The 115,343-nt window shown below is 44.5% G+C and carries 74 protein-coding genes and 2 pseudogenes (1 of these 76 running past the window's edge); 33 read left to right on the forward strand and 43 right to left on the reverse strand.

Annotated features, from left to right (window positions below; genetic code table 11):
- Positions 1-93: 93 nt before the first annotated feature.
- The 11 genes from AAC855_RS05035 to AAC855_RS05085 all read right to left on the reverse strand — a co-directional run bounded on the left by AAC855_RS05035 (position 94) and on the right by AAC855_RS05085 (position 7,949).
- A complete protein-coding gene (locus AAC855_RS05035; RefSeq protein WP_340608544.1) occupies positions 94-528 on the reverse strand; it encodes a lysozyme in 435 nt (144 codons plus the stop codon).
- On the reverse strand, positions 525-860 hold the full coding sequence (locus AAC855_RS05040) for a phage holin, lambda family (protein ID WP_099121745.1): 336 nt from the start codon (positions 858-860) through the stop codon (positions 525-527). The genes AAC855_RS05035 and AAC855_RS05040 overlap by 4 nt, the downstream gene beginning before the upstream one ends.
- Before the next feature lie 266 nt (positions 861-1,126).
- The gene (locus AAC855_RS05045) at positions 1,127-1,342 is read right to left on the reverse strand and encodes a hypothetical protein (RefSeq protein ID WP_340608545.1); all 216 of its coding nucleotides are present in this window, start codon (positions 1,340-1,342) and stop codon (positions 1,127-1,129) included.
- 75 nt (positions 1,343-1,417) lie between these two features.
- Entirely contained in the window at positions 1,418-1,648 is a 231-nt protein-coding gene (locus AAC855_RS05050) for a hypothetical protein (RefSeq protein WP_340608546.1), read from the reverse strand.
- A 72-nt stretch (positions 1,649-1,720) separates the two neighbouring features.
- Positions 1,721-2,452, reverse strand: coding sequence for a Thoeris anti-defense Tad2 family protein (locus tag AAC855_RS05055; protein WP_340608547.1), 732 nt, complete (start codon positions 2,450-2,452; stop codon positions 1,721-1,723).
- 401 nt (positions 2,453-2,853) lie between these two features.
- The gene (locus tag AAC855_RS05060; RefSeq protein WP_340608549.1) at positions 2,854-3,114 is read right to left on the reverse strand and encodes a hypothetical protein; all 261 of its coding nucleotides are present in this window, start codon (positions 3,112-3,114) and stop codon (positions 2,854-2,856) included.
- Positions 3,115-3,526: 412 nt separating this feature from the next.
- Positions 3,527-3,946 (reverse strand): antiterminator Q family protein, encoded by a 420-nt coding sequence (locus AAC855_RS05065; RefSeq protein WP_340608550.1) that lies wholly within the window; start codon positions 3,944-3,946, stop codon positions 3,527-3,529.
- Complete coding sequence (locus tag AAC855_RS05070; RefSeq protein ID WP_340608551.1) at positions 3,946-4,923, reverse strand: toprim domain-containing protein; 978 nt, start codon at positions 4,921-4,923, stop codon at positions 3,946-3,948. The genes AAC855_RS05065 and AAC855_RS05070 overlap by 1 nt, the downstream gene beginning before the upstream one ends.
- A complete protein-coding gene (locus AAC855_RS05075) occupies positions 4,920-6,536 on the reverse strand; it encodes a DEAD/DEAH box helicase (protein WP_340608744.1) in 1,617 nt (538 codons plus the stop codon). Before AAC855_RS05075 ends, AAC855_RS05070 begins: the two co-directional genes overlap by 4 nt.
- An 85-nt stretch (positions 6,537-6,621) precedes the next feature.
- A complete protein-coding gene (locus AAC855_RS05080) occupies positions 6,622-7,434 on the reverse strand; it encodes a hypothetical protein (protein ID WP_340608553.1) in 813 nt (270 codons plus the stop codon).
- Between the two features lie 194 nt (positions 7,435-7,628).
- Positions 7,629-7,949 (reverse strand): hypothetical protein, encoded by a 321-nt coding sequence (locus tag AAC855_RS05085; RefSeq protein ID WP_340608554.1) that lies wholly within the window; start codon positions 7,947-7,949, stop codon positions 7,629-7,631.
- Between the two features lie 507 nt (positions 7,950-8,456).
- Between AAC855_RS05085 and AAC855_RS05090 the strand changes: the two genes are divergently transcribed.
- The 11 genes from AAC855_RS05090 to AAC855_RS05140 all read left to right on the forward strand — a co-directional run bounded on the left by AAC855_RS05090 (position 8,457) and on the right by AAC855_RS05140 (position 14,270).
- Positions 8,457-9,161: a S24 family peptidase gene (locus tag AAC855_RS05090; protein ID WP_340608556.1), complete on the forward strand. Its 705-nt coding sequence runs from the start codon at positions 8,457-8,459 to the stop codon at positions 9,159-9,161.
- 365 nt (positions 9,162-9,526) lie between these two features.
- A complete protein-coding gene (locus tag AAC855_RS05095) occupies positions 9,527-9,850 on the forward strand; it encodes a transcriptional antitermination N peptide (RefSeq protein WP_340608557.1) in 324 nt (107 codons plus the stop codon).
- Between the two features lie 414 nt (positions 9,851-10,264).
- On the forward strand, positions 10,265-10,675 hold the full coding sequence (locus AAC855_RS05100) for a hypothetical protein (protein WP_340608558.1): 411 nt from the start codon (positions 10,265-10,267) through the stop codon (positions 10,673-10,675).
- The gene (locus tag AAC855_RS05105) at positions 10,672-11,088 is read left to right on the forward strand and encodes a hypothetical protein (RefSeq protein ID WP_340608559.1); all 417 of its coding nucleotides are present in this window, start codon (positions 10,672-10,674) and stop codon (positions 11,086-11,088) included. The genes AAC855_RS05100 and AAC855_RS05105 overlap by 4 nt, the downstream gene beginning before the upstream one ends.
- Positions 11,089-11,159: 71 nt before the next feature.
- Positions 11,160-11,489, forward strand: coding sequence for a hypothetical protein (locus tag AAC855_RS05110; protein WP_340608561.1), 330 nt, complete (start codon positions 11,160-11,162; stop codon positions 11,487-11,489).
- Positions 11,486-11,782, forward strand: coding sequence for an ANR family transcriptional regulator (locus AAC855_RS05115; RefSeq protein ID WP_340608562.1), 297 nt, complete (start codon positions 11,486-11,488; stop codon positions 11,780-11,782). The genes AAC855_RS05110 and AAC855_RS05115 overlap by 4 nt, the downstream gene beginning before the upstream one ends.
- Complete coding sequence (locus AAC855_RS05120) at positions 11,769-11,957, forward strand: PerC family transcriptional regulator (protein WP_099112022.1); 189 nt, start codon at positions 11,769-11,771, stop codon at positions 11,955-11,957. The genes AAC855_RS05115 and AAC855_RS05120 overlap by 14 nt, the downstream gene beginning before the upstream one ends.
- Before the next feature lie 6 nt (positions 11,958-11,963).
- The gene (locus AAC855_RS05125) at positions 11,964-12,440 is read left to right on the forward strand and encodes a hypothetical protein (protein ID WP_340608303.1); all 477 of its coding nucleotides are present in this window, start codon (positions 11,964-11,966) and stop codon (positions 12,438-12,440) included.
- Positions 12,441-12,450: 10 nt separating this feature from the next.
- Positions 12,451-13,314 carry an ORF6N domain-containing protein gene (locus tag AAC855_RS05130; RefSeq protein ID WP_340608563.1) on the forward strand — a complete coding sequence of 288 codons (864 nt, stop codon included), beginning with the start codon at positions 12,451-12,453 and terminating at the stop codon, positions 13,312-13,314.
- Entirely contained in the window at positions 13,311-13,913 is a 603-nt protein-coding gene (locus tag AAC855_RS05135) for a hypothetical protein (RefSeq protein WP_340608564.1), read from the forward strand. The genes AAC855_RS05130 and AAC855_RS05135 overlap by 4 nt, the downstream gene beginning before the upstream one ends.
- 12 nt (positions 13,914-13,925) lie before the next feature.
- Complete coding sequence (locus AAC855_RS05140) at positions 13,926-14,270, forward strand: hypothetical protein (RefSeq protein WP_099123254.1); 345 nt, start codon at positions 13,926-13,928, stop codon at positions 14,268-14,270.
- On the opposite strand, the gene AAC855_RS05145 is transcribed toward AAC855_RS05140, so the two are convergent.
- Positions 14,264-14,395 (reverse strand): hypothetical protein, encoded by a 132-nt coding sequence (locus AAC855_RS05145; protein ID WP_340608565.1) that lies wholly within the window; start codon positions 14,393-14,395, stop codon positions 14,264-14,266. The two genes, AAC855_RS05140 and AAC855_RS05145, sit on opposite strands and share 7 nt — an antisense overlap.
- A 95-nt stretch (positions 14,396-14,490) precedes the next feature.
- Between AAC855_RS05145 and AAC855_RS05150 the strand changes: the two genes are divergently transcribed.
- The 4 genes from AAC855_RS05150 to AAC855_RS05165 are packed head-to-tail and all read left to right on the forward strand — an operon-like array spanning position 14,491 to position 15,808.
- Entirely contained in the window at positions 14,491-14,835 is a 345-nt protein-coding gene (locus tag AAC855_RS05150) for a DUF551 domain-containing protein (protein ID WP_340608566.1), read from the forward strand.
- 1 nt (position 14,836) lies between these two features.
- Entirely contained in the window at positions 14,837-15,232 is a 396-nt protein-coding gene (locus tag AAC855_RS05155) for a phage protein NinX family protein (RefSeq protein WP_340608567.1), read from the forward strand.
- Positions 15,222-15,539 (forward strand): hypothetical protein, encoded by a 318-nt coding sequence (locus AAC855_RS05160; RefSeq protein ID WP_340608568.1) that lies wholly within the window; start codon positions 15,222-15,224, stop codon positions 15,537-15,539. Before AAC855_RS05155 ends, AAC855_RS05160 begins: the two co-directional genes overlap by 11 nt.
- 5 nt (positions 15,540-15,544) lie before the next feature.
- Positions 15,545-15,808 (forward strand): pyocin activator PrtN family protein, encoded by a 264-nt coding sequence (locus tag AAC855_RS05165; RefSeq protein WP_340608745.1) that lies wholly within the window; start codon positions 15,545-15,547, stop codon positions 15,806-15,808.
- A 120-nt stretch (positions 15,809-15,928) separates the two neighbouring features.
- Here the strand turns inward: AAC855_RS05165 and uhpA are convergent, their stop codons facing one another.
- The 5 genes from uhpA to AAC855_RS05190 form a co-directional block, all read right to left on the reverse strand.
- Positions 15,929-16,537 carry a response regulator transcription factor UhpA gene (uhpA, locus tag AAC855_RS05170; protein ID WP_340608569.1) on the reverse strand — a complete coding sequence of 203 codons (609 nt, stop codon included), beginning with the start codon at positions 16,535-16,537 and terminating at the stop codon, positions 15,929-15,931.
- 139 nt (positions 16,538-16,676) lie between these two features.
- A complete protein-coding gene (gene uhpT / locus AAC855_RS05175) occupies positions 16,677-18,053 on the reverse strand; it encodes a hexose-6-phosphate:phosphate antiporter (RefSeq protein WP_340608570.1) in 1,377 nt (458 codons plus the stop codon).
- Between the two features lie 251 nt (positions 18,054-18,304).
- Complete coding sequence (locus AAC855_RS05180) at positions 18,305-19,630, reverse strand: AAA family ATPase (protein WP_340608571.1); 1,326 nt, start codon at positions 19,628-19,630, stop codon at positions 18,305-18,307.
- Positions 19,631-19,664: 34 nt separating this feature from the next.
- Positions 19,665-20,411, reverse strand: a complete 747-nt coding sequence (locus AAC855_RS05185) for an OB-fold protein (RefSeq protein WP_340608572.1) — start codon at positions 20,409-20,411, stop codon at positions 19,665-19,667.
- Positions 20,412-20,718: 307 nt separating this feature from the next.
- Positions 20,719-20,925 (reverse strand): hypothetical protein, encoded by a 207-nt coding sequence (locus tag AAC855_RS05190; RefSeq protein WP_340608573.1) that lies wholly within the window; start codon positions 20,923-20,925, stop codon positions 20,719-20,721.
- Positions 20,926-21,235: 310 nt separating this feature from the next.
- Between AAC855_RS05190 and cycA the strand changes: the two genes are divergently transcribed.
- The gene (gene cycA, locus AAC855_RS05195; RefSeq protein WP_340608574.1) at positions 21,236-22,636 is read left to right on the forward strand and encodes a D-serine/D-alanine/glycine transporter; all 1,401 of its coding nucleotides are present in this window, start codon (positions 21,236-21,238) and stop codon (positions 22,634-22,636) included.
- Between the two features lie 273 nt (positions 22,637-22,909).
- Here the strand turns inward: cycA and AAC855_RS05200 are convergent, their stop codons facing one another.
- Positions 22,910-23,089 carry a hypothetical protein gene (locus AAC855_RS05200; protein WP_340608575.1) on the reverse strand — a complete coding sequence of 60 codons (180 nt, stop codon included), beginning with the start codon at positions 23,087-23,089 and terminating at the stop codon, positions 22,910-22,912.
- A gap of 119 nt (positions 23,090-23,208) precedes the next feature.
- Between AAC855_RS05200 and AAC855_RS05205 the strand changes: the two genes are divergently transcribed.
- Positions 23,209-23,712, forward strand: coding sequence for a GNAT family N-acetyltransferase (locus tag AAC855_RS05205; RefSeq protein ID WP_340608576.1), 504 nt, complete (start codon positions 23,209-23,211; stop codon positions 23,710-23,712).
- Positions 23,713-23,806: 94 nt separating this feature from the next.
- Here AAC855_RS05205 and speD read toward each other — a convergent pair whose 3' ends face one another.
- Complete coding sequence (gene speD / locus AAC855_RS05210; protein WP_340608577.1) at positions 23,807-25,312, reverse strand: adenosylmethionine decarboxylase; 1,506 nt, start codon at positions 25,310-25,312, stop codon at positions 23,807-23,809.
- 605 nt (positions 25,313-25,917) lie between these two features.
- Positions 25,918-26,820: a LysR family transcriptional regulator gene (locus AAC855_RS05215; RefSeq protein ID WP_340608578.1), complete on the reverse strand. Its 903-nt coding sequence runs from the start codon at positions 26,818-26,820 to the stop codon at positions 25,918-25,920.
- A 129-nt stretch (positions 26,821-26,949) separates the two neighbouring features.
- Between AAC855_RS05215 and AAC855_RS05220 the strand changes: the two genes are divergently transcribed.
- The 3 genes and pseudogenes from AAC855_RS05220 (at position 26,950) to AAC855_RS21590 (ending at position 29,293) form a co-directional block, all read left to right on the forward strand.
- Positions 26,950-27,867 carry a DMT family transporter gene (locus tag AAC855_RS05220; RefSeq protein ID WP_340608579.1) on the forward strand — a complete coding sequence of 306 codons (918 nt, stop codon included), beginning with the start codon at positions 26,950-26,952 and terminating at the stop codon, positions 27,865-27,867.
- 179 nt (positions 27,868-28,046) lie between these two features.
- On the forward strand, positions 28,047-28,370 hold the full coding sequence (locus tag AAC855_RS05225) for a phage holin, lambda family (protein WP_340608580.1): 324 nt from the start codon (positions 28,047-28,049) through the stop codon (positions 28,368-28,370).
- A 141-nt stretch (positions 28,371-28,511) separates the two neighbouring features.
- Positions 28,512-29,293, forward strand: a pseudogene (locus AAC855_RS21590) (transposase).
- A gap of 338 nt (positions 29,294-29,631) precedes the next feature.
- Here the strand turns inward: AAC855_RS21590 and AAC855_RS05235 are convergent.
- The 3 genes and pseudogenes from AAC855_RS05235 to AAC855_RS05245 all read right to left on the reverse strand — a co-directional run bounded on the left by AAC855_RS05235 (position 29,632) and on the right by AAC855_RS05245 (position 32,258).
- Entirely contained in the window at positions 29,632-31,122 is a 1,491-nt protein-coding gene (locus AAC855_RS05235) for a hypothetical protein (RefSeq protein ID WP_340608582.1), read from the reverse strand.
- A 207-nt stretch (positions 31,123-31,329) separates the two neighbouring features.
- Positions 31,330-32,092, reverse strand: a pseudogene (locus AAC855_RS05240) (IS630 family transposase); the annotation flags it as partial.
- Positions 32,049-32,258 (reverse strand): hypothetical protein, encoded by a 210-nt coding sequence (locus AAC855_RS05245; protein ID WP_340608583.1) that lies wholly within the window; start codon positions 32,256-32,258, stop codon positions 32,049-32,051. The pseudogene AAC855_RS05240 and the gene AAC855_RS05245, both read right to left, overlap by 44 nt.
- 336 nt (positions 32,259-32,594) lie before the next feature.
- Here AAC855_RS05245 and ghoS point away from each other — a divergent pair, with 336 nt between their 5' ends.
- Both ghoS and AAC855_RS05255 read left to right on the forward strand, forming a co-directional pair.
- Positions 32,595-32,903, forward strand: coding sequence for a type V toxin-antitoxin system endoribonuclease antitoxin GhoS (ghoS, locus tag AAC855_RS05250; protein WP_340608584.1), 309 nt, complete (start codon positions 32,595-32,597; stop codon positions 32,901-32,903).
- Positions 32,904-33,260: 357 nt separating this feature from the next.
- Positions 33,261-33,905, forward strand: coding sequence for a hypothetical protein (locus tag AAC855_RS05255; RefSeq protein WP_340608585.1), 645 nt, complete (start codon positions 33,261-33,263; stop codon positions 33,903-33,905).
- A 46-nt stretch (positions 33,906-33,951) separates the two neighbouring features.
- Here AAC855_RS05255 and putP (AAC855_RS05260) read toward each other — a convergent pair whose 3' ends face one another.
- A complete protein-coding gene (gene putP / locus AAC855_RS05260) occupies positions 33,952-35,436 on the reverse strand; it encodes a sodium/proline symporter PutP (RefSeq protein WP_340608586.1) in 1,485 nt (494 codons plus the stop codon).
- 197 nt (positions 35,437-35,633) lie between these two features.
- Positions 35,634-37,118, reverse strand: coding sequence for a sodium/proline symporter PutP (gene putP, locus AAC855_RS05265; protein ID WP_340608587.1), 1,485 nt, complete (start codon positions 37,116-37,118; stop codon positions 35,634-35,636).
- A gap of 743 nt (positions 37,119-37,861) precedes the next feature.
- Between putP (AAC855_RS05265) and putA the strand changes: the two genes are divergently transcribed.
- The gene (putA, locus tag AAC855_RS05270; RefSeq protein ID WP_340608588.1) at positions 37,862-41,842 is read left to right on the forward strand and encodes a trifunctional transcriptional regulator/proline dehydrogenase/L-glutamate gamma-semialdehyde dehydrogenase; all 3,981 of its coding nucleotides are present in this window, start codon (positions 37,862-37,864) and stop codon (positions 41,840-41,842) included.
- 225 nt (positions 41,843-42,067) lie between these two features.
- Here the strand turns inward: putA and fliZ are convergent, their stop codons facing one another.
- From fliZ to AAC855_RS05285, 3 genes are all read right to left on the reverse strand, one after another.
- On the reverse strand, positions 42,068-42,580 hold the full coding sequence (gene fliZ, locus AAC855_RS05275; RefSeq protein ID WP_086956345.1) for a flagella biosynthesis regulatory protein FliZ: 513 nt from the start codon (positions 42,578-42,580) through the stop codon (positions 42,068-42,070).
- A gap of 51 nt (positions 42,581-42,631) precedes the next feature.
- Positions 42,632-43,354 (reverse strand): RNA polymerase sigma factor FliA, encoded by a 723-nt coding sequence (locus AAC855_RS05280; protein WP_099108236.1) that lies wholly within the window; start codon positions 43,352-43,354, stop codon positions 42,632-42,634.
- Positions 43,355-43,689: 335 nt separating this feature from the next.
- Positions 43,690-44,664, reverse strand: a complete 975-nt coding sequence (locus AAC855_RS05285; protein ID WP_340608589.1) for a flagellin N-terminal helical domain-containing protein — start codon at positions 44,662-44,664, stop codon at positions 43,690-43,692.
- A 478-nt stretch (positions 44,665-45,142) separates the two neighbouring features.
- Here AAC855_RS05285 and fliD point away from each other — a divergent pair, with 478 nt between their 5' ends.
- From fliD to AAC855_RS05335, 10 genes are all read left to right on the forward strand, one after another.
- A complete protein-coding gene (gene fliD / locus AAC855_RS05290) occupies positions 45,143-46,606 on the forward strand; it encodes a flagellar filament capping protein FliD (RefSeq protein WP_340608590.1) in 1,464 nt (487 codons plus the stop codon).
- A gap of 12 nt (positions 46,607-46,618) precedes the next feature.
- Positions 46,619-47,029: a flagellar export chaperone FliS gene (fliS, locus tag AAC855_RS05295; protein ID WP_086956342.1), complete on the forward strand. Its 411-nt coding sequence runs from the start codon at positions 46,619-46,621 to the stop codon at positions 47,027-47,029.
- Complete coding sequence (gene fliT, locus AAC855_RS05300) at positions 47,029-47,406, forward strand: flagella biosynthesis regulatory protein FliT (RefSeq protein WP_099108240.1); 378 nt, start codon at positions 47,029-47,031, stop codon at positions 47,404-47,406. The genes fliS and fliT overlap by 1 nt, the downstream gene beginning before the upstream one ends.
- A gap of 286 nt (positions 47,407-47,692) precedes the next feature.
- Entirely contained in the window at positions 47,693-48,073 is a 381-nt protein-coding gene (locus AAC855_RS05305; RefSeq protein ID WP_340608591.1) for a hypothetical protein, read from the forward strand.
- Positions 48,074-48,171: 98 nt separating this feature from the next.
- On the forward strand, positions 48,172-48,909 hold the full coding sequence (locus AAC855_RS05310; RefSeq protein WP_340608592.1) for a cyclase family protein: 738 nt from the start codon (positions 48,172-48,174) through the stop codon (positions 48,907-48,909).
- A 779-nt stretch (positions 48,910-49,688) separates the two neighbouring features.
- Positions 49,689-72,617, forward strand: coding sequence for a non-ribosomal peptide synthetase (locus AAC855_RS05315; RefSeq protein WP_340608593.1), 22,929 nt, complete (start codon positions 49,689-49,691; stop codon positions 72,615-72,617).
- On the forward strand, positions 72,617-79,348 hold the full coding sequence (locus AAC855_RS05320; protein ID WP_340608594.1) for an amino acid adenylation domain-containing protein: 6,732 nt from the start codon (positions 72,617-72,619) through the stop codon (positions 79,346-79,348). The genes AAC855_RS05315 and AAC855_RS05320 overlap by 1 nt, the downstream gene beginning before the upstream one ends.
- Entirely contained in the window at positions 79,345-94,143 is a 14,799-nt protein-coding gene (locus tag AAC855_RS05325; protein WP_340608595.1) for a non-ribosomal peptide synthetase, read from the forward strand. The genes AAC855_RS05320 and AAC855_RS05325 overlap by 4 nt, the downstream gene beginning before the upstream one ends.
- Positions 94,144-94,160: 17 nt before the next feature.
- The gene (gene panP / locus AAC855_RS05330; RefSeq protein ID WP_340608596.1) at positions 94,161-95,759 is read left to right on the forward strand and encodes a pyridoxal-dependent aspartate 1-decarboxylase PanP; all 1,599 of its coding nucleotides are present in this window, start codon (positions 94,161-94,163) and stop codon (positions 95,757-95,759) included.
- A 183-nt stretch (positions 95,760-95,942) separates the two neighbouring features.
- Positions 95,943-96,893, forward strand: coding sequence for an Rpn family recombination-promoting nuclease/putative transposase (locus AAC855_RS05335; protein ID WP_340608597.1), 951 nt, complete (start codon positions 95,943-95,945; stop codon positions 96,891-96,893).
- 280 nt (positions 96,894-97,173) lie between these two features.
- Here AAC855_RS05335 and AAC855_RS05340 read toward each other — a convergent pair whose 3' ends face one another.
- From AAC855_RS05340 to AAC855_RS05410, 15 genes are all read right to left on the reverse strand, one after another.
- On the reverse strand, positions 97,174-97,944 hold the full coding sequence (locus tag AAC855_RS05340) for a hypothetical protein (RefSeq protein WP_340608598.1): 771 nt from the start codon (positions 97,942-97,944) through the stop codon (positions 97,174-97,176).
- Positions 97,945-98,119: 175 nt separating this feature from the next.
- Positions 98,120-98,428 (reverse strand): helix-turn-helix domain-containing protein, encoded by a 309-nt coding sequence (locus AAC855_RS05345; protein ID WP_340608599.1) that lies wholly within the window; start codon positions 98,426-98,428, stop codon positions 98,120-98,122.
- A gap of 378 nt (positions 98,429-98,806) precedes the next feature.
- The gene (locus tag AAC855_RS05350; protein ID WP_340608600.1) at positions 98,807-99,712 is read right to left on the reverse strand and encodes a Pvc16 family protein; all 906 of its coding nucleotides are present in this window, start codon (positions 99,710-99,712) and stop codon (positions 98,807-98,809) included.
- Between the two features lie 73 nt (positions 99,713-99,785).
- Positions 99,786-101,882 carry an ATP-binding protein gene (locus tag AAC855_RS05355; RefSeq protein ID WP_340608601.1) on the reverse strand — a complete coding sequence of 699 codons (2,097 nt, stop codon included), beginning with the start codon at positions 101,880-101,882 and terminating at the stop codon, positions 99,786-99,788.
- A 35-nt stretch (positions 101,883-101,917) separates the two neighbouring features.
- Positions 101,918-104,365 (reverse strand): contractile injection system tape measure protein, encoded by a 2,448-nt coding sequence (locus AAC855_RS05360; RefSeq protein WP_340608602.1) that lies wholly within the window; start codon positions 104,363-104,365, stop codon positions 101,918-101,920.
- 70 nt (positions 104,366-104,435) lie between these two features.
- On the reverse strand, positions 104,436-105,704 hold the full coding sequence (locus tag AAC855_RS05365) for a tail fiber protein (RefSeq protein WP_340608603.1): 1,269 nt from the start codon (positions 105,702-105,704) through the stop codon (positions 104,436-104,438).
- Positions 105,705-105,764: 60 nt separating this feature from the next.
- Positions 105,765-108,665: a hypothetical protein gene (locus AAC855_RS05370; RefSeq protein WP_340608604.1), complete on the reverse strand. Its 2,901-nt coding sequence runs from the start codon at positions 108,663-108,665 to the stop codon at positions 105,765-105,767.
- Positions 108,666-108,681: 16 nt separating this feature from the next.
- A complete protein-coding gene (locus tag AAC855_RS05375; RefSeq protein ID WP_340608605.1) occupies positions 108,682-110,853 on the reverse strand; it encodes a baseplate J/gp47 family protein in 2,172 nt (723 codons plus the stop codon).
- A gap of 186 nt (positions 110,854-111,039) precedes the next feature.
- Entirely contained in the window at positions 111,040-111,465 is a 426-nt protein-coding gene (locus AAC855_RS05380; RefSeq protein WP_340608606.1) for a hypothetical protein, read from the reverse strand.
- Positions 111,462-111,884, reverse strand: coding sequence for a GPW/gp25 family protein (locus AAC855_RS05385; RefSeq protein WP_340608607.1), 423 nt, complete (start codon positions 111,882-111,884; stop codon positions 111,462-111,464). Before AAC855_RS05385 ends, AAC855_RS05380 begins: the two co-directional genes overlap by 4 nt.
- 10 nt (positions 111,885-111,894) lie before the next feature.
- Positions 111,895-113,394, reverse strand: a complete 1,500-nt coding sequence (locus AAC855_RS05390; RefSeq protein WP_340608608.1) for a phage baseplate assembly protein V — start codon at positions 113,392-113,394, stop codon at positions 111,895-111,897.
- Positions 113,394-114,080 carry a CIS tube protein gene (locus AAC855_RS05395; protein WP_340608609.1) on the reverse strand — a complete coding sequence of 229 codons (687 nt, stop codon included), beginning with the start codon at positions 114,078-114,080 and terminating at the stop codon, positions 113,394-113,396. Before AAC855_RS05395 ends, AAC855_RS05390 begins: the two co-directional genes overlap by 1 nt.
- Positions 114,077-114,259 carry a DUF5908 family protein gene (locus AAC855_RS05400; RefSeq protein WP_340608610.1) on the reverse strand — a complete coding sequence of 61 codons (183 nt, stop codon included), beginning with the start codon at positions 114,257-114,259 and terminating at the stop codon, positions 114,077-114,079. Before AAC855_RS05400 ends, AAC855_RS05395 begins: the two co-directional genes overlap by 4 nt.
- Complete coding sequence (locus AAC855_RS05405) at positions 114,256-114,714, reverse strand: phage tail protein (protein ID WP_340608611.1); 459 nt, start codon at positions 114,712-114,714, stop codon at positions 114,256-114,258. Before AAC855_RS05405 ends, AAC855_RS05400 begins: the two co-directional genes overlap by 4 nt.
- Positions 114,715-114,729: 15 nt before the next feature.
- Positions 114,730-115,343: the 3' portion of a phage tail sheath family protein gene (locus AAC855_RS05410; protein ID WP_340608612.1), read on the reverse strand. Its footprint extends 595 nt past the window's final position; only the last 614 of its 1,209 coding nucleotides appear in the window; its start codon lies off the right edge, out of view; the stop codon is at positions 114,730-114,732.

Genomic DNA, 115,343 nt, shown 5'->3' on the forward strand with positions numbered 1-115,343 from the left:
GGTTTAGCGCACGTCAGTACGCCGATAAAAAGAAGCCCCGCAAAAGCGAGGCTCAGAATTCAAAGTAGATTTTTTCGAATATCACGTAGGATCTCATGACAAAAACATCTGGCGCTCAGATGCCCTACGCTTGGTCAGCCCGTTCATCACCTTACCCGCTGCCTTATTCCATCTCTGGAATTCATCGGCTGCACCTTGGTAGTCACTCGCATTAAGTTTTTTCAGCAAGGTAGAACGAGCAAAGTTACCCGCACCACAATTGAAGATGAACGAGCACAGGGCATCGAACTGACCCTGAGTCAGTGACACCTTCACGGCTGATTCAAGGGTGATGTAAATAGGCTGAAGGTCATCATGCAGGAATGCTTCGGCCTGCTGCTCGGTGATAACTTGTCCCGGTTTGACGTCTTTTGTGTGACCGTAGCCAATCGTCCACGGAATACCACCAGTCGCCGGATCGGGATAGGCTTTCAGTTTCAATCCTTCATATTGTTTGATGAAGCTCAATCCGTTTTCGCTGATTTTCATCTGTGCACCCCGAACTTGTTTTTGAAGAAGGTAAAGACCGCATCAAGAATTGACCCAATCTTCTTCGTACCCAAAAAGCCAATGAGGACACCGAAGAACTGAGCCAGACTCAGTGGTAGCTGGGCATATTCCAGCGCGTTAATAATCCCGACACTGATTGCCGCACAGATAAAGGCTTCGACTAATGAGGCTTTCCAGCCTGAGCCATCCCTTTTCTCCCGGGCGAATGCTGTCGATGCCGCCAAAAACATGCCACCCAAAAAAGGAGCATTGATAATTAACCAGTCCCAGACATGCGCCCAGAACTCCGTGTCTTTTTCAGTCATACGCATATTTCCACCCCATCAGAACAATGGGCGTCCGTGGGGTGAGTCTGTGGTCGCCCCTGTGAGTTGTAGTGAATAGGATGCCAGCCGCAATAGGAGATACTGAGGTTATGGGAGTGATTGCGGTGGCAAATTTCTTATGTGTGGAGCTAAGTCGCTATATGTGAAGCTAACTTCACATATAACCAATACGAGGATTGTTTCTATATAGTCCAAAGCAAAAAGGCCGCTTAGTGCGACCCTGCATTAATTTATCGAGATATAAATTAGGGTTAAGATTCAACAAACCATATGAAATCATCCGTATCGGGTTTGTGTGATCCGTAATGTACATCATATTCCGAACCTAAATTAACCGCTTCTATTTCGGCTTTATCTTTGGTGGCATACACGCCTGCCAAATGCCATGGGGAATAACGGACAACCCCCCATCCGAGCACAAAGCCAGTGTTATCTAAATCTGGCTTTAGCCCTTTTTCTACAAACATATCTATCTCCTTTGTTTGGGTACCCGGAGAATAGATTATTAATTGGTTAATTAAAGTTCAATGAAATGCGATTGATTATGCGATACTGGTAGTGATCTTAAATGATGTAAGGCCATTCCGGTTATGCTCAATCTTGAGCGGCTCATTAGAGCAATTAACATCATAAAGTTTGATGTATTCTCCTGATATTTTGCCTTTCAGTGTATCTTCAACTAGCAATTTATCATGTTGCCATATCCTGAAAACCACAGAGCTAGCAGCGTCACTTTCAGTTAGAGCTGAAATTGTCACCTTTAACTTTTTCATTATGTGATCCCTAATTTTATTATATAAAAACAAAAAGGCCGCATTAAGCAGCCTTGAATTCGGTATGTAGATTTATTTCCAGTTGAGGCAAAAATGCAGTGTCTTACCTAGGTTTTGTTTCAGTAGGTCGCCTAGTTGTTTTGCACCGTCAGAGTTATAGACGAAATTAGTTGTAGAATTTGGACTTGAGCCAAGATTATAAGTTGTTCCATTCGCCGTTACTTCAAGAATCCTATTATATAAGTCCGGCTGATTTTGGGTGTCAACTTGAAATTGTATACCCCAAAAAGTTCCAATGGGAAATTCATTTAATATGAACTCTAAGATGTTTCCAATGCCTAGAGTATTTTGAAGGTTAGTCAGAGTGCCAAAAGTAGAATCAACATAACTCATATCGTTCCCACCTTGGCTCAAATATCCCCAATCTTGCTGACTATCATCTCTATATTTGCCAGTTCCTATCTCAAGATCAAAAGACAGCATACATTCAACTGGTTTTACTTCAGACAACAATATCCAATCGCAAGCCATCAAATCTTCTGGTGTGGGTTGCCAAGAAAACCAAGTACCATGTTTATCACTTTTTTCAATATAAACAGAATCATTACCCGTTTTTTTGGAAGTAAGGCGCATGTACTCATTAGGGGTGTCCCAATCACTACGATGCAACTTATTCCCCAAATACACTTGAATTATTGCCCACGGACAGGAACCAACTGGCGCAGTTACTGTATCAATCTTAATTTTGTATTGGTCAGGATTAATTTGGCATTGCGTATCATCCAGCTTATTAACATCAGACATAAACACCTCACTTTATTATTCGTTAAAGGTCATTTCATCCTACTGCTAACTAGCCAGTTAATATTACTGAGGTTAGGTTCCTATCTCAATTGAATAGCCTGTAACAGAATCAATACGCCTTAAAATAGGGTGGCATATTATAAAGTTTATCTGTTAGTCGAGTGCGTGATTCAGTGAGGTGTATATTTGAAATTTGGTGCTAATGCATGCCGTGCCAGCCATTATTCAGATAGTAACTATTGTCTGAGAACGGGGAACATAACCTTTCAACAATACCGTCATCCAGACGGTAGCCTGAGTGGACGCACCTTAAACAGGTCTTCAAGCCCCTAAAAGGGAGAGCAAGGATATTCCACTGAACATCCCGGAACTGAGATAACTATTATTACCAGAATTAGGTTTCATCTAGGACTGAACCAACGGAATTGACTTTGTAAATCCTGCTCAATGTAGATCTTGGTATTACTTAATGCTCCTACTTTTACTCTACCTAAGGGAGCTAAGATATCACGATGAGTTCTATTTGCTAAAAGTTGAGCATGCATTTTTTGACCTAACAGACTAATTCCCAAACGCACTATATGTGTATTAGGGATACCTGCTATAAAATCTACAGTTCGTTCCATAAAATCACCTAGTGGCAACTGTAAAATTGCAACCATATCAGGTATCCATGTTGGAAGACGTGGGCTACTATTTGCACATAAAAGATTTACAATCGTAACTATTTCAGATGCTCCGTGATTTGCACTCACCGAGACTGGACTACTACAAAAAAAAAACAATATCTTGCGTAGAATGCATAACTGTGCCGCTGTCAAACCTTGCTCTATTAGGTATCTCTTGATTGTGTAATCGATGTGGGTATGGGTAGCCTGGCATATATCTAAACTCCCTTACTATGAAAGGATTGATGCTGACTGATAACAAGAAAAAAGCTTCCACTTTTATTAGATGCAGTTTACAACAAATTACTGCAACCCCGCACTGGGCGAGGTCTGAAATTAATAAGCTGTGTGACATTGCTATCACTCTTATCACAATAGCAGCATTTTTACGATCGTAAAGCTATTTTTAAAAGTTACTGCATAATTGATGAGTATTAACATTCTGCGGCGCTAACTGGACGCATTTGTCCATTTCTAGTGCAACATCCAGCATCATTAACATACCTTCAATAACACCTTCGGCCTTTTGTAGCCTCTTCCCGATATGAGTATCAGAACACTCATGATCCTGCGCCAATTGCATGAACGTTTTCCCGAAGACGTAATAATCAAATAGCAAATCATGCGCCTCGTTATTGTTCTTGTTCAGTCTCGCCATGCAGCTAGAAATTATGAGGGCATCATCATCACAGCATTGCGGGCGTGATTTCACTCTGTTCGGAATTAGCCCTTTGAATCCCGCTGCAATGGATGACCAGTAAACACCATCATTGTTATCAGCCGCCCATGCTCCCCAGCGTTCCAATACCATCTGAATATCACGCATTATGCTGTCTCCGCTGTCTTTCTCATAAACTCTAATCCTCTGGCCTGATCTCCGTTCTGGAGCAGGTCATTAAAATCCCCGGCGTCTGGCCAGCGAACGCTGACTTTTTCAACGTCGTTATTCGCCTGTAAATTCTTACGGGCGCACTCCATCGCGGCAGCATGACCTGTGGCGCTCCAGTCGTTATCTGCAAAAACAATGAGGTGCTTCACGCCTTGTGGGGCAATAAATTTCGCCATATACCCGGCGTTCATGGTTGACCATGTGTTCACGCCGTAAACTTGCTTACAGGAAAGCGCGGTCTCGATGCCCTCAGCAATCCCCAGCGTGGAATCCACCGGAAATAACCGAATAGCCACTGATTGGGCATGGACTAAATAGCTCTCTTCTTGCAGTGAGTTCATTTTTTTCGTCACCTCTAGCACGGCTTTCCGATCCCCATCTAAATACGTCCGGTGCAGGTAACACGCCAGCCCTTTTGAATCGGTAGCCAGCGCCCATATCGCTTGCAGTGTTCCGTTACGCACAGGCTGTTCGGCGCAATATTTCACGTTATCAGCAGGCAGAACATGAATACCCCGGTTACGCAGATAAGCCTCACCCTGTGTGCCTCTCAGATGGGATAAATTGGCGTAGCAGGCCGTGACTCTGTTTCTGAACGCAGTGATATTGGTCTCTTTTTTCACTGTGCTGCGTTTATCGGACTGGATACCCAGCAGCAGATCAATCTCGTCCGCCAACGTCTTGTACTCTTTTCCCTGCGTCAGTGTGAGTAGCTTCCAGCCATCCCCGGCATTGCAGGTGCAAATGAACGTGCCTCTGCCTTCCCGATCATCAATACGAAAGCTGCCTTTCCGCTCGCATATCGGGCATTTCCCCTTAAAGTGACGCTTGCCGGTTACGGGTGGTAACTGGTAGTAATTAAAAATCTCAGGCCAGCGACCGATGACGGCATCGGCGGTTTTGATTCTGTTCATTGTGTTTCTCCCTGTGGCATACCGAAGCGTTCACGGATATCGTTGAGACGGTGCTGAATAACCTCAGGCTCCAGTGATAACTGTTCTTTAGCGGGCTGCTCGGCTTTCTTACGGGACTTCGCCCATTGAATCTGCTTATGCTTGATGAAGTTGTTCACTTCGGGAGTCAGTTCCTGCGGAGTGTCATGAAAACCGCGAGGCCAGACACCGAACTTTTCCTTAAACGTATTAGATACCCAGCCATCACTGAACGTCTTACCCTGTGAAGCCCGTTGGTTCTGGTAATACTTCAGCTGCGAGTAGAAACTCTGCTTTTCCGCCTGAGTGTAAACCCGCTCTTTCTTGCTGAGTTTTTGAATGGTGCGGCTGGTATCGACGTCGATGTCTTCCCCGGTCAGGGGCTTAAAATCACACTTCGGGCAAACATAGACCCCGGCAGGCTTCATGTAGTGACAACTGGGGCATTCTTTCGGCAACTTCTCGCGCTTTTCCTGCTCCCGGTGGCTGGAATGGGTCTTCATGCCATCGTTTTTGCTGGGCAACTCGTCATATTCGATATCATCGGGATAGCCGAGACGGTGGACGGTGCCGGAGTGATCGAGAATGATGCATCGCTCCTTACCTTTAGCAGTACGAAGACCCCTACCGATTGACTGGAGCCACCGTATTTCTGACTTGGTAGGTCGGGCGTAGATAATGCAACGGACATCGCTATCAAAACCAGCCACGAGTACGCTCACATTAACAATGACCTTGGTCGCACCCTGTTCAAAACGATGAATAATCAGATCTCTTTCTTCGGGCGGCGTATTGGCAGTCATGACCTCAGCATTGATCCCGGCACGACCGAACTCGATAGTGAGAAAATTAGCGTGGCTGACATTCACACAAAAGCAGACAGTCGGCTGGTTCTCGCCTAATTTAAGCCAGCTACTGACCACATCCCCGACCAAATCAGCGCCACACATAATCTCGGCAATCTCAGCCTCTTTGTAATCACTGCCGTATTCCGGGTTGGTTGATGATTTCACGCCTGACAGATCGGGCTTAGTAGGCGCGTAAAACTCATAAGCACTCAAATCACCACGCTGGATTAACTCTTTTATCGTGGTTGGCTTAATCAGCTTCTCGTAATAGTGACCGAGGAACGGTGAGAACGGCGTGCCCGATAATCCGACAACCTTACAGTTTGTTTCGGTGGTCAGCCGGGTGATTTCTTCCAGTATCTTCTTACGCTTCAGGTGGGCTTCATCAATCACCAGCAGATCGATATCACCGGGGAACTCACGGCGGATAATCGTATCGGCTGACGCAATCTGAATGAGCCGGGTCGGGTCGTAGTTCGGATGGTCACGCCACACATAACTGATTTCGTGTGCTGGCAAGCCATACTCAATAAAGCGCTGTGCAGTCTGATTTATCAGGACGGTGAAAGGACAGATCATCATGACCTTTTTCCGCTTTGAGACAAAACCCTGTGTGATAAACGCGGCTAATCCGGTCTTACCTGCACCTGTCGGAGCGTACACCATGAAAGAATTAAACCCCTTCCAATCCTGACGCAGCATGTTCAGGGCGCGTTCCTGAGCAAAGTTAGGGGTAATATTCAGCATAACTTTACCTTTATTTATTTTCCTGAGTTCCCATGCCATAATTTGCATGGGCAACTTTTCATTAGTGCCAATAGCAAGAGCCGGATCAGTCTTCACTCGCCAAAGTTTCGCTGTTCGGTTTCTTGCTTCCTTTGAGTTTCAATTCTTTTTTCCACTCATTGATAATCCGCTTACTGTCTTCGGCGTGAGCATCCACAGGCATTTCGTTGTACTGGCGCTCATAATTAATTTCATGGAAGTGCGGGTTTATTATTGCTGGGGCTACGATACCGACAGCACGTTTAACATCTTCGTCTGTAGGTACACGGTCGAGATATTTCTGGAGATATAGCGCACCGGATCCCATCAAGCTGTCAGTGATTTTTTTCAGTTGCTTAACGGCCCGAAAAATATCTTTTACGCTTTCGTTGTTCGCAGATGGCATTGCCTCCCCTTCGATTACCTCCCCATCAATGAACAATGGGATGCTGTCAATGAATGCGCCGCGATTGAGAAATTTATTAACCTCGGCAGTGGTGATAATGGGGTATGCCCTGACTAACCCGAACAGCGTGATCGCCATTGATTCATCATTCCATGAACTCTTCCCTTTCCCGTTGCGAATGGCCGCAATCAACGCATCTTGGTGCTTGAGGCTCAGTAACTCGTAATCACCGACAACGATGTAATGAGTACTCAATGCTTCCAGATTCACCGGCTTTGCGTGGCTGTTGTGTGGTTTGTGGGTCTTGTGCGGCTTATGAGTTTTTCGTTCCGGTGCATTTTGTTTCACAAACTCCCTTGCATCCTTATCACTCATACCAATTTTCACTAATGCAGCAACGGCTCTTTCTGGTTTCCATGCAATTAATTTTTTGTGTTTTGCGATAATACTTTCTGCTTTCTTATTGAGATTCATTCTTATTTGTCCCAAAAAAAATAGGGGGGTTCTTATTTAATACTTTTCCCTCACTACTGGATTTTTTACTTTCCCCTACTTTGATAATCATTCTCACTTGGCTGCTTTTTCATACTCAGCCTCAGTGATCCCTTACCCATTGTTACCTCAGCCAGAAGACTCTGCCTTTTCGGTGCTACTGGATTGCTCCTGCTCTAAGCAACCTCCGAATGAGGCTGTGCCCTTGGCTGTGCTTGCGGGGCTAACATTGGCGCCTCGGTATAACCTTGCATCGATCTGTAATTTTTCTTGAGGAACAATCGGAGCCATGTGTTGGCAGCTCTGGCTCCTGTGTTATCCCGTCGGAATGGCACAGGATCTTCATCCCGCCGAAGTTTGTAGACATATGAGTACTTATCCCTCGCATACTCCCTCATGGTTGATTTCATGGCGGAAAGCATTTTTTGAATCCATTCCGCATCACCCGGATGATAAATTTCAGGCATTATTACGTTGTGGATTGGGTATATATTCACGATTGGTATTTGCCTTTCTACGCACCAGAAAGCTCGTTCTGCGCGTAAAGTTATTGAAATAGAATTTTGATTAGGCTTTGTTTGACAAAAATAAAAGATCGTCGTCTATCCTGAGATAGATGATTTGTAGGTAGGTGTGCTTTTTCAGCACAGAGATTTTAAAGAGCGATGTAGTTATACTGTTAGTTCAGGCCATATTTTCACCCAATCAGGATGAAGATCTTTACGAGTCACTATACTGTTACTGTTTTTTTCAATAAGAACGCATAAGCTAGCTCCTAGTTTTTTCTTGGTATAAATTGCATTCCTCAAGTATCCGACCGTTGTTTTACACTGAACAGCGAAGAAGCTTCTTTCCTCCGCTGTTAGTGAGTTTAAAAATATTCTTAATTTGTCCATTAGTTGTCCTTTACTCACTTTATATGCCATAATATACCCCAAGGTATATGTAGTGTCTATACCCATAGGCAATTTACCAGCAGGTATTTTTGAACGATGATTTAAACCATGAACACAGAACTTGATTTGTATGAAATTCGAAGAAAAAAGCTAATTGAGCTTGTTTCTCAATATGAGACTCAAGAGGAATTTTCTCGCGCAATAGGAAAAGATAAATCTTATGTCTCCCGCATGCTGTATCCCCCTACAAAAGCTGGATACAAAAGAATAGGTGACAAGATGGTTCATGCGATCCAGAAGGCTTTAAATCTTCCTGCTGGCTGGATGGATGGCATAGTTGATATGGCAGTGACCATAGAACCCAAACATGATTCTCAATACTACAAAGTTGAAGTATTTGATGTGCAAGCAAGTGCAGGAAGGGGTGTTATGGTTCGAGATGAATTTATTGAAACAATTCGTTCTATTGAATATACGAACGGCGAAGCAAAATCACTATTTGGTGGCAGACCAGCAGAGCATATAAAAATGATTGCCGTTAATGGCGATTCAATGGCTGGTACGTTTGAATCTAAGGATCAGATATTTGTTGATGTTTCAGTGAAGCATTTCGACGGAGATGGAATATACATTTTTCTTATTGGCAATCAAGTTTTTATAAAGAGGTTACAGCTACAATACAAAAAAATGGCGATAATTTCAGACAATAAAAAATATGAAACTTGGTACTTGGATGAAAAAGAGGTTAATGATTTATTTATTCAAGGAAAAGTTTTAGTCAGTCAATCTCGCGCGTACAAATTCCACGGTTAATATCACACATAGGTCGCTCCTTGCGGCCTTTTACATGGTTACATCATCATAAAACCAGTCAACACTTTTATATCTGCCTATTATATCGCTTTGGTTGATTAGTGATTTTAATCACAATTTAAACATAATGTATAAATAAAACATCTTAAAACTCAACAAGGTAAACTTTTTTGATTTTTTTGTATACCTACAGGTATTTACATTTAAATTACCCAAGGGTACATTAACAACCAAGAAACACAGCGAATGATAAAAGTAGTACGCTCTTTAACAGACAGCGCTGAAAAAGCGCACCATTCTTACCAGTTGATTACTGACTGAGGTGTAAAAAACTACTCAATCAACAATCAACTAAGGAGAATAATATGCATAATTTTCATGGCTATAACAACGCAAGAAAGAGAAGGCATGAGCGTAGAAAAGAGCAACAAGATGCATATAGCAAAGATAAAGCCATTAATATGGCTCTCCAGACCGCACTCAATCCTGAAGATATTATAGAACCAAAACGACCAATATTATCATTGAACAGAAAAGCAATGGATCGCGTTAATAAAGCAATTTCAATCCAAACTACACCAAATTATGATAGTTTAAACAATTGCTGCCTACCCAATACAGCACTTTATTCAACCAAAACCAAATCCCGCCGCCATCTAAAGTCTGGTAATGTTACTGCGAGGGTGTGATTTTCTTTCTTAGATATTTAATCGGCATTGATAGAATATATATCGCAGCCAAGCTAATAAGGTACAACAAGACATAATAAGCAAAGGTGTCTGGCTTAAAAATAGGTGCGTATTCACGTAACCACAACTCAAGTGGTTCAGGGCGAAATGCAATTAATAACCCCAAACCTATACAAGCAAGATTAGGTTTATCAGCTTGCTTACCCAACCAGCCGATAAATTTTTTCCACTGACTTCTACACATAATTAAACTTGCACTCTCATTGTAATAATGAGTTTAGTTTAGCTAATTTCTTTAACCGCTGAAAGTAAAGATTATTACATTTCACTCACTAAAACATGCACATTAAATAATAATCAGTGTAAAAAATAGCAATCAAACCAATTCTAACTCTCTACAAAAAGTGAATCAACATGAATAAAACAAAAATATCAAGTGGCAATAAATCTTATTTACAAACCGCCGTCGAAATTGCAGAAGAAATTGAATCATCTATATTTCCTGTAGTGACTGCAACTCAGAATGAAGCAGAACCGGATACTTATTTAATGTGTCGGGGAATTCATCGTCAGGCATGTAATTTAGCGCAGAAATTAAGGGATATAAATAAAGATTTTATTATTGAACGTGCTGTAGGCAAATGCAGTGATATGCGATTCGAATTAGAACCCGCTCATGTAGCCATCAATAAATCAAGAGTATTTATTAATACACTTATTGAAAATGAAAGAAATGATGAAAGAGCAGTCGAGCTTTCTATTTTGTCCGATTTAGTATTTACCGCAATAAAAGAAATAGAACGAATCAGAGGTGAAGAATTATGACAATATTAAAACCCATAGAAATTGCCACTAATAAAGACATCAAAATTGAAACACGTGAAGTCTATGTCGTTCGTGGTGCTAACCGTGCTTATTTAAGTGAAAACGGCGCACTGAATAAATTAGCTTATGTTAGAGCACAAGAGCAGTTTGATGATGAATACAGACAAACCAACTATCCTTTAAAAGAAGTTAAACAGGAAGATGGGACGATTAAACTGATGCTTGGTGAAATGCGTCCTGATTTTATACTAAGGCATTCTCGGATATTAAATGAATTACAAGACGATATTAAAAAAGAAAAGGAGTTCCTTCGGCTTAAAAAAGAACATGCTAAGAAAATGGAAGAACATAAAAGAGTATATGATGAATTAATGGAATTAGATAATAAACTCTGCTCATTACAAACAAAATAAAAACAACAAAACAAATTTAATTACAGCGCCATCGCTGGGGGCTCGCTTACTCCAAAAACGGAGAATATAGAATGACACCATCAGATTTAATTGTAAGAAAGAGAAAGACATTGATAGATGCAAAATTAAACTCACTAGAAAGGAAGTACGGTACTCACACCGAAATAGTAAACGTCAATGGTATTAAGTATCAACTTGATTTAGACAAAAATATATTAAGTATCGCTTTAATGCGCTTCTTTGAATTTGAAGTATTCAAGCTGGGAAAGGAAGCCGCAAGAAGAATAATTGATTCATATGAGAGTTTTTACACGATACACGGAAATCTTACTAAGGAAGGTGAAGCATTTATAAATGAGCTTTTAGAAAACGTTGCACAAAAAACGGAGCCAATAAAATGAAAAAGAAATCCTATTTAGATTTTGCCAATATCGCTATTCAAATGGAAAAAGAAGAAAAGTATAACATCGCTGCCGAATATTGGGGAAAAGCTAATAAATTAGCCACCACGCTGAATACCCAACTCTGGTCTGAATATCGCCAAGAGCATAATGAAAAAAGACATTCATTGCATCATAGCCATAGCACGGCATTAAGAAGCACTGAAATAGCAACCCGAAAAGAAAATCGGCGCATAGCTTCTGAATTAAAAAAGCACATGAATAAACAGGTGGTGAATAATGACAGCATATGAACAGGCAGGCGAATTAGCACGGAATTTAGAATCGAAAGGTTTATTTCGTCGTGCTGCGAATAAATGGGGTGAAGCCCTTTCATTATCTCAAAACCTTAAACAAGAACAGGAATGCATTAAAAACGGAAATCGCTGTATTCAAAAAGCAAAAGTAATTATTCGTGAGGGGTGGTAATTAATCATGACAATAAGAGAAATGATCGCCATTTTAAAGAAAAGTAGATTCAAGTGCCCTGATTTTCTTTTAGATGAAGAAAGAATAATAGCTAATGACCCACCATTAACAGATGTAGAAAGAATGGAATGGGCTGAGTTTTCGGTTAAGCAAAATAGAGCTAGGGTTGCCAAAGAATACTTAGTTTCATGCGGTGAGCGCTTCGGAAGGCTTGAAAATGGAGATTTTATATTTACCCACGGAAATTGCACAGTCGAATTAGATTCTGAAGTTATTGAAACGCTACTTATTCACCAAATAGAAAAACCAATTTTAGAAATTAACCCAGTCGAAAAATATATCGCGTTGTGGCGCTTTTATTCCAACAACGAAAAGGATGAGAAAGAAAATAACTCTTCATGGATGCGTGATTTTATCGACGGGGTATTTATCAACGGATTCAAATTATTTACTGCTGAACCAGCATCACCCAGCACACATTGAGAGACGAGATATGAGTAAGAAAAATGAATTAGTTCCAGTATCCGCTAAAGAATTACAGATTGTTGAGTATCGCGGTCAGCGTGTTGTGACTACTGAACAGTTAGCTTCGGGTTATGGTGCTACTGAAAAAATGATCACCAACAATTTCAGTAGAAACAAAGAAAGATTTGTTGATGGTAAGCACTATTTTTGGGTTGAAGGTGATGAGTTACAGTCACTTAAGAACTGCCCCTCTTTAAGAGGTTCAGTTAACAAACATGCAAGAAACCTCATTCTCTGGACAGAACGCGGTGCAGCGAACCATTCCAAGATGTTAGAAACAGACCAGGCTTGGAATTACTTCGATGATCTGACTGAGTTCTATTTCACCCGCCGCGACAGCATCACAACCGAAGCGGAACTGTTAAGTAATCCCGCGAAGTTACGTTCCATGCTGTCTGTGTATGCCGAAAACGTCGAGCGCCTTGAGGGTGAGAACAAAACCCTGAGTGCAACGGTTGGCAGTCTGGAAAAACACTTTACCAAAGGCATAACCCTTCCTGCTTTCTGCAAAGGCCTGAACGGGGTGAATACCGCCAAGATCATGTGGTGGGCGATGGAGCGGAACTGGCTCTACAACGAGCAGAAAGACCCGGAGAAAAAACCGCGCTGGCGTGTCGCTTCCTACGCCCGAGATCGCTACCTCACCGAAGACGAAAACGAGATAAAGCCGCATGGACAAGATCCCTTTATTACCCGTACTGCTGTGCTACTGGAAAAAGGCTGTCATCGTCTTTATGCCCTGTACATGAAAGGTGAGCTTCCCATGAAGAAGAGTTGGAACGGTGAATACCAGCACGATAAAGCGGTTTATACGCCGGAGGTCAAACAATGAAAAAGCCTCATCACACTGAAACGGGATTTGATTACGGCAAGCATGGCGTGATTGTCATCACTGAGGCGGCTAACACTGAAATTATCGGTTATGCAGAGGCGCTGAAATCATTGGACGCGGGTCAGTATGACCGCGATTTATTGCTGGGTTTTGATTTGGTACTGGCTATTCTTCATGGCTGGAAAGCAGGCTTTTATGAACTCACCAGCGAACAGAGTGTGATGCTGTGGCGCTGGATTGTCTCAGCTTCATTTATCCGGGAGCAAATGGATAGAAACGGCACGCGTGAGGTTGATAACGACGAAGGCGGCACTGATACCGCAGCTATTTATCTTAATGGTGCCTCTGCCATCACAGTATACCCGTTTTCAGAGCGCCTGATGCTGGCAGCCCATGTTGAGGGGATCGCCTTTGAGCAGTTCGGTAGAGAAGCAGGCGCAGATATGGCCATCAGAATGTACATGGACTTCATCAATATGCAGCCAGAAAGCGGGAACTGGTTATCTGAGAAAGGGCGTGAGGGGCTTTCTATGTTGCACGATGACTTAATCAAGTCAGTAGAAACGGGTGAGTTTGGCGATATCCCCGTTATTCATTAATAGGAGGCTCACATGATAACAAAAAACTTTCGTCTCAACGCGCTGGCGAACAGCTATTCAGCCGCTATCTATAACGATGTAGTGACCCGTAACGGCGGCGCTCACTTCACGATGCAAGTCGGCAAAACAGAAATCAATATTGCTATTGTCGAAGGGGCAAAAGGCATTCGTGAACTGGTGGACAGTTACGCACTGGAAGCATTACAGCAGAGTTATCCGGCATGGGAAGTTATCGCCATCGCCCTGATGGAGAAATGTGTCGTCAATGGTCTCCTGACAGTCTACGGGCGTGAAATATGGCAAAGCATGATTAATGACATGGGTGAGACGCTGGCAGCTAAGGGGATGTTTCAATGACTGAGGAACACCATCAGAGGGTGGACATTGACGACGAGCTGGTCAGAACAATAGTCCACATCGACGACGGCAGGGATTGGACGCAAAGACATATCCACACCATGAGACGTAACTTTGACATTCATGAGGGCATCTGCCCTCCTCTTCCACCAGCACCCAAAGTGTCGGTAATGAAGATAACACCAGCGAAGAAAAAGCATAACAAACGGGGTAGAAAATAATGATAAGCATCGATAACGCACAGAATGACATTGGCTTACCCGGACAAATCGACGACGGGCGTGAGTGGGCAGATTGGTTACTGAAGAAGGCGGAAGAGAGCAGGAAACTACCAGTCATTCCATGGGTCAGCGTCAAAGAAAGAATGCCCGTTGATGATGACGGCTTCAACCATCTATGCCTTGTTTATTACACCTACATCGGGGGATATGGCCAAACCATAGCTAGCAAAGGTTATGACTGGTGGGATTCTGACAAAGGCGAATGGATGGAGCACGATAATTCTGAAGTTACACACTGGTGCTATATGGATGATGTTCCTGCGCCAGCAACACAGGAGAATTGATGTGAAAATCAAAACAAGTGAGCTGACAGGTAAAGCGTTGGATTGGGCTGTGGCGTTGTCTTTAGGAGCAGAGATTTGTAGTAAGGGTTGTTTTCTGGAATTACCAAGTGGGCATTTTGTAGATAAAAAAAGTAGATATTATTCATTTAAGCCATCTTCTGATTGGTCTATATGCGTCCAGTTAATTGATAAATATCTAGATAGCTTAACCCGTATGTGCACTGATTCCCCTTGGGTGGCATCTTGTAAAGCGGTAACAGTGGATGACTTTTCCATTTGGAAAGTGGAAGAAGGTCAAACACCACAAATTGCGATTTGTCGAGCCTTAGTTTCCGCAAAAATGGGCGACGAAGTTGAAATACCGAGTGAGTTGATGGAGAAGAACAATGATCAATAACTCATTCCACCTGACTCAGATTATTGCCTCAGTATGGGGTGATCCGTCAGATATCACTGATGTAGTCTGGCATTCTGGATACCGTAAGCCGGAACGGGAAGCAACAGAAATAGCCCAGCTCACTATCGACATTATGGAAGGGGTGCCTGATGAGGTGCCCTACTCTGCAAGACCGAAGAATTTGAACGATATTCTCATAGCGGAACTGAACGACATTATTTTCGATGCAACGTGGAGTGATAAGGCAACACCAGCGAGTGTGGCGAGGGTGATATTGGAGAGCGGGTATCAGAAAGGAGGTGAGTAGTGAAAATGAATACAGTATTCTTATTAATGGCAGAGTTTGAAACCTCGCAAATTCTTCTGTCAGCTATAGCCGAGAAGTACCTTAAATTGACTCCAGCGACAGCAGAGCGCAAGGCTATTGAAGGCAAGCTAAAATTCCCGACATACAGAATGAATGACAGTCAAAAATCACCGCGAATTGTTCATGTGCATGATCTCGCGGAGTACATCGATAAGCAAAGGGAATTAGCAGCAAAAGAAGTAGAAAGGATGCAGTTTAAAAGAAAATAGTCTCACAAAATCCTTCGAAAACTATCGGGTGCTAAGTTTATTTTCAGCACCCCAATAGCACCCCTAAACCATGCATTCAATTGATTTAAAAAACAATAATACCGATAAGATATCGGTACATTAGAGGTCACTAGAGGCAAAATAATTTGCTAAGCCCACGTTATTTGTCACGCCCAATTTACTTATCGCATTAGCCCGATGAACATGAATTGTTTTATGACTCAAGCCCAGTTCAGCTGCTACTTCTTTAACATCCATTCCTGTGGCAAGCATTTCCGCGATTTGCCTCTCTCTTTTCGTTAAGTGATCCAAAGAAGCTGGATTACTTTTTGATGATTTCAGTTTAAGCACAATATCCGGCGAGAAGTAAAAACCATTATTCACGACAATACGCACCGCCTGTACCAGTTCATCCGGGCTACAGCGTTTACTTAGATAACCCCGGGCTCCTGCTTTTAGGGATTTTTCCACCATAGTAGCTGAATCGTGGACGCTCAGCATAATGCAACCAATGCCGGAAGGTATATCCTGCAATAATGATAACCCACTTTCATCAGCCATTGAAATATCAAGAATACAGACCATTGCCCCTGAGCCGGGCAACCCATATCTTGCTTCGGCACATGAATTGAATTCACCGACAACTTCAATATCAGGTTCTAAGCTTAATAATTGGGCAAAGCCAGAACGTACTACCACATGGTCATCGACTAATGCTACTTTAATCATCGTTATTTATTGCCAGATCAGAAAACCCGTATAAATTACTCTCATTAATATAGCTGTGCAATAGACTGGGAATGATACACTTCACTCAAAAACGCTACTGTGAATAAAACAGTAGCGCCATAACGATTTTTAACAAGGTTTATAGTGCTTTCCTGCTGCTGCGGATTTTTCTCTCTTCAGCAATAGCAACAAATGCAAGTAATGTAATACAGATACAGGCAGAAGTATCAAGTGCGACAAATGTGCCTTTCCAGCCTGTTAACCCAAAAATAGGTACTCCATCAGCAATCATTCCCAAACCTAATTTAGCAAAACTATCACCGATTAAATAAGCAAACGTACCTTTGACACCATCTGCAACACTGATCGCTTTTTTCGGTACAAAACCAACAGCAGACACACCAATCAGTAATTGTGGGCCGAACACCAGAAATCCGAGTATAAATAGAGAACCTAAATACATAAACTCGCTGGTTGCATGCTGGTAAAATTCAAGGCTAACAATAATTAATCCCAGTGAGACACAGGCAACGAGCGCACGACGACCATTTGCCAAATCTGACAAATATCCCCACATCAGCGTCCCGACTAGCGCTCCAACCTCAAACATAGTAAAACCGGAAATAGCCGTTTCTTTTGAATGTCCTAATTCCTGATATGCATATACCGTTGACCACTGATCAATGCCAATCCGCACGATATAAAGAAAAATATTGGCAAAGCAAAGAAGCCAGATCACTTTGTTTTTCAGAATATACTCAACAAAAATCTCCCGCTTAGTCATTTGATTTTCTTCTGCCGCGATATCTTCTTCGCTGATCGCCTCTCCAAATAGCTCTTCTGCTTTACCCAGACCATAACTTTCTGGGGAATCGCTTCCATAACGTAAGCCAATAAAACCGATGATCAGAGCAATAATGGAAGGGAAAATAAACATCCCAATAACATGACCATCAAATAAATAGTGTGCGCCAAACAAAGCAACTCCTGCCGCACCTGCACCGCCCACATTGTGCGACATGTTCCAAAGCCCAAGATAGGTGCCTCGTTTGCTACGCGGAGTCCATTTGGTAATAGTGGAATAACTTGCCGGCCCACCAATACTTTGGAAAAAACCACTCAGTGCATAAAATGCCACCATCAAGAAAACACTGATCCCAGAGCTACCCATGCTCATACTAAAACCAAGCATGGCCAGACCAGACAAAATCAACATAAATGGCAAAAATTGCTTGGTATTTTTTCCATCTGCATAATAAGCAACTAACGTTTTGCCTACGCCATAAGTGATAGAGAACCCCAGCCCTATCAATCCAAGTTGCGTCATCGACAAACCATAAGTAGAAACCATATCGTTCTGGGCAATATTGAAATTCTTGCGCACCAGATACATCGCCATATAGCCAATGAAAACCACCAGATATGATTGCATAAAAGGCTTAAACCACATCTTGCGGCGTATATCGACTGGAAGATCCAACGTCGGTTGGCGAACTTGTTCCAGAATTTTAATCATATGAAATCCTCAGATAACCACGACAAAGAAAACCTTTTTAATGCAGGTGGAAATCAAAAAGGTGGTTCGCTAAAACGCGAAGTTTTTCGTAGGTATTGTTATTACTGGGATTCTAAGAAAAGGGTTAAAAACTGGCTTGAGCTATTGTCTTAGATAAACTAGGAAAATTTCCTAGTTTTGTCTTTATCTGAAGTAAAGCGTGAAAAGAGTCACAATCTCCCAACGAAACAACCAGAAAGGCGATAGGTATCTTAATTCCTATCCGGCCAGTGCCATGATGGCTCTTCCAGTATATTCCTACCAATGATATGAGTTTCACCTAATTGCTTTTCAAGTTGAATCGTCTGACAAAGCGAAGAATGCTGTAGTGCTGAAATCAACACTGGAGAATGCGAAACAACCCAAACCTGAGTCAGTTCAGAGGCTTTTATAATCAACTTAGCCAATGACGGTAAAAGCTCTGGGTGCAGGCTGGTTTCTGGCTCGTTTAGTATCATCATTGATGGTGGGCGTGGCGTCAGCAATGCCGCAATCCACAGCAGATAGCGCAGCGTTCCGTCGGATAATTCAGCACCGGAAAGAGCGCGCATTAAGCCATGCTGGTGAAACTGTAATGTAAACAGCCCTTCTTTGGAACGAGAGATTGCCACAGAAGCTCCCTGAAAAGCATCATTAACCGATTCATCCAACAATTGTGCATCACCAATTTCGCGTATAGTTTGTAACGCAGCAGCCAAATCCCGTCCATCATGATGCAATACCGGTGTACGGGTTCCAATCTGAGCCTTGCGGGCAGGAGCATCACTATCTGTGCGGAAATGATCATAGAAACGCCAGCCACGAATAAATTCACGCATATGAAAAACTTCCGGAGCCATTGAAGGATCAGAAAGCTGATCAAACATACTGATAAAACTATTAATATGCTCCGAAGTAATTTGCCATTTTCGCCCATCACGAACACGGCTGATTGCCCCTTTTCGTTCTACCAATACGCCAGCCGGATGATAACGCCCTCCTCCCCAAATACATTCCTGTTTAATTTCTGGATCTAACGCAAAAGCAGAGCTTGACGGATGAGGCAAACCAAGGGAGATGGAATAACCGAATGAATCTGTAGCAAACCCAAGGCGTAACCGCTTTACTTCTTTTCTAACCCTTCCCTGTACTGGCACATGCCCTGCACGTACCGTACCAGAAAAATTTTCCGGCCCGGCCCAAAATGCAGAATCAAGCCCACCTTCCAGCGCCAGAGAATTCACAACACCACCCTGTGCTGTTTCAGATAACAAACGTAATGCCCGGTATAAATTAGATTTACCGCTACCGTTTGCGCCGGTAATCACATTAAGAGGAGCAAGAGTAATACGAAGGTCACGGATAGAACGGTAATTATTGATAGCTAATACCGATATCATAAAATTAATATCTTCCTGATCATCATGTTTATTTTCAGCAATCATCAAACCAATGGAAATAATGATATCTATGTGGGGGCTATCCTTATCCAAAAAAATATAAATGGCAACCATTTTTAACAGAAAAAAGAGTTCAATGCTAGAGTCACCTGAAAGCATTGTTATCAGCCTAATTATTTTATTGCGATATTTATTATTCTAACATTTCTTTATAACGCTCTATTTGATCTCTGTTTTTTTCCACGTATTTTTTCCACTCTGAGCTTTTCGATTTATTTAAGCAAGAGATATCTATTTTTTTACAAATAGAGAAATTATTAGTTGATAGATCAACTAACTTTGTTAATGCAACTATATTAATTCCTACTTTATTAGATTCATTATTATCTCCACTAACCACGCTATTAATCTGGGATATAATAGACTTAGCAACTTGTTCTTTTGCTTTATTTTCTGATATGCAATTATTTAAAAAAGGCTCACCAACGGCAGTTCCGGCAACTTCACAAGCTAAAGTAATTTTTTGTCCTTTATGTAATGTTAACGCATAATCCTGAAAATCATTACTCAGTGCTGCATGCACAGTATCCAAAAAACCACCGGCACTTAATGCAATGAAGACTTTACCATCCGAAGTATAATTACTTATACTTTTAATGATCCCGAAAACGATAACTTTTTTATATTTTAAATCATTATTTGCTTTGACTTCATTTTCAGAGTACCTTCTGTATAAATCCTTTGCAGTTATACGAGTATACCCATAATCACTAGATTTTTTTTTACCCGAAAAAAACATTTTGACATCATTATCAACAAGCGATTTTGCAAATTTAGCATCATTTTCAGTAAAAGGAATAATCTCACTGCTTGCCACCGCAATTTGCCAAAATAACATCGAAGCCACCGCAACAATCAATAGCACTAGTTTTCTAATCATAATCAATAACCTAAGTTTAAAACCAACAAAACGTCCACATTTAAAGAATCCATTCACTGATGAGTTTCATTCACATTACTCTGAATAATAGTCAATGTAAAATATTACCAGTTATTATCATTAAACAATAACGTAACAATATAATTTATCACTCTTATCCAAGATGATTGAAATTTCAGCACGGTGAGTTTTACTATTAACAATCTGAATTACTGGTCTAATAATGAATTCATTATCTATTTTTAAGATTGTTTAAAAATATGCAGGATAAGTTATATGCGATGCCTGTTCTATTTTTAATATTTATTTATGACAAAGTATAAATACCAATAACCGATATTCTTGTTACATTACCATCCAACTCCTGCGCATGAACAAGTGCATTATCTTCCAAGAGCGTTAAAAATTGAGCAGCTGAGTTCTTAGTCATATCAATATCTATAGCAATTTGAGTTCTAACTAAGACCACATCAACATTATTAAGGCCATTATAAACAACAATATATTTGCTCATGATTTATTTTCCTATTTTATATTACCTTCTATACGCTACATTAGGTATTTTCCTTTTTCCATATGATTAATTAATAGCCTGCTTTAAATTTCATCTAACAATATTTATATCTGAATTCCAGAATGATGAATTTGTCAAGTAAGGATTACTATGAGTAAACAGAACCATCAATATTTAGCTCAAAATACGTTCTATTGGTTTTTCGTGTAAATTCCTTCTGTTAATAATGTAGTTGTCTATGTCACAATGGCGTCTTAAACACAGCCTGAGGGTATTAAGGCCATGCTGTGAGAATAAATTGGATACAACTATGGAAGAAAATATACAACCCACACACCCATCTGAAACTGAAGGCTCGCATCTTCAGCGAAGCCTGACTAACCGACATATACAGCTTATTGCTATCGGGGGCGCTATTGGAACCGGCCTGTTTATGGGGTCAGGTAAAACAATTTCCCTTGCCGGGCCATCGATCATTTTCGTTTATATGATCATCGGGTTTATGCTGTTTTTCGTGATGCGGGCAATGGGAGAGCTATTGCTTTCCAATTTGCATTATAAATCATTCAGTGACTTTGCAGCTGACCTCCTGGGGCCATGGGCCGGCTTTTTTGTGGGCTGGACTTATTGGTTCTGCTGGGTGATTACCGGTATTGCTGATGTTGTTGCCATCACCTCTTATGTTGGGTATTGGGCACCTGGTTTCCCTGAATGGGCAACTTCTCTTTTATGCGTTTTGATTTTACTGACTTTGAATCTCGCAACAGTCAAATTATTTGGTGAATTGGAATTTTGGTTTGCGATGATCAAAATTGTTGCCATTGTTGCCTTAATTGTGATTGGTGGCGTGTTAATTGGTAGTCATTTCCAGTCCCCTGCAGGGCATGTTGCTTCCCTTTCTAATGTCTGGGGCGACGGAGGCATGTTCCCTATGGGGCTAAGCGGATTCTTTGCCGGCTTTCAAATCGCAATATTTGCTTTTGTTGGGATTGAATTAGTCGGAACGGCAGCGGCAGAAACCAAAAACCCGATGAAATCGCTGCCGAAAGCAATTAATGCCATTCCTGTCCGGATTATCACATTCTACGTACTCGCATTGATTGTTATTATGTCAGTTACACCATGGCGGGCAATCGTGGCGGATAAAAGCCCCTTTGTAGAACTGTTTGTTCTGATCGGGTTACCTGCTGCTGCCAGTATTGTGAATTTCGTCGTACTGACTTCTGCTGCATCTTCAGCAAACAGTGGGGTTTTCTCTACCAGCCGGATGTTATTTGGTTTAGCTAAAGAAAGAAATGCACCAAAACAGTTCAGCCAACTTTCCCGCCGTTCAGTTCCTGCATCAGGTTTGATTTTTACCTGTTTATGCCTCTCTTGCGGCGTTATTCTGATCTATTTTATTCCTGATGTAATGCGTGTTTTTACATTGGTAACAACGATATCTGCCATTTTGTTCATGTTTATCTGGAGTATGATTTTGTGCTCCTATCTGGCCTATCGGAAGCATCGCCCTGAACTGCATAAAGCATCTGTTTACAAAATGCCGTTTGGTATCGTGATGTCATGGGTTTGTCTGGCTTTTTTTGCATTTGTCATAGTCTTGCTGTCTTTACAGGCAGACACCAGACAAGCATTAATTGCGACTCCAGCCTGGTTCATTATTTTAATGATCGGGTATCAAGTTGTGAAAAGGCGCAAAACCCACCTCTGATAAGAGAAGAATGATAAAAATCTATGCATAATAGAATGGCCCGGGATCCGGGCCATTTTTATGGATTCTATTGATAATCCGCCATTTTTGTCCCCTGATGGAATCTGAGTTGCCATACACCTGATGTTGATAGCTGCCAGATTGAGGAGCGCAATGCTTCGTTATATGACCGCCCTCTTTTATTCACTTCGTAAGATTTATAGGTAAGCAAGACAATATTTTTATCCAAAATCCGCATATTAAAATCTTCCGAAAAAATTTGAGAAATAATATTTATTTCTTTGAAGATTCCAACACAATTTTCTTCGTATAAAGATAACCAGACTTCCCTATTTCCAGAAAATCATCATGTAGGATGCGATGTAACCATTCGATATCATATCTTTTTTCCCCATGCAGGCTGATTTCAAGTCTTTTTATTATTGCGAGAATAGCCAAATTTTCCTGATTCATTGATATCCTTAAACTCTAATAATTAAGGAAAGACAGTATTATTTATTTTTCAAACATTATATTTACATTTAATGTTTTATCGGGTAATTATTGTAAAGTCAAATTCAGGAGAGGAATATATGAAAACTAAAATTAGATCTGCTGAAACTGAAGATGCTGAGCATTTTCAACGAATTTATGGCCATCCCGATGTTTATCTCTATACATTACAACGCCCATGCCCATCTCTTGAAATGTGGCGCGAGCGTCTTAAAAATAATAGAACCCAAGGGGTATTCGACTTCGTGGCAGAAATAGACCGTAAAGTTGTTGGTACTCTGGGGTTATATAGTTATCCTAACCCAAGGCGAAAACATGTTATCAGCCTCAGTATTGGTATTGATCACGATTATTCAGGCCGAGGTATCGGCTCAGCAATGATGGAGTTTGCCATTGACTATGTTTTCAATTGGCTTGGTTGCATTAGAATTGATCTGGAAGTCTTCACCGATAATGAAAAGGCAATAGCTCTTTATACTAAGTTTGGCTTTGAAATGGAAGGCATTCAACGTAAAGCAGCCCTTAAACAGGGGCGGTATTGTGATGTTATGGATATGTCTTTAATAAATGAACAGGGTTTATAAAATTTCATTAGAACTAGAATAGCTATTTTCTTTAAAAAATATTTTATTTTCTATATGTCTGGCCAGATTATTTATCCGCCAGACATGCACTATATTAAAAACCTCGTTGCAATATTTTACACTCATACTCCTGTGAGTTTAATTGGCTCTGTAACTGATCTATAAGAATACCCTGATGCCTAAAATCACTATAGATTAATAAATCAAGTGCAGCATAACTATATTCTGGCCATGTATGGATAGCAAAATGTGATCCTGCCGATATCATTGCCCCACTGATACCATGTGACTCCGATTGATGAAAATGGTAATTAATAATATCAAATTCACACTTATGAGAAATATCAACCATCATACTCTTAATCGTTGATATAGATTTCAATTTTTCACTTTCACAGTTTTTCATTTCTATGATGATATGAGTGCCAAACTGTCTTGTATCAGCAGGCAAATGGATTTTTTCTTGCCCCTGATATTGAAATTTGGTTCCGCTACACTTGTTACAACCTGTTTCTATTAGCTGCTCTATGGTTAATATATCTTTTCCATACCCAATCGTAAGTCGGTTATTACACGATTTACATTGATAGAATTTTATACGTGGATTAATTTCTCCAGTATATATTTTATTTGAGTAATCAATATTACCTGAAATGATTGGATATGTGTCTTTTGTAATGGAAAGACTATATAAGTCACTGATATTACCTATAATACTCCCGCCATAATATGTATTAAATTGTGGATAGATTCTTTTGATAAAAAGATTCTGATCGCTAAAAAGTTTTTGAACTTCCTGATTTTCTTTAGGCTTCTTTTGTCCAAATGATAATAATATCTCACTCCCTTCATTTTTAGAAAAGCTAATCGCCCTTGACAAAAATAGCTTTAATCCGCTAAGTGTATAGGGTGGATCTGTTAAAATTACATCAAATATTCTGGCGTATTTATTTGATTCTTTCAGATTTAAATACTCAGTATTAATCGTAAAATTATTTTTCGCTGATACATACCCAATAAATTTCAACAGCTCTTCATCAATATCTTTAACATGAATATTTTTATTATCATGATGGCCCAGCTTTTTGAATGCCATCATTAAAGCTATAGATGTTAAATCATCATCACCTAAAAAAAGAATCTTTTGCTTAAATATTATCGGATTTTTGAGTAGCAGCATTACCCTGCGTACCGATGTATCCAAAGTAGCATGAGCCTGATCCAACAATACATTAACGCGAGGTCGACTATCATATATAGGAGCCAATAAACTGGCTAAATCATCTTTAAATCTTTCACACTCCTCTTCTGAGGAAAGTGAATTATATAATTCAGAATCAACCAGTTTATAATTAAGTTCATCCTGAATATATTTGACCCCCTCTGATTTTAGTTTAAAGACCCCTTTATTTTCTGCAAAATTTAATTTTATCAATTCTTTTTTAAATGCAGATACGAGAGGAATAGGCAACCCGATTTTCAATGATAATTCTTTATTTGATACGCTATCATCCAAATATAAATAAGAAAGTAATTTTTCCAGTACTTCAATAGGTTGTTCTAACTTCATATTATTTTTTACAGTACAGAGTATATTCATTTTAATCTCTTATATGGTTTTCAGTCCTTCATATCAATAATATAATAAAAATGATCACCTATTAATTAAGTCATTAGCAACATCAATATTATAATTCGCTAGAAATTTATGTTAAATAATTTAACTTTGCAATAAGAATATTTACCAAAAATGGATAAAAAAATTTCCGTTAAGTGATTACAACTCAATGGTATAATCACTTTATTTAAAATAAAAAATATTATCTTTATTAAAAACAGTGGAAATGACATTTATTACGGATAAAATAGATTAATTACAGATTTAAATCTTGGAAAAAACAACAAATAAGCATAAGTTATTTATAACATGACCAACCTATATCTATAAACAGTCGTTATATCTTTAATTAAAAAAATCACATTTTACCTCTCTAAATTGCACTATCATTATGTACGGCTATGAAAGCCATATGAACCCCGTCGTTACATTGCTGAGTGAGAATGTATGCTAGCAACTGTTGTTGCATAGCAATTCAAACAGAAGACTACAAGCCTAAGTCAACCAGCATATATATAAATTTGATATATTGTTTGGAAGCGAAGTTATATTATCCTTTATTCTAAAAAAACCACTTAATATTATTACTATGCTTTTATTATCTGGCTGGATAGTTGCTTCAAATTTTGAGAGACAACTTCTGTAAGAAAGTCTACCACCTTCCTTATTTTCAGCGAATATGCCAAATCCGCCTGAATAACAAGCCAAAGAGGCTGATCTAATCCCAGATCAGGAGAAAGGCAAATAAGATCAGCAGTATCAGCAATAAAGTGAGGAAGAATTGCCAATCCCAAACCTGCTTTGACTGCCGAAACCTGTGCTGAGAGTGACGTTGTCGCTATAGAAAGCGGGCGGCCATTCAGGGTTTTCTCCATCCATTTGTACATTGGAAGTTGCTGGCACTCATCAGTCCAACCAATAAAATGAGCATGACTATAGGCTTCATCAGATATCTTAGAGGGGTTATTTTCGCAGTATTGTTTACTTCCATATAACCCAAAACCCAGCATTCCAATCTGACGGATAGTAACATGTCCCTGTTCCGGCCTGATAAGGCGAAGGGCTAAATCAGCATCTCGACGATGGAGGTTGACAGTACGTGCATCAGTAATAATTTCCAGTGCTAAATCCGGGTATTTTTTCTGTAAAACTGGCAGATTAGGAATAATTAAATCACTAGCCAGCATTTCTGTTGTCGCAAGACGCACTTTGCCGGTGATTTTTGTACGTATATCAACTTCTGTCAAAAATGAGTTTGCTGCGGTTTCCATTGCTTCTGCTTTTTCCAACAGCCCCCTTCCATCTTCTGTTAACTGGTAGCCAGTCTGGTGGCGAAAGAACAGAGGCATGCCAAATGTTGCTTCCAGCCTTTCAATTTTTCTGGACACTGTTGCAATACCAACGCCAAGAAGGCTGGCTGCATTACTGATAGTTCCAGTTTGAGCCACTGCCAGAAATACACGAATATCATCCCAAATAAGTGATTGCATATTATGACTTCCATTTTTGGAAAATTACTTTCTATTTATATCTAAATATCTTTTTTTTCGACTATGCCACAATCATTCTGATAAAAAAACAATCCGTTTGATTTCATGAAGATTAATCGAGTCAATAATATGCTTATACGAAATACACCACAATTAGCGATTGTCCTGACATTAATTGCAGCATTCTTTTGGGGTTCAAATTTTCAGGTAACAAAGATTGCCCTGATGAATTTGCCTCCATGGACAGCTTCTGCTGAACGCTTCGCTTTTTCTGTCTTATTTATTTTCCTCCTGATGTTGTCCAAGAAAAAATTTAACATCAGAGTCTTCAAAAAAAACTGGCTTGCTTTTATTTTCCTCGGTGGAATTGGAGTTGCAGGATTCAATGGTGCATTATTTGTTGGTCTCCAATATGCAAACCCTGTTAGTGCTGCATTAATAATGGCAACAACACCTGTCACTGCCAATATTTTAGAAGCTATCATTCATCGCCGTTCTCCTGATAGATTACGTATCATCGGAATGATGCTCAGTTTGTTTGGTGTGGCCTTAGTAGTTACCAATGGGCAGCCTATGTTGGATAGCACAATTCATATTAATACCGGAGAGTTAATTATCTTTTTGGGTTCTTTGGGCTGGGCAATTTATACCATTGGGGCCCGCACATTTATTAAAGAATCAACACCTCTGGAAACCACTGGCTGGACGATGTTTTTTGGCACAATAATATTGTCGATCATTGCGGTTTCTGTTGAATCACCTGTTTCAACACTATTATCAGCACCATTTGAAAGTCATTTGGCTGATTTTTATATGGGGATTGCGGGTTCTGTTGTTGCTTATCTCTTCTGGAACATGGCAATTGCTATTCGTGGCGCAGGTAAAACAGCAATATTTTTTAATTTTGTTCCTGTCTTTGCATTAGTAATACAAGCTATTGTAGGCGACTGCCCCAGTCTAACCCAACTTACCGGTAGTACACTCACTATTATTGGTGTACTGATTGGGCAGGGTATCAGTAAGATATCAGGGAGAAATTCACAATAAAATTCACTATGAAACTCGTATTATGCAAGGTACAACTTTATAAAAATGTGGATATCCGATGCTAACGCTATTATGGAAATATGTAACCTATCACTGAACACCGGAATCCAATCTCTGCCCAGTTAATTTTAATTCAGGCATTGTGATTGAACCACCGGAAATAAATTACGGGGCAAATAATGCAAGAATATCCTGAATTATGGATTGACCTTATGTACTACCTGAGAAATGCCTGGCCACAGATATCTGGTGCATTGCTGGCTATCATGATCTGTTATGGGCGGCTGATTTATGATGGTGTGGAACGAAAAAACCGCTGGGCTGAGCCTCTTCTCTGTGGAGCACTTTCATGGGGATTCTCCAGCGGGCTAGAGTTGATTGGTATTCCTGTCAGCGTATCTCCAGCTCTTGGCGGCGCTGTGGGTTTTCTTGGTGTGGAGAAATTACGCGAATTTGTGATACGCGCTATTGAGCAACGTCTGGAGGAAAAGTCTCATAAGTAGCGAACCTCTAAAAACTTTTCATCGCCGCCTAACCGAGTAAGATACAAATAGAACACATTTTTGTAAGGTAACGCCATCATGATCGTATCTCGTTCTGCTTTGAAAAAAGACAAATTGGCGGCCGAGTAACATCGGCAGAAAATAGATAAATTAGGCACCCCACTCCTTTTGTTTGATAAATATGTCAACTTGTCGGCACCCACGGAGGTGATGGTTCGCGTCATTATTCTGAAACATTTCCATCACCTTTCCGATGAAAAGATGTAATATCAACTAATTGACCGAATGAGCTGGCAACGATTTTGTCGTTTGACTGAAGCCATTAATATTAATATTCTGGACCGCAACACAATTTGGTGTTTTGAAAAACGGCTCAGACAGGAAGGGGCCAATGCCTTGTTTGAAGAAGCCAAACATCAACTCTTCTCCGCACAGGGATTCATTTCCCCTGGCGGTTAAAGCATCGATGCCACGTTGATACCGGTTCCTAAACAACATAATAAGAAAGAAAAAGAAGAGAATGAACAGATCCGTTAGGGTAAAACCCCGGATAACTGGACGAAAAACAAACGACACCAGAAAGAGACGGGTGCTACCTGGACGAAAAAACACGGAAAAAGTTATTTTGGCTACAAACTCACGCTTAATGTCGATGCAAAGTACAAAGTCATTCGTCAGAGCGCCATAGGAACTGCCTCTGTCCATGACAGCCATATTTTGAAGCCGTTTTGGACAGGCCAATACGAGTCGGGATATTTATGCTGACAAGGAGTATGCCAGCCATCAGCGTGAGCAGGTGCTGAAGGAACAAGACTATCTGAAATGGTCAATGGCGTGCCAATCTCAGGATGACCTTAATGGCAACCTGCTATGATTTACAGTGTTTGGTTTATTTTGGAAAATCGGAGATTCATGCCTTTTAATCTTTAAAAAAGTCAGAAAGAATCACACTCAATAAGGTCAACTTTATTACGGTTGGGGACAAAATTGACCTTATTTTTTCATGGGCGAGTTTTTAGAGGTTCCCTATAAGTTATATCTTGATTAGGGCTTTCGCCACCAAAGCGATCAACAATAACTAACACGCAATCATTTTGTTTTAAACTAACATCAAGAACTCCAGTATTATAATCTCTTTGAGGTAATCTGGTTTTTAAGTAACTTATCTTTAGATATAATCATTAGTTATACTCCCAAAGATAGAGTATTATTCCCATTTATAAATTTAAATAATAATACTTATGAATTATATTGATTTAGACTATAATTCAACCGTATCTAGATATCCTTCCCAGCTTTGCGAATATTTTCTTTGATTAACTAAATAATTAATGTAAAAAGATGTTGGATTATCAGTATAGTCTATACCAAAACCTTTTAAAAGAGAGCTATCAATAGTAAATGTAATTGGAGTCACATTTTTTACTTGTTGAGAATTACCTATTGTCGTAACAAGAGGCTGTAAAATTCCATCTGAATCATAGGTAATAATTGTTAAAATACAAGTAACCATATCATTTATTTGAGGTGAATTCCTAGTACCAACGGGAATAACACAAGTTATTCCCGTTCCAAGATTACCTATACCAAAAGTAAAAAATTGATCAACTGGATTTCCTAAATAATTGTTAATTGTGGGCATTCTAAGATTTCCGTTTGGTGGAACATAGGTATTAGAATCCCCACCCACTCTAAAAATTAAATTTTTTGATCTAAAAATATCTTGTCTGGCAGTAAAAACATAGTAATATAATATATTTAATTGAAAAGGAGTGAATATTTTATAAGGAACATTAAATTTTTTATTTTCAGTATACATATCAGATATGCATACTGTAGGTGTTTTAATATCTACATCACTCATAATATAAATAGTATCTAATATATTTAGTTGAGCTGATTGAGGTAGTGTAACTTCAAAAAACAAATCGTTTTGATTTGAAGGGGGAGGTACCTCGTCTCCACTTATATTAGTAATTGAAGGATTATCTAAATTATCCGAAGGTATTATATTTTTTGTAAAAAATAATGCATTTTTTTGTGAAGGAAAATTACCATCATACATCGTATTAGAAATGATCACTTCTGCAGCATATGTATCGGTTAGACTTTGCGCATAAAAATTGATATCGAGATTTCCAGAACTATCAGTATTAACATAATACATATTATTATTGAACGGAAAAATTTCTGTGGTACCGTTATACAAACGAGTATATTGTATACCTTCTACATGTAATGGAATTTGACAATAGGGTAACAATTTATTAGTGCTAGTTCTTGGATATATTACTATATTTAATTTTGGATGTTCTTTATTTGGATTTTGTGGATATTTTACTGGATTAAGATCATTAACAACAGTGCTCCCTATAGCTAAAGGCTCTAATGAACTTATATCTATACTACCATCTACTAATGAATATTGTTTATAGGTAACATTTTTAACAGAGGATCCCACAATAGTAGTTGAAAACTTTAATTTTATATCAGATGTGTCTGCGCAATTTTTTATTTCAATAATAAAAGGAACCACCATCTTATTATTAGTATCATCAATATTTATTTTTCTATTAGTATCTTCGTAAGTTTTTATCGATATATTTTCATTTCGTGGATTATTTTCAAGTATAATATTACTGGTTTTAAGTACTTTATGTGAAGAATCTCCGGTATAAGTGGCTATTATAATAAGATTTGACCCTTGAAAAACATCAGCACCTTTAAAATCAATAGATAAATTATCAGCCATAATATTATTCCTTAGATTTTAATAAGCAACAATTATTATTTGAATTAATCTATATATAAACAATAAAAAACTTTTATTATTTATATGCTTTATAAAGGGTCTTATTATAAAAATAAATAATAATTTTCATTAAAGCTCTAATAGAAATTATTATTTATACAACTGTTAAAATATATTTAATATTTCCACAATCATATAAACAAGCTTTCATAATAACGATACACTCATTTTTATCACCCCCGACTGTAACCCTAATGAAAAGGTAGTCATAAATTCTTCAACGCACGCTAAGAGTTGCCACATATACCGACAGCAATGATTCCGTGTGACGGTTTCATGCAAAGATTGCCACAGACGTTCAATCTTATTTAGCCTTGGCGAATAAATCGGTAAAAATAACAGGTTAAATTTAGGATGTTGTTTTAGCCATTCCCTGACTTTCTGGCTTTTGTGAATACCATAATTATCCAAAATTAATGTGAGACTTTTGGCTTGGCGATACTGACGATTAATTTTATATAACATATTGATAAATAGATCAGAGTTTTTCTTTATACCACAGACATAGGCCACTTGACTTGTTCGTACCTCAAGGCAACCTGCAAGGTAGTGTTTTTGATTTTTCCCCAGCACCATCACGCGTTTTTGTTGTCCTTTTGGACAGTGAAAAACCTAATAATTTATTGATTATATGAGTGATAAGTTTAATACTCCAACGTGAACACAAACAGCCAAAATCTTGCGGGGAGTGTGATAATAAGAATGACAGCAAGCTAAAAATCGGAGCTGAATTCCATCGAGCAGGCCTTCCTCTTGGTAAGCTTTTTAACCCTTCCAACCCATATAATATTAACCAATTTATCCAACGATGGACGGAAGAACGTGAGTAATGAAGGCTCCTAGCGATATGAGAAACGGTCTGACCTTCATGTAACATTAAGAGTGCCATGAGTCGGCGGGCGTCCCCCTTTAGGAGAAACAATGCGGGGCATCGCACAGTCAACCACCTCCGCGAGTGCCGACAAATTGACATATTTATCAAGCAAAAATAGTGGGTTGCCTAATTCATCTATTTTCTGCCGATGATACTCGGCCGCCAACTTGTCTTTTTTCAAAGCAGAGCGAGGTAGGATCATGATGGCATTACCTTACAAAAATGTGTTCTATGTGTATCTTACTCGGTTAGGCGGCGATAAAAAGTTTTTAGAGGTTCCCCATAGTCAAATATATAAAGCTCTGCATATTTGTAGAGCTATTAAATAGTAGATCTGATAATAAATATTATATTCACCACTCTCTAAAAACATTTCATCAAATAACTGTGATTTAATGATATGGCGTAACATCATTAATACCTGCTAAATTCTCCGGCATACCAACCTCGGAAAGAGATTGGATATATTTCATAGCATTCTGTACCCATAAAAAACGAGTCATTTTAATAAAAAACTTAAATAAAAGAGAGGTTACCCATGGCTAATTATTTAATTCGCGTTGAAATTTACGGTGCAGGTTCAAGAGAAATCAATGCGCTTAACGAGTCGCTGAAAATAATTGATTTTCATAAAAATGTTGTATTTCAGAATGGTAATATAATGGCCTTGCCTGCCGGCACTTTTGTTGGCAAGTCATTAAATACTGCTGCTGAAATAAGAGATAAAGTTTATAAGTTAGCCTCTCCACTTTCAGCAAGAAATCCATCAATATTTGTTTGCCAATATAATGAATGGTCTGCATATCTTTATCCTGCATCCATCAATGCATCTGCATCTGAATCCTAATTAAAAATTAGGAAATTGAATTCTCCAGTCAACCGATTGGCTGGAGAATCATTTTATTACAGAAAATTGATATTTTTTTATATTCACTATCATCTATCTATTTCCATACAGTAGAAAACAACGCTAAAAAAAATAAAAACAAAATACCCCTAAAAAACATTCTCTGCAAAAACAATAAATTGAAAATAATAACTCATTTTCATTTATCATGAAAAATAAGACGAATTAATATAATTTTTATTAAACATTAATAATTAGAAAAACCAAAAAACATAGACTATTATTTAATAGTATACTAAAAAAACACCCTAACATTAGCTAATGGAACGTTTGCTCATTAATGAACAAGGAGCGGTTATGAAAATTATAAAGTTAACTTATCATAGAATGTTTAATTCTATTATTATGATATTACTTATTGCAACATCAATTTCCGCATTCTCCTCTGGGTATCACCCAGTAACTATTGATAATAGAACAAATTATACAATCACAGTCTATGCACCATCTGTCTATTCTGTTTGTACATATCAACCAACAGAAGGCACCCCCGTAGTGACAACAGTGGAGCCGGGAAAGAAAGGAACTTTCACTTGGGAAGATAAAAATTCTCTCAGCTGCTTTCATTCTGCAAAAATAACAGGTTTTAAATTCATTACTCAAGATGGAAAACTACTATGGTCTAGCCGTATAGGAATGATGGAAGTCTCCCCCACTATCATATCTGGGTATTTTTGGAAAATTTTTTATTCTAAGCAATATTGCCCTGCACGTCTGAATGAAATAAGTGAAAAAACCGATGGAGCGCCCCCACCAAATTATATACGTGCTTATTTTAATTCGGAACCAATAACAATCCATTCTCTCAACGATGTGTATAATAATCAACTCGGTGATTTTGAGGATTCAGATCAAGGATGGACTATTACTCTTCTTCAACCGCCAGAAGGGACAAAACTTGAAGATGCAGGAGATCCCAGTCAATGGACATGTTGGTATTAATTATTATAAATGAGCCTCTGCTATTTCAGAGGCTCTGAATATAGGCTTATTTAGTTTTATACTGAGCTTCGGCTTCGACAAAACGCTGCTGGATCGTCTTATTTGGTGCTTTGCCCAACAGGCTCACTACCACAATGGCAAGCGAAGCCAGAATAAACCCGGGGATGATTTCATACAGACCGAACCACTGAAACTTCATCCATACCAACACTGTCACTGCCCCCACGAGCATACCCGCTAATGCGCCATTACGTGTCATGCGCTGCCAAATCACTGAAATCAGAATAACCGGGCCGAATGCTGCGCCAAAACCCGCCCAGGCATTACTGACCAAGGCCAGTACTTTATTGTTTGGGTTAGTTGCAATCACAATGGCAACAGCCGCGACCAACAACACCATCATTCGTCCGACCCATACCAGTTCTTTCTGGCTGGCTTTCGTCCGGATAAAGGCTTTATAAAAATCTTCTGTCAGTGCACTGGAACACACCAACAACTGGCAACTCAGTGTACTCATGACCGCCGCCAAAACCGCAGACAGTAAAATGCCTGTGATCCACGGATTGAATAATAGTATGCCCAGCTCCATGAAAATACGCTCATGGTTTTGTAATACCGGGCCAGCCTGATCCGCATGGATTGAGAAATACGCAATCCCAAAGAAGCCTACCGCAGATGTACCCGCAAGACATAAAAACATCCACGTCATACTGATGCGACGCGCTTTATGGATAGTCTGATGAGAATCTGCCGCCATAAAACGAGCCAGAATATGAGGCTGGCCGCAGTAACCTAACCCCCACCCCAACAGCGATATGATGGCGACAAAATTCAGGTTCTTAAATATATCCATATAGACAGGATTTTTCGCCTCAATAATGGTAATCGCTTTATCCACGCCGCCCACATTGAGCAAAATCAACACAGGTACCAGAATCAAAGCAAAAATCATTAAGGTCGCTTGCACGGTATCAGTCCAGCTCACCGCCAAAAAGCCGCCGAGAAAAGTGTAGGCAACCGTGGCTAACGCCCCTAACCAGATAGCGTGCCCGTAGCTGATGCCAAATGTGTTTTCAAACAGCAATCCACCCGCTACTACCCCTGAGGCACAGTAGATAGTAAAGAAAATCAGGATCACAACGGCTGAGATAATACGGAGAATTTTACTGTTATCATCAAAGCGGTTGGTGAAATAATCCGGTAAAGTCAGTGCATTATTATTGATTTCTGTATGAACGCGTAATCGGCCTGCGACCCACCGCCAGTTCAGATAGGCTCCCAGTAATAAGCCCAACATGATCCAGCTTTCTGATACACCGGATAAAAAAATCGCACCCGGTAGCCCCATAAATAACCAGCCACTCATGCCAGAAGCGCCAGCAGATAATGCAGTTACTACACTGCCTAATCGCCGTCCACCCAGAATATAATCGTCAAAATTTTTAGTGGCACGGTAAGCCATAAAGCCTATCAGCAGCATCCCGGCCATATAGATAATGAAGGTAATTAGCATTGGTGAATTTACTGTCATGCAGGTTCTTCTCCATAGTATTTTTGCAAACCCTGTTTATTCAGGCTGCCTTTTGCTGGCTGTATGCAACTGGGAATTTATTGGATGTATCAGAGTAATGCCTGAAGATTGTGTGTAAAGGTAAGTAATGATGGTAATTGAGAATAGATCAGGATGAGAAGTGAGCCTCTGCTATTTCAGAGGCTCTGAATACATGTTTATTTAGTATTATACTGAGCTTCCGCTTCGACAAAACGCTGCTGGATCGTCTTATTTGGTACTTTGCCCAACAGGCTCACTACCACAATGGCAAGCGAAGCCAGAATAAACCCGGGGATAATTTCATACAGACCGAACCACTGAAACTTCATCCATACCAACACCGTCACTGCCCCCACGAGCATACCCGCTAATGCGCCATTACGTGTCATGCGTTGCCAAATCACCGAAATCAGAATAACCGGGCCGAATGCTGCACCAAAACCCGCCCAAGCATTACTGACCAAGGCCAGTACTTTATTGTTTGGGTTAGTTGCAATCACAATGGCAACGGCCGCGACCAACAACACCATCATTCGTCCGACCCATACCAGTTCTTTCTGGCTGGCTTTCGTCCGGATAAAGGCTTTATAAAAATCTTCTGTCAGTGCACTAGAACACACCAGCAACTGGCAGCTCAGTGTACTCATGACCGCCGCCAAAACCGCAGACAGTAAAATGCCTGTGATCCACGGATTGAATAATAGTATGCCCAGCTCCATGAAAATACGCTCATGGTTTTGTAATACCGGGCCAGCCTGATCCGCATGGATTGAAAAATACGCAATCCCAAAGAACCCCACCGCAGACGTACCCGCAAGACATAAAAACATCCACGTCATACTGATGCGACGCGCTTTATGGATAGTCTGATGAGAATCTGCCGCCATAAAACGAGCCAGAATATGCGGCTGACCAAAGTAACCTAACCCCCACCCCAACAGTGAGATGATGGCGACAAAATTCAGGTTCTTAAATATATCCATATAGACAGGATTTTTCGCCTCAATAATGGTAATCGCTTTATCCACGCCGCCCACATTGAGCAAAATCAACACAGGCACCAGAATCAAAGCAAAAATCATTAAGGTCGCTTGCACGGTATCAGTCCAGCTCACCGCCAAGAATCCGCCGAGGAAAGTGTAAGCAATCGTAGCTAACGCACCCAGCCAGATAGCATGTTCGTAACTGATGCCAAATGTATTTTCAAACAGCAATCCACCCGCTACTACCCCAGAGGCACAATAGATAGTAAAGAAAATCAGGATCACAACGGCAGAGATAATACGGAGAATTTTACTGCTATCATCAAAGCGGTTAGTGAAATAATCCGGTAAAGTCAGAGCATTATTATTGATTTCTGTATGAACGCGTAATCGGCCTGCGACCCACCGCCAGTTCAGATAGGCCCCCAGTAATAGGCCCAACGCGATCCAGATTTCTGATACACCGGATAAAAAAATTGCACCCGGCAATCCCATTAATAACCAGCCACTCATATCAGAAGCGCCAGCAGATAGTGCTGTTACTACACTGCCTAATCGCCGGCCACCCAGAATATAGTCATCGAAATTCTTGGTGGCACGGTAAGCCATGAAGCCTATCAGTAGCATCCCGGCTATATAGACAATGAAGGTAATTAGCATTGGTGAATTTACTGTCATGCAGGTTCTTCTCCATAGTATTTTTTGCAAATCCTGTTTATTCAGACTATTTGATTTGCGTCAGTGATGTGTTCTGTACTTACACCCGTCGTCTTTCAAACTGCCTCTTTGTTGGCTGCGCTCGCTCACCCCAGTCACCGTTTTTATAAACAGACGGTTATCTATGCTCCCGGGGATTTACTCCCTTGCCGCCGCGATGCAATTTGAAATCCATTGGGTATAGATTTCCCACTTCTTTCAGCGCAATATCTCTCTCAGGACAAGGTGCTCTGTTGTCAGGTCTTACCCCTCTTGCTTTCAGACTGCCTTTTTGCTGGCTGTATGCAACTCGAAGTTAACAGGGTATGCCAGAGTTGTACCTGAAGATTATTTCACCTGAAGGTGGCGTTGTTCCGATATGTATAATTTATATTTGTAATTATTTAAAAATCACTTTCTATCCTAAATTAGCCAAAACATTTTTAACAACTGATTAACTGCATTTTTTACAAGAAACGCTCACCAAGTCACATTTATCACCCATAAAGTTACACCTTCTATAAAAAACCCAATGCAGCCAAATGAAAATAAATACTTATCTATCATATAGATAATAGATTAATAATCTTAACCCACAAATTATATGTTCAAAATCAGATTAATTTCACAAATTCTGAATAATGGCTTTTAACAAAGTTGCACAAAGTTGCAACATGGCAGATATTGTCCCGTAACTTGATTAGTCTTCCTATTAAGGAGTGAGAATGGGTAGTACCACTATGGGCGTTAAGCTCGATGAAGCAACGCGTAATCGCATCAAAGCTGCTGCACAACGAATTGAACGCACACCACACTGGCTGATTAAGCAAGCCATTTTTAATTATCTCGAACGTCTTGAAAATGAGGAAAAGATCCCGGAAATATCAGCCGCTCAGGATAACAAAGAAGAAAAGATTTCCGAAGAAGAATCACCGATTGAAGCCCGTTATCAGCCGTTTCTGGACTTTGCCGAGCACATTTTACCCCAATCGGTGAAACGTTCTGCAATTACTGCGGCATATCGGGTACCTGAAACACAGGCTGTTCCGATGTTACTCGAACAAGCTCAATTACCAGAAGAACAATCCAAAGCGGCACATAAACTCGCCTATTCCATCGCAGAGAAATTACGCCAGCAAAAACAGGGTATTGGTCGCGCTGGTCTGGTTCAGGGGCTACTACAAGAATTTTCACTCTCTTCACAGGAAGGTGTCGCGCTGATGTGCCTTGCCGAAGCCCTGCTGCGCATTCCTGATAAAGCAACCCGCGATGCACTCATCCGCGACAAAATCAGTAATGGTAATTGGCACTCCCATCTGGGGCAAAGCCCGTCCATGTTCGTCAATGCTGCGACATGGGGATTGTTGTTTACCGGTAAATTAGTTTCTACTCATAACGAAGCCAAATTATCCAAATCGCTGACCCGGATCATCGGCAAGAGTGGTGAACCGTTGGTGCGCAAAGGTGTAGATATGGCAATGCGCCTGATGGGAGAGCAATTCGTCACAGGCGAAACGATTGCTCAGGCCCTTGCCAACGCCCGCAAGCTGGAAGAGAAAGGTTTCCGTTACTCCTATGACATGCTCGGTGAAGCGGCACTGACTGAAGAAGATGCACAGGCTTATATGGTCTCTTATCAGCAGGCCATTCACGCGATTGGTAAGGCATCGAACGGTCGGGGCATTTATGAAGGGCCGGGTATTTCTATCAAACTTTCCGCCCTGCATCCCCGCTATAGCCGCGCCCAGTATGAGCGTGTGATAACCGAGCTCTACCCTCGCCTGCTTAGCCTGACTTTACAGGCGCGCCAGTATGATATCGGTATCAATATTGATGCAGAAGAAGCCGATAGGCTGGAAATTTCCCTCGACTTACTGGAAAAACTCTGCTTTGAACCTCAATTGGAAGGCTGGAATGGGATTGGTTTTGTTATTCAGGCCTACCAGAAACGCTGTCCTTTCGTCATTGACAGCATTATTGATTTAGCCCAGCGCAGCCGCCACAGATTGATGATCCGTCTGGTAAAAGGGGCCTATTGGGATAGCGAAATCAAACGCGCCCAGATTGACGGTCTGGAAGGCTATCCGGTTTATACCCGCAAAGTGTATACCGATGTTTCTTACATTGCCTGCGCCCGTAAATTGTTATCTGTACCTAATCTGATTTACCCTCAGTTTGCGACTCATAACGCCCATACTCTGTCTGCCATTTACCATATCGCGGGGCAGAATTACTATCCGGGGCAGTATGAATTCCAGTGTCTGCACGGAATGGGTGAACCGCTTTATGAACAGGTGGTCGGTAAAATTGCGGACGGCAAACTGAATCGTCCGTGTCGGATCTATGCACCGGTCGGAACTCATGAAACTTTACTGGCCTATCTGGTTCGACGCCTGTTGGAAAATGGAGCGAATACCTCGTTCGTTAACCGTATCGCTGATACCAACCTACCGATTGATGAATTGGTTGCCGATCCGGTAAAAGTCGTTCAGGAGCTGGCTAAAACTGAAGGGCAAATCGGCCTGCCTCATCCGAAAATCCCATTACCCATTGACTTATACGGTAAAAACCGTGTCAATTCATCAGGATTAGATCTTTCCAATGAGCACCGTTTGGCTTCTCTTTCCAGCGCATTGTTGAGTTCTTCCATGGAAATATGGAACAGCGAACCGTTATTGGGTGGTGATTATACTCATACTGAAACACTACCGGTTGCCAGCCCGGTCAATAATCCGGCCAAATCTTCTGATATCGTCGGCTATGTGCGGGAAACCACGGAACAGGAAGTCAGCCACGCGCTGGAAGTCGCTACCAATGCTGAAACTATCTGGTTTGCCACGCCACCGTCAGAACGTGCAGCTATTTTGGTACGCGCTGCGGAATTAATGGAAGATAACCTGCAATCCCTGCTCGGCATTCTGGTTCGTGAAGCTGGTAAAACGTTCAACAATGCCATTGCTGAAGTTCGTGAAGCGGTGGATTTCCTCTACTATTACGCCGATCAAGTGCGTCAGGATTTCGCCAACGATACCCATCGTCCGCTTGGGCCTGTGGTCTGTATCAGCCCGTGGAACTTCCCGCTGGCCATTTTCACTGGTCAGATTGCTGCTGCATTAGCGGCCGGTAACAGCGTTCTGGCGAAACCGGCAGAACAGACACCGCTGATCGCCGCGGTCGCCGTTAAAATGCTGCATCAGGCAGGCATTCCACGCGAAGTACTGCAATTATTGCCGGGGCAAGGGGAAACTGTCGGTTCAATGCTGGTAGGCGATGAACGGGTGCGTGGCGTAATGTTCACCGGTTCCACCGAAGTTGCCAGCCTGTTGCAGCGTAATATTGCCGGACGCCTTGATGCTCAGGGCCGCCCGACGCCATTGATCGCAGAAACCGGCGGGATGAATGCGATGATTGTCGACTCCTCCGCCCTGACTGAGCAGGTTGTCACTGATGTGGTTGCCTCTGCTTTTGACAGTGCGGGCCAGCGCTGCTCTGCCCTGCGTATTCTGTGTATACAGGATGATGTCGCAGACAGAACACTCACCATGCTGAAAGGCGCAATGGCGGAATGCCGGATGGGGAATCCTGAGCACCTGTTCACCGATATCGGCCCGGTGATTGATGCGGAAGCAAAAGCGAATATCGAGCGCCATATTCAGACTATGCGTACTAAGGGCAGAACCGTTTATCAGGCCACACATGAAAATGCGGCAGACAGTCAGGAATGGCCACAGGGAATGTTCGTCAAACCCACACTGATTGAGCTGGAAAGTTTTGATGAGCTGAAAAAAGAGATTTTCGGCCCGGTTCTGCACGTTGTCCGTTTCAAGCGGGACGAGTTGGATCAACTGCTTGATCAGATTAACGCTTCCGGCTATGGGTTAACATTAGGCGTTCACACCCGTATTGATGAAACCATCTCTCAGGTCACTGGTAAGGCAAAAGTCGGTAATTTATATGTTAACCGTAATATGGTCGGTGCCGTTGTTGGTGTACAACCATTCGGTGGTGAAGGATTATCCGGCACCGGGCCTAAAGCCGGTGGGCCGCTCTATCTTTATCGCCTCTTGTCCCAGCGCCCGGTTAATGGTGCAACTCAGGCATTAGCGCGTCAGGATGAGGAATATCCGCTGGATGCTACCATCCGCACTGCCCTGCACTCTCCTTTCAACAAACTGGCTGAATGGGCTACATCAAATAACCACTCGGAACTGAACCACATCATTCAGGAATACGCTTTACTGGCTCAGGGCGGGACAACACGCCTATTACCGGGGCCAACGGGCGAGCGTAATACCTATACCCTGTTGCCACGCGGGCAGGTTCTCTGTCTTGCGGATAATGAACAGGATACGCTGATTCAGTTAGCCGCAGTGCTTTCAGTGGGTTGTCAGGCGGTCTGGGAAAAAGATGAACTTCACCAACAATTGCTGAAACAGTTACCAAGAGAAGTTCGTCACGCCATTTATTTAGTGAATGACTGGCAGAGTGAAGACACGGTTATGGAAGCGGTTATTTATCACGGTGATTGTGATCAGTTACGGCAGGTATGTGAAACCGTTGCACAACGTAAAGGGCCGATTGTTTCAGTGCAGGGTTTTGCCCGGGGCGAAACTAATTTGTTGCTGGAGCGACTGCTGCATGAACGTTCATTGAGTATTAACACCGCAGCGGCAGGAGGAAATGCCAGCTTAATGACCATCGGTTAAAAAAGCGGAATTAAAAAAATAGATTAGCCAATTTATTTATAATCATTTGATTAAATCAAACGATTAAAATAACCCGCTTAGTTCTATTTGGTTATATATTTATAACCAAATAGACATATAAAACATGATTTATTAAAAATAAAGGGGAATGCACTATTTGTACATTCCCCTCTATAATTGACCAAATTGTTCAGCCAAACAGACGCTATGCCTTTGCCGAATTAATCAATGCCCGTTCTGTTGCCAGCTCAGATATTGTTCGTATTTACGCAGCGCGATATTGTAATTACTGAAGGCAGATTCAGACAGCTTCTCACTCAATTTTTCCTGAATTTTTTCTGGTGTAAACTCTTCTTCAGGATAATTGTCTGAGGTCAGTAACTCATCCAATCTGCGCAGACGAACCACGTATTCACGCACTGTGCTGTGGCTCATCTCGGTTTGTTCAAACAGATACTGTTTAAATGACATAATGTCGAAATAATCAGTCTGGCTATTGCAATAAATTTCACTACAGAAGCGGCACAGCGCTACAAATTTACCCTGTAACTCATTCCATGTTTTGTCATCAACCAATTCGGTCATCTCGGAAATTGCTTCTTTATTGATAACCTGACCGTTAAAAACAAGGGAAATACGGTCAAGAGTCTTATGACAATGCAGACAATGAGTCTGACTATGTTTATAGTCCTTAATATAACGGCTAAGAGGCCGTTTCTTTTGTGTTGTAACAGACATAAGAGATAAAGCCCTGTGTGTAGTCTTAACAAAAAACAAATAAGCAAAAAGTTACTTCTCTGGATTCAAACGCGCCCGCAGCCTTTTTATTGCCTGGCTGTGGAGCTGACTCACGCGAGATTCCCCCACATTAAGCACCGCGCCAATCTCTTTAAGATTCAGTTCTTCCTGATAGTACAGCGTCAGAACCATTTTTTCCCTTTCAGGTAACGACTCAATAACATCGATAACCCGCTGACGGAGATCACCTTCCAATAACTGTTGGAGAGGATTTGTCTCATGCTCTTCCTCAATTACTGGCTCACAGCTTTCGCCATAAATTTCGTGCCATTCGTCATAAGAAAATAGCTGACTGTTATTGGTTTCTAACAGTATTTGCCGATATTCTATCAGATTAATCTTTAATTCTTTAGCAACTTCCTGCTCACTGGCTGGACGGCCTAACTCTTGCTCAAGTTTACGGATGGTTTGCGTGACTTCCCGTGCATTGCGTCGCACACTGCGTGGCGCCCAATCACGGCTCCTCAACTCATCCAACATTGCACCTCTGATGCGCTGCACTGCATAAGTGGTAAACGCCGTTCCCTGTAGGGAATCGTAACGCTCCACTGCGTTCAGCAACCCTATGCCACCGGCCTGAAGCAGGTCATCAAGCTCGACACTGGCAGGCAACCTCACCTGTAGCCTCAGTGCTTCATGGCGAACCAGTGGTACATAGCGCTTCCAGAGGCTATTTTTGTCCATCACGCCTTCGGCGGTATACAAATCGCTCACAACAACAGACACCTTTGGATAAGAGACTGGATACCATTATCCAATCCCCTAACGGGTACAATCGTTTGAACAATGAAGTAAAAGCGCTTCTTTTTCACCTATGCGAAATTTTTTGTTGTCCGCCTAAATTCGTCGCAAGTTTCAGGCTGTCCCTGACAATACCCGTCGTCTTTCACGTTGCGTCTTTTTTTGGTTGCATTTGCGATGCAACTCGAAAGCAATTGGGTATTTTGATAAATAACACTTAAAAAATAAGGATCGGCAAGCCGATCCTTATCATATAAGCAGAGGCTATGCAGGTTGCCCTGCATAAGCCTTTAGCTGAGTAATAAAAATTAACGCAGCAGAGACAGAACGGTCTGTGGAACCTGGTTCGCCTGAGCCAGAACAGAAGTACCAGCCTGTTGCAGGATCTGGCCACGGCTCATGTTAGAAACTTCAACCGCGTAGTCAGCGTCTTCGATACGGCTACGAGCAGCGCTCAGGTTGTTAACAGTGTTGTTCAGGTTGTTAACAGTGGATTCCAGACGGTTTTGAACTGCACCCAGTGAACTGCGCAGGCTGTCAACTTGAGACAAAGCGTCATCTAGAGCTTTCAGAGGTTTTGCAGCAGGATCTTTTACACCAGGGTGATCTTTTTTTGCTGTTTCAAGATCTTCTTTTGCTTTGTTAACCGCTTTTGTTGCTTCAGTATTGTCGTCGCCAGCTGCTATTTTGCTTAACGCTTCTTTCTTTTCTTTTAGTGTTTCTTCAGCTTTTTTTACTTCCTCAGATTTAGGTGCTTCAACACTAAAAGTTCCCAGACCTAATGTTCCTTTATCAATTTTTTTCAGTTCAACATCAATAGTTTCACCATCATTAGCACCAACCTGGATTTTCAGAGTAGTGTCTTTGCTTAATACTTTTACACCATTAAACTGAGTTTGTTCAGAAATGCGATTGATTTCATCCAGACGCTGAGTCACTTCTTCCTGAATGGATTTCAGGTCGCTGTCAGAGTTAGTACCGTTTGTAGCCTGAACGCTCAGTTCGCGGATACGTTGCAGGTTGTTATTGATTTCGTTCAGAGAACCTTCGGTAGTCTGAGCAATGGAGATACCGTCGTTTGCGTTACGGGAAGCCTGAGTCAGACCTTTAACGTTAGCAGTGAAACGGTTAGCAATCGCTTGACCAGCAGCATCATCCTTCGCGCTGTTAATACGTAAACCAGAGGACAGACGCTCAATCGCAGAACCTAAAGTACCCTGAGATTTGGTCAGGTTGTTTTGAGCCAGCAGAGATGAATAGTTAGTATTGATTACTGATGCCATAGTAGAGTTCCTTTTTAAAATCAAGTCGATATAATTAGTCTGAGCCTGTTTGCTCACGGTGTTCATCACCGCCAACAATTTTATCGGCTACTTAAAAAGAACCTTTAATATTTCTTGAAAAAAGTTTTTCATTTTTTTCTTACTCCTTGTATCTACAATGGATTTCAAGTCACATCGTGGCTGCAAAGAAACGAATTTTCCAAGCCAAAGGTGGTCTACGGTGAAGAAAAGCAGGAGTCTCTCAGTAATCTCCAGGAGCATAGGTAACCCTATATTTATAAAAACGGTGACTGGAGTAAGTGGGCGCAGCCAATAACAATAAATAAACAGCCTGAAAGACGAAGAATATACCGATAACCCAAACAGCGCCTGTTCTCATCAACTATTCCATCCATCAAAAAAATCGTTTTCTCAGTAAACTTTTCGCAAATTAATCCGATAACAACTCCAGTGATGCTTTACAAATAAAGGAGTCAATATGGCTAGCATTTCCTCATTAGGGGCCGGGTCCGGGATGGATTTGGGTTCTTTGCTGGATAAACTTCAGGCAGCAGAAAGAAAACGTTTAGAACCATTAGCACAGCAACAAACAAGCTATAAAGCAAAGCTGACCGGTTTTGGCACATTAAAAGGCAGTCTGGAAAAACTTCAGACTGCTTCGGAAGAACTAAAAAAATTCGATAAGCTTAATACAACTAAAACAAGCGAAGACCATAAATTATTTACGCCAAGCACGGATTCTAAAGCCAGCCCGGGTAACTATAAGATTGAAGTTGAGCAGCTTGCCGTAGCGCAATCTTTGCAAACCGCATCTGTTCCCAGTGTAAAAGAACAGTTGGGAGAAACTTCGGCAACAAGCCGTACTATCGTTATTGAGCAGGAAGGTAAAGACGGTAAAACAGAACTCATGAAGATTGCTCTGACCGATGAGCAAACTTCTCTGGTTGAGATCCGTGATGCAATTAATAAGCAGGAAGGTAATGTTAACGCCAGCATTATTAAAGCCGACGATAAGAATAATTATCTGATTCTGACCGCCAAAAAAGCGGGTACAAAATCGATGATGAAGATTAAGGTCGAAGGTGATAATAAACTGAACGAATTGCTGGAATACCCACCAAGCGATAAAAACCGCGCTGGTGTAATGCAAGAAAAAGTTCCCGCAAAAAATGCAGTATTACACGTTAATGGTGTCAAAATTGAGCGCCAGACTAACGAAATAAAAGATGCGCCGGAAGGTATTACCCTGAATCTGAAAAAAGTTTCAGAAAAAGAGACTGTAAAAGTTAAAGGGGACGATAGCGTACTCAAAGAAGTAGAACAGTTCAAATCAGAAACACTGGTTGTTTCCCGTGATATTGAACCAATGCAGGAAGCAATTAAAAAGTGGGTTGATGCTTATAATGACTTACAGTCTACTTTTGATTCGCTGACCAAATTTAAAGCGGTCGGAAAAGGTGAAGCGGCGTCAAAAGATAATGGTGCTTTGCTGGGTGACGGAACACTGAAAAATATCCAGAACCAATTAAGACACCAATTATTTGCTGCCCAGAATGTTGCTGATATCGCTACCTTAAATAAATTGGGTATTAAACAGAAATTGGATGGCACACTGGAAATCAATAAAGATAAACTGGAAAAGAACCTGAAAGAGAAACCGGCCAACGTTAAGGCTTTCTTTATGGGCGATGGTGAAAAAACTGGCTTTGCAACCCAGACTTACAACCTATTAAAGAAAACGTTAGATAGCCATGAAGGGACTATCGCAACCGCAACTGAAGGCATTAATAAAAGTCTGAAAACCCTTGAGAAACAAGTGGAGCGGACAAATGACACTATTGATGCCACAATGGAGCGTTATAAACGTCAATTCACAGAATTGGATAAACTGATGAATTCCCTGAATAACACAAGTTCATCCCTATTCCAGCTTTTAAGATAATTAAAGGATAATATGTATCAACGTTCGGCAAGCCAGTTATACGCTCAGGTAGATCTTGAGAGCGAAATTATGAATGCTTCTCCCTATCAGTTGATTCAGATATTGTTCAATGGGGCGCTCAGCGCCCTACGTCGTGCAATTATTCTGATGCAACAGGGAAATATCCCGGAAAAAGGTTTAGCTATTTCAAAGGCGATAAATATCATTGATAATGGTCTGAAAGAAGGACTTGATTTCGAAAAAGGCGGAGAGATTGCTCAGAATCTTTCTGCTTTATATGATTATATGAGTCGTCGTTTACTCCATGCTAATTTACGCAACGATGAGAAGGCTATTACCGAAGTGATTGATTTACTTACCGAGATTTCAGATTCTTGGCGGCAGATAGGTCCTCATTACAACGCCAGTCAGGATATTGTTTGATGAAAAATGATCTGGATCTTTTGTCAGCTTACCAGCAGATCCTTAGTTTAAGTGAGCAGATGCTTGATTTAGCTAAAAATGAAAAATGGGATGTACTTGTCGATATGGAAATCACCTATCTGAAAGCAGTAGAAGTGGTTACCTTAATATCAGAAGATTCAGATGCGCCTATTTCATTGCAGCAGAAATTAACCAAAATTTTGCAGACTGTCTTAGATAATGAAAATGAAACTAAGCGGTTATTACAAAAACGCTTAGATGAACTCAGCGACCTGATTAAACAGGAAAGCTGTAAACAATTATTGCATGATACTTATGGGCAATTCCCTGTCAGTGATTATGAAATGGAGTTAACGCCTACGACAGAGAAAACATAAAAATAACAGCGGCACCATAATATTTTATTAATATAATAATAATGAGTGGTATCGTTTTATTGGTTTTATTTCAGGTGGTGTCATTTAGTCACCATCCCTTTTTCGGGAGTCCTGATCTGGCATTATATTTTATGCATAATTTGCAAACAATCAATATAAAAACACAAACATTTTCAACACAAAAAATTAACGCAAAGATGATAATAACGGCTGTTTCTTGCAAGAAGAGTACGGAAGAACAATCAAATTTTATTATTATTTAAAATAATATATTCAATGGAATGATATGAAAAAATTTTTCACTTTTACGATGTTATTTATCCCGGCGATAGGCATCGCTTCGACAAATGAAAATTTAGATTACTGCTCTACGACAGAATCGTGGGCAGCTTATCAGGTTATAAACGCCGCTGTCAGGAAAAATAACCAGCTGGATAAGCATCAGGCAAATTCAATATTAATTAACAGACACCTTCTGGAAAAAAATAAGTTACCGATAACTTATTCAGCCTGGGGCGAACTTTATTCCCAGACAATAGAAGTTACCATTCCTTATATTGATAAGAATAAATCACCGATGATTATTGTTGCTTCATCGATTATTTCTGAAGAGGAATGCTCTTTTTCCGATCCCACCTATGTTGATATCACCCCAAAAAGTTATTAATATCCACTAACTAACGAAGTCTCGGTGGCTGTCCTCAGTCACCGGCGATTGAGTATCTCACCTGTCATCCTCAAAAAATTAAAAAAGATGAGGTTTTTATGACGAATAATATTTTACAGGCGCTTACTTTATTAAAATCCAAAAAATGGGTCGATCTGACTCACAGCTTTGATCAACATTCTCCTCATTTTTCCATGTTTGACCCAGCTCAAATTAAAACATTATTTAATTATCAGGATGGCTTTTTCACCCAACAATTTACTTTTGTCGGGCAATATGGCACGCATATTGATGCTCCCTGTCATTTCATTCCTGATGGTCGTTTCCTGAATGGGATTGAATTAAAAGAACTGGTATTACCCTTAATAGTTATTGACCAATCAGAGCGAGCAGAGCAAGAGCCTGATTTTTCGCTGTCGAAAGAAGATATTCTCTGTTTTGAAGCCGAGCATGGCATCATTGAAGCCGATACTTTTGTTGCATTAAGAACGGATTGGAGTAAACGCTGGCCTTCTCAGGAAAAAATGGAAAATAAAGATATCAATGGAAATAATCAGACCCCCGGCTGGGGATTAGATGCGCTAAAGTTTCTGCTTGAGGAAAGGAAAATAAAAGCCATCGGACACGAAACATTCGATACGGATTCCTCGAAAGATGCCAGAAATAATAATGGATTCCTCGGTGAGCATTATGTTTTGGCACAGGATACGTACCAAATAGAAATCATGAAAAATTTAGATAAAGTGCCTACTCGTGGCGCGATTATTTTTAATATTGTCGCTAAACCAGAAAAGGCAACAGGTTTCCCGGTACGCTCATTTGCGATAATCCCTTAACTTCTTAAGTGGTTCAAGCTGATTTAATTCATATTTCATCGGGCTTGAGCTACTTATCAATAGAAAACCATTCCTTATCAAAATACCCAAAGTAAATATTTATTAATCCTTGATAATAAACTAAAACAACATCATTCATTAAAAATTACTGAATTTATTGTCAGACAATTCAGTATTAACCTGAACAATAAAACACTATTTAAAGCTAATAAAATCAAAATTTTTATAATTTCCTATCGTTATAATCAATATTAACTCCACGTGCATATTTTTAATAACACCTATACCTTCCAATGATTCATCAGTAATTTTAATACTGACTACCAAAAAATAGATAAGCCTTACCCCTTTTAGAAAGGGGATTAAAAAAATAAAGTATCTACCTTATAAAGGTTATCTGTTCAATTTCCTTCCTGAGAAACTGTATCGAATAAAAAGTATTTAATATTTGACTCATTATCAGTCTAACAAGCAGGGGTTAAGTAATGTTTATGTCGTGCTCTCGTCTCAATAACAAAAATCAGCCCGTATATGAGGTAAATTACCTATTCTTTTATTCTGATTATACATTTTCGATCGGCTCTCTTCAGCAGATTATCTGGTTTGGCTCAAATCCCCCAACTCATCCCCACTCTACAGCCCCAGTTTGATTACTCTCGCTCAGGGAGAATTGAAAGTAACCAACCATAAAACATTAATTTTTATTCATTATTTTGGGTTAAATAAATCATATTCAATCATTAGGCTAATCAATAAGCCTAACAAGCAGGAGTTAAGTAATGCCTATGTCGTGCAATCGTATTAATCACGAAGCCCAGCCTTCATATGAGAATACTTCTGAATCTTCCTCTTGCACATTCTCACTCAGTTCTCCGCAACAGGTTGTCTGGCTTGATCAAATCCTTCACCCTGATAATACCTGTTACAATATCGGTTCAGTGGTTTTTGTTGAGGGAGAATTGGATGAAACGCTGTTAATCCGTGCTTTTAAGAGCGTTGTTGCTCGTCATGATGCATTGCGTTTACGACTGGTTCATAATCAGGAATTACCACAACAAAAACTTGTTGATGCTTTACCTGTTTCCATCTCTGTCCATGATCTTTCCGGACACTCCAATCCAATAGAACAAGCTGAACAGTATCTCCACTCGGCATTTGTACGCCCGTTCGATTTAAATGACGAACTATGGCGCTTTGAATTGTTACGCATAGGCAATAACCGCTGGTACTGGCAGTTCTGCTGTCATCACCTTATCGGAGACGGAACTACTTTAGGGCTTATTTCCGAAGAGATAGCCAGCATTTACAGCAAGCTGGCCAGAGGTGAGGAAATGACAGAAAGTGTTCCCTCCTATCTTGATTTTGTGGATGAAGACACCGCCTATCTAAGTTCAAAACGCTATCTACAGGATCGGCAATTCTGGCTTGAACGTTATGAAAGTGTACCTCCTGCATTGCTCCAACCCTCTAATTCAGACAAAACTAAAGAATCCCGACATCCTGAGCCGGTCATTTATCAATTTGACAAAACACTTTTTCAACGCATAGAAGAATTGGTTGCTTCACAAGAGTTATCCGTTCTGCATTTTATGTATGCCGTCCTAGCCTGCTATTTTTTCCGTACAACTCATTTCTCACGTACTGACAGTTCTGAGGAAATTGTTTTTGGTATTCCCGTACACAACCGTAAAAATATCAAACAAAAACGCATGGTTGGGATGTTTACCTCAGTCATTCCGGTTGGTATTACCGTGACACCACAAGATTCTTTCCTCGATGTTATGAAGAAAGCAGCAACCGAGTTGCGCCGTTGTTATAAACGCCAGCGTTTACCCATTGCAGAACTCAACCGGCATTTACAGGCCCGACAGAAGTCAGGGCATGTCCAGCTATTCGATATTATGCTTTCATATGAAAAAATTGAGTTAAATGCCAGTCTGCCTGCGGCCTTACTGACTTGTTCTAAAATACAACGTGGTGCCCCGTTTCCTCTGATTGTTGCAGTTCATCAGTACGCATTTACGACGAATAATGAAGATGTAGGGAAACCCGTCACGCTGGAGTTTGATTATTCACCCGATTATCTGAATCATGCTGAAGCAGTGGCGCTTCAATCCCGTCTGGTAGCCCTGACAGAAGCCGCTATCGCATCTCCGGACACAGCAATCCGGCACCTGCCAATACTCTCACAGACAGAGCAACAACAGGTACTGGCAGATTTTAATGCCACTCAGATGAACTTCCCGAAAAGTACCTTAATTCATCAACTGGTTGAAATTCAGGCTGAACAATATCCCGATGCAGTCGCCGTGGAATTTGGCGAACAAACGCTGAGTTATGACGAACTTAATCGCCGAGCCAATAGGCTGGCTAACTATCTGGTTACACTGGGTGTAAAACCAGATGAACGGGTTGCGATTTGCGTTGAGCGCAGCCCGGAGATGATCGTGGGATTACTTGCAATCCTCAAAGCAGGAGGTACCTATATTCCACTCGATCCATCCTATCCGATGGAAAGACTGGCGTATATGCTCAGAGATTCCGAACCTGTGGTTCTACTCACACAGGTTGCTCTCTCTGAAGAGCTGGAACGTGCCATACCTGCTGTCGGATATACAACGGTGTTACTCGATAGCCAACAATCCTATCTGGCTGAACACCCAGAGTACAACCCAGATCCACAGGCACTGGGGCTGACTCCTCAGCATCCGGGTTATGTGATCTATACGTCAGGTTCAACCGGGTTACCCAAAGGGGTGGAGATGCCTTTGTCTTCACTGTCAAACCTGCTGCAATGGCACGCTTACTCACCTTCACGACTGAGCAGGACAGGTAAAACCCTGCAATTTTCTGCGTTCGGATTTGATGTCGCCTTTCAGGAGATTTTCACCACCCTGAGCGAAGGCGGCTGTCTGGTGCTGATCAGTGAAGCCATGCGCCGGGAACCCCAACAATTCCTTCAGCTGATTCAGCAAAAACAGGTTAATCGTATCTTCCTCCCCTATGTCGCTCTTCAGCATCTCGCTGAAGCTGCCGGTTCCAGTAAAGACGATTTTTCCTGCCTGACGCATATTATTACTGCTGGTGAGCAACTGCGTATTACCCCTGCCATTCAGCATTTAGTACAGCGTGCTGGCTGCCAGTTACATAATCATTATGGCCCGACGGAAAGTCACGTTGTAACAACATATACCTTAGACAAAGAAACTGAGCACTGGCCAGTACTGCCCCCCATCGGTCAGCCGATAGCCAATGCCCGGATTTATATTCTTGATGAATATGGTCAGCCAGTCCCTTCCGGCGTAACGGGAGAAATTCATATCGCAGGCCGGAGCGTTGCCCGTGGTTATCTGAATCGTCCTGAATTAACCGCAGAACGTTTCCTGATCGACCCGTTCTCCACAGAGCCGGATGCCCACATGTACAAAACCGGCGATCTCGGGCGCTGGTTACCTGATGGCAATATTGAATATCTTGGTCGAAATGATTTTCAGATTAAACTCCGGGGTTTCCGGGTTGAACCCGGCGAGATCGAAGCTCAATTAATGTTGTGTCATGGAGTACGAGAAGCAGTAGTTATCGCCCGTGAGGATGTTTTTGATGAGAAAACCGGCGGGCAAAAACGACTGGTTGCCTATTTGCGGCCACAGGAAGGTGTCAGACTAGAGCCTGCTGAATTACGCCAGCAACTTGTCCCGCATCTTGCCGAATATATGCTGCCCAGTGCGTTTGTCACTCTGGACGCTTTCCCGCTAACGCCTAACGGAAAACTTGACCGCAATGCCCTTCCAGCCCCGGATTTATCTGCGATGGCAACACATCCCTATGTGGAGCCTGTCGATAAAACAGAAATCGTTCTGGCACAAATCTGGCAAAGTTTATTCGGACTGGAGCGGGTTGGCCGCCATGACCATTTCTTTGAATTGGGTGGTGACTCCCTGCTGGCTGTCCAGCTGTCTGCCCGTATACGTCGGATCATGGGACGAGAGCTCCCTCTGCAACAGATTTTTACCCGACCGGCCCTGATGGAGTTGGCTCAGGTTATTTCTGAAGCAGCGGTATCCACGCAGACCGTTATCCCCTCGACTGATCGCAGCCAACCACTCCCGCTGTCCTTTGCCCAGCAGCGTTTATGGTTCCTGAACCAGCTCGATCCGGCTGCCAGCCGGGCCTACCATATTCCGGTAGCACTGCGTCTGACAGGTCAACTTAACCATCATGCCCTGACCAGTACACTCAATCATCTGGTTGCCCGCCATGAAAGCCTGCGCACTCGATTTATTCTGGTTGAAGGCCAACCTTATCAGCATATCGATCCTGCTGATACCGGCTTTACTTTGTCCTACCATGAGTTACGCAACTTAGATCCGGCGCAACGAGCTGAACGAATTGAAAAGATTACAGCACTTGAAGCTCTGACGACCTTTGATTTTATCCATGGCCCACTTGTTCGTGGTCATCTGCTGCAACTGACCGATGAAGAGCATCTGTTACTGATCACCCTGCATCATATCATCACTGATGGCTGGTCTATCGGTGTATTCATGCGTGAATTGGATATTATCTATCATGCATTGCTTAACGGTCATGATGTTTCTTTGTCACCATTATCCATTCAATACGCTGACTATGCTGTCTGGCAACGTGAATGGCTACAGAAAAACATTTTCACGGCCCAGCAAAATTTCTGGCGTATACAACTTGAGAATGCACCAGTACTTCTGTCACTCCCGACAGATCGGCCACGCCCGGCAATCCAGTCCTACATCGGCAGTCAGGCCCCTTTCCAGCTTGATAACACGGTGCTGGCATCACTTCAGGCTCTCGGAAAACGCCACGATACCACCCTTTTTATGACGCTTCTTGCTGGCTGGAGTATCGTGCTGTCGCGGCTGAGTGGTCAGGATGATGTCGTTATCGGCACCCCCATCGCCAATCGTTCACTTTCTGAACTTGAAGGATTGATGGGATTTTTTGTTAATACACTGGCCCTGCGGATCAGGCTCAATAATCATGTCTCTGTCGCTGATCTGTTGGCGCAAGTGCGGGAGCAGGCTCTGGCTGCTTACGCTCATCAGGATCTGCCTTTTGAACAGGTCGTTGAAGCCTTACAGCCTGAACGTAGTCTCAGCTATAGCCCTATCTTTCAGGTCATGTTAGCACTGGATAATACGCCGGTTCAGGATCAGACATCGCATGAATTACAAATCACCCGGCTTGAGCAGGCTGGTCATAGTGCCCATTTCGATTTAATGCTGTTACTGACTGAGAGTGATAGAGGTCTTACCGGCGGATTGGAATATGCCGTTGATCTGTTTGATGCCACAACCGCTGAGCGCATGGTGGGTTATCTCATCAATGTACTGACAGCCATGGCGGAAGATGAAACACAAGCCATTACGCACCTGCCCATGCTGTCCACCGCAGAACGGCAGCGGTTGCTGGTGGATTTCAACGCCACACAAGACACTTTTCCAGATATAAACCGCCCACAATCCGCCCTGATCCATGAACTGTTTGAACAACAGGTGACACAGACTCCGGCGGATATAGCTGTCGTTTTCGAACAACAAACCCTGAGCTATGACGCACTTAACCGTCATGCCAACCAACTGGCTCATTATCTGGTTAAGCTGGGAATAAAACCGGATGATCGCATTGCTATTTGCGTCGAACGCTGTACCGAAATGATTGTGGGCTTACTGGCTATCCTGAAAGCGGGCGGAGCTTATGTCCCTCTCGATCCGGCTTACCCTGCCGAGCGGCTGGCCTATATGCTGGAAGACTCAGCTCCGACAGCCATTCTGACCCAGACAACACTGGCTGACACGCTGCTCAGCGCTGTACCCATTGTTCTGCTCGACAATATACTCGATATCAGCTCCTCCACTCTGGCAGAACTGCCCGATCACAACCTTGACGCACAGGCACTGGGGCTGACTTCACACCATCTGGCCTATATTATCTACACCTCCGGTTCAACCGGTCTGCCGAAAGGTGTGGCGGTCGAACACCGCAATACCGTCAATTTACTGAACTGGGCGCAGACAACATTCAGCCCGCAAGCGCTGGCACACACCCTTTTTGCCACGTCACTGAATTTTGATCTCTCCGTATATGAATGTTTCACGCCTCTGATTTCTGGCGGTACGGTGCATGTTGTCCCTGATGTGCTGTCGCTGATCAATACAAGATCTATCGCTACAAAACAGAACATCAGCCTGATCAATACCGTGCCCTCGGCTATCCCGCAACTGATTGAAGCCAATGCGATACCTGCGAGTATCCTGACTGTCAATTTAGCGGGTGAGGCACTAAAACCACATGTCGTTAAACTGTTATTCACACACACAAATATCCGGCATATATGCAATCTGTACGGTCCCTCAGAAACGACAACTTATTCGACATGGACACGTATAGACCGGACAACGGGCTTCCACAATCATATCGGACGCCCGATCGCCAATACCCGGATTTACATCCTCGAACCCTCTGGTCAACCTGCACCATTAGGCACTGTCGGTGAGATCCACATTGCCGGAGCCGGTGTAGCGCGGGGATATCTGAATCGCCCTGAACTGACAATGGAACGTTTCCCCGCCGATCCTTTCTCCTCAGAACCCGATGCCCGCATGTACAAAACCGGTGACCTCGGTCGCTGGCTGCCGGATGGCAATATCGAATACATTGGCCGCAATGATTTTCAGGTCAAAATCCGTGGCTTCCGCATTGAACTGGGGGAAATTGAAGCACAGCTTATACAGTGTGACGGCGTACGCGAAGCAGTGGTTATCGCCCGTGAAGAGACTTTTAATAAACTGGCTATTGAGGAAAAAACAGGTGAACAAAAACGGCTGATCGCCTATTTACGTCCACAGGAGGGTGTTGAACTCTCCCCTTCAGAACTGCGCCAGCAACTCGCTCAACACCTTGCTGAATATATGTTGCCCAGTGCTTTTGTTGTGTTGGAAAACTTCCCGTTAACCCCTAACGGAAAACTTGACCGTCAGGCACTGCCTGAGCCTGATGCTTCGACAGTGATAACCCGCAGTTATCAGGCTCCCATAGGGGAGAAAGAAACCACACTGGCACACATCTGGCAGGAGCTGCTGGGATTAGAGCAGGTCAGCCGCCATGACCACTTCTTTGAACTGGGCGGTCATTCGCTGATGATGGTCAGTCTGATTGAACGACTGTACAAATTTGGCTGGAAACTGGATGTCCGCAGTGTGTTCTCAGCGCCAGTCCTGATGGTAATGGCTCAGGCGATTCAGGGAGATGCCGATACTTTTGTTGTTCCGCCTAACCTTATTCCCGACGATTGCACAGCCATTACACCGGATATGCTGCCGCTGGTTTCACTTTCACAAGCCGAAATTGATGCGATCGTCGAAGTCACTCCCGGCGGAGCCAGCAATATACAGGATATCTATCCACTGGCACCGTTACAGGAAGGCATCCTGTTTCACCATCTATTACAGGAACAGGACGATATTTATTTGCTCCACTGTATGCTCACTTTCAATACCCGTGCATACCTTGATGATTTCCTGTCAGGTTTTCAATATGTTATCGACCGCCACGATATTCTGCGTACAGCCGCCTGCTGGCAGGGGCTGGTCAAACCGGTTCAGGTTGTCTGGCGTCAGGCGCGGCTGACGATCAATGAGTTCATTCCGTCCACAACAGATGATATTCCCGCTCAACTAAGAGCGCTCAATAATCCGCGTGAACACCGTCTTAAGCTAAACCATGCCCCCCTGTTTTTGGTAGATATCGCTTATGATCCGGTTCAGGATAACTGGCTGCTGGCACTGCACTTTCATCATATGATCGCTGATCATATGACACTGGAGCTGATTTTCGACGAAATTGCCCTGATACAGCCTATCCAGAAACAGCTTGCCCAGAAACAACAAGGGCAAACTGAAACATTACCTGCTGCCGTGCCTTATCGTAACTTTATCGCCCAGACGTTAAGCGTGCCACCCGCGGTACACGAGGCCTATTTCCGTGAACAGTTGGCTGATATCGACACGCCCACCGCACCTTTTGGCGTGCTCTCCCTAACGGATGATGAACCTGTTGCTGAAGCACACCTCTCTTTCGATCCGGTTCTGGCGGAGAATATCCGTAAACAGGCCCGCCGTCTGGGAGTCAATCCGGGCGTACTGTTTCATGTCGCATGGGCACAGGTACTGGCACAAACCAGCGGCGGTCATGATGTTGTATTCGGCTCAGTGTTATTAGGTCGGTTGCAGGGTGGCAAAGGAACAGCCCGAACACTGGGGATGTTTATCAATACCCTGCCAGTACGGGTTTCCCTGACAGGCCAGAGTGTGCTGGATACCGTGCAGGCTACCTATCGCAATCTGACCACCTTACTGGAGCACGAACAGGCACCGCTGGCACTGGCACAGCAATGCAGCGGCGTGGCGCAGCCGATGCCACTGTTGAGTACTCTACTTAATTATCGCCATACCCGGCTCAATGAAGATGATATTTTTGAAATGCCTCAGCTGGGTATGCGCATTCTCGCGGTGGAAGAACGGACAAATTACCCAATCACCCTGTCCGTGGATGATACGGGAGCAGGGTTCCGTCTGACAGCTCTGGCAGGAGCAGGCATTGATCCGGCACGCATTACCACTTATCTGGAAACAGCCCTTCGTGGCTTGACTGACGCACTGGCTCGCAATCCACAGCAACCGATTCAAGGGTTATCCATTCTGCCCGCTACAGAGCGTCAACAATTACTGGTGGATTTCAACACAGCTCAAACAACCTTATCACCAACAGAAGATGCCCAGCCGGGTTTGATCCATCAATCGTTTGAGGAGCAGGCCGCACATCACCCCGACGCAATCGCTATAACGTTTGAGGGCAATGCCTTTAGCTATGGCGAACTTAACCGTCGGGCCAACCAACTGGCGCATTATCTGATTGCGCAAGGTGTACGCCCCGATGATCGGGTCGCTATTTGCACCGAGCGCAGCCCTCTGCTGATTATTGGCCTGCTCGCTATTCTGAAAGCCGGAGGCGCATATTTACCCCTTGATCCAGCTTATCCGGCGGAAAGATTGCGGTATATGCTTGAGGATGCCGCTCCCGTCGCCATACTGACGCATTCCGTTCATGCGGATAAATTGGCGGAAAACCACATTCCGACCGTGTTACTGGATGCACAGGAAGCCTGCCTGACAACACAACAGATGGATAATCCCGCGGTTCATCTGACAACACACAATCTGGCCTATGTGATTTATACCTCCGGTTCAACCGGGCAACCGAAAGGCGTCATGGTTGAGCATCGAAGTGTGCTTCGTTTGATTATCAATAGCGGTTTTGCGGATATCGGCCCTGACGACCGTGTTGCTCATTGTGCCAATATTGCGTTTGATGCTTCGACATGGGAAATCTGGTCAGCCCTGCTGAACGGCGGATGTTTACATATTATTCCCCAGACTGTCCTGCTGGATCCGGTGCGTTTCAGTCATTCACTCATTGAAGGGAAAGTGACCGCGCTTTGGCTGACTGTCGGTCTGTTCAATGCCTACCTTGATGTTCTTATGCCGATGTTCGGGCAGTTACGCTATTTGCTTGTTGGTGGTGATGTTCTCGACCCCGCTAAGAGCAGGCAGGTATTATCTTCTGAGTCTCATCCCGCACAGCTGATTAACTGTTATGGCCCGACGGAAACCACCACGTTTGCCACCACTTATGCAATAACATCTCTCGCTGATGCAACTCACTCTGTTCCGATTGGTGGCCCGATTGCCAATACACAGATCTATATTCTCGATCCCAACGGGCTGCCTGTTCCTGTTGGTGTTGCCGGAGAAATTTATATTGCCGGAACCGGTGTTGCCCGTGGTTATTTAAATCTGCCTGAGTTGACTGCTGAACGTTTCCTTGCCGATCCTTTCTCTTCCGAACCTGATGCGCGCATGTATAAAACAGGGGATCTGGGGCGCTGGCTGGCTGATGGCAATATCGAATACCTCGGCCGTAATGATTTTCAGGTCAAAATCCGTGGCTTCCGTATTGAACTGGGGGAAATTGAAGCGCAGCTGATGCAGTGTAACAGTGTGCGTGAAGCTGTCGTGATAGCCCGTGAGGACGGATCAAAACAAAAACAGTTGGTCGCTTATTTGCAGCCACACAATGGCCAATCGTTAATTCCCGCGGAACTGCGTCAGCAACTTTCACAACACCTTGCTGACTATATGCTGCCCAGTGCTTTTGTCATGCTGGAAACGTTCCCGCTGACACCCAATGGCAAGCTGGATCGTCAGGCACTTCCTGCGCCTGATCTGGCCGCAGTAGTGACCCGTGGTTATGAAGCCCCGATCAATGAAATAGAAACGGCACTGGCTCAGATTTGGCAGAAATTACTGGGTGTGCAGCAGGTCGGGCGTTACGACCATTTCTTTGAACTGGGGGGGCATTCCCTGCTGGCGGTTCAGTTTGTCGCATACGTTCGTCAGGAACTGGCAAAAACCCTGTCATTAAAACAACTCTTTGACCAGCCCATTCTGGCTGATTTAGCACAACTGATCACTGAAACTGCAACAGCCCGTCAAATCGAGATCCCGATTGCTGACAGAAACCAGCCATTGCCACTCTCTTTTGCACAACAACGGTTATGGTTCCTGACACAAATCGATCAGGCCGCCAGTCTGGCCTATCATATTCCCGTTGCATTACGTCTCAGCGGGCAACTCAGCCACCACGCACTGAGTCAGGCACTGAATAATCTGGTCGCTCGGCAAGAAAGCCTGCGTACCCGCTTTATCTCTGTAGCAGGTCATCCCTGCCAGTACATTGATCAGGCTGATACCAGTTTCACGCTGTCTCACCATGACCTGCGCCAGTTAACTCCTGAAGAACGTACTGACCGTATTACTGAATTAACCACGCTTGAAACCCAGACGCCATTTGATTTCACACAAGAACCATTAGTTCGGGGTCACTTGCTACAACTGGCTGATGAAGAGCATATCTTTCTGCTCACCCAACACCATATTATTGCCGATGGCTGGTCTGTCGGTGTACTCATGCGCGAGCTGAGCATTCTCTATCGTGCGGCGCTTGAAAATCAGGAGAACCCGTTACTGCCATTGCCCATTCAGTATGCTGATTATGCCGTCTGGCAACGTGGCTGGTTGCAGGGTTCGGCTCTGACTGCACAGAGCGATTTCTGGTTTTCCCGGCTTAAAGATGCTCCGGCTTTATTAACACTACCGACTAACAGACCCCGTCCGACTGTACAATCGTTCGTCGGCGGTCGGGTTCCTGTTTATTTTGATGCCGAACTACTGGCTTCATTGAAAAAGCTGGGGCAGCGCCATAACAGCACCCTGTTTATGACCCTGCTGGCGGCATGGAGTATTGTCCTCGCCCGGCTGAGTGGACAGGATGATATTGTCATCGGTACACCGGTTGCCAACCGGCCTCACCAGACACTGGAAGGGTTAATCGGATTTTTTGTCAACACATTAGCCCTGCGTACCAGAATAAGCGATTCCGACAGTGTTACCGAGCTGCTGACTCAGATCCGTGAACAGATGCTGGATGATTACGCTAATCAGGATCTGCCTTTTGAACAAGTGGTGGAAGCCTTACAGCCGGAGCGTGACCTCAGTTACAGCCCGGTATTTCAGGTGATGCTGGCTTTAAACAACACCCCGGCTCAGGCGTTAAATCTGCCCGATATCCATTGTACGCCAGTAGAGCAGATACACCCCAGCGCGCATTTTGATTTAACCCTGTCTCTGACCGAAAACGAAAGCGGTCTGGCAGGTGAACTGACTTATGCCGCCGATTTGTTTGATTCCGCAACCATTGAGCGCATGACTGGCTATTTAGTCAATGTGCTCACCGCAATGGTCACGGATGATACGCAATGTATTGCCACTCTGCCTATGCTACCAGCATCGGAGCGGCATCAACTGTTGGTGGATTTCAATGCTATTCAGATCGGTTCTACCCAATCCGGTTTCCCACAAAATGCACTTATCCACCAGCTTGTTGAAGCACAAGTATTACAGCGTCCTGATGCTATTGCCGTAGTTTATGAAAATCAGACGCTGAGTTATCACGAACTGAACCAGCGAGCTAATCAATTGGCTCATCATTTACTGGCGCTGGGCGTGCGCCCGGATGATCGGGTTGCCCTATGTGCTGAACGCAGCCCGGAAATGGTCATCGGCCTGCTTGCCACACTGAAAGCCGGTGGTGCTTATGTCCCCCTCGATCCGGCTTATCCGGCGGAGCGGCTTAACTTTATGCTGGAGGATGCCGCTCCGGTTGTGTTATTAACCACCACTGAGTTGGCAAACCAGCTTGCCAGCACATTACCGACTGTTTTACTCAATCATCCTGAACAATTTACGACAACACAACGAACGGATAGCCCGGATGCTCAGGTATTAGGGCTGACACCCCGCCATTTGGCTTACGTTATTTATACCTCCGGTTCAACGGGTCAGCCGAAAGGCGTGATGATTGAACATCATAGTCTGTGTAATCTGGTCACTACCCAACAAAATGCCCTTGCCCTCACGCCTGAGAGTCGGGTTCTGCAATTTGCTTCCGGCAGTTTTGATGCCTCTGTCTGGGAATGCGCTATGGCGCTGCTGACGGGAGCCAGTCTCTATCTGGCAAAACGTGCTGACCTTCTACCCGGTGCGATCCTGTCAGATTATCTGGAAACCCATGCTATCAGCCATGTCCTCCTGTCACCAACTGCGCTGGCGGCAATGGACTCTCTGCCCGATACCCTTCAGACATTACTGGTCGGCGGGGAAGCCTGCCCACCGGGTTTAGTCAAACGCTGGTCAGCGGGGCGGCAGATGCTCAATGCCTACGGGCCGACGGAAATTACCGTCTGTGCAACGCTTTATCCGTGTGATAGTCAGGAAAATACTCCACCGCCGATTGGTCGCCCCATTACCAATACACAGATTTATATTCTTGACGCCAACACCCAGCCTGTTCCGGTGGGTGTCACCGGAGAGATTTATATCGCGGGTTCCGGCGTTGCCCGTGGTTACCTGAACCGGCCTGAACTGACAGCAGAACGTTTCCTGAACGATCCATTCTCTTCTGAACCAAATGCGCGTATGTACAAAACGGGGGATCTGGGTCGCTGGCGTTCTGACGGTAATATCGAATACCTCGGACGCAATGATTTTCAGGTCAAATTACGCGGTTTTCGTATCGAACTGAGGGAAATTGAAGCCAGACTGGTGCAGTGTTCCGGCATACGGGAAGCCGTAGTTCTGATGCGGGAAGACGAACCGGATCAAAAACGGTTGGTTGCCTATCTGAAACCGGAAGAAGGTACTGAACTGGTTCCCGCTGAACTACGTCAGCAACTGGCTCAGCATCTGGCTGAATATATGCTGCCCGGTGCTTTTGTGATGCTGGATAGTTTCCCGCTGACCCCCAATGGCAAACTGGATCGTCAGGCACTGCCTGCACCTGATCTGTCTGCGCTGGCAATACAGGGCTATAAAGCGCCTGTTGGTGAAGCAGAAGTCACTCTGGCTCAAATCTGGCAACAATTACTCGGGCTGGAACAGGTCAGCCGTTATGACAACTTCTTTGCTCTGGGCGGGCATTCACTGCTGATTGTCAGCCTGATTGCGGAATTGCATAACCACGGCTGGCAGCTTGATGTCCGCAGTGTGTTCGCTGCGCCTGTGCTGGCAGATATGGCACAAGCCGCTCAGCGTGATGCCGAAGTTTTTGTCGTCCCACCTAACCTTATCCCCGATGGCTGTCAGGCTATTACACCGGATATGTTGCCGCTGGTTTCCCTGTCCCAGTCAGACATTGACGCTATCACTGCCCATGTTTCCGGCGGAGCGGGTAATGTGCAGGATATCTATCCGCTGGCCCCGTTACAGGAAGGCATTCTGTTCCATCATCTGTTACAGACACAGGGTGACGACTATTTATTACATACCCTTATTGCCTTTGACACCCGAACTCACCTTGATAGTTTCCTGAGCGCCATGCAGCAGGTCATTGACCGCCACGATATTCTGCGCACCTCGGTTTACTGGCAGGATCTGGTACAGCCCGTTCAGGTGGTATGGCGTCAGGCAGCGTTATGCATCAAAGAATTTACGCCGGAAACAGAAGACGATATATCGGCCCAATTACGTACCCACACCGATCCGCGCTGGCACCGTATTGACCTGACTCATGCGCCCCTGTTCACGGCTGATATCGCACACGATACGGTACAAAATGAGTGGTTACTGGCACTACGTTTCCATCATCTGGTCAGTGACCATATGACACTCGATCTGATCTTCGCCGAAATTGCCCGCATACGGCAGGGAAATGCAGATACGCTGCCTGTTTCAGTGCCCTATCGCAATTTTATCGCCCAGACGCTGAATGTACCGGTTTCAGTACACGAAGATTATTTCCGCGAGCAACTGGCAGATATTGACGAACCTACGGCACCCTTTAATGTGCTTAAAATGCCGAAGAACAGCGCTTTACCTGATCATCCTCAATTGCGGGATAACAGTAATTCCGTCGCCAAATCCCGTATTTTACTGGATAACGATCTGGCAAACGCGATTCGTTCTCAGGCTCGTCGTCTGGGCGTTACTCCCGGTGTTCTGTTCCATGTTGCCTGGGCACAAGTACTGGCACACACCAGCGGTCGTGATGATGTGGTTTTTGGCTCCGTGCTGCTGGGTCGCTTGCAGGGCATCACCGGCGCAGAGCAAATACTGGGGATGTTTGTTAATACCCTCCCGATCCGCATTTCTCTGGCTGACCGGCGTGTGCAGGAAACCGTGCTGGATACCTATCATCGCCTGACGGCACTATTAGAGCATGAGCAGGCTCCGCTGACACTGGCGCAACAGTGCAGCGGTGTAGCCCAGCCGATGCCGCTGTTCGGTGCTTTGCTCAATTATCGCCACAGCCAGATGACTCAGACTGAAATGGATACCCTCTGGGCAGATATGCGTGTCGTTGCAGCGGAAGAGCGGACTAACTACCCGATTACTCTGTCCGTGGATGACTTAGGTGACGGTTTTCAGCTCACGGCGCTGACTGTTACTGACATTTCCCCTGATCAGGTCACAAGCTATCTGATAACTGCGATTAACGGGCTGATTAAAGCTTTAATTGATCAACCTCAGCAACCGATTCTGGATATTCCGATTTTATCGGGATCAGAGCGGCAACGGCTGTTGGTGGAGTTTAATTCTGCTGAAACGCAAAGCGTATTCCCGGAAAATATGCTGATCCACCAGCTAATCGAAATTCAGGCATTACAGCGCCCTGATGCTATTGCCGTCACCGATGAAAATCAGTCACTGAGCTATCGAGAACTGAACCAGCGCGCCAATCGTCTGGCTTATCACCTACTGACTCTCGGCATACGCCCCGATGATCGGGTCGCTATTTGTATTGAACGCAGTCCGGAAATGGTCATTGGGCTGCTTGCTATTCTCAAAGCCGGTGGGGCTTATCTGCCACTTGATCCTCACTATCCGGCGGAGCGGCTTAGCTTTATGCTTGAGGATGCTGCACCTGTTGCCTTACTGACCCGATCTCAGTGGCATGAAAAACTGAACAGTACCTTACCTGTTATCTTGTTGGACGATGAGTCAGACAGCGCCGCATCGTTCCCCATCCATAACCCTGACATTCAGGCTTCAGGGCTGACATCACGCCATCTGGCCTATGTTATTTATACCTCCGGTTCGACCGGTCAGCCGAAAGGTGTCATGGTTGAACACCGGAACGTGGTTTCCCTGCTTATCAATAACGGTTTTGCCGATATCGGGCCGGATGACTGCATTGCCCATTGTGCCAATGTGTCATTTGATGCGGCGACATGGGAAGTTTGGGCTGCTCTGGCACAGGGTGCGCGTATTCTGTTGATACCGGAAAAAACCCTGTTGCAGCCTGACCAGTTTGGTCATGCTCTGTCATCGGAGAAAGTCAGTGCCTTGTTCCTGACTACGGCGCTGTTTAATCAGTATGCCGGCCTGATTGCTCCTGCATTATCAGGTTTGCGCTACCTTCTGTTCGGCGGTGAACAGACAGATACCCGAACGGCTATTCGTTTCAGAACGGACTATCCGCCACAACATTTACTTCATGTCTATGGGCCAACAGAAACCACCACATTTGCCAGCGCCTATGAAATTCCGCTTATGGCAGAGCAAGCCGATGCAGGTGAAATCAAAATTCCGATTGGTCGCCCTATTGCCAACAGGCAAATCTATATTCTGGATAAACAAGGCCATCCGGTTCCTGTCGGCGTTTCCGGTGAAATTTATATTGCCGGAGCCGGTGTAGCGCGGGGATATCTGAATCGCCCTGAACTGACAATGGAACGTTTCCTGCTCGATCCGTTCTCTTCCAAGCCAAATGCGCGCATGTACAAAACCGGTGATTTGGGGCGCTGGCGGGCTGATGGCAATATCGAATACCTCGGTCGCAATGATTTTCAGATCAAACTGCGAGGCTTTCGTATCGAACTGGGGGAAATCGAAGCCAGACTGGTACAGTGTCATGGCGTACGTGAAGCGGTGGTGCTTATCCGGGAAGACGAACCGGATCAGAAACGACTGGTTGCTTATCTGCGACCAGAAGAAGGTAGTGAACTGGTTCCCGCTGAATTACGCCGTCAACTGACTCAGCATCTCGCTGATTATATGCTGCCCAGTGCTTTTGTGATGCTGGATAGTTTCCCGCTAACCCCGAATGGCAAACTGGATCGTCAGGCGCTTCCCGTTCCTGACGCATCGGCAGTGATAACCCGTGAGTATGAAGCCCCTGTCGGTGACATTGAAATTGCATTATCCCGGATCTGGCAAGATCTGTTAGGGCTGGAACGCGTCGGTCGTCATGACCATTTCTTTGAACTGGGCGGTCATTCACTGCTGGCTGTTCAGCTGACAGCTCGTATTCGTCAGGTGCTGGCACGGGAATTAGCACTACAACAGTTGTTTGATCAGCCACGGCTGATGGAGCTGGCTCAGGTTCTGACTGATGTTGCAACAACCACGCAGATGACAATTCCGCCAGCAGACAGAAATCAGCCACTGCCACTTTCTTTTGCTCAGCAGCGCCTGTGGTTTTTAGACCGACTCGATCCGGCTGCCAGTCTGGCTTACCATATTCCACTGGCATTGCGTCTGACCGGGCAACTCAATCACCATGCCCTGCGCCAAACATTCGACAATCTGGTCGCCCGACATGAGATCCTGCGTACCCGTTTTGTACTGGTAGCAGGCCAGCCTCACCAGCAAATAACAACGGCTGACAGCAGATTTGCGCTGGTTTATCAGGATCTGCGCACATTAACTGCCGATGAGCAAACCCAGCGAGTGACAGAACTTGCTACCACCGAAACCAGAATACCGTTTGATTTTACTCAAGGCTCACTGATCCGCGGCCAATTGCTGCAACTGGCTGATGATGAACATGTATTACTGATCACCCAGCACCATATTATTTCCGATGGCTGGTCTGTCGGTGTGCTGATGCGTGAACTGAGCGTTCTCTATCGGGCAGCACTTGAAAATCAGGCAAACCCATTACTGCCCCTACCCATTCAGTATGCCGATTATGCTGTCTGGCAGCGTGACAATCTGCATGAAGCCACGCTTAACAAACAACGGGAGTTCTGGTGTCACCAGCTCCGCGATGCGCCTGCGCTGCTGACACTTCCGACAGATCGGCCACGTCCCGCGTCACAGACCTTTACCGGAGGCAGAGTCCCCGTTCACTTTAATGCGAAATTACTGGCTTCGCTGAAAACACTCGGACAGCGTCATAACAGCACCCTGTTTATGACCCTGCTGACAGCATGGAGTATCGTGCTGGCCCGGCTGAGTGGGCAGGACGATATTGTCATCGGTACACCGGTTGCCAACCGACAGCATCGTGAACTGGAAGGGCTGATCGGCTTCTTTGTGAATACGCTGGCCCTGCGTGTCAGGCTGAATGATTCCGTCAGTGTTGTCGATTTGTTCAGACAGATCCGGGAACAGACACTGGCAGCCTATGCCAATCAGGATCTGCCCTTCGAGCAGGTAGTGGAAGCGTTACAACCTGAGCGCAGCCTGAGTTACAGCCCGATTTTTCAGGTAATGCTGGCGTTAAATAACACCCCCGCTCAGGCACTGACATTACCGGATTTGCAATTCACTGTGATGGAACCGATACACCACAGTGCCCACTTCGATTTAACCCTGTCATTAACTGAAACCGATGCAGGTCTGACAGGCGAGCTGACCTATGCCAGTGCGTTATTTGATGCTGCAACCATTGAACGCATGTTGGGCTATCTCACCAATATCCTGAACGCAATGGTGTCAGATGAATCACAACTGGCTGCCACTGTGCCTATGTTGTCGCAATCAGAACGGCAACAATTACTGATGGGTTTCAATGCGCATCAGGCTGATTGCCCACAGAATGTTCTTCCCGATAATGTATTACTCCATCAACTGTTTGAGGCTCAGGCAGAGCAAAATCCTGATGCGATTGCCGTGGTATTTGAAGGGCAGACCCTCAGCTATGATGAACTAAACCAACGCGCCAATTATCTGGCTCATCAACTGATTACGCAGGGTGTACGTCCGGATGATCGGGTAGCAATTTGTGTCGAGCGGAGTCTGGAAATGGTGGTCGGTCTGTTGGCTATCCTCAAGGCCGGAGGCGCCTATATCCCGCTTGACCCCGCTTATCCTGCCGAAAGACTGGCCTATATGCTGGCGGATTCAGATCCGGTGGTCATAGTGACTCAGACAACACTGGCCGAAAAACTCACCAGTACCCTGCCTGTAGTTATGTTGGATGTAGTTATGTTAGATATAGTTATGTTGGATGATTTATTATCCGGTGACTTATTACCCGATCAGGCACAATTCAAAAACCCGGATGTACAAAAATCAGCGCTGAAACCCCATCATCTGGCGTATATAATTTATACCTCCGGCTCGACCGGCAAACCCAAAGGGGTGATGGTTGAACATGCCAATGTCACCCGCCTGCTGGCGGCGACACAAGCGCGGTTCCGGTTTGACAGCCATGATGTCTGGACACTGTTCCACTCCTTTGCCTTCGATTTCTCAGTATGGGAATTGTGGGGAGCGCTGGCTTACGGCGGCAAGCTGGTGGTCATTCCGGCTGAATGCGCCCGTTCACCACAGATGTTCTATGAACGACTGTGCCGTGAGCAGGTTACTATTCTGAACCAGACACCCAGCGCCTTCCGCCAACTGATTGCGGCTCAGAATATGGCTTCGCACGACCTGCCACCACACATGCTGCGCTGTATCATATTCGGCGGCGAAGCCTTAGAGCTGCATACCCTTGCCCCGTGGGTTGAACGCAATCCGACTAAGCAGACCCGTCTGGTGAATATGTATGGCATCACGGAAATTACCGTACATGCTACCTATCGTGAACTGACGGAAGCGGACATCCATGCAAGACGTGGTAGCCTGATTGGGCAGCCTCTGGATGATTTACGCATCTATATTCTTGATGCTTATGGTCAGCCTGTGCCACTGGGCGTTACAGGCGAACTCTATATTGCAGGAGCAGGCGTTGCCCGTGGCTATCTGAACCGCCCTGAGCTGACCGCAGGGCGTTTCCTGTCTGATCCCTTCTCCGGTAAACCCGATACACGCATGTATAAAACCGGTGATTTAGGGCGCTGGCTACCTGACGGCAATATCGAATATCTCGGCCGTAATGATTTTCAGGTCAAGATACGCGGTTTCCGCATTGAACTGGGGGAAATTGAAGCCAGACTTGAACAGTGCGCCGGAGTCCGTGAAGCTGTCGTGATCGCCCGTGAAGACGGAACACATCAAAAACAGCTGGTGGCCTATCTGCTGCCACAGCCTGATGCCATACTGAATCCGACAGAATTGCGGCAGCAACTGGCACAACACCTTGCCGACTATATGCTGCCCAGTGCGTTTGTCACACTGGATGCTTTCCCGTTGACAGCCAATGGGAAACTTGACCAGCGGGCATTGCCTGCCCCTGATTCATCAGCCGTAGTATCACATCGCTATGTGTCGCCAGTGGGTGAAACAGAAACCGCACTGGCACACATCTGGCAACGCCTGTTAAAGCTGGAGCGTGTTGGTCGTCACGATCATTTCTTTGAATTGGGTGGGCATTCCCTGATGATTGTCGGCCTGATCGAAGAGTTACGTCTCATCGGCTGGCAACTGGATGTGCGCAGCGTATTTATTTCTCCTGTCCTTGCCGATATGGCACAGGCTCTTCAGCGTGATACTGACGAGATATTTATCGCGCCAGTTAATGGCATTCCTGAAAATTGCCAGCTTATCACACCAGACATGCTGCCTTTGGTTGCGCTATCCCAGACGGAAATAGATGCCATTGTCGCTACCGTGCCCGGCGGAGCCGCCAATGTACAGGATATCTACCCGCTGTCACCGTTGCAGGAAGGTATTCTGTTCCATCATCTATTACAGACGCAAGGTGACAATTACCTGCTGCAAAGCCTGCTCGCCTTTGATTCCCGCGAACGTCTTGAGGCGTTTCTGTCCGCACTGCAACAGGTTATCGATCGCCATGATATTCTGCGTACCGCCGCCTACTGGCAGGATCTGGCTAATCCGGTTCAGATTGTCTGGCGCCAGGCGTCTCTGAGTGTCAATGTTTTCACGCCAGCCACTGAAATCGATATTGTCACTCAACTCAGAGAGCACACCGATCCACGCCGATACCGTATCGACCTGAATCGTGCGCCACTGTTTACCGCCGATATTGTTCACGATCCAGAACACAACGAGTGGCTGATGGCACTGCGCTTCCATCATCTGGTCAGTGATCATATGACGCTGGAACTGATTTTTGCTGAGATTGCGCTGTTCCTGACAGGAAATACGAAAATACTGCCTGCTGTTCTGCCCTACCGCAATTTTATCGCCCGGACACTGCACATGCCGGAATCGGAACACGAGGCTTACTTCCGCAGCCGGCTTGCTGATATCGACGAACCAACTGCACCGTTCGGTATCCTGAAAGTTCAGACTGACGGCGAAAGGGTGGCTGAATCCTGTCTCGCTATTGCTCCAGAGCTGGCAGCGGCGATCCGCGCTCAGGCGCGATATCTGGGGGTCAGTCCGAGTGTGCTGTTCCATGTGGCATGGGCGCAGGTACTGGCAAAAACCAGCGGTCGTGATGATGTGGTTTTCGGTTCCGTCCTGTTGGGGCGGCTTCAGGGAGGAGCAGGTGCCGAGCAGGTATTAGGAATGTTTATCAACACGCTGCCAATGCGGGTTTCTGTCGGTGATTGCACCGTTCAGGAAGCGATTCAGGATACCTTCCACAATTTAATGTTGCTGCTGGAGCATGAGCAGGCACCTCTGGTGCTGGCACAACAATGCAGCGGTGTACCACAGTCAATGCCGTTGTTCAGTACCCTGCTGAATTATCGTCATAGTCAGACTGCTGAATCCGTTGACACGGTATGGACGGGCATTCGCATTCTGACCGCAGAAGAGCGCACCAACTACCCAATCACGTTGTCAGTGGACGATTTAGGCACCGGATTCAGGCTAATTTCACAAACAATCACCGGCATTGACCCGGACAGAATAACCGCTTATCTGGTCACGGCAATAAATGGCCTGATTGATGCACTGACACATAACCCACAACATTTACTACGGGATATCTCAATCCTGCCTGCAACAGAACGCAAGCAGTTACTGACCGATTTCAATGCTAATCAGGTGGAATTTCCAAACAACATTTTGATACACACGTTGTTTGAGGAACAATCAGCCCGTGCTCCAGACGCTACTGCCATTATATTTGCGGAACAAACACTGAGTTATCACGAGCTGAACTGTCGCGCTAATCAGCTAGCTCATTATCTGATTAAGCAGGGAGTGCAACCGGATGATCGGATAGCCGTCTGCCTCGAACGTAGCCCGGCGCTGATTATCAGCCTGCTCGCCATTCTCAAGGCCGGCGGGGGTTATGTCCCTCTGGACCCGACTTATCCGACCGAACGACTGGCCTACATGCTGGAAGACTCATCCCCAGTGGTCTTACTGACTCAGGCAGCACAAGCCGAAAAATTGTTTCACTCCGCATCGATGATATCTGTCCCGATTGTGGAACTGGATACTCAGGCACCGTTACTGGCGGAGCAGCCAGCCCATAATCCGGATGTTCAAGCATTGGGACTGATGCCACACCATCTGGCCTATGTGATCTATACCTCCGGTTCAACCGGCCTTCCCAAAGGGGTGATGGTTGAGCATCGTAATGTACTGCGCCTGATTATTGATAACGGCTTCGCTGACATTCGTCCCGATGACTGTGTTGCACATTGTGCCAATACGGCTTTTGATGCCTCGACATGGGAAATCTGGTCAGCTCTGCTTAATGGCGGGCGTCTGCATATTGTTTCTCAGTCCGTACTGCTTGAACCGGCACAGTTCTGTGACTCACTGATTAAAGCGCAGGTGACTGCGCTGTGGTTAACTGCGGGCTTATTCAATGAATATCTCGATACTCTCAGGCCGCTGTTCGGACAATTACGTTACCTGATTGTCGGTGGCGATGTCCTTGACCCACAGAGAATACAGGAAGTTATATTATCTGATCCGCAGCCTGCTGCATTAATCAACGGCTATGGCCCGACAGAAACCACAACATTTGCCGCCACCTACACCATCGCATCACCGGTTGATGTGACGCGTTCCATTCCTATCGGCCGGCCGATTTCCAACACGCAGATCTATATTCTTGATGAATATGGGCAGCTAGCGCCTTTCGGTGCGGTCGGAGAAATTTATATCGCAGGTCAGGGAGTTGCCAGAGGTTATCTGAACCGTCCTGAGTTAACTCAAGAACGTTTCCTGACTTGTCCTTTTTCCTCAGAGCCGGATGCACGTATGTACAGAACCGGTGATCTCGGACGCTGGCTACCCGATGGCAATATCGAATACCTCGGCCGCAACGATACGCAAATCAAACTGCGCGGTTTCCGTATTGAACCGGGTGAAATTGAAATAAGGCTTGAACAGTGTTACGGCGTGCGTGAAGCGGTTGTTCTCCTTCGTGAAGACGAGCCTGAAAATAAACGCCTCGTTGCTTATCTACTGCCCCAGAGTGGAATTGAACTTGATCCGGCGGTTCTGCGCCATCAACTGGCAGAGCATCTGGCGGAATATATGCTGCCCAGTGCCTATGTTGTGCTGAGCGCTTTCCCTCTCACACCGAATGGCAAATTGGATCGCCGGGCGTTACCGGCCCCTGAACTCTCGGCGGTGGTGACACATGAATATGAAGCGCCACAGGGCAGGATAGAAACAGCACTGGCGCAAATCTGGCAGGAGCTGCTAGGGCTGACACGCATTAGTCGTCACGACAGCTTCTTTGAACTGGGCGGTCATTCATTAATGGTTGTCCGGCTGATAACCCGCATAAAAAATCAGTTTATGGTCAATGTTCCTCTGACCTCACTGTTTGTTTCACCCAAATTAATGGAACAGGCAGACCTCATCTTTGCGGCACAAATGAGTGCAATCGGCGACAACGACACTGAATCAATTCAAAGCGATCTTGATGCGATGTCAGCCGAAGAGTTAATGGCAATTTTAGGCGAAAACGATACCCGTGAAAAAGACACCGGTGGAGATAGCAAATAATGACAAGGACTACTATGAATCTCGATGATCTGAAACGTGCTGTTATGGAAAAAAGGCTTGAAGAGCAACTGAAAGCACGGGGTTATCAGCAGCAGTCAATGATAAAACCTGCGGATCGTAACCAGCCACTGCCATTATCCTTTGCTCAACAGCGGCTATGGTTTCTCTGCCAGTTCGAACCGGCTGCCAGTCTGGCCTATCATCTGCCGATCATACTTCGCCTCAGCGGTCAGCTTGACCGCTATGCACTGAGCGCATCACTCGACCGTCTGGTTGAGCGTCATGAAAGCCTGAGAACCCGTTTTATGTCAGTGGAAGGAAAGCCCTATCAACACATTGATCCGGCGGATATCGGCTGTACCCTGTCTTATCATGATCTAAGCCAGTCAGATCCTACTCTGCACACCGAGCGCATTACCGAATTTATTGATACCGAAACGCAAACCCCGTTCGATTTTACGCAGGAACGGCTGATTCGCGGCCAACTGCTTCGTCTCAGCGATAAAGAGCATATTTTATTACTGACCCTGCATCATATTATTACCGACGGCTGGTCTACCGGTGTGTTGGTACGGGAGTTAGGGGACTTCTATCGCGCCGCCCTTGATGGTCGTGATATCTCTTTACCTCCATTACCCGTTCAATATGCTGACTATGCTATCTGGCTTCATGAACAAGCGCAGGGAAATAGCCTCGCGAAACAGCGTAATTTCTGGTGTGAACAACTCAGGGATGCCCCACCGCTGCTGACACTCCCCATTGATCGCCCACGCCCGGCAGTACAGAGTTATATCGGTGGCAAAGTCTCCTTTCAGCTTGATGCCTCTTTACTGGCATCACTAAAAGTGCTGGGGAAGCGCCATAACAGCACGTTGTTTATGACCCTGCTGACTGCGTGGAGTATCGTACTGAGCCGCCTTAGTGGACAGGATGATGTTGTTATCGGCACTCCTGTCGCTAACCGTCCACACCGTGAGCTTGAAGGGCTGATCGGTTTCTTTGTCAATACGCTGGCTTTACGTGTCACCTTCAATAACGCGCTGAGTGTGGCTGATCTCCTTACTCAAATCCGCAAGCAATCACTGGCGGCCTATGCCCATCAGGATCTGCCCTTTGAACAGGTGGTAGAAGCTCTACAACCTGAGCGCAGTCTCAGCTACAGCCCGGTTTTTCAGGTGATGATGGCCTTAAATAACACGCCGGCTCAGGAGTTCACACTACCGGAATTGCAACTTACCCCAATTGAGCAGAAGCATCGGGGTGCGCATTTTGATTTAACCCTATCACTGAACGAAATCGGAACAGGTTTAGCCGGAGATTTAGAATATGCCGCCGACCTGTTCGATCACTCAACTGTTGAGCGTATGGTGGGTTATTTAATCCATGTATTAACCGCGATGGTGATTGACGATAGCCAACCCGTAAACACATTGCCGATGTTGCCAAATTCAGAACGGCAACAATTATTAGTGGATTTCAATGCCACTCAGACAGCGTTCCCGCAAGATGCGTTAATTCACCCGTTAGTTGAAGCGCAAGTGTTACAGCGTCCCGATGCTATCGCCATAAGCTACGAGGGGCAGACGCTGAGTTATGCTGAATTGAACTGTCATGCCAATCGTCTGGCTCATCACCTGCTGGCACTGGGTATACGCCCGGACGATCCGGTTGCAATCTGTGCTGAACGCAGCCCGGAGCTGATAATCGGTCTACTCGCCATACTCAAAGCGGGTGGTGCCTATGTGCCGCTCGATCCTAATTATCCTGCTGAACGGCTGAGCTATATGCTGGAGGATGCCAGACCTGTAGCTCTGCTGACGCAGACAGCATGGTGCGACAAACTGGATACCTTTGTGCCGGTGGTTTTGCTGGATAATTTATTGAATGAGCAGGAAGCCCCTCTGGCAGCCTATCCCATTCACAATCCGGGTATTCAGACATCCGGTCTGACCTCGCATCATCTGGCTTATATCATTTATACGTCAGGCTCAACGGGCCAGCCTAAAGGTGTGATGGTTGAGCACCGCAATGTGCTTCGCCTGATTATCAATAATAACTTTGCCGATATTACGCCTGAGGACTGTATTGCCCATTGCGCTAATATTTCATTTGATGCAGCAACCTGGGAAGTCTGGTCTGCACTGATACATGGCGCCAGACTTCTGTTAATACCCGAAAATACGCTGTTACAACCAACCCGTTTTGGTCAGTGTCTGTCATCAGAAGGTGTCACTGCTTTATTTCTGACTACCGCCCTGTTTAACCAATATGCAGACTTAATTGCCCCAATGTTGTCCGGCCTGCGTTATGTTCTGTTTGGCGGCGAACAAACAGATACCCGCTCTGCTATTCAGTTACGGGCTACACATCCGCCACAACATTTACTGCATGTCTACGGGCCAACGGAAGTCACTACTTTTTCCACCGCTTATGAAATCCCCTTTGTCGGCAGTAGCCATACTGAAAATAAAAGAAAAATTCCCATTGGTGGCCCGATTGCCAATACACAGATCTATATTCTTGATTCCGGCAAACAACCGGTTCCTCTTGGGGTAACGGGCGAGATTTATATTGCCGGTGAAGGAGTTGCCCGTGGTTATCTTAACCGTCCTCAACTCACCGCTGAACGCTTTCTGGCTGACCCGTTCTCCTCAGCGCCTGATGCACGAATGTATAAGACCGGCGATCTGGGGCGCTGGCTGCCGGATGGCAATATTGAATACTGTGGTCGTAATGATTTTCAGGTCAAAATACGTGGTTTCCGCATTGAGTTAGGGGAAATTGAAAGCCGCCTCTCCCAGTGTCATGGTGTGCAGAAAGCACTGGTTCTCGCCCGTGAAGAAGCCGGTGATGAAAAAACAGGTGCTAAAACAGGAGGCCAGAAACGGCTGATTGCCTATATACAACCTCAGCCGGGGATGATACCGGAACCGGCAGAATTACGTCAGCAGCTTGCCAGACATCTTGCTGATTATATGCTGCCCAGTGCTTTTATCACGCTGGATCATTTCCCGCTGACCGCTAACGGAAAAATTGACCGTGAGGCGCTTCCTGCGCCAGACGCCTCCGCTTTCGCGGCTCGTCTCTATGAATCTCCGACAGGCGAAACAGAGATCGCGCTAGCGCAAATCTGGCAACAACTGCTAGGACTGGAGAAAATCGGTCGTCATGATCATTTCTTTGAGTTGGGTGGTCATTCACTGATGATTGTCAGCCTGATTGAAGAACTACGCCGCATTGGCTGGCGCCTTGATATCCGCAGCGTATTCTCCACGCCGGTTCTCGCTGATATGGCGCAGGCCCTCCGCCGTGACGCTGACGCTTTTGTTGTGCCTGAGAACCTGATCCCTGAAGGTTGCACTGCGATTATTCCTGAGATGCTGCCACTGGTGACACTATCTCAGGCTCAGATTGATGCCATTGCCGGAACTGTGTCCGGTGGTACTGGTAATGTACAGGATATTTATCCGTTATCGCCCTTGCAGGAAGGCATTCTGTTCCACCATCTGATGCAGACTCAGGGGGATAACTACCTGTTACAGAGTTTACTGGCTTTTGATAACCGTGAACGCCTAGACTCGTTTTTATCTGCTTTACAGCAGGTTATCAACCGTCACGATATCCTGCGTACCAGTGTTTTCTGGCAGGGGCTGGAACATCCGGTTCAGGTCGTCTGGCGACAGGCATCACTGGAGATTAACGTCTTCACCCCAAATACGGAACATAATATTCAGGTACAACTGCTGGCTCACACCGACCCCCACCAGCATCGTATCGATCTGACCCGTGCTCCGTTATTCACGGCTGATATCGCTCATGATACAGCACAAAATGAATGGCTACTGGTATTACGTTTTCATCATCTGGTCAGCGATCATGTGACACTGGAACGGATTTTCGCTGAAATTGCACTTATCTTACAAAAGCAGGGAATTGCCTTGCCCGCTGTATTGCCTTACCGCAATTTTATTGCCCGAACGCTGAGTGTGCCTGTTTCAGAACACGAAGATTATTTCCGTTCCCGGCTGGCTGATATCGATACACCCACTGCGCCATTTGGCGTGCTTTCACTATCTAATAACGAAAATCCAATACCGAATAATGAAAGCCCAGAAGCAGAACAGAATAACGCCGTGACTGAGGCACACCTTCCGCTTTCTCCTGAATTATCGGGTTCTCTTCGTGCGCTGGCACGACAACTGAAAGTCAGCCCGAGTGTCCTGTTTCATGTCGCATGGGCACAGGTACTGGCACAGACCAGCAGTCGCGATGATGTGGTTTTTGGGTCTGTTTTGTCAGGCCGTCTGCAAGGCGGCGCTGGGGCTGACCACATTCTGGGCATGTTTATCAACACCCTACCCATTCGGATTTCCCTTGCAGATCGCAGTGTACAGACTGTGGTACAGGATACTTATCAGGATTTAATCACACTGCTGGAACATGAACAGGCTCCGTTAACACTGGCACAAAGTTGCAGCGGTGTAGAACACGCCATCCCGCTATTCAGTACCCTGCTTAATTATCGCCACTCTCCGGTCAGTGAAGAAAAAACCACCCGTAATAGTTGGTCAGGTATGCGTGTTATCGCGGCTAAAGAAGGCACTAACTATCCCATTACTTTATCGGTAGATGATTTAGGCTCAGATTTCAGCCTGTCCGCCCACACAGTAGCAGGTATCGATCCTGTTCGGATGACTCGCTATCTGCTAACAGCCCTCTGTGGTTTAGTTGATGCCCTGATGCATCATCCTCAGAAGTTAGTGCTGCATGTGCCGATCCTGCCGGAAACCGAGCGACAACAACTGTTGGTGGATTTTAACGCGAGCCGTTGTAAAACCGGGCAGGCGGACTTCCCGCAGGATAAGTTGATCCACCCGCTATTTGAGGCTCAGGTATTACAGCGTCCTGATGCTGTTGCGCTGACTTATGAAGATCAGACAATCAGCTATGAGGAACTGAACCAACGCGCCAACCGTCTGGCCCATTATCTGATTGCACTGGGTGTACGTCCGGATGATCGGGTAGCAATTTGTGTTGAACGCAGCGCGGAACTAATCGTCGGTCTGCTCGCTATTCTTAAAGCGGGTGGGGCTTACGTACCACTTGATCCGAACTATCCGCCGGAACGGCTGGCCTATATGCTGGCAGATGCTACGCCAGTGGTATTACTGACACAAACAACGCAGCTCGACAAATTGCCTGATACCGTACCTGTATACGTGCTTGATTCGCCAGATCCCACATTGAACACTCAGCCGGTTGATAACCCGGACGCACTGGCTCTGGGGCTGACACCACGCCATCTGGCCTATGTAATTTACACCTCCGGTTCAACAGGGCAGCCCAAAGGGGTCATGGTTGAACATATCAGTATCAATCATCTGGTGATGAATAATCATTATGCGGATATCGGTGTGAACGACTGTGTTGCCCACTGTGCCAATACGGCGTTTGATGCCTCGACATGGGAAATCTGGTCTGCCCTGCTTAATGGCGGGCGTCTGCATATTGTTCCGCAACCTGTACTGCTTGATCCGGCGCGTTTTTGTGACTCGTTAATCAGAGGGAGAGTGACCGCACTTTGGCTGACTGTCGGTCTGTTCAACGCCTACCTTGATTCTCTCAGTCCACTGTTCAGCCAATTGAATTATTTACTTATTGGAGGTGAAGAGCTCGATCCGAGAAAAATACGGCAAGTGCAGTTGACTGAACCCCGCCCTGCGCATCTGATTAATGGCTATGGCCCGACAGAAACCACCACGTTTGCAGCAACTTATGAGATAAAATCGCCTGTTGATGCCGTACGTTCCATTCCTATTGGCAGACCCATCGCCAATACCCGGATCTATATTCTTAATTCACGGGGTCAGCCTGTGCCTATCGGTGTTACAGGGGAAATCCATATCGCAGGTAAAGGTGTTGCCCGTGGTTATCTGAACCGCCCCGAGCTGACTGCGGAACGCTTTATGACTGATCCGTTCTCTTCCGACCCTGATGCCCGCATGTACAAAACCGGCGATCTGGGATGCTGGCGGACTGATGGCAATATCGAATATCTCGGTCGCACGGATAGCCAGATCAAGCTGCGTGGATTCCGCATTGAGCCGGGCGAAATTGAAGCCGAACTGATGCAATGTCATGGTGTGCGTGAGGCGATTGTCCTGAGTCGCGAAGACACAGCAGGACAGAAACAACTGGCTGCCTATCTGGTTGCTCAGGATGGCATTGAACTGACTCCGGCTGAACTGCGCCAGCAGCTTTCCCGACACCTTGCCGACTATATGCTGCCCGGCGCTTTTGTCACGCTTGACTCTTTCCCGCTGACCCCCAATGGCAAACTGGATCGTCAGGCTCTGCCAGCGCCTGATATATCAGCGATTGTGATGCGTCAGTATGAAGCACCGAACGATGAGGAAGAGGAAATATTGGCAAAAATCTGGCAAAGCCTGCTGGGACTGGAGCGCGTAGGCCGCTTTGACCACTTTTTTGAACTGGGCGGGCACTCACTGATGGTAGGTCAGCTCGCAACCCGCATTCAGAAAGAATTTCTGGTTGAGATCCCCATCGCTTCACTGTTCCTTGCACCCAGACTGGCGGATCAGGCAGAAATCATTTTCGCCGCACAAAGGGAAGCGGTGGGACAAAACAATATTGACTCCCTTCAGGACACACTGGATTCAATGTCCGCAGAGGAATTAATGGCCATGTTAGGTGGAGACAGTGACAAATGATAAAGAGCGATATGAATCTTGATGACCTGAAACGGGCTGTTTTGAAAAAGAAACTTAAAGAACAATTACAAACTCAACAGCACCAGAAGCGGCCTCCTGTTCAGCATGTTGACCGTGATCAGCCCCTGCCATTATCTTTTGCCCAGCAACGCCTGTGGTTCCTGCATCAGCTCGAGCCAGCAGCCAGTCTGGCTTATCATATTCCTGTGTCACTGCGCCTGACCGGACAACTCAATCATCATGCCCTGACAGCCGCACTCAATCGGCTGGTCGCCCGCCATGAAATTCTTCGTACCCGTTTTATGCTTACCGAAGGTCAGCCATATCAGCATATTGATCCTGCTGACACTGGCTTTGCCCTTAGCTGTCAGGATCTGCGTACGCTGGATTCAGAAACCCATATGCAGCATATTGCCGACCTTGCCGCACTGGAAGCCCGCACGCCCTTTGACCTGACACAAGGGCCGCTGATCCGGGGTCAGCTATTACAATTAGCGGACGACGATCATGTGCTGTTGCTCACTCAGCATCATATTATCTCGGACGGCTGGTCAATTGGTGTACTGGTACATGAACTGAGTACCTTTTACCGCGCGGAGTCCGAACCCGATAATAATCATGCTGCGCCACTTCCGCCCCTGCCGGTTCAGTATGCCGACTACGCCGTCTGGCAGCGAAACTGGTTACAAGGTGAAGCGCTTGCCGGACAACGTGATTTCTGGAGCCATCAGCTTAAAGGTGCACCGGCTTTACTGACACTCCCCACCGATCGCCCGCGTCCTGCCAGTCCGGGTTATACCGCCGGACAGGTACCGATTCGGTTTGATGCATCCCTGTCAGAAGCACTGAAATTATTCGGACAACGCCACCAAACTACGCTGTTTATGACGCTGCTGGCAGGCTGGAGTATCGTACTATCCCGACTGAGCGGACAGGATGATATCGTTATCGGTACACCGGTCGCTAACCGGCCGGAAAATGAGCTTGAGAGTTTAATTGGATTTTTCGTCAATACACTGGCGTTGCGGATTACATTCAGTGAATCCCCGACAGTTGCAGAGTTACTGACACAAATCCGTGAGCGGTCACTTGCTGCCTATGCCCATCAGGACCTCCCCTTCGAGCAGGTCGTAGAAGCGGTACAACCTGAGCGCAGCCTGAGTTACAGCCCGATATTTCAGGTGATGCTGGCTCTGAACAATACACCGGCAAAAAAACTAACCCTGCCCGGACTACAACTGACACCAGTTGAACAGGTGCGTTACAGCACTCATTTTGATCTGACTTTATCGCTGACGGAAACCCAAGCCGGATTATTGGGCGAACTGGAATATGCCACTGACTTGTTCGATGCTGCCACAGTTGAACGTATGATCGGTTATCTGAAACAGGTGCTGATGGCAATGACAGCAGATGCAACTCAACCCATTGCTAAACTACCGATGCTATCGGCTTCCGAACGACAACAATTGCTGGTCGAATTCAATGCCACACAAACGCTTTCTCTTCCACCCCAAAGCGCCCAGAATGTGCTGATCCACACGCTTTTTGAAGCACAGGTAATACAACACCCCGATGCGATTGCCATTGTCTGGGAAGGTCACACAATGAGCTATGCGGAACTGAACCAGCGCGCCAACCGTCTGGCTCATTATCTGATTGCGCTGGGTGTGCGTCCTGATGATCGGGTAGCGATTTGTGCTGAACGTCATCCGGATATGGTGGTCGGTCTGCTTGCCATTCTCAAAGCGGGTGGGGCTTACGTCCCGCTCGACCCAGCTTATCCGGCGGAACGACTGGCGTATATGCTTAAAGATTCCGCACCGGTGGCAATACTGACTCAATCCACACTGGCTGAAAAATTGGACAGTGCCATTCCCGCGGTATTTATTGATAACACGACAGCATTTACAACAGAACAAACAGCGGATAATCCCGATGCTCAGGTTCTCGGCTTAACATCAGACCATCTGGCCTATGTGATTTATACCTCCGGTTCCACCGGAAAACCCAAAGGCGTCGCCATTACTCACGCTAATACATTGAATTTCCTGAGCTGGGTACAACAGACCTTCAGTGCCGAAGAACTGGCTGATACTCTTTTTGCAACTTCGCTTAATTTTGATTTGTCGGTATACGAATGTTTTGCACCGCTGATTTCTGGTGGAACAGTGCATATTGTGTCTGATGCCCTGTCATTACTGAAAACAAGTTCCACGCCAGAAACGCCCGTCAGTCTCATCAATACCGTGCCATCAGCCATCGCGTATTTAATCGAAGCGAAGGCGATCCCCGACTCAGTCAGAACCATTAACTTGGCAGGTGAGGCGCTGAAACCCCATCTGGTTGAACAGTTGTTTGCCCGGACTTGCGTACAAAACGTCTATAATCTGTATGGCCCTTCTGAAACAACGACCTATTCAACATCAATACGCATGAACCGGACAACGGGTTTTGTCCCTCATATCGGCCGCCCGATTGCCAATACCCACATTTATATCCTCGATACTTATGGTCAACCCGTTCCTCTCGGCGTCATCGGCGAGATCCATATCGCTGGCAAAGGCGTTGCCCGTGGTTATCTGAATCGCCCTGAACTGACTGCCGAACGTTTCCTGAGCGATCCTTTCTCTACCGTTCCGAATGCGCGGATGTATAAAACCGGTGATCTGGGGCGCTGGTTACCGGAGGGTAATATTGAATACCTCGGTCGTAATGACTTTCAGGTGAAAATACGGGGTTTTCGTATCGAACTGGGGGAAATCGAAACACAGTTGATGCAATGTGATGGCGTACGCGAAGCGGTGGTGATTGCCCACGAAGGAGGTTATGCGGAAAAAACAGGTAGCCAGAAGCAATTAGTTGCTTATCTGTTGGCTCAGGATGGCATTGAACTGATTCCTGCACAATTACGCCAACAGCTCACACAGCGCCTTGCTGATTATATGCTGCCCAGTGCCTTTGTCATTCTTGATGCTTTTCCGCTGACACCCAATGGCAAGCTGGATCGTCAGGCGCTTCCCGCTCCGGATCAGGCAGCAGTCATCCGCCGAGGCTATGAAGCCCCCGCAGGCGAAATGGAAATCGCGTTAGCCCGGATCTGGCAGACGTTACTGGGGCTGGAAAAAGTTGGTCGGCATGATCACTTCTTCGAACTCGGCGGGCATTCACTGATGATTGTCAACATGATTGACCGGTTGCACAACATTGGTTTGCGGCTTGATGTACGGAGTGTATTTGCAGCCCCAATCCTGAGCGAACTGGCGCAGGCGATTTTAGTCTATCAGCGCGATACTCAGGCTTTTGTAGTCCCCCCTAACCTCATTACCGCAGACTGCACGGCGATAACTCCGGATATGCTACCGTTGGTGACGCTGTCACAATCAGAGATCGATGCCATTGCCGCAACCATTCCCGGCGGAGTCAGCAATATACAGGATATTTACCCACTGGCACCGCTACAGGAAGGGGTTCTGTTCCATCATTTATTACAGACTCAAGGGGATGATTACCTGCTGCAAAGCCTGCTGGCCTTTAACAACCGTAAACGACTTGATGCCTTTCTGGACGCATTGCAGCACATCATCGATCGTCATGATATTCTGCGTACCTCTGCTTACTGGCAGGATCTGGCTCAACCGGTTCAGGTAGTCTGGCGGCGGGCGCCACTGCATATTCATCACTTCATACCGACAACTGAAAACGACGTGCTATCACAGCTAAGTGCTCACACTGACCCACAGCATAATCGCCTCAATCTGAACCTCGCGCCATTATTCTCGGCTGATATTGCTTATGATACAGCACAGGATGAATGGTTGCTGTCTCTGCGTTTTCACCATCTGGTCAGCGACCATATGACACTGGAGCTGATTTTTACCGAAATCGCTCAGGTATTGCAGGGGCAATCAAAATTACTGCCAGTGGCTTTACCTTACCGAGATTTTATCGCCCGAATTTTAAATGTGCCGGTTTCAGTACATGAGGATTATTTCCGTACCCAGCTTGCCGATTTTACTGAACCCACTGCGCCATTCGGCATCGTCAGAATAGCAAACGATAATCGTGTTATTCATCAGTCTCATCTATCGGTTGATCCGGCTCTGGCAAAGCATATCCGTACTCAGGCCCGCCATCTGGGTGTCAGCCCCAGTGTACTGTTCCACGTCGCATGGGCTCAGGTGCTGGCACATACCAGCGGTCATGACGATGTTGTTTTTGGCTCTGTATTACTGGGCCGTTTACAGGGAATATCCGGGGTTAAGCGCATACTGGGGATGTTTATCAATACGCTACCCGTCCGGATTTCCCTGACTGACCGCAATTTGCAGAAAACAGTAAGTGTTCAGGAAGTCGTTCAGGCCACTTATCGCAATCTGACTCATCTGCTGGAACATGAACAGGCTCCGCTATCACTGGTACAACAATGCAGTGGCGTGGCTCAGCCGATGCCACTGTTCAGCGCCTTACTGAATTACCGACATAGCCAGGGTCTTGAGACAGAAATAAAAAACAGTGAAACAGAAGCAGTCAGTACAATCTGGGAAGGCATACGGGTTCTGGCCGCTGAAGAGCAGACTAACTACCCTGTCACTCTCACCGTGGATGACTTAGGCACAGATTTCCAGTTAAAGGCGCAGACCGTAACCGGAATCGATTCTGACCGTATACTCCAGTATCTGCTCACTGCGGTCAGTGGTCTGGCTGATGCACTGTCTGATAATCCACAGCAGCCTATTTTGCAGGTTCCGGTTATTCCACCTTCGGAGCAACAACAATTATTGCTGGATTTCAATGCGACTCAGACGACGTTCTTACCCACTGGCAGCTCACAAAGTGCGCTTATCCATCAGCTATTTGAAACCGAAGCAATGCATCATCCCGATGACATTGCTGTAGTACACGGTAATCACTCACTCAGTTATGACGAATTAAATCGCCGTGCTAACCGTTTAGCTCATCATTTAATTGCATTGGGTGTTCGCCCGGATGACCGAGTTGCTATTTGTGTCGAACGGGGTCTGGAAATGGTGGTGGGATTACTGGCTATTCTCAAGGCCGGTGGGGCTTATGTGCCGCTCGATCCGGCCTATCCGGCTGAACGACTGGCTTATATGCTCAAAGACTCTGCTCCGGTCGCATTACTGGTTCAACGATCGACCAGTCAGGTTATTCACGCCGATATCCTGCCCGAATCTGAGGCATCTTTGCCGAGAGTCCTGCTCGATATTCAGATACCGTTTATGGAAGAACAGCCAGAGCACAATCCAGAAATATCCGGTATGACGGAGCAGCATCTGGCCTATGTTGTTTACACGTCCGGTTCAACAGGCGTGCCTAAAGGTGTCATGAGCAGTCACCATGCCCTGAGTAACCGGTTGTTGTGGTTTGTACGCGATATAGGGTTTGGGGACGATATAACGACCTTCCCACTTATCACCGCACTGAAAACCAGCATCAGCTTTGTGGATTCGATAACAGAAACACTGGGAACATTACTGGCGGGAGGGCGGCTGGTGGTTTTCGACAACCCTACGGTAAAAGATCCGGCCCGCTTCCGTGCTGGGTTACAACATGCTGAGGTGAATTTACTGGTTGTCGTTCCTTCCCTGTTGAAATTCTTAATGCAGGATAGTCATGAGCATACCCTGAAATCAGTCAGGATACTGATTTGCAGCGGAGAACGGCTTGCACCCGAGCTGGCACAGCAGGTCGTGACAAATTACCCGTGGCTCCGGTTGCTCAATTTCTATGGTTCATCTGAAATTAATGGTGATGCAACTTGGTATGAATATAACGCAGCCCGTGGCGTACCGGATGTCTCCGTCATCGGGCGTCCAATCGCCAATACCCGCTGCTATATTCTGAACCCTGACAGACAACTGGTTCCGTTTGGTACCACTGGCGAAATCTATATTGCCGGTGCCGGATTAGCCCGTGGTTATCTGAATCTTCCTGAACTGACGGCGGAGCGTTTCCTGCCCGATCTTTTTTCGTCCCAGCCGAACGAGCTGATGTATAAAACCGGTGATCTGGGTCGCTGGCTGCCGGACGGCAATATTGAATATCTCGGGCGCAATGATTTTCAGGTTAAGCTGCGCGGTTTCCGCATTGAACTGGAGGAAATCGAAACGCAGTTATTACAGTGTCACGGCGTACAGGAAGCCGTTGTTCTGGTACGTGAAGATGAACCCAATCAGCAACGTCTGGTAGCGTATCTGCGTTCACATGAGGGAACTGAACTGATCCCGGCTGAACTGCGCCAGCAGCTTTCTCTGCATCTTGCTGAGTATATGTTGCCCGGTGCTTTTGTCACGTTAGAGACATTCCCACTGACCCCGAATGGTAAGCTGGATCGCAAAGCCTTTCCTGCCCCGAGCGCGTCCGCAATAGTGACACAGCACTATGTGGCTCCGGTTGGTGAAACAGAAACTGCTCTGGCGCAAATCTGGCAGGAACTGCTGGGACTGGAAAAAGTCGGCCGCTATGACCACTTTTTTGAACTCGGAGGGCATTCGCTGCTGGCTGTTCAGCTTGCTGCCCGCATTCGTCAGATGCTGGGGCGTGAGTTACCCATACAGAAGATATTTGACCAGCCTGTTCTGACGGCGTTAGCACATATCATTACAGAAGCGGCAGCAACGGCTCAGGCTATTATCCCTATCGCTGACCGTGATCAGCCGCTACCGCTCTCTTTTGCTCAACAACGGCTGTGGTTTCTGGGGCAGCTCGATCCGGCTGCCAGCCTCGCTTACCACCTTCCGGCGGCACTGCGTCTTACCGGCTCACTTAATCGTCAGGCACTGACTAGCGCACTCAGTCACCTGATTGCCCGCCATGAAAGTTTACGTACCCGCTTTATCTCCAGCGACGGGCAGCCTTATCAGCATATCGATCCTGCGGATATTGGTTTTTCCCTGCCCTGTCATGACCTGCGCCAGCTTGATCCGGCTTTACATCCCCGTCGGGTCACTGAACTTGTCGATCTCGAAGCCCGGACACCTTTTGATTTTGCGCAGGGTTCTCTGATACGTGGGCAGTTACTGCAACTGGCTGATGACGAGCATATATTGCTACTCACCCTGCATCACATCATTACTGATGGCTGGTCATTGGGTGTGCTGGTGCGTGAACTGGGCGATTTTTATCGGTCTGCTCTTAACGGTGGTGATAACCCCTCACTGCCATTGCCTATTCAGTATGCCGACTATGCTGTCTGGCAGCGCGATAAACAGCAACAAGTGGCCCTGAATGCACAACGCGACTTCTGGTGTCGCCAGCTTGCTGACATTCCGGCTTTATTGACTCTCCCTGCTGATTATCCGCGTCCGGCGGTACAGACCTATACTGGTGGGCAGGTTCCTCTCCATCTTGATGCCCGCTTACTGACATCCCTGAAAGAATTAGGCCAGCGTCACAATACCACGCTGTTTATGACCCTGCTGAGCGCATGGAGCATCGTACTCGCCCGCCTGAGCGGACAGGATGATATTGTGATCGGTACGCCGGTTGCCAACCGCCCGCATAAAGAACTGGAAGGCCTGATTGGTTTCTTTGCCAATACACTGGCATTGCGTGTCAAATTCAATCGCGAACTCAAAGTGAAAGATTTGCTGGCGCAGGTTCGTGAACACTCGCTTGCTGCCTATGCCAATCAGAACCTGCCGTTCGAGCAGGTCGTGGAAGCTTTACAACCGGAGCGCAGCCTCAGCTACAGCCCGATTTTTCAGGTGATGCTGACGCTGAATAATACGCCACCTCAGAAGCTGGTACTGCCCGGTTTACAGCTTTCATCGGTTGAACAGGCTCATCATGGCGCTTATTTTGATTTAACCCTGTCGCTGACAGAAACCGAATCCGGTCTGGCTGGGGCTTTAACTTATGCCGCTGATTTGTTTGATCATACTACCGCTGAACGTATGACAGGCTATTTCACCAATATACTAGCGGCGATGGTAAATGATGAAAACAGAACCATCACTACCCTGCCTATCATATCGGAACCAGAAAAACGGCAGTTACTGGTGGGTTTTAACGCGACACAGGTCAGTTACCCACAAAATGCGTTAATTCATCCACTGGTTGAGATTCAGGCAGAACAATTCCCTGATGCAATCGCAGTGGAATTCGAAGATCAAACCCTGAGTTATGGCGAACTGAATCGCCGGGCCAATCAGCTGGCGCATTATCTGATAGCAGAAGGTGTCCGCCCTGATACACGCGTAGCAATTTATATTGAACGCAGCCCGGAGATGGTAGTGGGATTACTCGCCATTCTTAAGGCTGGCGGCGCTTATGTCCCCCTTGACCCGACTTACCCGGCTGAACGACTGGCCTATATGCTGAAAGATTCAGCTCCGACAGTTTTACTCACCCGAACAGCCTTACTCACCCGTACGGCACTGGTGGATATATTAAACCCGGAGCCATCCTGTACTATCGTGTTACTTGATGAGCCACAGCCTTATCTGGCTGAGCAGCCCGAACATAATCCAGATACACAAACAATGGGGCTGAAGCCGCATCATCTGGCTTATGTGATTTATACATCGGGATCAACCGGATTACCTAAAGGGGTGGAAATGCCGCTGAGAGCGCTGTCAAATTTACTGCAATGGCAGCGTCAGGCTGATTCATGCCTCACCAGAAACGGTAAAACCCTGCAATTTGCGGCACTGGGTTTTGATGTCGCTTTTCAGGAAATCTTCACTACGCTAAGTGAAGGTGGTTGTCTGGTGCTGATTGATGAAACCCTGCGTCGGGAACCTCTGCAACTCCTGCGCCTGATTCAGCAAAAACAGATTAACCGTATTTTTCTTCCTTTTATTGCTCTTCAGCATCTTGCCGAAGCCGACAGCCATAGCGCAGGCAATACTAATGAGAGCGATATCTCCTGTCTGGCCCATATTATTACTGCCGGTGAACAATTACGTATCACGCCGGCTATCCGGCGTTTTCTGCAACGTGCGGGACATTGCCGGTTACATAATCATTATGGCCCGACGGAGAGCCACGTTGTCACGTCCTATACCTTAGGCAAGGAAATTGAACACTGGCCGGTTCTGCCGCCTATCGGACGCCCGATCGCCAATGCTCAGATCTATATTCTTGATGAATATTGCCGTCCTGTGCCTCTGGGTGTCAGCGGTGAGCTTTATATTGCGGGCATCAGCATTGCACGGGGCTATCTGAATCGTCCGGAGCTGACCGCCGAGCGCTTCCTGATTGATCCGTTCTCAACGGAACCCCATGCCCGTATGTATAAAACCGGCGATCTCGCCCGTTGGTTACCCGATGGCAATATTGAGTATCTCAACCGTAATGATTTTCAGGTGAAAATACGGGGTTTTCGTATCGAACTGGGTGAAATTGAGGCTCAGCTGATGTTGTGCCACGGTGTACGGGAAGCTGTCGTTATCGCCCGTGAAGAGGTGGTTAATGAAAATCACCAGAAACGGCTGGTCGCTTATCTGTGCCCACAGGAAGGCGTGAGTCTGAGCCCTGCTGAATTACGCCAGCAGTTGGCCCGGCATCTTGCTGAATATATGCTGCCCACGGCTTTTGTGATATTAGAGGCATTTCCGTTAACGCCTAACGGCAAACTGGATCGCAAAGCACTCCCTGCGCCGGATTCATCGGCTATTGCTACTCGTGATTATGTGGCTCCGGTTGGTGAAACAGAAACTGTTCTGGCGAAAATCTGGCAAGAGTTACTCGGGCTGGAACACGTTGGGCGATATGATCACTTTTTTGAGCTGGGCGGGCATTCGCTGCTAGCCGTTCGACTGGCTGCCCGTGTGCGTCAAATGCTGAAACGCGAGTTACCTCTGCAACAATTATTTGCCCAGCCAGTCCTGATGGATTTAGCACAGGCTATTGCTGAGGCTGATACGACTAACCAAACTCTGATAGCCGTGGCAGATCGCAGCCAAAGGCTGCCTTTATCCTTTGCTCAGCAACGGTTGTGGTTCCTCGCTCAACTCGACCCTGCCGCGAGTCTGGCCTATCATCTTTCTGCGGCGCTGCGCATGACTGGCAGACTGAATCGTCAGGCACTCAGTACCGCACTTGACAAGCTTGTAGCCCGTCATGAGGGATTACGCACTCGGTTTGTGTCAAATGAAGGCCAGCCTTACCAGCATATTGATGCTGCTGATATCGGCTTTGACTTATCCAGCCATGACCTGCGTCTGCTTGATACCACAGAGAAAAACCAGCAAGTTGCCGAAATTGCTGAACGTGAAGCACAAATGCCTTTTGATTTTGCCTGCGGGCCACTTATCCGTGGTCAGTTACTGCAACTGGCAGATGAAGAACACATTCTGCTGATCACCTTGCACCATATTATTACCGATGGCTGGTCGATTGGTGTACTGGTTCGGGAGCTGGGGGCATTTTACCGTGCGGCGCTCAATGAACAAACAGCGCCTTTACCACTTCTGCCCATTCAATATGCCGACTACGCCGTGTGGCAACATCAGTTATTGCAGAACTCAACCCTTACTGAACAGCGTGATTTCTGGTGTAAACAGCTTCAAGACGCGCCAGCGTTACTGACATTGCCAATTGATCGGCCTCGTCCGGCAGTACAAACTTATGTTGGCAGTCAGGTTTCTTTTCAGCTTGATGCCGGTGTGTTTTCTTCATTGAAAGCACTCGGAAAACGCCATAATGCAACGCTGTTTATGACTTTACTGACCGGCTGGAGCATTGTCCTTGCCCGCCTCAGCGGACAGGATGATATTGTTATTGGCACACCTGTTGCCGGTCGTCCGTATCCTGAACTTGAAGGATTAATAGGCTTCTTTGTCAATACGCTGGCGTTGCGGATTCAGTTTGATGGAAAGCTGAATGTCGCGGATCTACTGGCTCAAGTCAGGGAGCGGGCACTTGCTGCCTATGCTCATCAGGAGCTGCCTTTCGAGCAAGTGGTGGAAGCTTTACAGCCTGAACGCAGCCTCAGCTACAGCCCTGTTTTTCAGGTGATGCTGGCGTTAAATAATACGCCGGATCAGGAACTGGTTTTACCTGAGCTGCAATTCACCCCACTTGAACAAATACAGCACACAGCTCATTTTGATTTAACATTATCTCTGGCTGAAACGGCATCCGGTCTGGCGGGTGCACTGTCATACGCCACTGACCTGTTCGATCACTCCACTATTGAACGTATAGTCGGTTATTTCACCAATGTACTGACCGCAATGGCGACGGATGACATGCAAACTGTTGCGATGCTGCCAATGCTGCCGGAATTGGAACAGCACCAACTGTTAGTCGATTTTAATACGACTCAGGCTACTTTCTTACAAACAGACAACCCGCAAGATGCCCTGATCCACAAGCTGTTTGAAGCTCAGGTAGAACAATCCCCAGACGCGATTGCGGTAGTATTTGAAGATCAGGCCATAAGTTACCGTGAACTTAACCGCCGGGCTAATCATCTGGCTCATTATTTGATTGCAGCGGGTGTACACCCTGATGATCGAGTCGCGGTGTGTCTCGAACGCAGCCCCGAAATGGTTGTCAGTTTACTCGGTATTCTTAAAGCGGGCGGAGCTTACGTTCCGCTTGATCCGGCCTATCCGGCTGAGCGACTGGCGTATATGCTCGAAGATGCAGCACCTGTGGTGTTACTGACTCAGACTGAACTAATCGATAAATTACGACTCCATAAATTACCCGATACAGTGCCGGTATTTATGCTTGATATGCAGGAAACTACACTGAACAGCCAGCCAGATCACAACCCTGATGCCAGTGCCACAGGGCTGACTTCATGCCATCTGGCCTATGTCATTTATACATCAGGCTCTACCGGTCAGCCAAAAGGCGTCATGATTGAGCATCGCAGTATCAATCGGCTGGTGATTAATAATGCCTATACTGATATCGGCAGAAACGATTGTGTTGCCCATTGTGCTAATGTGGCCTTTGATGCCTCAACATGGGAAATCTGGTCTGCGTTACTGAATGGTGCAAGGTTGTATGTTGTTGCACAATCGGTACTGCTTGATCCGATGCGCCTCTGTCATTCATTGATCAAAGGGAAAGTCACTGCACTTTGGTTAACCGCGGGTTTGTTCAATGAATATCTGAATACGCTCAAACCGTTGTTCGGGCAATTGCGTTACCTGCTGGTAGGGGGTGATGTTCTCGATCCGATAAAAATACAGCAGGTACAATTAGCCGAATCACCGCCCACACACCTGATTAACGGCTACGGTCCGACAGAAAGCACAACATTTGCTGCAACTTACGAGATCCCATTGTCCATTGATGTTACTCGTTCTATTCCTATTGGTCGCCCCATTGCCAATTCGCGGATTTATATTCTTGACGCGTATGGTCAACCCGTCCCACTTGGCGTTATCGGCGAAATCTATATTGCAGGCACAGGGGTTGCACGAGGGTATTTGAATAATCCTGATCTTACTGCACAGCGTTTTCTGAACGATCCATTCTCCGCCGAACCGGATGCACATATGTATAAAACCGGCGATCTCGGGCGCTGGTTACCGGATGGCAATATCGAATATCTTGGTCGTAATGATTTTCAGGTTAAGCTACGGGGCTTCAGAATTGAACCCGGTGAAATAGAAACCCGGCTGGCAAAATGTGATGGCGTACGTGAAGCGGTAGTGATTATTCGTGATGACACTGTTGATGGACAAACCGGCGGACAAAAACGTCTGGTTGCTTACTTATTACCGCATATGGGCGCGAAGTTAGATCCGGCTGAACTTCGCCGGCAACTTGCCCAACATCTTGCTGAGTACATGCTACCCAGTGCTTTTGTGACTTTGGAGGCTTTCCCATTGACTCCTAATGGTAAACTGGATCGGCGGGCACTGCCTGCTCCTGATTTATCCGCAATGATAGTACATAATTATGCGGCCCCGATGGGCGAAACTGAGATCGCGCTGGCACAGATTTGGCAGGATCTATTGGGACTGGAGCGAGTTGGCCGTTATGACCATTTCTTTAAACTGGGCGGTCACTCATTACTCGCAATACAATTACTAAACCGAATGAAGGAACAGGAAATGGAAGCTCCGCTGACCGCGTTGTTTGCTCACCCCACATTATGTGAGCTGGCTACCGCTGTGGATAAACACCTTGCCATACCAGAATCGCCGTTTGATGCAAACCCAGTACCCTTAAGTCCGTCTGGCTCTTTACCACCACTATTCCTGATACACGAGACTTCCAGCGATCCGCTGGTTTACTCTCCACTGGCAACGCTATTGCCGGCTGAACTTCCCGTTTACGCACTACAGGCGCTTGGCATTCATACTCTGGAACAGCCACCCGCCTCCATTGAAGAACTTGCAGCCTGCCATATTCAGGCTATCCGCCGCATTCAGCCTCAAGGGCCGTATCGGCTGGCTGGCTGGTCTATTGGTGGCCTGATTGCCTATGAAATCGCTCAACAGTTAATCAATGACAATAAAGTTGTGGAATTCCTTGGCATGATCGACACCTATAATCATGTTAATGACGATACTGCTGACAATGCCCGTCATGAAGACCGAGCGAGTGAAGACAAAACCGCTGAGCGAATCGCGTTAATCATTGACTCACTGCGTACTCAGAAGAGTATTGATGATGAACAGGCGCTGGAAGCACTGCACACACTCAGCAGTCTGGAGCAGGTTATTGATTACTGCATTGAGCATCAGTGGCTACCGGCGAATATCACGCGCGAAGATGTCCTTCTGCGTACGTATACCGCTGAACTGATCACCCGGCTGGGGCAAGACTATGTTCCGCCCAAATCATCCCTGTCTATTCATCTCTATGCCGCAGATGAGTCAAACAATCGTGACTGCTGGCGTGGCTGGCACGGTATCGTCGGGCACCATTCCGTGCTCTGCCCCATTGGCGGAACGCACTTCTCTATTATGCAGCCTCCTTTGCTTAATCAGATTGCAGATTCCATCACTGAGCAGATACAGGCCGTTCCGGCTTTCGACCCGCGTGTTATCATTCAGCTGGGGTCTAAATCAGCCTCACCGCTATTCTGTATGCCCGGTGCAGGAGCCAGCCCATCCAGCCTGCTTGAACTGGCATTATCATTCCCGTCGCAACTGCCTATTTATGCTTTACAGGCCCGTGGTTTTACTGCTGAGCACAATTATCCGCATACCAGCGTTGAAGGGGCTGCCCGGGCTTACATCCGGACTATTCGTGAGATTCAGCCTCACGGGCCTTATCATCTCTTAGGCCACTCTTTTGGTGGCTGGATCGCCTTTGAAATTGCCTTACAACTACAGGCCGAAGGCGAACAGGTCGCTGATCTCATTCTTGTTGATACAGACGAACCCAATCAGCAAGGCTCTATCCATAAGCCTGTCAGCCATACTGAGACGATAATGGAGTTGATTGATATCTACGATATGATCTTAGATCAGCCGCTTTCTCTTACCCGACAGGATTTTGAAAATCTGACACAGGATGAGCAGCACCAGCTTTTACACAATGCCTTAATAAAAGCCGGTCTTTTCCCGGCAAAAACATCAATATCACTACTGCAAGGGATCATTCGCGTTATGCAGGCTAACCTGAACACCCGCTATATTCCCCGGGCACGTTATGAAGGGCTGGTTCATCTGATTAGTGCAGAAGACGAAAACCCGGATGAAATAAAAAACCGCGAAACTCAGTGGCGAACACATGTTGCAGAACTGGACGCGATGCCGGTGTCCGGCAATCATATGACCATGTTATCCACCCCATCAACCAAACTCTGGGTGGGTAAACTCTGGCAGAAACTGGCAAATACAATCAGGTAAGTCTAAAGAGGCAAGCTATGCAGGATTTTCTCAACCCATTTATGACAACTATCGGTGCGCAGGAGCTATCCGCACTGGAAGCGGACATTGCAGATAACCCGGTCAGCTATTGTCATGATAGGTTAAACAGGCCGATATGCAGCCTTGAAGAACTGGAAAAACAGTTCTCTTCCGTCAGCATACCGGAACGCCCGGTTGATACCGGAATATACACCCGGTATCTGAGCGAAAATGTGCTAAATCAGGTTATGCCTGTTTCCTCACCTGCTTTTGTGGGCCATATGACATCCGCTCTTCCCCTGCACTTACCGGCGCTGGGGAAGATACTGACAGCGCTGAATCAAAATGTCGTCAAACTGGAAACTTCTCACGCCCTGACCGCGCTGGAGCGTCAGGTCATGGGAATGATGCACAAACTCGTCTACAACTGTGATAACAACTTCTATCAGAAGTGGCTTCATAATGGTGATCATGCGCTGGCAAGCTTCTGCTCCGGCGGAACCGTGGCTAACCTGACTGCATTATGGGCATGCCGGAATCAGCTTATGCCCGCAGATGGTGACTTTGCCGGACTGACTCGTGAAGGCTTAGCCCGTGGCCTAATCCATTATGGCTATAGTGGGCTGGCGATTCTGGTATCAGAACTGGGGCATTATTCGCTGAAAAAAGCCGTCGATGTGCTGGGTCTTGGGCAGGATGCGCTGATTAAAATTGCCACTGACAAAGACGGGAAAATTTGTCTTGATGACCTGCTCATTCAGTTACAGGAACTTCGCCGACGCAATATCAAACCGATGGCGATTGTCGGCATCGCCGGCAGTACCGAAACCGGCGCTATCGACCCGCTGGATGCGCTGGCAGATATCGCTGAACGGGAGCAGTGCCATTTTCACGTCGATGCCGCATGGGGAGGTGCCAGCCTGTTGTCAGAACGCTACCGGCACTTATTCAAGGGTATCGAACGCGCGGATAGCGTGACTATTGATGCTCATAAACAGATGTACGTCCCGATGGGCTCAGGCATGGTGCTATTCCGTCAGCCCACTCTGGCCGATGCTATTGAGCAGCATGCTAATTACATCTTGCGCAAGGGGTCAAAAGATCTGGGCAGACATACTCTGGAAGGTTCACGTAGTGCGATGTCGCTGATGCTGCACAGTAACCTTCATCTACTTGGGCGGCAGGGAATGGCAGCTCTGATAGATGCAGGTATTGAGAAAGCACATCAGTTTGCGGACTGCATTCGCCAACAGGAAGATTTCGAATTAGTCAGCGAACCGCAGCTTTGTCTGTTGACTTACCGTTATGCCCCACCCGTTGCAATTAAACTGATGCGTGAGGGTTCTGAGCCGGTACGACAAAAAGTGCAGGATATGCTTAATGCCCTCAATCAGAATATCCAGACCATGCAGCGCTCTGCCGGAAAAACATTTGTTTCACGTACCAATATTAAACCTGCGCAATGGGATAAACAGCCAACAACCGTTTTTCGTGTTGTACTGGCAAATCCGCTGACCACGCCGGAAATACTGGAGGATATGATTGAAGAACAGCGCCAACTGGCAAGGCAAAGTGAGTTTTGGGGGGATTTGCAGGCTCTGTTAAGCTCAGAGTGAAATACATGCTGAAAGAGGGATCATCATAAGTCGTTATATCGCTCAAAAGCCGATACGGGACTGACTAAGCGGCTTCGATATTGGAGCAGCCGATAATATATTGTACATTTATCGGCCTTCAATAAAGATTATCGCCCTGACAATCATGGCCGATGACTGACCGATCAAACAGAGGGATATGTTGTGGAAAAAAAAGAAAAACAGCCAAACCATGATGCGTTATTCAAGCATTTTTTAACACAACCTGAAACAGCCAAGGAATTTCTATCCCTTTATCTGCCAAGTGAGATTCAATCTTTGTGTGATTTAACCACACTGAAACTGGAGCCCGGCAGTTTTGTCGATCGGCATTTACGTCAGTTGCACAGTGATGTGCTGTATTCCGTTGAAACAACGCAGGGAGACGGTTACATTTATTGCCTGATTGAGCATCAATCCACACCTGACCCCTTAATGGCCTGGCGGTTGATGTATTATTCGATGTCAGCCATGGCCGCTCACCTGAAAAAAGGGCATACTGAACTGCCTTTAGTGGTTCCCTTGCTATTTTATCATGGTGAGATTCGGCCATATCCTTACTCAAACCGGTGGCTGGATTGTTTCACGCTCCCCGAACAGGCTGCTCGCTTATATCATCAGGCATTTCCACTGGTAGATATCACTGCGTTTAGCGATGAAGAAATCCTGACGCATAAAAGCATTGCCTTAATGGAGCTGGTACAAAAACACATCCGTTGTCGGGATATGCTGGAGTGGATCCCCCAATTGGTAGCCTTATTGAATGCAGGTTATAATACGGTTGAACAACGCAATGTTGTGTTAAGCTATATTTTACTGAATGGGCATACTCTGGATATCTCACAATTTGTCCATCAACTCATTGAACAATCTCCGGAGCATAAAACGATGTTGATGACTATTGCAGAACAGCTTGAGCAAAAAGGGCGCGAGCAGGGTCTTGAACAAGGCATCAGACAAGGAAAAGAAGAAGGCCGAGAGGAAGGCAAGGCCGAAGGTAAGATAGAAGGCAAACTGGAAACGGCTCGCGCACTATTACAGCATGGTGTCAGTCTGGATATCATTGTCACCAGTACCGGACTGAGCCGGGAAAAGATTGAGGCGTTAAAACATTAAATCAATCGCCCTTTTTCACAGTAAAATGCCGATTTTAAATATCGGCATTTTTGTTTTAATTTAAGAGGGTTGTTATGTTGTATTACCAGAGAATTTAAAAGTTGGCATATTATTTCCTGTTTTTTTATTTTTAGAAAAATGGTGATTTAGTGATAAATTTAATGAATTAAATAATAATAAAACAAATAGCCTGAGGCCTCCACTATTCTATTTTCTTTAAAAAAAGATCGATCGTACCCCAGGCATTTTAATTGCTTTTTTAAACGAAATTCAGATTTATTTATTGCTCAGAGATTTTAGGATACCTGTTTTTAGGCTGGTAATTACTCCATTTTTTTTCAGCAAATACTTCACTATGTGGAATACTTTTTCCATCTAGCCAAAATTTTACATTTTGTTTAACTTCATCAGTATTTTTATGGCGATATAACCAGCGTAATTCACTGGATGTTACGCCCTGACCATATTTACCATTTTTGTCTGCTGCCTGAATAATATTATCTTTATCAGAGGCACCGCTAATGTCACCGAATACAAAATGAACAGGTAATTTTCTCTGCATTAACTGATATTCCAATCCTGCCTTACTTGTTTTTTTCCAAAAAGGCACTCCCTCACTCATGGAGGATATACTTGTAATTCCTGATTTTATAATTATATCTTTAACATTATATTTAGAGTGACTAGATAGAAATTCTCTAAAATCAATAGCACGATCGTAGTCATGTAAATTTTCTTTGATACTATCATCATCAGCATATTCTGTTGGGTTCACTAAGGGATCCCAGACAGCATTGGTTATATCATTTTGTATAAGTATATTTCTTTTTATAATTTTTTTTCCTTTTTTTTCTAAAAGCTTCCTGAATTTTGAGAGTAATGTTTTTGAAGAATCTGGAGCAGGGCCTTTACGGTAAAGTTTCTTTTTTTCTAGATCTTTTGCCGCTTCGTCCCTTGGTGTATTCAAGCCATATAGAATATGGCCTGGTTCAAATTCCTTAGTAAGTCCACTTGTTATCTCTGGCTTTTCTTTATTTTTATATATTCTCATAACTATTCCTTAATGTTTTCAATATAGATAAAAAGTTGTTCTTATGGTTAATTAATTTAAAATTTAATAAAAACATGGCGGATCCCATACCTGAAATGTTATTTATTAAAGGATATTATTGAAATAAATCAGTAACAATTATTAGGGTTTTACCTCCATTTATACCACCTCGTTATTAAGTTAAATCGTCGTTTTGTTTTTTATAAAAATCATAATAGGTCGATTTATGATTTTTATAATCATTTTCGATGTTTTTAAGTTCTTCATAAATTGAAAACACTTTATTGTATAAACACTCTCCTTCTTCCGTTAAAATTAATCCTTGGCTTTTTCTGACAAAGAGTTTTACACCTAATGAAAACTCCAGTTTTTTTAAGCTTCGGCTAATTGGTGACTCTGTGATAAAAAGCTCCTTTGTTGCCTTATTTATTGATTTATTTTTGGCTACAACAATAAAATTTACTAAATCTTTTGAAATAAACACCTGAACTCCTTTTTAAATTCGATAGGGTTTGCTTTTGGTGTTGTAAAATTATTAATGAATTTGTTTCACTTTTATTTTAATTATGTAATTTTTATAAATATTCATCATGATGAAACCACATGATTTTGCAATAATATATAGACACATTCTTTTGTCAACAATTTAATACACAGAGTTATAGCTTTAAGTGAAAATGATAATATATTTAAAAAACAATAAGTTGATTGTTAATATTGATAAATCAACCTCATTATTCATAAATCTAATTTAAATATCATTAGCGTTAAGTCAGAGTAATTAACAATGTGATCACATTAAAATATAGGGAATCACTCTTAATTGGTTAGTCTTTGCTATTCCATAAGTTATAAAAATAAATCAAATTCCGAAAAGATGATCTTTTTCTATACTTTTAATACAGATTCCATAATCATCGACCTTGGTAATAACCTTGTTATCATTTAACCAATTCTTAAAGATTTTATTGATGCCTTGTAGATATTTCTGGTGGGTAATTCCTGATACAGACAGAGATACCGAAATTTCTGTTGAATTATTTGAAGCCATAGCCTCTTTGATTGCTAATAGTTCAACTTTGCTCAGTGCCAGCCTAATATTCTCTTCATTTTCTGATTCCGCAACTGGCTGTCTTTGTAGTTCCGTAATCAATAATTCCCGCAAAGCATAGCCAATCTTCTCCTGACTGAATAATGCAGTTTGTTCCACAGTTGACGAAATGGTATTTACCGGTATCACCTTATCCTGCTCATCGGTGAGGCTAATCGGTATGGTCACTGAATAATTCAGCGAGAGTCGTGGGCGATTTCCCAGTGATTGCCAGAAACTCCCTAAACTATTTAAACTTTCTTTCGGTGGTACAACCTGAGTATAAGCGCCGGGAATACCTGCCAATTGGCGGTTATTAATCAATGCATTCAAGACTTGTGACATCACTCGTATAGCCTGATTATCCGGTTGGCTATCAGGGCTGTTGGGATCAGTTGCGGGTTTGGCCGATTCCCAATAGGTAATCAGATAATTACATTTAATATTGACCCAACCCGGTAATAACCTCCCGGAGGTGGCATTAAACACTCTGGATTCTGTTGAGCGAAGCTGTAGATCTTCATGGATATCGTAAAGAAAGACACTCACCATCGCATCAGATTGTACGGTATCTAATTCAGGTAAATCGAAACGGATTGCCACTCTTTTGTCCAGATATTTTTCCAGAATTCCCTTCATTGCTTTATTAACATCAATAACAGTTTGCATTTTTAGCATAAAAAACCTCTTAATTTATTATTGTGAACACTATCAGATTATTAATACATTTAATTTTTATCTGTGTTTATTTCTATGAATTTTTAAACGTTAATCTACCTACTTTATCTAACTCTCGTGATAATGCGGTTTCAATATGCTTATTATTAACTTCGTTATGTTTGTTCTCTGTAGCAAACAAGGATGACAATAAAGCAATATTGCGAATATTCGCTCCTGTTACGCTTGTTTGTTGAGCTAACTTATCGAAATCCACATCCTGAGCGACTTTTATATTTTCAGGCCAGATTGCCTGCCACATTTTCTTGCGGATAGCTTCATCCGGATAAGTAAAGCGAGTAATAAAAGTAAAACGGCGATTAAAGGCATTGTCCAAATGGCTACGATTATTGGTGGATAAAATAACCAAGCCCGGATAATTCTCCAGCCGTTGCAACAGATAAGAGACTTCGATATTGGCATGTCTGTCTTGCGCATCTTTAGTTTCACTGCGTTTACCAAATAGGGCATCGGCTTCATCAAAGAATAAAACACCGGCATCCTGTTCTGCCAAATCGAAAATACGGGATAAGTTTTTCTCGGTTTCACCAATGTATTTATTTACCACAGTGGATAAATCCACTTTTATTAAGTCAACGCCAAGACAGTTGGCAATCACTTCTGCTGCCATCGTTTTCCCTGTCCCAGAATCACCATAAAACAACGCACTAATACCAGTGCCATAACCAACTTTATCTTTAAAACCTCCCGCCAAAACTTGTTCCCGATACTTAATGGCCGTGAGTATTTCCTGTATTTGTTGAGCAATCTCATCAGAGACCAATAAATCTTTTAATGAACGTTTAGGCGTCACCCGCTGGGCCAATTGACCAAAATTTTGCTGGGCGCGTAAATTGAGCGCCTTATGGATATCGCATTGCTGCAATATATCCAAAGGATCCCGTTGTTGTTGATAAAGCTGAGCTTCTTCCAGAATCAATGGCAAAGTTTCAGAATTAAACGTGTAACGCTGGCTTAAGGCTATTGCGTCAATATTATTGGCACAGTGATTGGGCAATTGGGCCGTCAATAAATTATTTTTTTCCTTTGAGGTCAAAACAGGCATCTCAACCAATAATGCTGATAACTTTCTCAGCCAGATCAGTGGAGAAGAAGGCTCAATTAAACAAATCACCCTTAATTCAGGTTGCTGTAATAAAGCGGAAAGAGGTTCCAGTAGCTGTTTATTCTGTTCGGCGAATAAGCAAAAATTTCGCAGTAATAAACAAGCGCCGCGCATACGGATTTCCCGCAAGATAAGCTTTATTCGCGAAAGCAAAGCCTTATCATCATTGTCAGCCAATTTAGCGATATCCACCATCAACGTTTGTCGTTCTTCTGACGCCATGATATTGGTAACCGCATAAGCTCTAGCACTGCCGGTAATACCTTTTAATAAGATTATCGGACGAATATCATCGTGGTCAGATAACAATACGTTATTAAGCAATTGCTTTAATTTGGCTGGGTAATAGCCATTCTCTGCGGGCATTAGCCACTCACAATAATATTCTAAATCAGGCGGGATATAGTGATGCCCGAGTAAAAAATGATACACACTGTTATCTGTGATAAAAGGTGTCTGAATCCAGGATGACATTTTTTTGCGACTATCAATGGATAATAGCCGGCAGCCAATCAGGGGGGAATTATGCAAAAAACTGGCCTGCTGTGCCTGTTTCTCCGTCATTGAGTGACAAAATAGTTCCAGCGCCAGCGTAAAAGTGGGAAATCGAGATTGTTGTTCTCCTTGAATGAATGCAAACAGTTGATAGTAGCGGCTATCAAAATGAGGAAGTAAACCTAACAGCAAAACATCTCTTTCAAAATCAGTCAGCTCAAAACGATCGACCAGATCAGTGAGTCGGGATGCCACTGGCATGACGGTTTGCGGTATTACCAGACAATCCTCATTGAACCAATGAGGTTTACCCATCGGGTTCTCCAGTCTGGCGATAATATCCTCTTCGCTTAACAGAAACTCATCAAGGGGATCATCTTGCTGACCGGATATACAATGGCAATGGTATTGAAGAACAAGATCAATACGTTCCAGTTGGCTAAATAAAAACGCTAAATTAGCATCATTCTTTTGCTGAAATAAATTAGGGAAGACAGACGCTGTATTCATAAATTCTTACTCAAACTATGTATTGTATTTGATGGTTATAACCATGTTATGGTGATGGGATATTTCAACCAGCTAAAATGTGCGATATTTATTGGCCACGACCATTCGCTTATCAGCACATCATAAACTTCGGGTTTAATATGAATATTTATTAAACCGTTTAATTCATTTAATTCCCCAGAACGCTGCAAAAATAAATGCCGCACATCATTTACACCCATTTTTTTCCAGGCCGGAAGTTGTACAACAGTTTTTTCCAGCCATTGGTTGATGGCGATTTGCTGTTCTGGCTCTGGCGTACGCCAAAGTGCGTTATCATTCATGGGTAATCCACAAAGTATTTTATTGAGGGTCAACCGCCATATGGGTATTTCTTCTTCGGCCCAAATCAGCCAATCAAGTAAACAGACAGCTTTCCTTTGCGCTTCAGGACTGACAAATTGATTTTTCTCCAATAAATCAAAAGTGCGGAAAAATGTTGGCAATAACGGCCATAAAATTATGCAACCGGCATTGCTGATGGATAAAACAGATTGTGCTGATGAAGTTTGAATCCCATTAATAGGTTGTATGGGTGAAATTTGCGCTAAAGAAACTGGTTTTAATAATTCGCTGTGTTGTTCTCTGCTTTTTAAAATTGAAGCATTTTGTTTTAGCGTCTCTTTTATCAAACCATCATACTGCTGCGTGGCTGCTGGTTGATAGTGTGTTTGTGTAAGCTGAGATATTGATGGCACTGCATCTATTTGTATTTCGGTTTCATTGTGTCTCGGCTTTAATTGATTACACGCATCCTGAATAATATTTACTACGGGTGTTTTCTTAATTTTAGTTTGTGATGCTCTTTCGGTTAGTATATGGGTTTTATTATTATTTGGCTTTAATGAATTAAAAGTATTTCTAGCCTGTTCTCTCTCAGATGTCACATTGTTTTTAGCGTTTATAATCGTTTCTGCGGGTATATAAATTTCTTTATTATCTGGCTCTAACGAATTAGCACCATTTTCAAAAAAATCTTTTTCTGATATCAATTTATTTTTAACATTTAGTACCGTTTCTGCTCGCGTATAAATTCCTTTATTATCTGGATTTAACGAATGAGCACTATTTTCAACAAGTTTTTTCTCCGATTTCAGATTATTTTTAACGTTTAGTATCGTTTCTGCTGGAATATGGCATTTATCATTATTCGGTTTTAATGACTTGAAACTATTTTCAGCAAGTTCCCTCTCCGATTTCAGATTATTTTTAACGTTTAGTATCGTTCCTGATGGAATATGGCATTTATCATTATTCGGTTTTAATGACTTGAAACTATTTTCAGCAAGTTCTCTCTCCGATGTCAGCTTATTTTTAACGTTTAGTATCGTTTCTGCTGGTATATGGAGTTTATTATTATTCCGCTTTAATAAATCAACACTACTTTCAATAAATCCCCTCTCCGATTCCAGCTTATCTTTAACGTTTAGTTCCATTTCTGCTGGCATATGGAATTTATCATTATTCAGCTTTAATGAATCAACACTATTTTCAATAATTTCTCTCTTCGATGTCAGCTTATTTTTAACGTTTAGTATCGTTTCTGCTCGCTTATGAACTCCCTTATTATCTGGCTTTAACGAATTAAAGCGATTTTCAATAAACTCTCTCTCCGATGTCAGTTTATTTTCGGTTTGTAAAATAAACTCTTTTTTTACGGCATGTTTAACCTGATGTTTCAGATAATACTCCGCAGATAAACTCAATTTTGCAGATAAACTCAATTTTTCTGGCGTCACCTTTTTATCTATGGTTATCTGTGTTTGTGAGTTAATAAGTTTGGATACTATTTCTTCAGAAAATAATTTTATTAGTAAACTAAGAACATCTGGTTGGCAAATTTGAATTAATCGGTTTAATTCCGCAGGTTGTAAGCAGTGTTTAGCTAACATAGGGAGCCATTGTTGTGGGTGCAGGCTAATATTTTCAATTAACCAATAACTGAACTCAGTATTTTTTACCTGTTGACATAAAATAGATGATTCCCAGTAACCATGATTTAAATAGTTATCAATGTTATTTAGTGTGAATTCTTCTGAACATAATGTATTGGATTGACTAAACTTAGGTTTAGATTTTGATAAATCCTTACTTGCAGAGTTAATTTTTCCTGAAATAAATAAATCACAATCTATATTGTGCTTTACATTTATTTTTAACTCTTTGGTTTTGTTTTTTAATTCTCTTTCCAGTCGCCAGATAAATTGTTGTTCAAAATCTTCGAAAGCAATTTCTCCAAGATTTAAAACTATTTTTTCCAATGAATTATCATTGTCCTGTGATGACCATTGTCCCACTTCCTCATCAATTAAGTAACGAAGTTTTAACTTAAATAGATCAGAACACTTTTTAAGTATTTTATTACTATGGTGTTTTTCTATTTCAAGTGAAATTGATAATTTATCAATCACATTGTTGAATTTTATTTTGTGATTCTTTTCCACAATAGTCGCCACTTTACATTTCGTGAATATTTTTAATGGGCGAAAAACATTAACGCCCATCGTTAAATATTTATAGCTTCATAATAAATGCTAAAATATAGTAAGGTGATACTGTATTAACTTGATGTGTATGGCTAGGAAGAGTCGTCGATGCAGTATGGTCATGGCCTTCTGAGCTGCCTGCTGAACTGGTGTAAGGCCACCAATGATCATAATTAACCGTTCTTATCCACGGTTCTTCTGTAGAGTTATATATTATTCGATAGCCGCTAAGATCCTTGTTATTAATTTCATCATTCAGATCATTATTTAATACTGCACTATATCTTAAACCTGTATTTTGTGTGAACCCTCCACCTTGTATGTGTTTATGCTTTGGTATTTGTTTTATATTTAATTTAGTTTCATTTACCCTGACATCCATTATTTCCGTTGCATTTTCTTTGCTATTGACGATAAAAAATTTAGAATTTTTTTGCCCTGCTGCACTCTTTGAACTTTTTCCACCGATATCTTCAACGGTTCCACCGAGTATAAATCGATCAATTAGATCCGGAGTTCCCTTAGTTCCATCACATAATGCCCAGCCTTGTGGTATGGCTGAACCTGAAAACATGGTAATCATACCTTTTGGCAATACAGTATTAGGATCAATGGTAATATGATCATCATCTATCTTAATACCATTACCCGTTTTAACGCGGATACCTGACGAACTATTACCGATACCACCATCTGTATGAAGATGGACTTCCAGGCCATCACCAACCTTAATTCCCCTCCCGGCCTTAACTTTTATGCCAGAACTATCAACTATGATGCTGGAATCTGCCGATGCCGCTTCTAATTCACCATCTGAGTTAAATTTTATTCCGCTGCCCGGTTTGATGGCGATGCCATTACCATCAACAACCAATCCTTTATTCCCAGCTACTTTTACTGCAATACTATTTGTATGAACTGTAATTCCATGTCCCTGACCAATAGATATTCCATCACTTCTATTATTAGTGAGACCACTACCCAGCCTGACAGATAAAATATCTTCTTCTAATGCTAATGGCGCTGAATTTCTGTGATCAAAAGTCCCCATTTTTAAATTCAGCGTACCGTCATCACTCAGCTTTAATCCTGCTCCCGGGCCATTTTGTTGTGGGGCCTGGCCACAGGCTTTACGCCCAATATCCGCAATATCAATTAATTGGCTGAAATCAATTTGTAAAGGAATGCTTCCTTCTTTAAATTTATATTTCAATTTATCAGTTTCAGGGCCAATACTTTTTTCATTAGATGATATTTGTTGATCTTGTATTTTTTCAGAATAAATAATCTCTTTCATGGCTAACTCCATAAAATATATTGAATATTAAATTTTAATTGGTAGGTATTTTTATTTGTTCTATTTTGGAACGTAAAATAATTCGTTCTGGATTATTTTATCGGTATTCCACTGATCATTATTTTTACCGACAACTTCCTCTCTCTGATACGGCGTGGCAATACGCATTGTTCCGATTCCTTTTAAAGAAGCCGGTAATTTACCTAAGGTTAATTTTTCAAGAATAGAATAAGCGGCATCGCCTAATGGGGCACCATTATTTTGCCAACGCTGATAAGTATTACCAAAATTTAAAAAGGCTTCCTGATCCATCCAGTGAATAATCATGGAGATATGGGCAGGAAATTCAGTAAGCATCGTTTCTTTAATCCACGCCTCCAATTTGTAGGGATCAACGCCGGAAATTTTAATTAATTCACTGTTTACCACGACACTAATCACAAATGAGAAGCGGTCTGTCGTTTCATATTTCTCGCCTGAAAAATGCCAATTATATTCCCATGCTTCTTCCGGAGCAGGAAATTTCAATGTCGAATTCTCCTGACGTTCAATAACTAAGGTACCTTTGATGCGGTCAAAACTGACAATTTTTGCATACAATTTTTCTGATATATCCGCATATCCCTGTGTGACACTGTCTGCCCCTAATTTTTTGGTCAGGATAATTTCATTATCTACCGTAATTAGAGATGGAAAAGGAGTCTGTGCTGTGCGGGACAAACGCCGCTGGTTTTCAGGTAACGGGTTTCCATTTTGGGACTGGTCGCTGGCGTAGGCCAGACGATAACTCATATCTTCCATCCAGACCCTGCTATTTTGCCAGAACAATTTTTTTGTTTTGGCAGCAGTCATTACCCGTTCCAAATTGTATTCCAATTGAGTGCTATTACCCACATCCAGCCAAAACTGATCTCCTCCGACTTTAGCTATCATTTGACTATATATTGTGAATTGGTTCTGATTCTGCTCGCCCTCATAGATGACTAAATTGATCACTTGCCCTTGAGTCAGTTTGCCCTTAATACCGGCTTGCTGAATGATTAAATAATGCTGGTTAGCTTGATTCTCTTCTGTCACTGAATCTGGTTTCTGTTCTTTATCAAACTGATTGTTGGGTTTGATGGGCAGCAATGCCCGATGCTCCACCAGATAAAAAGGCAGTTTGCTCAGGTCAGGTTCCGGTTTAAACAGTTCACTACCTAACCCCATGCGGGCTGCAATACGCTTTTGTAGCGATGAAACCTGATCAATCCGAATATTGGCACGGTGATAAGTTAATATCGGTTGTTGAGCCAGATAACCTTGTTGCATGGTGCGAAACTCATTGATATCGGTAATAAAGGTACGCGGTGCCCGCTGGGTGCCAAAGTATCCGAGCAGATAATTAACAATATCCAATTCATGATCGCTATCATGAGCAATCTTTTTTAGTAGTTCCTTTAATGCCTGAGCATAATTTTGATGAGCATCATTACTGACAGAATCCGGCTTAAATGGCCATTGATCGCCCCAAACTTCATATCCTTCACGCTTAAAGGCCAATAATTTTGGCAGCATGGCAATTTGCTGACAGCCACACGCCAGAAGCTGTTCAAATGGCAGCATAAATTGATGGAGTGGTATCAGGCGCTGACGTTGAATATTCTCACATTCAGATAAGGGCTCACTTTTAGGTAAAGGCTGCTGTAATTCATAGCAAGCGGGCAACGTATCACTGACGGGATAATAGCTACCTACATCGCGGTGTCGCCCATAAGGCAGGATCACCGGTTTATTTTGGATCAGCGGGGAATTGGGTAAATTGGCCCGAATTTGATTTTCATCGGCCGTAACGCGGATCCCCCCTCTGGTGATCACCCGCAACGGGCCATCATGTTGTGCCAATTGATGGAGCGGATTTTGCCCCCAAAGACGAGGGTAATAACCTTTTTTGATTGACCATGACCAGCTATCTTTGTTAATCGGCTCAATCAAAGTTTTGTCAAAGCTGTCATCCAGACGAAGACGATTCACATTCTGAACGCCCTTAATCTCAAGCAGCTTATTAACCAGTCGGCTGAGATTGAGGTTGAGCTTTTTAGTATAATCACGGGCTGTCGGTAATTCAGGACTCCAACCATGTTTTAATTGCGGCCCTTCAAATATTTCATCATTGCGCATTCCCGCATCTTGCAGTGCTGCCGTACTGAAACGCTGCACTTCAGGCATCAGGTACTGTTCTGCTATGCTATAGACCGCAGCAAAAATACCCGCGACATTTTGCACCTCGTCATCCAGTTCAATCTCCAGTACTAGCGGAAAATCAGCTGGTTTTGTCCAGATAATCTGACTGACCGATTCACCAATATTGCGATTCTTGGTCAAAAAATCCGTTAATTGCTGGATGGCACTATCCAAATTTTCCTGAGTACGGCGTGTCGGTTCCAGATAAAGCCAGTAATTTCCCCGCAACGTAAACTTTTTCGCATCCTGACTACTAACAAAGCTATATTCCCTCTTAGTGGCATCATACCAATAGGCATAACGTTGCGCTTCCGGCTCACGGACTAACTGCACGTTACGGAACAGAAAATCCCCTTTATCCTGCTCTGATGCCGACTTTTCTTTTGCCCAGTCACTGCTATGTAAATCCAGCAATGCTTTTCGATAATCATCGGTGGTGATTGGTCCACAAGTCAGTGTATTGTGGGGACCAAATTCAGCGGGGAAAATGCCGTCTTGCTGTTTTTGCTTATTGGGGGCAGGTGTCAGTAAGTCTGTTAAGGGAAGAGTATGGCGGTAAGACAAATCTGACACACAGTAGCTGAACCCTTCCAGAAAAGTGATTCCGGGATCGTGTTCCGCCGTGTCGCTCCACAGTTTTCCTGCCTGTTGCTCAACGACCTGATGAGCCTGTTCCAGCAAGGTATCAAAGTGAATATTGTCTTTCACTTTGTGAAACAGTACATCTTGATTACTCATAGTTATTTCCTCAGTATTAGAGCTTGTCACCTGCTTCCCAGACTAAAATCAGTACTTCATTATCTTTGGCTTCTACTGATGTGGTGCTATCACTGTCTTTAGTCACATCCGCCCGATTCAGCGTCAGACTAGTGACTCGCTCAACCAGCGGTTGCTGTTGAATGGTTGCCAGCAACTGGTAATAATTGATGCTGTTATGCAACATAACGGGACGTTGCTCATCGACGCTCCAAGGCATATATGTCTCACTGAGTTGCTGTCGTAGCTGGCGATAACCAAAATCTTCGTTAACGTCTGGTTTAAAAATCACGTCGTAATTGATTTTCACATCAACGTATTTAGGGTTGCTGATCTCAATCTCAGCCCAGAGAGAACCTTTTTGCTGTAACCACTGTGCCATTCCTTGCAGGCGTGTCAGATTTAACACCGGCCGCAGAGGGTCATCACTGTCGTTGTATCGATTAGCCGGAATGATCGTCAGTTGTTGCTTCTCTAACGCGGGTACTCGGGTGAGTTCATCATTGCCGGGGTATTTAACATCAAAAATGCTGACATAACGCTCTTTTAACAGTGTTGCCATATTGCCCCAGGTTAAGGCTCGGTTACGGTGGGACAGGTGTTGTGCTCCCCGTTCAAAAAAAGCGTGATAGGATTCCGGTACACGTCCATTCCATGATGCCCAAGGCTGGTTAACTGAAGCGACTGTAATGATGGGGGCAACCGGGCGTTGGATCGTGCCTGCCGGTAATGGTGCTGAGAAATGGTTACTACTGATGCTATCGGTGTTCACTAATGTTGCGGTCATCGCGTTATAGATCAGGCCGTATAACCACGGGTTTTTCCCCCATGAGCCTTTAGGAGTGGGTATTGCCACAACGGCTTTTAACCAATAGCGCTTCTCTGGCATTTGGGTGGCCTGTTTGGAAGCATCTGCGGGCAGGGCAACTTGCCAGATACCATCTTGATACAGATGTTGGGTTTCATCATTAACCCAAGCATCCAATGCAATCCATTGATTCTTTTGATTCAGGTAATACCAAGAAACTTTTTCGGGTTGCTGTGGTGCTTTTAATTTCCAATATAACGATACGTTTTGTCCCGGCTCGATATCAGTGATACCAAGGTATAATGTGGGATGTTCTTCCAGCGGTTCAATATCAAGGCCATAGCCAAACGGGGTGAGGTAATATGTCTGGAATGGTACTTCAGCTATACCTTGTATCTTGAGGGTTGTTATCGTTGGCAATGGTGGGCTGTTTTTTCCCTGTATCCTGAGCACCGGTTCCTTGAAAACAAGCTTATCCAAATCTTCTGGCGCACTGGTTGCTGGCTCTTGATCGGAAAGTGTGAATATGATTTCTGTTCCTTTTCCCCTAGCCGTCAAAGTTAACCATTGGTTTCCACTGCTGATTTGTGCCACCAGATATTGACTACTAATACTTTTTTCAAAGGTAACCGTTATCTCTCTTGTTCCTTCTTCCATCGCCAAAAGTTTCGACGTGATTAGTACACCACCCTGTACAGATTTATCCGAATTAGTTTCGCTGAATAACCGTATTCCGGCAGAGGGTAATGATGATTGTGTCTGTGAATCCCATGGTGCAGAGGTTACCCATCGATTTTTTTCTTTTTTACGTAACCAGTATAATTCACTGATATAGCCACGATTCGCCAGCAAACTGGCGTCCAGCGCATATTTCAGGTGATTGCCTTGTTCATCTTGTCCCGCTTCAAATAAGGTGCCTTTAGTGAGCAGCTGTTCTGCGACAGTACCATTCAGTTCCACAGATAAGGCGACTTGATCAGGTTGTGCCAGACGGGGAGATAATCCTAACAGTGCCCGATAATAAAGATTGCGATGAGTTGCAGGTAAGGCATTAAATAAAGATATGGGTGTTTCTAATAATCGTAATATTGCCAATAGAAAAGCCTGATGAGGTAATAACTCTTTATTGGTTGTAACTTTTCCTTGATATAATTCGGTAAGTTTTTCTGGCGTATTCTCTGCCATAAAGAAAAAATCATTCCAATGTTTATGTTCTTCATTAGCCGAGATTTCATTAAAAGGAATTATTTTGGTGTATTCTTCAATATATTGGAGCAATTGCAAACTGGTTCGATTATCTAATTTAAAATCGCTCATCGGCACCAAGTCTGACAATTTTTTATTTAACTCAGTTAATTCCATAATATCACCTGTATGGCACAGCGATTCTTTTGTGAATAGATTCTTTTGTGAATATATAGTTATTCACACCATTTAATTTCTATATCCTTCGTCTTTCAAGCGGCCTCTTTGTTGGCTGCGACGCATCTTGAAATCCATTGTGTATATACCATTTGTATTTTAGATATATAAAATTCAGCCAATACCTTAATTTACGGTGGCAAAATTTTGTTGAGTGATAAAACTTCCTGTACCTAATGTAGGTACCATAATATCCGGTTGTGGCGGAATCACTGTATTATTCATGGCCGGAACTTTAGGCGTAAACATAGCCATAAATTTTTTTCCTTTAATCATTAAGATGGCACCACTGGTACATTGAAGAGCCAGCTGGCTGGCATCTAACATACTGATAGTCAGGGTGCCCATTCCCGGTGTCATGTGGGTTATTGTGGTATAAGTCGCAGAAACAGTAACCCGTTTCTCATCCCCCAAAATGCAAACTTTTTTACCGTTGACCTGTGCATGACCTGTACCACTAATCTTGCCGGGGATGGTAACTTTCACCTGTCGATACCCAAATTGAGGCTCAAACTGTAGTGTGTCACCATCTGTTACAATGGCTCCACTCATGATGCCTCCATCCCCCGGCCTTCGCTCAGCGCCACTGTTCCCTGAATCTGCTGATGGATATCACTTCCCCGCAGGCGATACATTACCTTTACTTGTAAGGTACTTTGATTATTTGGCGACTGACGAACCTGAATATCGGTAATATCCGCCCGTGATTCATAACGCAATACGCTGTCATGAATATGAGACTCAATTTCAGCAAATAATTCGTTGCGGATATTTTCAAACATAAAGTCATTTAATCCGCAGCCATAATTTTCGCGCATCAGGCGTTCTCCCGGTTCAGTTTTGAATAGAATGTGCAAACTTTGTCGCACATCTTCTGCCCCTTCTACCATTTTCACCCCTTTTTCAAGGGAAAATGCGGGAGGAAAAGCCCAGCCACGACCGTAGAGTTGTGTCAGTATTTGGTTTTCCATTATTCACCTTTCACTGGGTAAGATTAATTTTACGGCCTTTGATCTCAACACTGTCCTTGCCAGACAGATTAAGTGATTTGACCATTTCGGCATTCATGGTCTGCCCTTTCAGCGTCAGTTCTTTTTTCACCACCAGCGCTTTTTCCTGATTATCTTGTGTGGGTTCTAGAGGTGCTTTATTTTTCGGATTGTGCATTGCCCCCAGAATGACCGGATAACGTGGATCATGTTCAAAAAAACCGACAATGACTTCGTCACCGGGTTCTGGATAAAAACAGAAACCACTTTCGTGACTGGCGTAAGGTTTCCCCAATCTGGCCCACAAGAATTCATTCGGACGATTCAGTACCGGCAGAATAATCGGAATGCGGTTCAGGGCAGCTTTGTCCTGCTGATACTTGGCGACAGTCGCAATATGGAGTTCGGTGGCATCGGGTAGCATCGGCAGATATTCCTGTTGCAAGCCAATACTCACCGTGGTTTCCCAATCAATTTGTCGGTTAAAATGGTGGCGAACCGCAGTAATGCTTGCAGTACCATCCAATTGTGAACCGAATCCCGTTAATTGAATATTGTCTCCTAACTGATAACGCCCATTACCTTTAAGCAGAAACTCTCCTGTAACAGCGGAAATGCGCTGATTCAGTAAGAGTCCCTGTGCGAGATAGCCACTTTCTTGAGTGGTTAACGGGCTGCTGTAGCGAATATCCCAGTTTGTTTTATTTAAAGATCCTAGCCTGTCAGGGGAGAGAGCTGCTTTGCCCACAGCAATACTGCTGTGGCGACCCCCTGATAACTCTTGTTGCTTATTAATATCCCAACCACTGACTTCCAACGAAGCTGGATTAAGGTAGTTATCAAATTGCCAGCTGGCATCCCTGACGAGGATATCTTTTTCCTCATCTCCACGACTTTTCAGGATATGGGTTGGATTGGATTGCAGAGTATTAGGTTGGGCAAGCTGAGCGCCTTCTATCGTGGGTAACAGCCATACACCCGTTGCCGATAACCGACACAACAGAAAATACCAGTCTGAACAACGAAACTGCACCATCTGTTCATGCTTTTGATCCAATGCCGCTATCTGCTCAAAACGTGCCTTGATACCCGCCTGATTCAACAAGGTATTCAGAATGGTTTTTTCGCTACTGGCTTTAAACAACTGCGAATGTTGAGTATCTGCCATCAGTTGCAATCGATGCCGGACAACCAGAGTCAGCAATAATTGCTTATTTTTAACCTTCAGGGAGTTACGGCTAATCTGGCCGCTAAACAGCACTGATTTTTGTCCACCGTCAATCAATTCCAGAAACAGGGTTTTCCCTGTCTGACAATGAGCCAGTTCAGCCTGTACATCCGCCTGACTAAAAGAGGAAAGTGGCCTGTCCGGTAAGCTGAGTTTCAATGTTGCGGAAGGAATGTTGTTAACACGGAAGTTGGTATCGGCATCAACGACAGCCAGCAAGAACAACTCTTTACCATCGGCAATGATTTTCAGTTGATGGTTCATCAGGAATTTCCTCTGGAGGCCTGCAATATCTCACCCGGTTGAAATCCGTTAAGATTATCTAGACCGTTCTGTGAGGCCAGTGTCAGGTAATCAACACCGCCAGACAGCGTTGATGCCGTACTGGCCGCCATCATAGCCAGTGAAACGCCATCCTGTACCCGTAGAGCAATTTGCGACGGTGATTTCAGGTTTTGTTCTGTCTCCTGTAAAACCAGACTTTCATCCGCCACCAGTGTCAGGATGACCCGTGCCCGCAAAGGTGTGGCATCACGATCAAACAAGGTATAATTCACCGACAATCCTTTCGCCCTGCCGGCAAAATAGCCGCGATTTTCCCAACGCATTTTTCCCCACTTGATTTGCAGGAATTGCGTCTCATAACTGGTGGCATCCACGCTGCACAATTGCTTGAGTTGCATTAACTGAGTTTCAATCGGAGTTTTATTGTCCGGCATTGTGGCGTCAAAAATCAGCTCAAGGGATAACCCGGCGGGCTTGGCCTGTACATAAATGTTACTCTGTTTTTCACTATTAATTGCCAGAGATTGTTGGTAATCCGTTTGGTAATCCAATTGCAGAGAATCAGGGTTATACATGGCCTGAATGGTGCCTGCCTGTATTTTTCCTTCTCTGTCTTTATAAGCGTTAATAGTCAGCTTTGCTAAACCGCGTTCAATTAAACTCATGAGCGCCACCTTTCCTCATCGCGTAATGCAGCCAGCACTTCGCGTTTAATTTTTTCAACTAAGGCTGCCTCATCCAGACTTTCCTGAATCAAAGAATAACTTTGTTGATCTGAGCCAGCTGACGGCATTGATGAAACCACTTTTGCCTGAATAATTAATTCTCTGATTTCGATTGTCATACTTTGACTCCCAGCCAGCACATATCCTGATAACGCAGTTCAAGGGTATTCACCAGAATGGCATTACTGTTCGCATCAAAATCGCTGGTCTGCCAGCGTACCGGTAAGGCATTGCTTAATATCCAACTGGATAAGGGCAATGAATTTTCGTTTAACAGCATAATCACCACATCCGCATAGGCGATATTTTCCCCACGCAATACACGGTCAAACATCAGAGTCAAAGGAGAAACTGTCATCACACCACGCTCCAGCGTTAATGTGCCGTGCTGGATCTTTTCAGCCAGATAGTTATTACGGGCGTTTTCACCGCCTTGACTGTGCTGGGTGACCTGAAGTTCCCGGTTCAGGCCAGCAATACGCTGAAAGCGGATATCCAGTGGATTAGGAATGCCATTAAAAATAAAACTTGCCATAAAACGGTGGGATACCACGGGAGTGTAAAAATCGGTCATGGTGCTCTTTCCTTTTTAAGATAAAAGCGCGCCCGTTTGGGTATCAAATACCAAACTGATCTCGATAAATTCAGCGGGAGATAATACGGCTAAGGCGACTTTCATGATCATTTTTCCTGTTCGGATATCCTCTTCGGTCATCGTTTCATTGACGCCTAACAACACAGTAAATGCCTCATCTTCCCGTGAACCGTATAACCCCCCCTGTAACCACAGTTGCCGCAACCAGTTATAACTTTGCCCCTTGCATTTCATCCATGTCAGTTCGTTATTAGGCTCAAAGATATACATGCGGGCCAATTGCGCCAGATGCACGGTGACATAAGAAACCAGACGTCGTGTTTGCAGGTAACGCCACGGCGTGTTATCTGTGTTTTCCAGTGTGCGACATCCCCATACGCGTATACCTTTGCCGGGGAAAGTACGGATCACATTGAGAGAAGTCCCATTGCTGTTAAACAATGCACTCCCCTGAAGATACGACTTAACCGGTCGGATAACCTGAGACAGGGCAATATTGGCGGGCGCTTTCCATACACCAACTTCTCTATCCGTATATTGGATAAGTGCTGCGATAGCCGCAGTAGGCGAGAGCACGATATTTTGGGAGCCGGATATATCCCGATACG

Source organism: Xenorhabdus bharatensis (assembly GCF_037996705.1).
GTDB classification, from domain to species: Bacteria; Pseudomonadota; Gammaproteobacteria; order Enterobacterales; family Enterobacteriaceae; genus Xenorhabdus; species Xenorhabdus bharatensis.

Excerpts from the sequence above, each read along its gene's own strand:
- AAC855_RS05035 (WP_340608544.1), bottom strand. The coding sequence starts at position 528 with ATGAAAATCAGCGAAAACGGATTGAGCTTCATCAAACAATATGAAGGA.
- AAC855_RS05040 (WP_099121745.1), bottom strand. The coding sequence starts at position 860 with ATGCGTATGACTGAAAAAGACACGGAGTTCTGGGCGCATGTCTGGGAC.
- AAC855_RS05045 (WP_340608545.1), bottom strand. The coding sequence starts at position 1,342 with ATGTTTGTAGAAAAAGGGCTAAAGCCAGATTTAGATAACACTGGCTTT.
- AAC855_RS05050 (WP_340608546.1), bottom strand. The coding sequence starts at position 1,648 with ATGAAAAAGTTAAAGGTGACAATTTCAGCTCTAACTGAAAGTGACGCT.
- AAC855_RS05055 (WP_340608547.1), bottom strand. The coding sequence starts at position 2,452 with ATGTCTGATGTTAATAAGCTGGATGATACGCAATGCCAAATTAATCCT.
- AAC855_RS05060 (WP_340608549.1), bottom strand. The coding sequence starts at position 3,114 with ATGGTTGCAATTTTACAGTTGCCACTAGGTGATTTTATGGAACGAACT.
- AAC855_RS05065 (WP_340608550.1), bottom strand. The coding sequence starts at position 3,946 with ATGCGTGATATTCAGATGGTATTGGAACGCTGGGGAGCATGGGCGGCT.
- AAC855_RS05070 (WP_340608551.1), bottom strand. The coding sequence starts at position 4,923 with ATGAACAGAATCAAAACCGCCGATGCCGTCATCGGTCGCTGGCCTGAG.
- AAC855_RS05075 (WP_340608744.1), bottom strand. The coding sequence starts at position 6,536 with ATGCTGAATATTACCCCTAACTTTGCTCAGGAACGCGCCCTGAACATG.
- AAC855_RS05080 (WP_340608553.1), bottom strand. The coding sequence starts at position 7,434 with ATGAATCTCAATAAGAAAGCAGAAAGTATTATCGCAAAACACAAAAAA.
- AAC855_RS05090 (WP_340608556.1), top strand. The coding sequence starts at position 8,457 with ATGAACACAGAACTTGATTTGTATGAAATTCGAAGAAAAAAGCTAATT.
- AAC855_RS05095 (WP_340608557.1), top strand. The coding sequence starts at position 9,527 with ATGCATAATTTTCATGGCTATAACAACGCAAGAAAGAGAAGGCATGAG.
- AAC855_RS05100 (WP_340608558.1), top strand. The coding sequence starts at position 10,265 with ATGAATAAAACAAAAATATCAAGTGGCAATAAATCTTATTTACAAACC.
- AAC855_RS05105 (WP_340608559.1), top strand. The coding sequence starts at position 10,672 with ATGACAATATTAAAACCCATAGAAATTGCCACTAATAAAGACATCAAA.
- AAC855_RS05110 (WP_340608561.1), top strand. The coding sequence starts at position 11,160 with ATGACACCATCAGATTTAATTGTAAGAAAGAGAAAGACATTGATAGAT.
- AAC855_RS05115 (WP_340608562.1), top strand. The coding sequence starts at position 11,486 with ATGAAAAAGAAATCCTATTTAGATTTTGCCAATATCGCTATTCAAATG.
- AAC855_RS05120 (WP_099112022.1), top strand. The coding sequence starts at position 11,769 with ATGACAGCATATGAACAGGCAGGCGAATTAGCACGGAATTTAGAATCG.
- AAC855_RS05125 (WP_340608303.1), top strand. The coding sequence starts at position 11,964 with ATGACAATAAGAGAAATGATCGCCATTTTAAAGAAAAGTAGATTCAAG.
- AAC855_RS05130 (WP_340608563.1), top strand. The coding sequence starts at position 12,451 with ATGAGTAAGAAAAATGAATTAGTTCCAGTATCCGCTAAAGAATTACAG.
- AAC855_RS05135 (WP_340608564.1), top strand. The coding sequence starts at position 13,311 with ATGAAAAAGCCTCATCACACTGAAACGGGATTTGATTACGGCAAGCAT.
- AAC855_RS05140 (WP_099123254.1), top strand. The coding sequence starts at position 13,926 with ATGATAACAAAAAACTTTCGTCTCAACGCGCTGGCGAACAGCTATTCA.
- AAC855_RS05145 (WP_340608565.1), bottom strand. The coding sequence starts at position 14,395 with ATGAATGTCAAAGTTACGTCTCATGGTGTGGATATGTCTTTGCGTCCA.
- AAC855_RS05150 (WP_340608566.1), top strand. The coding sequence starts at position 14,491 with ATGATAAGCATCGATAACGCACAGAATGACATTGGCTTACCCGGACAA.
- AAC855_RS05160 (WP_340608568.1), top strand. The coding sequence starts at position 15,222 with ATGATCAATAACTCATTCCACCTGACTCAGATTATTGCCTCAGTATGG.
- AAC855_RS05165 (WP_340608745.1), top strand. The coding sequence starts at position 15,545 with ATGAATACAGTATTCTTATTAATGGCAGAGTTTGAAACCTCGCAAATT.
- uhpA (WP_340608569.1), bottom strand. The coding sequence starts at position 16,537 with ATGATTAAAGTAGCATTAGTCGATGACCATGTGGTAGTACGTTCTGGC.
- uhpT (WP_340608570.1), bottom strand. The coding sequence starts at position 18,053 with ATGATTAAAATTCTGGAACAAGTTCGCCAACCGACGTTGGATCTTCCA.
- AAC855_RS05180 (WP_340608571.1), bottom strand. The coding sequence starts at position 19,630 with ATGCTTTCAGGTGACTCTAGCATTGAACTCTTTTTTCTGTTAAAAATG.
- AAC855_RS05185 (WP_340608572.1), bottom strand. The coding sequence starts at position 20,411 with ATGATTAGAAAACTAGTGCTATTGATTGTTGCGGTGGCTTCGATGTTA.
- AAC855_RS05190 (WP_340608573.1), bottom strand. The coding sequence starts at position 20,925 with ATGAGCAAATATATTGTTGTTTATAATGGCCTTAATAATGTTGATGTG.
- cycA (WP_340608574.1), top strand. The coding sequence starts at position 21,236 with ATGGAAGAAAATATACAACCCACACACCCATCTGAAACTGAAGGCTCG.
- AAC855_RS05200 (WP_340608575.1), bottom strand. The coding sequence starts at position 23,089 with ATGAATCAGGAAAATTTGGCTATTCTCGCAATAATAAAAAGACTTGAA.
- AAC855_RS05205 (WP_340608576.1), top strand. The coding sequence starts at position 23,209 with ATGAAAACTAAAATTAGATCTGCTGAAACTGAAGATGCTGAGCATTTT.
- speD (WP_340608577.1), bottom strand. The coding sequence starts at position 25,312 with ATGAATATACTCTGTACTGTAAAAAATAATATGAAGTTAGAACAACCT.
- AAC855_RS05215 (WP_340608578.1), bottom strand. The coding sequence starts at position 26,820 with ATGCAATCACTTATTTGGGATGATATTCGTGTATTTCTGGCAGTGGCT.
- AAC855_RS05220 (WP_340608579.1), top strand. The coding sequence starts at position 26,950 with ATGCTTATACGAAATACACCACAATTAGCGATTGTCCTGACATTAATT.
- AAC855_RS05225 (WP_340608580.1), top strand. The coding sequence starts at position 28,047 with ATGCAAGAATATCCTGAATTATGGATTGACCTTATGTACTACCTGAGA.
- AAC855_RS05235 (WP_340608582.1), bottom strand. The coding sequence starts at position 31,122 with ATGGCTGATAATTTATCTATTGATTTTAAAGGTGCTGATGTTTTTCAA.
- AAC855_RS05245 (WP_340608583.1), bottom strand. The coding sequence starts at position 32,258 with ATGATCCTACCTCGCTCTGCTTTGAAAAAAGACAAGTTGGCGGCCGAG.
- ghoS (WP_340608584.1), top strand. The coding sequence starts at position 32,595 with ATGGCTAATTATTTAATTCGCGTTGAAATTTACGGTGCAGGTTCAAGA.
- AAC855_RS05255 (WP_340608585.1), top strand. The coding sequence starts at position 33,261 with ATGAAAATTATAAAGTTAACTTATCATAGAATGTTTAATTCTATTATT.
- putP (WP_340608586.1), bottom strand. The coding sequence starts at position 35,436 with ATGACAGTAAATTCACCAATGCTAATTACCTTCATTATCTATATGGCC.
- putP (WP_340608587.1), bottom strand. The coding sequence starts at position 37,118 with ATGACAGTAAATTCACCAATGCTAATTACCTTCATTGTCTATATAGCC.
- putA (WP_340608588.1), top strand. The coding sequence starts at position 37,862 with ATGGGTAGTACCACTATGGGCGTTAAGCTCGATGAAGCAACGCGTAAT.
- fliZ (WP_086956345.1), bottom strand. The coding sequence starts at position 42,580 with ATGTCTGTTACAACACAAAAGAAACGGCCTCTTAGCCGTTATATTAAG.
- AAC855_RS05285 (WP_340608589.1), bottom strand. The coding sequence starts at position 44,664 with ATGGCATCAGTAATCAATACTAACTATTCATCTCTGCTGGCTCAAAAC.
- fliD (WP_340608590.1), top strand. The coding sequence starts at position 45,143 with ATGGCTAGCATTTCCTCATTAGGGGCCGGGTCCGGGATGGATTTGGGT.
- fliS (WP_086956342.1), top strand. The coding sequence starts at position 46,619 with ATGTATCAACGTTCGGCAAGCCAGTTATACGCTCAGGTAGATCTTGAG.
- fliT (WP_099108240.1), top strand. The coding sequence starts at position 47,029 with ATGAAAAATGATCTGGATCTTTTGTCAGCTTACCAGCAGATCCTTAGT.
- AAC855_RS05305 (WP_340608591.1), top strand. The coding sequence starts at position 47,693 with ATGAAAAAATTTTTCACTTTTACGATGTTATTTATCCCGGCGATAGGC.
- AAC855_RS05310 (WP_340608592.1), top strand. The coding sequence starts at position 48,172 with ATGACGAATAATATTTTACAGGCGCTTACTTTATTAAAATCCAAAAAA.
- AAC855_RS05315 (WP_340608593.1), top strand. The coding sequence starts at position 49,689 with ATGCCTATGTCGTGCAATCGTATTAATCACGAAGCCCAGCCTTCATAT.
- AAC855_RS05320 (WP_340608594.1), top strand. The coding sequence starts at position 72,617 with ATGACAAGGACTACTATGAATCTCGATGATCTGAAACGTGCTGTTATG.
- AAC855_RS05325 (WP_340608595.1), top strand. The coding sequence starts at position 79,345 with ATGATAAAGAGCGATATGAATCTTGATGACCTGAAACGGGCTGTTTTG.
- panP (WP_340608596.1), top strand. The coding sequence starts at position 94,161 with ATGCAGGATTTTCTCAACCCATTTATGACAACTATCGGTGCGCAGGAG.
- AAC855_RS05340 (WP_340608598.1), bottom strand. The coding sequence starts at position 97,944 with ATGAGAATATATAAAAATAAAGAAAAGCCAGAGATAACAAGTGGACTT.
- AAC855_RS05350 (WP_340608600.1), bottom strand. The coding sequence starts at position 99,712 with ATGCTAAAAATGCAAACTGTTATTGATGTTAATAAAGCAATGAAGGGA.
- AAC855_RS05355 (WP_340608601.1), bottom strand. The coding sequence starts at position 101,882 with ATGAATACAGCGTCTGTCTTCCCTAATTTATTTCAGCAAAAGAATGAT.
- AAC855_RS05365 (WP_340608603.1), bottom strand. The coding sequence starts at position 105,704 with ATGAAAGAGATTATTTATTCTGAAAAAATACAAGATCAACAAATATCA.
- AAC855_RS05370 (WP_340608604.1), bottom strand. The coding sequence starts at position 108,665 with ATGAGTAATCAAGATGTACTGTTTCACAAAGTGAAAGACAATATTCAC.
- AAC855_RS05375 (WP_340608605.1), bottom strand. The coding sequence starts at position 110,853 with ATGGAATTAACTGAGTTAAATAAAAAATTGTCAGACTTGGTGCCGATG.
- AAC855_RS05380 (WP_340608606.1), bottom strand. The coding sequence starts at position 111,465 with ATGAGTGGAGCCATTGTAACAGATGGTGACACACTACAGTTTGAGCCT.
- AAC855_RS05385 (WP_340608607.1), bottom strand. The coding sequence starts at position 111,884 with ATGGAAAACCAAATACTGACACAACTCTACGGTCGTGGCTGGGCTTTT.
- AAC855_RS05390 (WP_340608608.1), bottom strand. The coding sequence starts at position 113,394 with ATGAACCATCAACTGAAAATCATTGCCGATGGTAAAGAGTTGTTCTTG.
- AAC855_RS05395 (WP_340608609.1), bottom strand. The coding sequence starts at position 114,080 with ATGAGTTTAATTGAACGCGGTTTAGCAAAGCTGACTATTAACGCTTAT.
- AAC855_RS05400 (WP_340608610.1), bottom strand. The coding sequence starts at position 114,259 with ATGACAATCGAAATCAGAGAATTAATTATTCAGGCAAAAGTGGTTTCA.
- AAC855_RS05405 (WP_340608611.1), bottom strand. The coding sequence starts at position 114,714 with ATGACCGATTTTTACACTCCCGTGGTATCCCACCGTTTTATGGCAAGT.